Annotated in this window: 76 protein-coding genes and 1 tRNA gene; 26 read left to right on the forward strand and 51 right to left on the reverse strand. The window is 68.9% G+C overall.

Translation table 11 applies throughout. From position 1 onward, the window contains the following. Positions 1 to 760: 760 nt before the first annotated feature. Together NM961_RS24210 and NM961_RS18385 are read left to right on the forward strand one after the other, a co-directional pair. On the forward strand, positions 761 to 3118 hold the full coding sequence (locus tag NM961_RS24210) for an ATP-binding protein (RefSeq protein WP_255915874.1): 2358 nt from the start codon (positions 761 to 763) through the stop codon (positions 3116 to 3118). Between the two features lie 18 nt (positions 3119 to 3136). Beyond that, complete coding sequence (locus NM961_RS18385) at positions 3137 to 3604, forward strand: OmpA family protein (RefSeq protein WP_255915875.1); 468 nt, start codon at positions 3137 to 3139, stop codon at positions 3602 to 3604. 129 nt (positions 3605 to 3733) lie between these two features. Here NM961_RS18385 and NM961_RS18390 read toward each other — a convergent pair whose 3' ends face one another. From NM961_RS18390 to NM961_RS24300, 4 genes are all read right to left on the reverse strand, one after another. Continuing rightward, entirely contained in the window at positions 3734 to 4681 is a 948-nt protein-coding gene (locus NM961_RS18390) for a peptidylprolyl isomerase (RefSeq protein ID WP_255915876.1), read from the reverse strand. A 297-nt stretch (positions 4682 to 4978) separates the two neighbouring features. Then, positions 4979 to 7405 (reverse strand): TonB-dependent receptor plug domain-containing protein, encoded by a 2427-nt coding sequence (locus NM961_RS18395; protein ID WP_255915877.1) that lies wholly within the window; start codon positions 7403 to 7405, stop codon positions 4979 to 4981. Between the two features lie 153 nt (positions 7406 to 7558). Beyond that, positions 7559 to 8884: an MFS transporter gene (locus tag NM961_RS18400; protein WP_255915878.1), complete on the reverse strand. Its 1326-nt coding sequence runs from the start codon at positions 8882 to 8884 to the stop codon at positions 7559 to 7561. A gap of 24 nt (positions 8885 to 8908) precedes the next feature. Then, on the reverse strand, positions 8909 to 9412 hold the full coding sequence (locus NM961_RS24300) for an ATP-grasp domain-containing protein (RefSeq protein WP_369334897.1): 504 nt from the start codon (positions 9410 to 9412) through the stop codon (positions 8909 to 8911). Here NM961_RS24300 and NM961_RS18405 point away from each other — a divergent pair. From NM961_RS18405 to NM961_RS18420, 4 genes are all read left to right on the forward strand, one after another. Then, positions 9297 to 10220, forward strand: coding sequence for a hypothetical protein (locus NM961_RS18405; RefSeq protein WP_255915879.1), 924 nt, complete (start codon positions 9297 to 9299; stop codon positions 10218 to 10220). The two genes, NM961_RS24300 and NM961_RS18405, sit on opposite strands and share 116 nt — an antisense overlap. A gap of 83 nt (positions 10221 to 10303) precedes the next feature. Then, on the forward strand, positions 10304 to 12727 hold the full coding sequence (locus NM961_RS18410; RefSeq protein WP_255915880.1) for a serine/threonine-protein kinase: 2424 nt from the start codon (positions 10304 to 10306) through the stop codon (positions 12725 to 12727). A gap of 108 nt (positions 12728 to 12835) precedes the next feature. Continuing rightward, on the forward strand, positions 12836 to 15778 hold the full coding sequence (locus NM961_RS18415; RefSeq protein WP_255915881.1) for a cadherin-like domain-containing protein: 2943 nt from the start codon (positions 12836 to 12838) through the stop codon (positions 15776 to 15778). 133 nt (positions 15779 to 15911) lie between these two features. Continuing rightward, the gene (locus NM961_RS18420; RefSeq protein WP_255915882.1) at positions 15912 to 16502 is read left to right on the forward strand and encodes a DUF6151 family protein; all 591 of its coding nucleotides are present in this window, start codon (positions 15912 to 15914) and stop codon (positions 16500 to 16502) included. A gap of 88 nt (positions 16503 to 16590) precedes the next feature. On the opposite strand, the gene NM961_RS18425 is transcribed toward NM961_RS18420, so the two are convergent. Beyond that, positions 16591 to 17970 carry a serine hydrolase domain-containing protein gene (locus tag NM961_RS18425; protein WP_255915883.1) on the reverse strand — a complete coding sequence of 460 codons (1380 nt, stop codon included), beginning with the start codon at positions 17968 to 17970 and terminating at the stop codon, positions 16591 to 16593. 132 nt (positions 17971 to 18102) lie between these two features. On the opposite strand from NM961_RS18425, the gene NM961_RS18430 reads away from it, so the two are divergent. After that, a complete protein-coding gene (locus tag NM961_RS18430) occupies positions 18103 to 18918 on the forward strand; it encodes an AraC family transcriptional regulator (protein ID WP_255915884.1) in 816 nt (271 codons plus the stop codon). A gap of 61 nt (positions 18919 to 18979) precedes the next feature. Here the strand turns inward: NM961_RS18430 and NM961_RS18435 are convergent, their stop codons facing one another. From NM961_RS18435 to NM961_RS18465, 7 genes are all read right to left on the reverse strand, one after another. Next, the gene (locus NM961_RS18435) at positions 18980 to 19567 is read right to left on the reverse strand and encodes a LysE family translocator (protein ID WP_255915885.1); all 588 of its coding nucleotides are present in this window, start codon (positions 19565 to 19567) and stop codon (positions 18980 to 18982) included. 113 nt (positions 19568 to 19680) lie between these two features. Next, entirely contained in the window at positions 19681 to 20001 is a 321-nt protein-coding gene (locus tag NM961_RS18440; RefSeq protein WP_255915886.1) for a hypothetical protein, read from the reverse strand. Positions 20002 to 20365: 364 nt separating this feature from the next. Further along, positions 20366 to 22105, reverse strand: coding sequence for a delta-60 repeat domain-containing protein (locus tag NM961_RS18445; protein WP_255915887.1), 1740 nt, complete (start codon positions 22103 to 22105; stop codon positions 20366 to 20368). 370 nt (positions 22106 to 22475) lie between these two features. Continuing rightward, positions 22476 to 23531 carry a 2-oxoacid:ferredoxin oxidoreductase subunit beta gene (locus tag NM961_RS18450; protein WP_255915888.1) on the reverse strand — a complete coding sequence of 352 codons (1056 nt, stop codon included), beginning with the start codon at positions 23529 to 23531 and terminating at the stop codon, positions 22476 to 22478. Positions 23532 to 23703: 172 nt separating this feature from the next. Then, entirely contained in the window at positions 23704 to 23970 is a 267-nt protein-coding gene (locus NM961_RS18455; RefSeq protein WP_255915889.1) for a hypothetical protein, read from the reverse strand. A 72-nt stretch (positions 23971 to 24042) separates the two neighbouring features. Beyond that, the gene (locus tag NM961_RS18460; RefSeq protein ID WP_255915945.1) at positions 24043 to 25893 is read right to left on the reverse strand and encodes a 2-oxoacid:acceptor oxidoreductase subunit alpha; all 1851 of its coding nucleotides are present in this window, start codon (positions 25891 to 25893) and stop codon (positions 24043 to 24045) included. Then, a complete protein-coding gene (locus NM961_RS18465; protein WP_255915890.1) occupies positions 25893 to 27716 on the reverse strand; it encodes an FAD-dependent oxidoreductase in 1824 nt (607 codons plus the stop codon). Before NM961_RS18465 ends, NM961_RS18460 begins: the two co-directional genes overlap by 1 nt. Positions 27717 to 27908: 192 nt before the next feature. On the opposite strand from NM961_RS18465, the gene NM961_RS18470 reads away from it, so the two are divergent. Next, a complete protein-coding gene (locus NM961_RS18470) occupies positions 27909 to 28994 on the forward strand; it encodes an aromatic ring-hydroxylating oxygenase subunit alpha (protein WP_255915891.1) in 1086 nt (361 codons plus the stop codon). After that, a complete protein-coding gene (locus NM961_RS18475; protein ID WP_255915892.1) occupies positions 28991 to 30280 on the forward strand; it encodes an amino acid permease in 1290 nt (429 codons plus the stop codon). Before NM961_RS18470 ends, NM961_RS18475 begins: the two co-directional genes overlap by 4 nt. A 3-nt stretch (positions 30281 to 30283) precedes the next feature. On the opposite strand, the gene NM961_RS18480 is transcribed toward NM961_RS18475, so the two are convergent. The 6 genes from NM961_RS18480 to NM961_RS18505 all read right to left on the reverse strand — a co-directional run bounded on the left by NM961_RS18480 (position 30284) and on the right by NM961_RS18505 (position 36977). Next, positions 30284 to 30853: a CAP domain-containing protein gene (locus tag NM961_RS18480; protein ID WP_255915893.1), complete on the reverse strand. Its 570-nt coding sequence runs from the start codon at positions 30851 to 30853 to the stop codon at positions 30284 to 30286. A gap of 111 nt (positions 30854 to 30964) precedes the next feature. Next, positions 30965 to 31177, reverse strand: a complete 213-nt coding sequence (locus NM961_RS18485; RefSeq protein WP_255915894.1) for a formate dehydrogenase subunit delta — start codon at positions 31175 to 31177, stop codon at positions 30965 to 30967. A 2-nt stretch (positions 31178 to 31179) separates the two neighbouring features. Continuing rightward, positions 31180 to 32019, reverse strand: coding sequence for a formate dehydrogenase accessory sulfurtransferase FdhD (gene fdhD, locus NM961_RS18490; protein WP_255915895.1), 840 nt, complete (start codon positions 32017 to 32019; stop codon positions 31180 to 31182). Next, positions 31997 to 34846, reverse strand: coding sequence for a formate dehydrogenase subunit alpha (fdhF, locus tag NM961_RS18495; RefSeq protein ID WP_255915896.1), 2850 nt, complete (start codon positions 34844 to 34846; stop codon positions 31997 to 31999). The genes fdhD and fdhF overlap by 23 nt, the downstream gene beginning before the upstream one ends. Before the next feature lie 71 nt (positions 34847 to 34917). Beyond that, positions 34918 to 36459: a formate dehydrogenase beta subunit gene (locus NM961_RS18500; RefSeq protein WP_255915897.1), complete on the reverse strand. Its 1542-nt coding sequence runs from the start codon at positions 36457 to 36459 to the stop codon at positions 34918 to 34920. After that, on the reverse strand, positions 36456 to 36977 hold the full coding sequence (locus NM961_RS18505) for a formate dehydrogenase subunit gamma (protein WP_255915898.1): 522 nt from the start codon (positions 36975 to 36977) through the stop codon (positions 36456 to 36458). The genes NM961_RS18500 and NM961_RS18505 overlap by 4 nt, the downstream gene beginning before the upstream one ends. 280 nt (positions 36978 to 37257) lie before the next feature. Between NM961_RS18505 and NM961_RS18510 the strand changes: the two genes are divergently transcribed. Then, a complete protein-coding gene (locus NM961_RS18510; RefSeq protein ID WP_255915899.1) occupies positions 37258 to 37986 on the forward strand; it encodes a copper homeostasis protein CutC in 729 nt (242 codons plus the stop codon). An 80-nt stretch (positions 37987 to 38066) separates the two neighbouring features. Beyond that, positions 38067 to 38741 (forward strand): YceH family protein, encoded by a 675-nt coding sequence (locus tag NM961_RS18515; protein ID WP_255915900.1) that lies wholly within the window; start codon positions 38067 to 38069, stop codon positions 38739 to 38741. Between the two features lie 384 nt (positions 38742 to 39125). Here NM961_RS18515 and NM961_RS18520 read toward each other — a convergent pair whose 3' ends face one another. The 5 genes from NM961_RS18520 to rlmE all read right to left on the reverse strand — a co-directional run bounded on the left by NM961_RS18520 (position 39126) and on the right by rlmE (position 45607). After that, positions 39126 to 40061, reverse strand: coding sequence for an isopenicillin N synthase family dioxygenase (locus NM961_RS18520; protein WP_255915901.1), 936 nt, complete (start codon positions 40059 to 40061; stop codon positions 39126 to 39128). Between the two features lie 84 nt (positions 40062 to 40145). Continuing rightward, on the reverse strand, positions 40146 to 41498 hold the full coding sequence (gene glmM, locus NM961_RS18525; protein ID WP_255915902.1) for a phosphoglucosamine mutase: 1353 nt from the start codon (positions 41496 to 41498) through the stop codon (positions 40146 to 40148). A 283-nt stretch (positions 41499 to 41781) separates the two neighbouring features. After that, positions 41782 to 42672: a dihydropteroate synthase gene (gene folP / locus NM961_RS18530; protein WP_255915903.1), complete on the reverse strand. Its 891-nt coding sequence runs from the start codon at positions 42670 to 42672 to the stop codon at positions 41782 to 41784. A 371-nt stretch (positions 42673 to 43043) separates the two neighbouring features. Then, positions 43044 to 44975: an ATP-dependent zinc metalloprotease FtsH gene (gene ftsH / locus NM961_RS18535; protein WP_255915904.1), complete on the reverse strand. Its 1932-nt coding sequence runs from the start codon at positions 44973 to 44975 to the stop codon at positions 43044 to 43046. 11 nt (positions 44976 to 44986) lie between these two features. Continuing rightward, a complete protein-coding gene (gene rlmE / locus NM961_RS18540; protein WP_255915905.1) occupies positions 44987 to 45607 on the reverse strand; it encodes a 23S rRNA (uridine(2552)-2'-O)-methyltransferase RlmE in 621 nt (206 codons plus the stop codon). Between the two features lie 217 nt (positions 45608 to 45824). On the opposite strand from rlmE, the gene yhbY reads away from it, so the two are divergent. Further along, complete coding sequence (gene yhbY, locus NM961_RS18545) at positions 45825 to 46121, forward strand: ribosome assembly RNA-binding protein YhbY (protein ID WP_255915906.1); 297 nt, start codon at positions 45825 to 45827, stop codon at positions 46119 to 46121. A gap of 3 nt (positions 46122 to 46124) precedes the next feature. Beyond that, positions 46125 to 46505 (forward strand): Mth938-like domain-containing protein, encoded by a 381-nt coding sequence (locus NM961_RS18550; RefSeq protein WP_255915907.1) that lies wholly within the window; start codon positions 46125 to 46127, stop codon positions 46503 to 46505. Positions 46506 to 46643: 138 nt separating this feature from the next. Here the strand turns inward: NM961_RS18550 and NM961_RS18555 are convergent, their stop codons facing one another. The 6 genes from NM961_RS18555 to surE form a co-directional block, all read right to left on the reverse strand. Next, positions 46644 to 47552 (reverse strand): sigma-70 family RNA polymerase sigma factor, encoded by a 909-nt coding sequence (locus tag NM961_RS18555; RefSeq protein WP_255915908.1) that lies wholly within the window; start codon positions 47550 to 47552, stop codon positions 46644 to 46646. Positions 47553 to 47817: 265 nt separating this feature from the next. Next, positions 47818 to 47952: a hypothetical protein gene (locus NM961_RS18560; protein ID WP_255915909.1), complete on the reverse strand. Its 135-nt coding sequence runs from the start codon at positions 47950 to 47952 to the stop codon at positions 47818 to 47820. Between the two features lie 375 nt (positions 47953 to 48327). Further along, complete coding sequence (locus tag NM961_RS24390; RefSeq protein ID WP_439334228.1) at positions 48328 to 49074, reverse strand: murein hydrolase activator EnvC family protein; 747 nt, start codon at positions 49072 to 49074, stop codon at positions 48328 to 48330. 455 nt (positions 49075 to 49529) lie between these two features. Then, positions 49530 to 50132 carry a YqaA family protein gene (locus NM961_RS18575; protein ID WP_255915910.1) on the reverse strand — a complete coding sequence of 201 codons (603 nt, stop codon included), beginning with the start codon at positions 50130 to 50132 and terminating at the stop codon, positions 49530 to 49532. A 40-nt stretch (positions 50133 to 50172) separates the two neighbouring features. Further along, positions 50173 to 50850, reverse strand: coding sequence for a protein-L-isoaspartate(D-aspartate) O-methyltransferase (locus NM961_RS18580; protein WP_255915911.1), 678 nt, complete (start codon positions 50848 to 50850; stop codon positions 50173 to 50175). Positions 50851 to 50860: 10 nt separating this feature from the next. Next, on the reverse strand, positions 50861 to 51637 hold the full coding sequence (gene surE / locus NM961_RS18585) for a 5'/3'-nucleotidase SurE (protein WP_255915912.1): 777 nt from the start codon (positions 51635 to 51637) through the stop codon (positions 50861 to 50863). A 139-nt stretch (positions 51638 to 51776) separates the two neighbouring features. On the opposite strand from surE, the gene NM961_RS18590 reads away from it, so the two are divergent. Continuing rightward, on the forward strand, positions 51777 to 52334 hold the full coding sequence (locus NM961_RS18590) for a Smr/MutS family protein (protein ID WP_255915913.1): 558 nt from the start codon (positions 51777 to 51779) through the stop codon (positions 52332 to 52334). A gap of 133 nt (positions 52335 to 52467) precedes the next feature. On the opposite strand, the gene NM961_RS18595 is transcribed toward NM961_RS18590, so the two are convergent. The 9 genes from NM961_RS18595 to pyrG form a co-directional block, all read right to left on the reverse strand. Further along, positions 52468 to 52698 carry a hypothetical protein gene (locus NM961_RS18595; protein WP_255915914.1) on the reverse strand — a complete coding sequence of 77 codons (231 nt, stop codon included), beginning with the start codon at positions 52696 to 52698 and terminating at the stop codon, positions 52468 to 52470. A gap of 136 nt (positions 52699 to 52834) precedes the next feature. Then, positions 52835 to 53872 carry a tRNA pseudouridine(13) synthase TruD gene (truD, locus tag NM961_RS18600; RefSeq protein WP_255915915.1) on the reverse strand — a complete coding sequence of 346 codons (1038 nt, stop codon included), beginning with the start codon at positions 53870 to 53872 and terminating at the stop codon, positions 52835 to 52837. Then, complete coding sequence (gene ispF, locus NM961_RS18605; RefSeq protein WP_255915916.1) at positions 53869 to 54348, reverse strand: 2-C-methyl-D-erythritol 2,4-cyclodiphosphate synthase; 480 nt, start codon at positions 54346 to 54348, stop codon at positions 53869 to 53871. The genes truD and ispF overlap by 4 nt, the downstream gene beginning before the upstream one ends. Positions 54349 to 54450: 102 nt before the next feature. After that, positions 54451 to 55149: a 2-C-methyl-D-erythritol 4-phosphate cytidylyltransferase gene (gene ispD / locus NM961_RS18610; protein ID WP_255915917.1), complete on the reverse strand. Its 699-nt coding sequence runs from the start codon at positions 55147 to 55149 to the stop codon at positions 54451 to 54453. A 10-nt stretch (positions 55150 to 55159) separates the two neighbouring features. Continuing rightward, positions 55160 to 55471 carry a cell division protein FtsB gene (gene ftsB / locus NM961_RS18615; RefSeq protein ID WP_255915918.1) on the reverse strand — a complete coding sequence of 104 codons (312 nt, stop codon included), beginning with the start codon at positions 55469 to 55471 and terminating at the stop codon, positions 55160 to 55162. Positions 55472 to 55480: 9 nt separating this feature from the next. Beyond that, positions 55481 to 56776 (reverse strand): phosphopyruvate hydratase, encoded by a 1296-nt coding sequence (eno, locus tag NM961_RS18620; RefSeq protein ID WP_255915919.1) that lies wholly within the window; start codon positions 56774 to 56776, stop codon positions 55481 to 55483. Positions 56777 to 56831: 55 nt separating this feature from the next. Beyond that, positions 56832 to 57269, reverse strand: a complete 438-nt coding sequence (locus NM961_RS18625) for a hypothetical protein (protein WP_255915920.1) — start codon at positions 57267 to 57269, stop codon at positions 56832 to 56834. Beyond that, complete coding sequence (gene kdsA, locus NM961_RS18630; RefSeq protein ID WP_255915946.1) at positions 57266 to 58099, reverse strand: 3-deoxy-8-phosphooctulonate synthase; 834 nt, start codon at positions 58097 to 58099, stop codon at positions 57266 to 57268. The genes NM961_RS18625 and kdsA overlap by 4 nt, the downstream gene beginning before the upstream one ends. 2 nt (positions 58100 to 58101) lie before the next feature. Next, positions 58102 to 59763 (reverse strand): CTP synthase, encoded by a 1662-nt coding sequence (pyrG, locus tag NM961_RS18635; protein ID WP_255915921.1) that lies wholly within the window; start codon positions 59761 to 59763, stop codon positions 58102 to 58104. Between the two features lie 196 nt (positions 59764 to 59959). On the opposite strand from pyrG, the gene NM961_RS18640 reads away from it, so the two are divergent. From NM961_RS18640 to parE, 7 genes are all read left to right on the forward strand, one after another. Then, complete coding sequence (locus tag NM961_RS18640; RefSeq protein WP_255915922.1) at positions 59960 to 61804, forward strand: aminopeptidase P family protein; 1845 nt, start codon at positions 59960 to 59962, stop codon at positions 61802 to 61804. A gap of 82 nt (positions 61805 to 61886) precedes the next feature. Continuing rightward, positions 61887 to 62993, forward strand: a complete 1107-nt coding sequence (wecB, locus tag NM961_RS18645) for a non-hydrolyzing UDP-N-acetylglucosamine 2-epimerase (protein WP_255915923.1) — start codon at positions 61887 to 61889, stop codon at positions 62991 to 62993. A 79-nt stretch (positions 62994 to 63072) separates the two neighbouring features. Continuing rightward, entirely contained in the window at positions 63073 to 64137 is a 1065-nt protein-coding gene (locus tag NM961_RS18650) for a hypothetical protein (protein WP_255915924.1), read from the forward strand. Further along, positions 64134 to 66332 carry a glycosyltransferase gene (locus NM961_RS18655; protein ID WP_255915925.1) on the forward strand — a complete coding sequence of 733 codons (2199 nt, stop codon included), beginning with the start codon at positions 64134 to 64136 and terminating at the stop codon, positions 66330 to 66332. Before NM961_RS18650 ends, NM961_RS18655 begins: the two co-directional genes overlap by 4 nt. Continuing rightward, on the forward strand, positions 66329 to 67099 hold the full coding sequence (locus NM961_RS18660) for a class I SAM-dependent methyltransferase (RefSeq protein WP_255915926.1): 771 nt from the start codon (positions 66329 to 66331) through the stop codon (positions 67097 to 67099). Before NM961_RS18655 ends, NM961_RS18660 begins: the two co-directional genes overlap by 4 nt. Before the next feature lie 125 nt (positions 67100 to 67224). After that, positions 67225 to 68826: a right-handed parallel beta-helix repeat-containing protein gene (locus tag NM961_RS18665; protein ID WP_255915927.1), complete on the forward strand. Its 1602-nt coding sequence runs from the start codon at positions 67225 to 67227 to the stop codon at positions 68824 to 68826. A gap of 155 nt (positions 68827 to 68981) precedes the next feature. Next, positions 68982 to 70871 carry a DNA topoisomerase IV subunit B gene (gene parE, locus NM961_RS18670; protein WP_255915928.1) on the forward strand — a complete coding sequence of 630 codons (1890 nt, stop codon included), beginning with the start codon at positions 68982 to 68984 and terminating at the stop codon, positions 70869 to 70871. A 327-nt stretch (positions 70872 to 71198) separates the two neighbouring features. On the opposite strand, the gene pgi is transcribed toward parE, so the two are convergent. From pgi to pcnB, 10 genes are all read right to left on the reverse strand, one after another. Further along, complete coding sequence (pgi, locus tag NM961_RS18675; protein ID WP_255915929.1) at positions 71199 to 72824, reverse strand: glucose-6-phosphate isomerase; 1626 nt, start codon at positions 72822 to 72824, stop codon at positions 71199 to 71201. 203 nt (positions 72825 to 73027) lie between these two features. After that, a complete protein-coding gene (gene panD, locus NM961_RS18680) occupies positions 73028 to 73408 on the reverse strand; it encodes an aspartate 1-decarboxylase (protein WP_255915930.1) in 381 nt (126 codons plus the stop codon). A 318-nt stretch (positions 73409 to 73726) separates the two neighbouring features. Further along, positions 73727 to 74074: a hypothetical protein gene (locus NM961_RS18685; RefSeq protein WP_255915931.1), complete on the reverse strand. Its 348-nt coding sequence runs from the start codon at positions 74072 to 74074 to the stop codon at positions 73727 to 73729. Then, on the reverse strand, positions 74071 to 77256 hold the full coding sequence (locus NM961_RS18690) for a transglutaminase-like domain-containing protein (protein WP_343231931.1): 3186 nt from the start codon (positions 77254 to 77256) through the stop codon (positions 74071 to 74073). Before NM961_RS18690 ends, NM961_RS18685 begins: the two co-directional genes overlap by 4 nt. Further along, positions 77253 to 83075 (reverse strand): carboxypeptidase regulatory-like domain-containing protein, encoded by a 5823-nt coding sequence (locus NM961_RS18695; RefSeq protein WP_255915932.1) that lies wholly within the window; start codon positions 83073 to 83075, stop codon positions 77253 to 77255. Before NM961_RS18695 ends, NM961_RS18690 begins: the two co-directional genes overlap by 4 nt. Before the next feature lie 50 nt (positions 83076 to 83125). After that, positions 83126 to 92569 carry a cadherin-like domain-containing protein gene (locus tag NM961_RS18700; protein WP_255915933.1) on the reverse strand — a complete coding sequence of 3148 codons (9444 nt, stop codon included), beginning with the start codon at positions 92567 to 92569 and terminating at the stop codon, positions 83126 to 83128. Positions 92570 to 93247: 678 nt separating this feature from the next. Then, positions 93248 to 94096: a pantoate--beta-alanine ligase gene (gene panC, locus NM961_RS18705; RefSeq protein WP_255915934.1), complete on the reverse strand. Its 849-nt coding sequence runs from the start codon at positions 94094 to 94096 to the stop codon at positions 93248 to 93250. A gap of 2 nt (positions 94097 to 94098) precedes the next feature. Beyond that, positions 94099 to 94923, reverse strand: coding sequence for a 3-methyl-2-oxobutanoate hydroxymethyltransferase (gene panB, locus NM961_RS18710; protein ID WP_255915935.1), 825 nt, complete (start codon positions 94921 to 94923; stop codon positions 94099 to 94101). A gap of 109 nt (positions 94924 to 95032) precedes the next feature. Beyond that, on the reverse strand, positions 95033 to 95545 hold the full coding sequence (folK, locus tag NM961_RS18715; RefSeq protein WP_255915936.1) for a 2-amino-4-hydroxy-6-hydroxymethyldihydropteridine diphosphokinase: 513 nt from the start codon (positions 95543 to 95545) through the stop codon (positions 95033 to 95035). Beyond that, positions 95542 to 96906 (reverse strand): polynucleotide adenylyltransferase PcnB, encoded by a 1365-nt coding sequence (gene pcnB, locus NM961_RS18720; RefSeq protein WP_255915937.1) that lies wholly within the window; start codon positions 96904 to 96906, stop codon positions 95542 to 95544. The genes folK and pcnB overlap by 4 nt, the downstream gene beginning before the upstream one ends. A gap of 106 nt (positions 96907 to 97012) precedes the next feature. Here pcnB and NM961_RS18725 point away from each other — a divergent pair. Then, positions 97013 to 97088: transfer RNA gene (locus NM961_RS18725), tRNA-Glu, on the forward strand. Positions 97089 to 97127: 39 nt separating this feature from the next. Further along, positions 97128 to 97451: a ferredoxin FdxA gene (fdxA, locus tag NM961_RS18730; RefSeq protein ID WP_255915938.1), complete on the forward strand. Its 324-nt coding sequence runs from the start codon at positions 97128 to 97130 to the stop codon at positions 97449 to 97451. Positions 97452 to 97461: 10 nt separating this feature from the next. Here fdxA and NM961_RS18735 read toward each other — a convergent pair whose 3' ends face one another. Then, positions 97462 to 98004, reverse strand: a complete 543-nt coding sequence (locus NM961_RS18735; RefSeq protein WP_255915939.1) for a hypothetical protein — start codon at positions 98002 to 98004, stop codon at positions 97462 to 97464. 48 nt (positions 98005 to 98052) lie between these two features. Next, on the reverse strand, positions 98053 to 98937 hold the full coding sequence (dapA, locus tag NM961_RS18740) for a 4-hydroxy-tetrahydrodipicolinate synthase (protein ID WP_255915940.1): 885 nt from the start codon (positions 98935 to 98937) through the stop codon (positions 98053 to 98055). Positions 98938 to 99080: 143 nt separating this feature from the next. Here dapA and NM961_RS18745 point away from each other — a divergent pair, with 143 nt between their 5' ends. From NM961_RS18745 to NM961_RS18755, 3 genes are all read left to right on the forward strand, one after another. Continuing rightward, positions 99081 to 99641, forward strand: a complete 561-nt coding sequence (locus tag NM961_RS18745; protein WP_255915941.1) for a glycine cleavage system transcriptional repressor — start codon at positions 99081 to 99083, stop codon at positions 99639 to 99641. After that, positions 99641 to 100102, forward strand: a complete 462-nt coding sequence (locus NM961_RS18750) for a peroxiredoxin (protein ID WP_255915942.1) — start codon at positions 99641 to 99643, stop codon at positions 100100 to 100102. Before NM961_RS18745 ends, NM961_RS18750 begins: the two co-directional genes overlap by 1 nt. 85 nt (positions 100103 to 100187) lie before the next feature. After that, positions 100188 to 101579 (forward strand): PhoH family protein, encoded by a 1392-nt coding sequence (locus NM961_RS18755; RefSeq protein ID WP_255915943.1) that lies wholly within the window; start codon positions 100188 to 100190, stop codon positions 101577 to 101579. Between the two features lie 111 nt (positions 101580 to 101690). Here the strand turns inward: NM961_RS18755 and NM961_RS18760 are convergent. Continuing rightward, on the reverse strand, positions 101691 to 102513 hold an 823-nt coding region (locus tag NM961_RS18760; RefSeq protein WP_255915944.1), incomplete at its 5' end, for an ISL3 family transposase.

Genomic DNA, 102513 nt, shown 5'->3' on the forward strand with positions numbered 1-102513 from the left:
CGGGCGCTTCGTGAGTTCCGGCATGCGGCTCCAGGCTCTCCCTCGGTTGCTCACCAGGGGCTTTACGGGCGCGCATGCCGGCTCTCGACGCCTAGAGTACGGGGGCGGCGAGACATAAGGGCTGGGGTGAGGGGGCAACGACCAACGCGCCTCGCCATCGAATTTTCGCGAAAGTCCTCAACAGGTGAAGAACCGGCAAAAACCGGAATCTCTCGCGACTGAAGCGCCGCCCCCTCACCCAACCCTCTCCCCGCACACATCGAGTGCCAGGCCTGATCTTCACACGCCTCGCACCTGACCTTGCGCCACATGACCGGCAACACCGCCAGCGCACTGCTTCACGCTCCTGCCAGCACGCTTTCCGACGGCCGCAACCGCCAAACCGCCGTCCAAGCACATCGCTACCCGGGGGCGACAGCCCCCTCATCCGTCCTCAACAGTCATTCCCACCCACACGCCGATTCGCCCCGCACCAGCCTCATCCGGCCTGGGACGAAAGCCGGCCCGAGGGCGTGACTTGAAACCGAATCCCTGACCCGGCTCGGCATCCGCACACCAAACCCCGCCTCCAGCCCTCCGAGTTCATCCCCAGCCTCCAAGCCCCATACCCAGCTTCTGAACCCGATCCCGAATCGCAAATCCGCAACCCTCGCTTCTCCCGTTTGTCCCCCGCCCCGCCCTGTGTGCAAAATCGCCTTGTCCCATCCGCTGCGGATGCAACTGCCATGACCGCTCCACTGCCGCCGCTACAGGCTCGCCGGTGCTAGCCGGCCTGTGCTGCCTGCTGCTGTCCGCCGGACTGAGCGCCGGCCCGGCCGTCAGCCTGCGCCCGGCCATGCTGGATGCGCCGCGCGAGGCGCTGCAGCGCGGCGACGCGCTGCTGGCGCAGGGGAACCTGAGCCCGGCCGCGCGCGAGCAATTGCTGCGCGACATGGCCACGGCGGCGGTGCTGGTCGCGCCGGAGCAGGCACAGCGCATTGCGGCCGAGCTGGATGCGCTGGGGCGCGAAGGCCAGCGTCCGGCCGCGGCCGCGCTGGCCGACCTGCTGCGCGCGGGACTGCGCCTGGAAAGCAACGACGTTGAGGCCGGTTTGGCCCTGGCCAATTCCGCCACCGCGACGCTGCGCAATCTCGACCAGCCGTACTGGAGCGCGCTGGCCGACCTGGAAAGCTGCCACGCCCTGCTCAGCGCCAGCCGCAGCGGCACCGCGCTGCGCTACTGCGAGCGCGCCCACGCCGCAGCGGGCGTGCTGGACGAATACGAGCGCGCCAAGACCGACAACCTGATGCAATGGGCGCTGTACGCCACCGGCGCGGCCGCGCGCGCGCTGCCCTTCGCCGAATCCGCGCGCGCACGCTACGTCGCCCTGGGCAGCCGCGGCGGCATCGCCATGATGGACGACAACATCGCCGGGCTGCAGTTGGCCCTGGGCAAGCCGGCGCTGGCGCTGGCCGCCTCGCGCAGCGCGCTGGCCTATGAGCTGGCCAACGGCAAGATCCAGCACTCCGTTTCCTCGCGCCAGAACGTGGCCAAGGCGCTGGCTGCGCTGGGCCAGCCGCGCGAGGCGCTCAAGGAGATCGACACCGCCCTGGCCACCGCGCGCCGGCTGGAACTGGGCCGCCTGCAGGCGCAGCTGCTCGCCAGCCAGGCGCAGATCGCCGAGCACAGCGGCCGCCTGGCGCTGGCGCTGGCCGCCACGCGCGAGCTGATCGAACTCAATGCGCGCCTGTCCAGCCGCGAAGTCGAGCGCGCCGTGGCCGAGCTGGATGCCCACTACGGCGCCCAGGCGCGCGAAAGCGAGATCCGCGCCCTGCGCCAGGCCGCCGAACTGCAGACCGCGCTGCTGCGCGCGGCCGAGGCGGACAAGGCCGGCGAACGCACCCGCGCCCGCTTCTACGCCCTGGCCCTGGTCGCCGCGCTCTGCGTGGGCGTGCTGCTGGCCGCGCTGATTGCGTTGCGGCTGCGCTGGCTGGCCCGCCTCAACGCCGCACTGGAGCAGGTCAACCGCACCCGCGCCGACATGCTCGCCATGGCCGCGCACGAGGTGCGCAACCCCATGGCCGCAATCAGCGGCCTGATCGACATGGCCCTGCACCGCATCAACGACCGCCGTGCGCGCGGCCTGCTGGAAACCGCCCGCGCCACCTCGATCGAGCTGGTGCGCACGGCCGAGGACTATCTCGACCACGCCCAGCTCGCGCTGGACCGCATGAACCTGCGCCAGGAAGCCTTCGACCTGCCCGCCCTGCTGGCCCAGGTCGCCGGCCTGTTCCACGCCGAGCTGGCCGGGCGTCCGCTGCGCCTGGTGCTGCAGGCCGATCCGGAGCTGCCGCGCCTGGTCTGCGGCGATGCTGCGCGTCTGCAGCAGGTGCTGGTCAACCTGCTCGGCAACGCGGTCAAGTTCACCAGCCAGGGCGAAGTGCGTCTGGAAGCCGTCGCCCTGGCCGGCGAATGGGTGCGCTTCCGCATCAGCGACTCCGGCCCCGGCATCGCCGCGCACGAGGTGGAACGCCTGCTGCAGCCGTTTGAACGCGGCGACGGCCGCACCCGCCGCGGCACCGGGCTGGGCCTGTCCATTGCCAACCAGCTGATCCAGGTCATGGGCGGCCAGCTGCAGATCGAGACCGAGCCCGGCATAGGCAGCCGCTTCGCCTTCAACCTGCACCTGGCCGCCGCGCCGCGGCCGGCCGCGCCGGTGATCGCCGCGCGCCGCGGCCGCGTGCTGCTGGTGGACGACGACCCCGCCATCCGCGAACTGCTCAGCGCCCAGCTGGACGCGCTGAGCCTGGAACACCGCGTCGCCGCCGGCATAGACGAGGCCCTGGCGATCTGGCGCGAGTTCCACCCGGAGACTTTGCTGGTCGACCTGCACCTGGACCGCGAGAACGGCGTCGACCTGATCCGCCGCCTGCGCGCCGAATGCGCTCCGGCCGCACCGCCGCGCTGCCTGATCCACAGCGCCTCGCCGCCGGACGGCCCGCACGACCGCACGCCGCCGGAGTGGAACATCCAGTGGGTGCGCAAGCCCATGCCGCTGCGCGAACTGGGTAGACTGCTGGGCGGCGATGCCGCAAACATGGATCGCGAGAAGCATGGATCTAGTGCGGCGGTGGCCTGAGTTCACCGGGAACACGCAATGAAGGAAATCGTGACCACATCGCTTCTGCTGCTATTGATGGCATTTCCCGCGGCACAGGAAACGCGGCGGGAAGACGACGGCTGCGCACCCGGGTTCAGCATCGACATCCGTGGCGTCGCCTTCAAGCGCCGTGCACCGGCGGAAAAGCAGCCGCTGGAATCCGCCATCGCCGACGCCGAGCAGCTGCAGGCACTGACGGCCCTGCTGGACGCCACCGCAAAATACAAAGATTACAAATACACAATATCCGGACACACCGACACCGAGGAATGCAGCGGCAGCGACTGCGCCGCGCTTTCCCTGCGCCGCGCCCAGGCAGTACGCGACTGGCTGGTGGCAAAAGGTGCAAGCCCGGCCCTTTTCGTCGCTGTGACCGGCGCCGGCGCGGACCGGCCGATCGACGCCAACGACACCGAGGAACAGCGCGCCAGGAACCGGCGGGTGGAGTTCGATCTGGTGTTCTGACCGGGAAAAGGTTCGGATACGGCCGGCTGCGGCGCGGACCAGCTGCAACCGGCGTCGCGCCGTATCAGCCCAGCGCGTCGCCGGCAGCCAGGCGGCGCAGGCAGCAAGGCCCTGCGCCGGCCTGCAATCTCAGGGCAGCCTCACCGGCAGCGGCACATTGCACACTTCCACTTTGCCGGCCGGCTGCAGATACCAGTCGTCGGTGCGGTTGCGGCGGGTCTCGACCAGGGCGGTGAAGGTGTCGGTATCGGTGCGCAGCAGTTCCAGCTTGCTGCGCTCGTCGGGCGGCAGTTCGCTGCCCAGGCGTACGGTCTTGAGCGGGATGCGCTGTTCGGGCTTGTCGTAGAAGCCCAGCGCGCCGCCGCCGCGCGGCAGTGCGGACAGCAGTTCCATGCCCTGCACCACGCGGCCGACCAGGGTCACGTTGCGGTCCAGATGGCGCGGCGAATGGCCCAGCACCACGTACAGCTCGCTGCCGTTGCCGCTGTCGGCGGCGTTGTCGCGGCCTGCGCCGACCATGCCATAGCAGTGCGCCAGCCAGGTGCGGCCGGCCTTTTCGTCGCGCGCGGCCGGGAAGCCGCCGCTCCAACCCACCTGGGGCGCGTAGACATCGCCGTCGGGCAGCGCCACGAAGGGCTGTTTGGCGATGGCCTGGGAGAACTCGCCGGGCAATGAGCGCCTGGCTTCGCCGAAGGGCTTGGCTTTGTCCTTGTCGCCGGATTCGGGATCGCCCCACTGCACCACGTAGTTGTCGTGCACGCGCAGTATGGCCAGGCCGTCGAAATAGTGCTGGCGCAGCAGGGTGCGGATGTTGGCCACGTGCTGCGGCGCGTACTGCGGCGCCAGTTCGATGATGACGCGGCCGGCGGCGAAATCCAGGTACACGCTGTTGTCCGGATCCAGCCGGCGCCAGTCCGACGGCTTGCTCGCGGCCAGCACCTCGGCCATGGTCCTGCCTTTGCGCGGCGGCGTATCGGCACCGGCCTGGCCGGCCAGCAGCGCCAGCAGCACGGCGGCGGCAATGCCCGCGCCGCGGCGCAGTGCGGGGTTGCAGCGAGTCTCGGACGTACTGGCCATCACTTTTCTCCGCCGTGGTGAGTCTGGATTATAGGCACGCAAGCGTTCCGCCCAGGCAACGGCCGCGCCGACGGAAGATTTCTCGAGCGTCCGCGCCGGTTCCGACCGGCCGCCAGGCGGCCGGCGCAGCGCCGCACTGCGGCCGGCAGCTGCGGTTCCTGTGTGAACGCAACGCAGAATTCCCGTCCGCGGCATGCGCGTCGCGTGCATTCGCCACACGACGCCGTGGTTTTTCGGCAAAAGAAAACCCGCGCCGGAACCGGCGCGGGTCGGTTGCAAAGCCGCGGCCGCAGCCGGTCAGAACTTCATCGCGAGACGTGCGAAGTACGAAGTGCCGTTCAGGCCGAACTGCACGCTGTCGAACAGGTGGCCGTTATCGGTCTCGTCCGGATTCTGCTTGTCCGGGAACTGGTCGAAGATATTCGCCGCGCCGACGGTGAGCTTGACGTTGTCGTTGAAGGCGTAGCTCACGCTGGCGTCGGCCGAGGTCTTGGCGCCGTAGTTCAGGAACACCGGCGGACCGGAGAACGAACCCAGCGTCTGCGAGCCGAAGTGGATGATCTTGAACATCGTGTCCCACTTGCCGAACGAGTAGTCGAAGGCCAGCGTCGCCTTGGTGCTGGGTGCGCCGTCTTCGATGAAGCGGCGTTCGCGGTCGGACAGGAAGGTCTCCGGACCGCCCGGGCCGGACAGCGGTCCCGGCACGTTGACCTGGGTGATCTCGGTCTTGCCGTGGTTGAGCGCGAAATACGTGCTCAGTTCGCCGTCGCCCACTTCGGTGCTGTGGGAAATGGTGAGATCGATGCCGGTGGTGCGCGTATCCACGGCGTTCACGAAGAACGCCGCCGCGCCCACGCCGCGCTGGACCAGCAGCTCGCGCAGCTCGTCGCTGATCGCCTCGCTGTCCGCGGCGAACTGGCCCGACAGCACGACGCGGTCGTCGATGTCGATGCGGTAGCCGTCCAGCGTGACGGTGAGGTTTTCTAGCGGATTCCAGGCAAAGCCCAGGGTGAAGCTGGTCGCCTCTTCCTCGCGCAGCGATTCGATGCCGGCGGTGCGGGCATAGACGCTGTCGTTGCGCGCGAGCAGGATGTCCAGCGGATCGCCGCCGACGAATTCCGTATAGGTGGACTGGAAATCGCGCTGCTGCAGCGAGGGTGCGCGGAAGCCGGTGCTGGCCGAGCCGCGCAGCAGGAAGGTGTCGGTAGCCTTGAACGAGGAGGTCAGCTTGCCGGTCGTGGTCTGGCCGAAGTCGCTGTAGTCCTCGAAGCGCAGCGCCGCGCCGGTCATGAAGCGGTCGGTCCAGTTGAGTTCAAAGTCAGCGTAGGCGGCCCAGCTGGTGCGGCTGGAATCCGTCTCGTCGTTGGGCTGGAAGCCGGGATAGCCCTGGCTGCCGGCATTGCCGCCGCCGGGGCCGTCATAGTCGTCCCAGGAGCCGCGTTCGCCGGCGAAGATCTCGTAGTTCTCGCGGCGGCGCTCCAGGCCGAACGCGACGTTGGTGCCGGCCAGCACATTGTCCAGATAGCGCGAGAAATCCAGGTTGGTGGTGTACTGGGTGAAGGCGTAGCCGCCGGCGTCGAACTTGCTCGCGCCGCGGCCCGGGCCGCCGTTGAGCAGATCCTGGTTGGCCTGCGAGGCGTTGATCGTATTGCTGATGTTGTTCAGCAGCTCGTTGTAGCCGTAGGTCTGCGAGATGTCGGCGCGCCAGCCGCCGAGTTCGGCCCACACGCCGGCGATCAGGGTGCGGTCTTCCAGGTCGCCGTTGATGTAGGGAACGAATCCATTCGGATACATTGCCGCAGAGTTGCGCGAAGGGATGTCGTCGCTGCCGATGCCGCCGCGGGCGAAGGCGCCGGAGGAGGCGTAGCGGTCCTGGTAGCCGCCGCTGAAGTAGAAATGCGCGGCGTCGCCGAGCGGGATCTCGCCGTTGAGGAAAATCGTGCGGTTGTCGGTCTTGGTGTCGCCGATGGTGCGCGGGCCGACGGAACGGTCGGAACGGCCGCGCTTGAGCCATTCGCCGGTCAGCGCGATGGCGCCGCCGTTGGCCAGCTCGAAGCCGCAATAGGCCGAGGCCAGCGTGTTCTCGCCGTCGCCGCGGGAATACTGGCCGAAGCCCAGCACGCTCTCGCAGCCCGGCGTCTTCTTCAGCGCGACGTTGATAACGCCGGCGATGGCGTCCGAACCGTACTGCGCCGCCGCGCCGTCGCGCAGCACTTCCACGCGCTCGATCGCCAGCAGCGGGATGGTGTTGAAATCGGTGCCGGTATTGCCGCGGTTGCGCGCACCGAAAATGTTGACGATGGCGGCCTGGTGCTGGCGCTTGCCGTTGAGCAGGACCAGGGTCTGGTCCGAACCCAGGCCGCGCAGCATGGCCGAATCGACCAGGTCGGCATTGTCCGCGCCGGTCTGGCGGGTGGAATTGAACGAAGGCGCGATGTACTGCAGCGACTGCGCCAGGTCGAACTGGGCGCCCTGCTCGGCGATCTTGTCCATGGGAATGATGTCGACCGCGACCGGCGTCTCCACTTCCGAGGAACGGCCGTAGCGGCGCGAACCGACTACCGAGATGGTTTCCAGCTCCTGCGTGTCGCTCTTGGCGGCACCGTCCTGCGCGGCTTCGGCTTCCGCCGTTTCAGCCGCCAGCAGCTGCGCCGGCACCAGTGCCGTCACGCAGCCAAAGGCCCCGGCGGCCCACAGCGCAGTCCACAAACGTGATTTCCCCATGACCCCACTCCTCCGATTTGTTCAAACTTCGTTAGCTTACCGTGATGGCGAATGAACGTCTAAGCTTATGCCGCCCGAACACTGCGGCAGCCGTCACGTCTCCACGGCGGGTACCGCCGGGCTGCGCGACGGCCTAGCGCAGGGCTGCCGGCCTCAACCCGGCCCCCCGGCCGGGTCGCGGTCTATGCGCGAGGTGCGGCGCGTGTCCGCCGTGAACACATAGACCAGCAGCGACACGCCGATGCAGGCGGTCACGTACCAGTAGAAACCCGCTTCCAGGCCCTGGCTCCTGAACCACAGCGCCAGGTATTCCGCCGTGCCGCCGAACAGCGACACGGTCAGCGCATAAGGCAGGCCCACGCCCAGCGCGCGCACCTCGACCGGGAACAGCTCGGCCTTGACCACGGCGTTGATCGCCGTATAGCCGCTGACCGCGGCCAGCGCGAGCACGATCAGGCCGAACGCCTGCAGCGGCGTGACGCCGGCCTCCAGCGCGGCGAACAGCGGCACCGTGCCCAGGGTACCCAGCACGCCGAAGCCGATCAGCAGCGGGCGCCGGCCGATCCGGTCCGACAGCGCGCCCACCAGCGGCTGCAGCAGCATGAATACGAACAGCGCCGCAGCCGAGACCGCGGTCGCGTCGTCCTTGCTCATGCCGGCGCTGACCACCAGGTATTTCTGCATGTAGGTGGTGAAAGTGTAGAAGGCCAGCGTACCGCCCAGGGTCAGCCCGACCACGGTCAGCAGCTCGCGCGGATGGCGCAGCAGTTCCTGGATCTGGCGGCGCGAACGGCGCGCCGCGGACTGGCCCTGGAACGATTCGGTCTCGCGCATGCTGCGGCGCAGGTACAGCGACACCAGCGCGGCCAGCGCGCCGATCCCGAACGGGATGCGCCAGCCCCAGTCATGCAGCTGTTGCGGCGTCAGCAGCACGCGCTGGAGCAGGATCAGCACCGCCAGCGCAAGCAGCTGGCCCATGATGAGGGTGACGTACTGGAAACTGGACCAGAAGCCGCGGTGCTCGCGGCTGGCCATCTCGCTGAGATATGTGGCCGAGGCGCCGTATTCGCCGCCCACGCTCAAGCCCTGCAGCAGCCGTGCGAACAGCAGCAGCACCGGCGCGGCCACGCCGATCTGGGCATAGCCCGGGGTCAGCGCGATCAGCAGCGAACCGCCGCACATCAGCAGCACCGACAGCACCAGCGCGGCCTTGCGCCCATGCCGGTCGGCGTACTGGCCCAGCAGCAGGCCGCCCAGCGGCCGCATCAGGAATCCCACGGCGAACACCGCCGCGGTATTGAGCAACTGCGCCGTCTGGTCGCCGGACGGAAAGAATACCGGCGCGAAATACAGCGCGAAGGCGGTATACACGTACCAGTCGTACCACTCGACCAGATTGCCCACCGAACCGCTGAAGATGGAGCGCAGGCGCTGCGTCGTGGTCAGTCCCTGCGCTGGCGGCTTGGGCGGTTCGGTCACGGCAGGCTTCCCGCGGAAAGTGGCCTAGCCTGCCACAAAGCCGGCGCGGCAGTGGTGCTTGCGCGGCATGGCCGCGGCAATCGTACGAATCGCCCAAGCAACCTGCCGCGGATCGTCATGACCTGGCCGCGACCCCCACTGCAAGGCAAACAGCCCCGCGCCCCAGGCCGCGTTCAATTCAACGCAGGCCCAGCCGCGGCCCTGGATACGGCCTACATCCACCACCACCGCTTCCGGCAGATCGACGCGCTCGTCGGCGAGCAGGCGTTCAAGATTCGCATGACTTGGCCACAGGGCGTTTCTGCCCCCGGCTCCGGCGCACAGCCTAGCGGCCGGCGGCTCATGTACGCCTGACCCACCCCGCTTCGTTCCTGCGTGGAGACAGCTGTCATCCAACCCACGGAGCACTCCCATGCCGCGCCATCGCCTCGCCCTGCTGCTCGCCTGCCTTCCGCTGCTGCATGCCTGCGGCGGCAGTCCCGAAACCCTGGCCAAGGAAGTGCAGTCCACCTTCGAGGAGGGGGACATGGAGGGTGCGCTGAAGCTGGCCCATTTCGAGCAGATGCCCGCCGACCTGCGTTTCTTCTTCCTGGACCAGGTGCGCGAATGCGCCGCGGAGGGCACGGTCTGCACGGCCAGCGTCACGCCGCTGGACGAGGATTTCAAGCAGAGCCTGGCGCGCCTGGCCGACCAGGGACTGGAAAGTCCGTATACGGCCGAGGGCCTGATCCTGCTGCAATCCCGGGAGGCCGACGGCAAGAGCAGCGGCAAGATGCAGATGCCCTACGCGAAAGTCGACGGCAAGTACCGCCTGGTCGCACAGCGCTATACCGCGGCCAAGCTGACCGAGCTGCGCGCCACCACCAACCAGCAGCTGCTGGAGCAGATGCTCGCCGCCGGCATCTACGATTCCGCCGCCGGCGAACGCCGCACCGACTGGAAGGATTCCGCCACCGCCCTGCCCGCCGATGGCGGCGAGCCCGGCCAGCACCTGGTGCGCAGCAGTGCGGCACTGCATGCGGCCGTGCTGGCAAACGATCCGGATGCCGCGGTGAAGTCCGGCGACGGCTTTGCCGCGATGGTGCTGGCGGACAAGGATTACGAAGGCAAGCCGGTGCCCCGGGCCGAACGCCAGGCCAAGCTGCGCACCCAGTCCGCACGCTTCCTGCACGATGTGAAGGTCGAAGGCGGCTGGCTGCGCGGCCAGGAAGCCATTCTGCTGGTCAACGCCAGGGACGGCGTGGACTGGACCGCCCGCGGCGCCGTGTTCCTGAGCCGCGACGAACAGGGCGCGTGGAACATCGCCGGCAAGCAGCTGGTGAGCTACCCGCAGTAAGGCACCGCGGCGGCCGGCCGGGCTACCATGCCGGCCTTGGCAAATGCCGGCCCGGCGGCCGCTGCGAGGAACAGGTATGGGGCATGACTGAGCGCGCGCACTACGCCCGCGCCAAGGCCGAGTTCGAACGGCTCAGCGAGCTGGCCGGCGCCGACCGGGAGGCAGCCCTGGAGGCCATCACCCAGACCGATCCCGAACTCGCCCGGGAACTGCGCCGCCTGTTCCAGGCATCGGGGCACAACCTGGCCAGCCTGGACGCGGCGCCGGCCGAAGCCGTGCCGCGCTTTCCGCGCTACCGGGTGATCCGCGAGATCGGCCGCGGCGGCATGGGCCGGGTCTGGCTGGGCGAGCGCGACGACGGCGGTTTCCGCGGCCAGGTCGCGATCAAGCAGATCTACCGCGAGAGCTGGAACGCCGCCGACGAGCGCCGCTTCCTGCGCGAGCGGCAGATCCTCGCCTCGCTGGATCATCCGCATATCGCCCGCCTGATCGACGGCGGCCACGACGAACACGGCCGTCCCTTCCTGGCCACCTGGTTCGTCGACGGCCAACCCATCACGCGCTACTGCGAAACCCACGCGCTGGACCTGCGCGCGCGCCTGGTGCTGCTGCGCAAGCTCGGCGACGCGGTGGCGCATGCGCACCGCCAGCTGGTCGTGCACCGCGACATCAAGCCGGCAAATATTCTTGTGGACGGCCAGGGCGAGCCGCGCCTGCTGGATTTCGGCATCGCCGCCGTGCTGGACGGCGACAGCACCGCGACAACGGCCGGCAGCCCAGCGCCGCTGACCCTGCGCTATGCCGCGCCCGAGCAGATCCTGGGCGAACGCTCGGCCATCGCCTGCGACATCCACGCGCTGGGCTGCCTGATGTACGAACTGATCGCCGGCGAGCCGCCGCACGCGGACGCCGGCGCCGCGGCGCTGATGCACGCCATCGTGCACGAGATGCCGCCGGCGCCTTCGGTCGCCGCAAGACGCCTGGGCCGCGCGATTCCTTCGCGCGACCTGGATGCGATCTGCCTGCGCGCGCTGCGCAAGCGGCCGCAGGAACGCTACCTGAGCGTGGACGACTGGAACGCCGACCTGGGCCGCGCCCTCGCCGGCGAGCCGGTGCAGGCGCGCCGCGGCGAACGCGGCTACGCGGCGCGGCGCTGGCTGCGGCGGCGCTGGCCCTGGCTGGCGGCGGCGGCGTCGCTGCTGGCCCTGGTCAGCTATCACCTGGTCAGCATCAACCGCCAGCTGGCCGCGGTCGCGCGCGAACGCGACCGCGCGGCGGAACTGGCCGATTTCACCATCACGGTGTACCAGTCGGCCTCGCCGGCGGAAATCCGCGCGGAAAAAGTCAGCGCGCTGGGTCTGCTCGACCGCGCCGCCGCACGCCTGGAAGATCCCACAGCCGAAGCCGACCAGAGTCCCGCCACCCGCGCCGCCGTGGTCGCCTCGCTAGGCCATGTGTACTACGAGATCGGCGTGCGCGACCGCGCCGCGCGCCAGTTCGAGCGTGCCCTCGCATTGTTCGAGACCGCCACCCCGCTGCCCGAGGACGATATCGCCCTGCACCAGCGCTATCTCGCCATGGCGCTGTACGGCCAGGACCGCGCCGAAGAGGCGCTGCAATGGATAGAGCGGGCGCTGGCCCGGCGTGCGCGCCTGGGCGACACCGGCAGCGACATCTACGCCGGCCTGATCCGCGCAGCAGCGGTCTACGCCTCCTCGCTGGACCAGGTGGACCGCGCCAGCGACTACTACGCACGCGCCATCGCCTCGCTGGAAAACCAGCTGCCGCAGAGCGGCAACGAACTCTCCACCACCCTGGGCAATGCGGCCAGCCTGGATCTGCAGCTGGGCCGCGTGGACCAGGCCGAGCAGCGCATCGCCCGTGCGCGCGAACATCTGGATCCCGGCTATACGCTGCACTACCGCACCGACCTGTTCCTGCGCCGGCTGCAGGCCAAGGTCCTCGGCGCGCGCGGCCGCTACGACCAGGCCCTGCCGCTGCTGCGCGAGGCGCGCGACGAAGCCCGCGCCCGGATGGGCGAGAATCATCCGGACCTGCTGCTCTTCGCCAACGACCACGGCCTGCTGCTGACCGATGCCGGCCGCCTCGACGAAGCCGGCCCGGCCTTCGACGAGGCACTGGCCGTAGCCAGACGCAACGGCGGCGGCCGCCGCCTGACCGGCGTGCGCGCCGCGCGGGCGCGCTGGCTGATCGCCCAGGAACGCCATGGCGAGGCCGCGGACGAACTCGCCGCGGTGCTGGCCGAGCGCGCCCGCGCGCCGCAACGCGACCGCCGCAGCACCGCCTACGAGCGTGTCGCGCTGGCCTTTGCGCGCTGCCGCACCGGCCAGGCCGGTGCCGCGGACGAACTGGCCGTACTGCTGCGCGGCGCAGAAGCACAGAGCGTGGCGCAGCGCAGCAGCACGGCAGACGATTTCGCGCGCTGGCAGCAGGCCTGCGCCGCGCAGGCCGCGGCGGCACAGGCCGCGGCAGCGCCGCCGCAGTGAGCGCGGGCGCGCCGCGATAGCCGCCGTCCTTTCCTCCCGCTAGTGATCTTCATGCCCCCGGCAACCTGCCCGGGCCATTCCTGTCCTCGCTGATCGCACAGGTTGTCCATGAAGCTCCGCGCACTCGCCGGCTGTATCGCCCTTGTCTTTTCCAGCGCCGCCGCACTGGCCGCGCCGGCCATCGTGGTGACCGCGCGCAGCGGCGCATCCGGTGCGCCGGTACGCCTGGCCGACGGCGTCGTGGACCGCGCCAGGCACGCGCTCAGCGTCGATGCACAGGGCAATACCTACGTCGCCGCCTCGCAGCGCGTAGCCGGCAACTGGCGCTATCTGACCAGCAAATATCTGCCCGACGGCAGCCTGGCCTGGGCGGCAGCGCAGGCACCGGCCGCCAACCCCGGCGAGCTGCCCTACGGCGTGGGCACGGATGCGGCCGGCAATGTCTATGTCAGCGGCAGCAACTACATCCAGTTCATCACCCTCAAGTACGACCGTGACGGCAACCAGCTGTGGGAGCGGCGCTATCAGGTGAGCGGCGGCCTGTATCAGCAGCCGCGCGCGCTGAAAGTCGACGCCGCCGGCAACATCTACGTGGCCGGCCGCTCCCAGACCGGCGGCATCGGCTTCGATCATTTCGACTACGGTCTGGTGAAGTACGACAGCAACGGCAACGAGTTGTGGAGCGCGCGCTACAACGGCCCGGCCGGCCTGAACGAGGAATTCCAGGACATGGCCGTGGACGCCGCAGGCAATGTCTACCTGACCGGATCCTCGCGCGATTCGGCCAGCCGCAGCGACTACGCCACGGTCAAGTTCGACGCCGCCGGCGTGCAGCAATGGGCCGCGCGCTACGGCAGCGGCAGCCTGGACCAGGCCAATGGCATCGTCGTCAACGGCGACAGCATCGTGGTCACCGGCACCTCCAAGGTCGGCACGTTCTACGACGCGGTGACGGTGGCCTACGATGCCGCCAGCGGCGCGCAGCAATGGGTGGCGCAGACCATCAATCCCAACCACAACAGCGGCACGGCGATCGTGCGCGACAGCGCCGGCAATCTGTATGTGGGCGGCTCGGTGTGGGACCCGGACAACCGTTTCCTGGTGGTCAAGTACAGCAGCGGCGGCCAGCGCCTGTGGCAGCGCGGCTACCAGCCGTATGCCGGCATCTCCGGTTCCAATGTGGTCCGTTCGCTGGCCCTGCATCCCGACGGCGGCGTGATCGCGGCGGGCAGCGCCATCGGCTTTGGCGGCTTCGACTACGGCGTGGTGAAGTTCGATGCCGCCGGCAACCAGCAATGGTCGCAGCTGTTCAACGGCCCGCCGGGCACGCTCAACGACCAGGCCGGCAGCGTGCGCGTGCGCGACGACGGCATCGCTGTGGTCGCCGGCACCGAAGCCTTCACCCAGGGCAGCGGCGACACGGATCGCGCCACCACGCTGTTCATCGCCGAGGGTGTGCAGCAGACATCGCCGCAGATCAGCACCACGCCCAGCGTCACCGGCCAGCCGTACCAGGTACAGGTCGCGGTGCGCGGCAAGGTCGGCCGCCCGGCGGGCGCGGTACAGCTGAGCAGCAGCGACGGGCAGAATTGCAGCATCACCCTGGTGGACGGCAACGGCAGCTGCGAGTTCGGCAATACCCAGGCCGGTCCGGTGTCGCTGGCCGCCGCATTCACTTCCGCCGCACCCGGGCTGTTCGCCGACACCAGCGGCAGCGCCAGCCACAGTGTGGACAAAGCGCAAACCCAGCTCAGCCTGAGCGCGCCGGCCTGGAGCCATCCCGGCGACAGCATCAGCGTCGCGGCGACATTGAGTGTCACGGCGCCGGGAGCAGGCACGCCCGGCGGCAGCATCCAGGTCGGCGACGACGTGGACAGCTGCACCATCGCGCCGCCCGCCGTCAGCTGCTCGCTGGTCCTGAGCACGCCCGGCCCGCGCACGCTGGGCGCCAGCTATGCCGGCGATGCGAATTTCCTTCCCGCCGGCGCCAGCGCCGCGCACCGCGTGAACCGCGCCCCCGTCGCGGCCGACGACAGCTACGCGCTGGCCGAAGACGGCAGCCTCGCCGTCGCCGCGGCCGCCGGCGTGCTCGGCAACGACAGCGACGCCGATGGCGACGCGCTGCAGGTGGTCCCCGCCGCGTTCGAGGCCGGCGGCATCGGCGGCCAGGTCGTGCTGCGCGCGGACGGCGGGTTCGACTACACGCCGCCGGCCGACGCCTATGGCACGGCGAGCTTCGGCTACAGCGCCGGCGACGGCGTCGACAGCAGCAGCGGCACGGCGCATATCACGGTGCGCGCGGTCAACGATGCGCCGAGCTTCAGCCTGGGCAGCAGCCCCAGCCATCCCGCCGGCAGCAGCGGCGCGCAAAGCGTGGCGGGCTTTCTCGGCCAGTTCAGTCCGGGCCCGGCCAACGAGGCAGAACAAACCTTGCTCGCGCTGCCGCTCACGGTGGAGAGCGATCCCAATGACATCGTCGACGCCGTTACGCTGGGCCTGGACGGCCGCCTCGGCTACGTGCTCAGCGGCCGCGGCGGCAGCGCCGCGATCCGCGTGGCCGCCCAGGACAGCGGCGGCACGGACGACGGCGGCAACGACACCTCGGCCGCGCAGACCTTCACCCTCAGCGTCGCCTCGGGCGTGGACCTGGCCGTAGTCATCAGCAGCGACGACACCTTCCTGCGCAACGGCAGCACATCCACGCACCGCGTCAGGGTGAGCAATTCCGGTCCGGATCCTGCGCTGCAGGCCGCGCTGTCGGTGCAGCAGCCGGCCAATCTCTCCGGCTTCGCCTGGACCTGTACGCGCAGCGATGCGCAACCCTGCGCCGTCGCCAGCGGCAGCGGCCCGATCGCGCAGAACGTGGATGTGCCGCTGGACGTCACCCTGCACTACGCGATCACCGCCACCGTAGTCGCCGTGCCCGAGATGCCGGTGATGCTCAACGCCAGCGTGCTCGGCGGCGCAGGCCAGACCGAGCTGCAACCGGGCACGAACAGCGCCACGCACAGCATTGCGGTGGGGATCTTCGCGGCGGGATTTGAACGCTGAGCGGCGATGGCGGACTTGCCGCGCGGCAGACCTGCGGCATGGCCTGCGCCGCAGCGTTCAGAGGCAGCGCCTCGCCGCCATTCCGTAGACTGCTGGACAGTTTCCCCTGGCCCGCGAGGTTAGCCTTCTGAACATGGATACTGCGCTGCGCTGCCACTGCGGCCATCTGCAAGGCCGCCTGGATACCGCCTCGGCGGCCGGCCGCGCCGTCTGCTACTGCAAGGACTGCCAGGCGTACGCGCGCTTTCTCGGCCGCCACGAAGACATGCTCGACCGCCACGGCGGCACCGAGATCATCGCCACCCTGCCGCGCCGCCTGCGCTTCACCGCCGGCACGGACCAGCTGGCCTGCGTGTCGCTGAGCGAGACCGGCCTGCTGCGCTGGTATGCCGCCTGCTGCGATACGGCCATCGGCAATACGCCGCGCGATCCGCGGATTTCCTATCTCGGCATTGTCGTCGGCTGCCTGTCCGCACCGGAAGCGGAGCTGACCCGGGCGTTCGGCCCCTGCAGCATCGCGCTGAACACGGCCTCGGCGCGCGGCGCAGTGAAACCGGCGGGCTCCATGTTCCTCGCCGGGCTGCGCATAGGGCGCAACATCCTGCTCTCGCGCCTGAGCGGCAAATACCGGCACAACCCGTTCTTCGACACGGCCACGGCGCAGCCCGTGGTCGCGCCGCGGGTGCTGCAGCCGGCCGAGCGGCAAGCGCTGTACCAGGACTGAGACGGCCGCCGCACGCAGCGGCCGGCGCCAGCTCCGCCGCCAGCGGCAGCCTCCGTCGCAACAGCGCCGGCGTTTGGATTCCCCGATGCTATTTCAACGCTGCCAGCAGCTCCGCGGTGAAACGCGCGATATCGAAGCGTACGCCGGCCGGATCCTCGCCGCGGCGCACGATCACCACCTGCCGCGCCGGCACCACCACCAGGTACTGGCCGCGGTTGCCGATGGCCGCGTAGGTATCGGCCGGCACGCCGGGCACATCCTTGAACAGCCAGAACGTCGCGCCGTAGCCGAAGCCGCTGGGCGGCTGCGGACCGCTGGCGCTGCTGACATAGCGCACCCAGCCTTCGGGCAACAGGCGCTGGCCCTGGAACACGCCGTCGTTCTGGTACAGCAGGCCCAGGCGGGCCAGGTCCCGCGCCGTGGTCCACACCTGGCTGGACATCACGTAATTGCCGCGCCAGTCCGTCTCCGGCACGGTGCGGGTCATGCCGATCTTCCACAGCAGCTGGGTGAACGGAAATGCGAGCGCCTGCTGCTCGTCGCCCAGCCGCTCGCGCAGGCCGCGCAGGGCGAGCACGGTGTCGTTGTTGGCGTAGCGGAAGGTTGAACCCGGCTGCTTCAGCAGCGGCAAGGTGCCGGCTTCCTGATCCACCGCCGCGCCGCCGAAGTACAACGCATCGGTGCGGTTGCCCGCGGTGCTGCTGTGCAGGCCGCTGGCCATGCGCAGCAGGTTGTCGGTAGTGATGGCGCCGCGCGGATCGCCGGGCTGCTGCCATTGGCCTATCGCCGCCGGCTGGGCCGGATCGAGCACGCCCTGCTGCTGGGCAACGCCGACCAGGGTTCCGGCCAGGCTCTTGGCCACCGACCAGGTGCGCTGCGACACCTGCGGACCGAAACCCTTGCGGTATTTCTCGGCGACGATGCGCCCGCGCTGCACGACGACGATGCCGGTGGTCTGGCTGCCTTCGCCGAAATACGTGCCGTCGAAGGCGCGATCGACGCCGCGCGCCAGCGCGCGCTTGTCGCCGTCGACGCGGCCGGTGGCCTGCCGGTCGCCCAGCGGCCAGGGCTTGCGTTCCAGCGCAGGCGCGGGCGCAGCGAAGCGCGGCAACGCCGCCACGGCCGCCGGCGCGGCACCGATGGGCAGCTGGGTACAACCCAGGTTCGCCCGCCAGGCCGCAATACGCGGCGGCCGCGCGGCGTCGAAGGCGACCGCGACCTGCTTGCGTTCCCTGTCGATGACCGCCGCCAGCTGCGGCACGATGGCATCGTATTCGGGATAGATGCCCTTGAGTTCCAGCGCGGCCAGCTGCGCTTCGCTGCGCCCGGCGTTGAAAAGTCCGCTGCACAAGGTCAGCGCCTTGTAGCCCGCGGCGATGGCGCGGTCGTAGTCCGTCGCGGGTTTCTGCTGCGCGCTGGCGGCCGTGGCGGCCAGCAGGCACAGCAGCATGCTTGCACAAGCTTTCATGCGGTATTTCCTCGCCGTACCGGCGCCGGCAGACTGTCGCCGGCAGCCGGCTACTCTACCCCACGCGGCCTTGCGCCGCCGCGGCACACCCCCATGTTCCTGATCCGCCGCCTACCCGAGTCAGCGCCGCGCATGCCGGAACAAACCGACCCTGTCTTCTGGCGCGACCCCGCCCTGCCCTTCATCGAGGCACGCTACGTCCAGGACGGGCGCAAGGTCTGCTATGCGCGGCATGCGCACGAGACCTTTTCGATAGGCGCGATCACCGCCGGCCGCAGCAGCTACCACAACGGCCGCACGCGCGAGACCGTCGGCGCCGGCGCCGTCGCGGTGATGAACCCGGAGGACGTGCACGCCTGCAATCCCATCGCCGATGAACCCTGGTCCTACCACATGCTGTACGTGGACCGGGCCTGGCTGGCCGGGCTGCAGCACGAGCTGGGCCTGGATCCCAACGAAGATTTCCACGCATTTTCAACAACGGCGAGCACCGATCCCCTGCTCTACGCCGGCCTGAACCAGCTGGCCGCGCTGCTGGCGGATGCGGCAGCCAGCCGCCTGCACAAGCAGGTGCAGAGCGTCGCCTTCTTCAGTCAATTGCAGCAGCGGCTGGATCCCGCGGCGCGGCCCGCGCAGGAGGCCGCGCACAAGCTCCGGCGGGCGGCCGAGTTCATCAGCGACAACCTGACCCGGCCGCTGGGCCTGGAGGAAATCTGCGCGGCTGCCGGGCTGTCGCCGTCTTATCTGATCCGCGCCTTCCAGCAGCGCTACGGCATGACACCGCATGCCTATCTGGTCAACCGCCGCCTGCAATACGGCCAGGCCCAATTGCGCCGCGGCCGCCCCATCGTCGAGGTGGCGCTGGAGGCCGGCTTCGCCGACCAGGCGCATTTCCAGCGCACCTTCAAGCGCTTTCTCGCGGCAACGCCGGGGCAGTACCAGTCCTGAGCCGCCGCAACGATGGGGCCTCGGCAGCGGCACGGCGGCCTGCGCGGCGAAAACCGCCGGCTCAGCCCAGCAGCAGGTACAGCGCACTGAGCGCCAGCAGCAGCGCCATCAGCCGGTTGAACCAGCGTATGCGCCGCGGCTGGTGCAGGTAGCGGCGCAGGAAGGCGCCGGCATAGGACCAGCACGCCAGCGAGGCATAGCAGATCACAAAATAGATTGCGGTAAATATCCACACCCGCGCCGTCTCGCCGCCGGCCGCAAACGCGCCCATGCCGGCCAGCGCGGCCAGCCAGGCCTTGGGGTTGAGCCATTGCAGCACCGCGCCCTGCAGCAGGGTCGGCGCCTGGCCGCGGCCTTGCTCGCCCAGGCGGCCGTCATCCGCGGCCAGCCGGAAAGCCATGTAGAGCAGGAAAGCCACGCCGCCCCACTGAATCGCCGCGACCAGATACGGCAGGCGGCGCAGCAGCTCGTGCAGGCCCAGGCCGGTGAGCAGCAGCAGCAAGGTGAAGCCCAGCGTCGCGCCGGTGACGAAGCGCAGGCTGACGCCCAGGCCGTGCTGGGCGGCGGAGCTGAGCACGACCAGATTCACCGGACCTGGCGTGATGGAGGCCGCCAGGGCGAAGGCAGCCATGGAAAGCAGGACAGTCATAGAGCACCTGGATCTGCAGGAAAAAAGCCGGATCCAGGCTAGCGGCCGCGCCGGTGCCGCGATTGAAGAAAATTACCCTGCCGTGCGGGCGCGGCCCGCCGCTTGCGTGGGGCTCAGTTCGCGCCGGTCACCCGCGTCGTGCCGGACGACGCATCCACCCGCGCCGCGCCGCCGCGTTCCTCGCTGGCCTTGACCACCTTGTCCGCCACCAGCCACAGGGTGACGCTGCGGCCTTCCAGGCGATAGGTCCAGATCTCCATGGCCGGCGAGGATTCGTCGCCGTCGATGCGGTCCAGCCGGGCCGGCTCGCCGCCGGCCGTGCGCGCCTGTTCACTGCTGGCGCCCTTGCCGATCAGGGTTTTTCCCAGCAGTACGCTGTCCGCGTTGGCCGCGCCGGCGGCGGCGATCAGGATTGGCAGCAACAGGCGTTTCATGCGCATCTCCGAAGTCGTCGGCGCATTGTGCAGGCTGAAGATTGCGTGCTTCTTTCAGCCGGCGAGTTGCTGCCGGGCCGCGCGGTTTTTCGCGGTCGCCGCGGCGCCTGCCGGCCGGCCGTTGCGCCGGCGCACCTCGGCCGCGGCGGAAACACCGGGACTCCGCCGCCTGCGCTGCCGCCGCACAGCGCCGCGACGGGCAGCATGCGGATGCGCGGCTATCGTTGAAACTATTCCAGAAAATTCAGCAGCATCGACGCACCTTGGACCGCCCGTTGCCGCTCGCTGCAGCGTTTCCGCCGCGGCGACAGTCAGAAACAGCAACGTGCGCCGGCGCCGGCAGCCGGCCCGGCGCGCCCGGCGCCTAGGCCAGCGGACGGCGCCGCCGGAAAGCGCCCAGTCCCAGCAGCGCCAGCGCTGCGGCGAGCAGGGCCAGCGCGCCGCGGCCGGCGGCGGGCACCGGCGTCGTCACCGCGGCGGCACCTGACGTGCAGGAGAGGCTGTAGCTGATGCTGGGCTCGTCCGTGTCGTTGATGCCCGAGCAGGTCAGCGTGCCGGTCTGCGCCGTCAGCGGCGTCACCGGCATGGTGCAGGACACCGGCACGGACTGGCTCGCGCCGGTCGCAATCGTCAGCGGGAACGTGCCGCCGACGCTGAAGCCGGCCGAAGCCGTACAGCTGGCGACCACGAGCGGATCGCCGCCACGATTGGCGAAGTCTATCGTTCCCAGCAGCTGGCTCTGGCCGGGCGTGCCGCCGGTGACCGAGAAACTGCCGCCGGCAGCCGGCGTGGCGACCAGTTCCGGCGGAATCAGCGCAGTACCGCGCAGGCGCGCGATGTACATGGCGCCGCCGGCGCCGCCCGATTCGCCGCCGCCGATGACGAGGTATTTGCCATCGGCCTGGCGCGCCAGCTGCCGTGTCTGGCTACCGCCGAAGGGCATGGCGGCAAGACCGTTGCTGCCGAAATCCGGATCGATTGCCCCGTCGGGCAGCAGTCCCAGCAGGCTGGCCGCATCCGCACCGAATCCGCTGGCGACGATATGGTCGTCCGTATCGACCAGCAGCTGCGGCGCAGGACGGATCGCGTAATCGATCGCAACGGTGGTTTCAATTCTCACGGGAGTGAAAGCCGCGTCCGTCGTGCCGTCCGCAAGAATCCGGCGGATGCCGAAATAGTTGCCCATGAACCCGCCGATCTTGCCTGCCGCCAGCAACGCGCCGCTGGACTGACGTGCCAGCGCAGATACGTAGCTCGAATTGAACCAATATTCGGAGAACAGCCGGAGCGAACCGCTCAAGGCGGCGCTGCCGAAACTGGGGTCGAACGTGCCGTCGGAGCCCAGTTTGTAGGCTGTACCCGCCGCATCCTGGTTCTGCCTGTTCTGCTCCGCGCCTCCCAGATAGATGGCGCCGCCGACCGGCAGCACCGCGCTGGCCTCGGCAAAGAAACGGGTCAGCACGGGAGGCACATAAGCCACGCCATTGGTGGCGAACGAAGTGTCGATCAGGCCGGCATCCGTCAGCTTGATGACCATGACATTGCGCGTGGCGTACGTCGGCAGCGGCACCCAGACCATCGACAGCGCACCGCCGAGGTAGAAGCCGCCGTCGCCGGACGGCACCAGATCCAGCAACAGCGGGCCGCCCTGATCGGGAGCCAGCGGCGGCACATAGGTGCCGCCCGTGCCGTAGCTGAGGTCGAGCTGGCCCTGCGGCGTCAGACGCATCAGCGCGGTCTGCCCGGCGACAAGGATGTGGCCGGTCGAATTGACGGCGACATTGCGCGGAACGGCCGCCAGCGCCGAGCCGGCCTGCGGCGCGGCGAGCAAGGTTACCCCGTTGGTTCCGAAGCTCGAATCCAGGCTGCCGTCGCTATTGAAGCGCACCACGGCCCACTGCCGGACGCCGCCCTGTTCGGCATAGCCCACCGCGACGATGCGGCCGTCCGGCTGCACGGCCAGATCGACCAGGCTGCTCTGCTCCAGCAGCGGAAGACGCACCACGCCATCGGTACCGAACGAGAGATCGAAGTCGGCCCGGTTGGCCAGCGCCGCGGGCGATGCCAGCGTGGCCGCCAGCGCGGCGCCGAGAATAGTGCGCAACAGAAAACGTCCAGCCCAGCCTGAGCCTGCTGACTTCATGGCAAAAACCCCTGTTTGACCCTGGTGACGAAGCGTATCGGAATCGGGCGGCAAACCGATTCCCTCCTTGGAACGATAACGGCAAATCGTTCAGTGCAGGATCAACCGCCGTGCCTGCATCGGGAACGGACAGCGAGTTGCGCGCAGCCGCACGCTGGCGGCGCAACGGCCAGCGCGCGGACACGGCCGCCGCAGCCGGAGGCAACAGCCGCGATGCATGCCGCGCCAGCGGCCGCTGGCTACATCGCCAGCGCGGGCCTGCGGCGGACTGCCGATCCCCGCACGCCGCCCCTGGAAATGCGGCGTGCCGCCGCCGTGCGCAATTCCGGTTTCAGCGGAACCCCGCATTGATCTTCGCCAGCACCGCCGAGCCGGGCGAAAGCTCGGCCGCGCCCAGGCGATTGAACGGCGTGGCCACGGTGTTGAGGTGGGTGTGCAGATCCTCGGCCTGCGCATCGACATAGAGCAGGCCGGTGACGACCTCGCCCCTGGCCTGGCGCTGCTGCACATGGTTCATCGCGGCGATGCGGTCGCGCGGGTCGTAGTCGGCGGCGAGCTTGTGCAGGCGCAGGCGCGAGCCGTCGTGCTGCTCGACCTCGATGGTGCTGCCGGCCGGATAGTCGACGGCGATTTCCTCGCGCTCCGGAATCACGTCCAGGCGGTTGACCGCCTCGTTGTGCGCGCGCACGTATTCGTAGCTCTTGGTGCTGCCGGCGTGGTTGTTGAATGCGACGCAGGGGCTTATCACGTCGAGGAAGGCGGCGCCGCGATGGGCGATGGCGCCCTTGATCAGCGGCACCAGCTGGGCCTTGTCGCCGCTGAAGCCGCGCCCGACATAGGTCGCGCCCAGTTGCAGGGCCAGGCCGATCAGGTCGATGGGGCTGTCGGCATTCACCACGCCGCGCTTGGAGGTGCTGCCCTGGTCGGCGGTGGCGGAGAACTGGCCCTTGGTCAGGCCGTAGACGCCGTTGTTCTCGACGATGTAGGTCATGTTCACGCCGCGGCGTATCGCGTGCACGAACTGGCCTATGCCGATGGAGGCGGAGTCGCCGTCGCCGGACACGCCCAGGTACAGCAGCTCGCGATTGGCCAGGTTGGCCCCGGTCAGCACCGAGGGCATGCGCCCGTGCACCGTATTGAAGCCGTGCGACTGGCCGAGGAAATAATCCGGCGTCTTGGAACTGCAGCCTATGCCGGACAGCTTGGCCAGCCGGTGCGGTTCCACATTGAGTTCCCAGCAGGCCTGGATGATGGCTGCGGAGATGGAATCGTGGCCGCAGCCGGCGCAGAGCGTGCTGATCTTGCCTTCGTAGTCGCGCCGGGTGAAGCACAGCGCGTTCTGCGGCAGGGTGGGATGGTGCAGCTTGGGCTTGGCGATGAAGGTCATGGCTGGGCCTTGGCGCGGTGGTTGCCGCGCCGGGAGTGGGGATCCGGGATGGGGGATGTGCAGGCAACGCCGAGGCTTCGGCGGGGAGGATGCAGGACGGAAGATGTGCAGACGCAGGCGGGCATTGCAGCGCGCCCCGCGCATCTCCGATCCCGACTATCGAATCCCGCCCTCACTGCGCCGGCCTCCAGGTCACGGCAAAGCCGAGCACGCACACCGTGACCAGCAGCCCCGCCAGCTGCCAGGCGCCCATGAACACGGCCATGCCGGCCAGCGGCGTGTGCACCATCAGGGCGATGCGGAACAGCAGCGACAGGGTTTCCAGTATCGCGGCGGCCAGCAGCCAGGGCGAATGCGTCTTGACGAACAGCACCGCGAACGCGGCGATCAGCAGCGGCGCGGCGAGGAAGGACAACAGGTACATGATGGAGGTTTCCATCAGTGCGTGGCTCCGGCGGTAGGCATGCGGTGGTCGGACTGTAGTCCATGGGCCGGAACGGCGTTCATCCGTTCAGCGTCCGCTGCCGGCCGCGCCGACCCGTTCGGCGATGGCGCCGGCGATGAAGCGCGCGGTGATGGGCGTGCCGTCGTAGTGCAGCACGGCGGGCACGCGCGCCGGGTCCAGGTCGAATTCGTTGATCAGCAGGCTGCGCAGCTGGCCGTCGCGGTTCTGTTCGACCACGTAGACGACATCATGCGCCGCGATGAACTCGCGCACCGAATCCGGGAACGGGAATGCGCGCAGGCGCAGGGTGTCCAGCAGCAGGCCGTCGCGTTCCAGCAGCGTCATGGCCTCGGCCATGGCCGGACTGGTGGAACCGTAGAAGATCGCGCCATGGCGCGTGGGCCGTGCGGCCGCGCGCAGCACCGGCGCCGGCACCAGGCTGCGCGCGGTATCGAACTTGTGCAGCAGGCGCTGCATGTTGTAGACGTAATCCGGGCCGCGCTCGGAATAGCGCGCGTACGGATCGCGCGAGGTGCCGCGGGTGAAGTAGGCGCCCTTGCTCGGATGCGTGCCGGGATAGGTGCGGTACGGAATGCCGTCGCCGTCCACATCCTTGTAGCGGCCGAAATCGCGGCCGGCTTCCAGTTCCTCGGCCGTCATCACCTTGCCGCGGTCGTAGACGCGGGCATCGTCCCACTGCAGCGGCTCGCACAGGCGCTGGTTCATGCCGATGTCCAGATCGGTGAGCACGAACACCGGCGTCTGCAGGCGATCGGCCAGGTCCAGCGCCGCGGCGCTGAATTCAAAGCACTCGGTCGGATCCTGCGGCAGCAGCAGCACATGCTTGGTGTCGCCATGGGAGGCATAGGCGCAGGCCAGCACGTCGGACTGCTGCGTGCGCGTAGGCATGCCGGTGGACGGGCCGCCGCGCTGCACGTCGATGATGGTGACCGGGATCTCGGCGAAATAGGCCAGGCCGATGAACTCGTTCATCAGCGAGATGCCCGGGCCCGAGGTAGTGGTGAAGGCGCGCGCGCCGTTCCAGCCGGCGCCGACCACCATGCCTATCGAGGCGATCTCGTCCTCGGCCTGGACGATGGCGAACCGGTTCGCGCCGCTGGCCGGATCGACGCGGTATTTCATGCAGTATTTCTGGAACGCCTCGGCCAGGGACGAGGACGGCGTGATCGGATACCAGGCGCAGACCGTCGCGCCGCCGTACACGCAGCCCAGCGCCGCCGCCGTATTGCCGTCGAGGAAAATCTTCTCGCCCACGTTGTCTGCACGCTGCACGCGCAGGCCCAGCGGATGGGCCATGTGCTGCAGCACGTGGTCGCGGCCCAGGTGGAAGGCCTTGCGGTTGGCATCGAGCAGCTTTTCCTTGCCGCGGTATTGTTCGCCCAGCAGGGTCTCGATCACGCCGGGCTCGATTTCCAGCAGCACCGACAGCGCGCCGATGTACATGATGTTCTTGAACAGCTGGCGCTCGCGCGCGACGGTGTAGTTCTGCGCGCAGATGTCGGTCAGCGGCACGCCCAGCAGCTGGATGTCGTCGCGGAATTTCGAGCGCGGCAGCGGCTTGGTCGAGTCGTACAACAGGTAGCCGCCGGGTTCGATCTCCTTGAGGTCGGCGTCCCAGGTCTGCGGGTTCATCGCCACCATCAGGTCCACGCCGCCGCGCCGGCCCAGCCAGCCCTGCTCGTTCACGCGCACTTCGTACCAGGTGGGCAGGCCCTGGATGTTCGACGGAAAGATATTGCGCGGACTGACAGGCACGCCCATGCGCAGGATGGATTTCGCAAACAGCTCGTTGGCCGAGGCCGAGCCCGAACCGTTGACGTTGGCGAACTTGATGACAAAGTCGTTGCAGGCGGAGAGCGGCGCGACCACAGGTGCTACTACCGGTACAGACACCATCACGCCGCCTCCCGGCATGCGCCCTTGCTGCGGCAGCCCGGCCCGGCGTGGGTCATCTCGATCAGGTATTTGTGCATGTCCCAGGCGCCGGTGGGGCAGCGTTCGGCGCAGAGGCCGCAGTGCAGGCAGACGTCTTCGTCCTTGACCATGACGCGGTGGGTCTTGAGTTCGCCCGAGACATACAGCGCCTGCTCCGTGTTCAGCGCCGGCGCGGTCAGGCGCTGGCGCAGTTCGGCTTCCTCGCCGTTGGCGGTGAAGCTGATGCAGTCCATGGGGCAGATATCGACGCAGGCATCGCATTCGATGCAGACCTTGTCGGTGAACACCGTCTGCACGTCGCAGTTGAGGCAGCGCTGGGTTTCCTTGAGCGCGGTCTGTGCGTCAAAGCCGAGTTCGACCTCGACCTTGATATTGCCCAGGGTCTGCTCGCTGGGCGCCCAGGGCACCTTGTGGCGGTCTTCCGGCGAGACCTCGTTGTCATAGCTCCATTCGTGTATGCCCATCTTCTGCGACAGCAGGGTCACCTGCGGCGGCGGGCGTTCGTGCACGTCCTCGCCGTTGAGCAGTTTGTCGATGGACACCGCGGCCTCGTGGCCGTGGGCCACGGCCCAGATGATGTTCTTGGGCCCGAAGGCCGCATCGCCGCCGAAGAACACCTGGGGCAGCGTGGACTGGAAGGTCTGCTTGTCGACGACGGGCATGCCCCATTCATCGAAGGCGATGCCGGCGTCGCGCTCTATCCACGGGAAGGCGTTTTCCTGGCCTACGGCGATAAGCACATCGTCGCACTCCACCACTACGTCGGGCTCGCCCGTGGGCACCAGCTGGCGCCTGCCGCGGGCGTCGCGCTCGGCGCGCACGCGCTCGAACTGCATCGCGGCCAGGCGGCCGTTCTCATGCAGGAAGGCCTTGGGCACGTGGTAGTCGAGTATGGGTATGCCTTCGTGCTGGGCGTCCTCCTTTTCCCAGGGCGAGGCCTTCATCTCGTCGAAACCCGAGCGCACCAGCACCTTCACGTCGGCGCCGCCCAGACGCCGCGCCGAGCGGCAGCAGTCCATCGCGGTATTGCCGCCGCCGAGCACGATGACGCGGCGGCCTATGCTTTCGATATGGCCGAAGGACACCGAAGCCAGCCAGTCGATGCCGATATGGATGTTGGCCGCGCATTCCTGCCGCCCGGGCAGATCCAGGTCGCGCCCGCGCGGCGCGCCGCTGCCGACGAAGATGGCGTCGTAGCCCTGGCCGAGCAGCGCCTTGAGCGAATCGATGCGTTCGCCGGCACGGAACTCCACGCCCAGGTCGAGGATGTAGCCGGTCTCCTCGTCGATCACCGACTCGGGCAGGCGGAAGCGCGGGATCTGGCTGCGGATGAAGCCGCCGGCCTTGGCCTCGCCGTCGAACACGGTGACCTGGTAGCCCAGCGGCGCCAGATCGCGCGCCACGGTGAGCGAAGCCGGCCCGGCGCCGACGCAGGCGACGCGGCGGCCGTTGGGCTTGCCGGCGCGCGGCAGGCGCGCGCGCACATCGCCCTTGTTGTCGGCGGCGACGCGCTTGAGGCGGCAGATGGCGACGGGCTCCGGCGATTCGCCGTTGTTTTCCTCGACCCGGCCGCGGCGGCAGGCGGGCTCGCAGGGCCGGTCGCAGGTGCGGCCGAGCACGCCGGGAAAGACATTGGATTTCCAGTTGACCAGATAGGCGTCGGCATAGCGCCCCGCCGCGATCAGGCGGATGTATTCCGGTACCGGTGTATGGGCCGGACAGGCCCACTGGCAATCGACAACCTTGTGGAAGTAATCGGGAACACGGATATCGGTGGGACGCACCTTCACCCTCCTCGCCGCACTGTTTGCGCCGAGAGGCTCCTGACGTGACGCAGCTGGGAGCCTCGCCTGTCGATCCTGCCCGAGTGTGCCGCGTGTCGCGCAGGAAGAAAAGGAACGCCGCGTCACAAGCGGCCCCTGCCGGGTGCGGCGGAAAACGGTAGAGTCGCCGGGAACGCCGCCAGACTCCTGTCCATGCACTTCCAACCTGAATCCGATTGGCTGCGCGCGCAGCCGCTGGACCGCGCCAGCGCCCTGCCCGCGCCGTTCTACATCGACGCCGACGCCGCGCGGCAGGAACGCCGCCGCGTGTTCGGCCGCAGCTGGCAGCTGCTCGCCCATGCCGGCCAGCTCGCCGCCGCCGGCGATCACGTGGTCGAGGAAATCGGCGGCGTGCCGGTGCTGCTGGTGCGCGGCGAGGACGGCAGCCTGCGCGGTTTCCACAATGTCTGCCGCCACCGCGCCGGGCCGCTGGCGCTGTGCAACGGCCGCGGCGCCAAGGCCCTGCGCTGCCGCTATCACGGCTGGACCTATACCCTGGCCGGCCAGCTGCGCAGCGCGCCGGAGATGGATTCGGCCGCGGACTTCGATATCGCCGGCGTGCGCCTGCCGGAAATTGCCGTGGCGAGCTGGCAGGGGCTGGTCTTCGCCGCGCTGGAGCCGGCCGTGCCGCTGGCGCAGGTGCTGGCCGGCATCGACGAACGCCTGCGCGGCCATGACCTGGCCGGCTACGTGTTCAGCCACCGCACCAGCTACGAGATCGCCTGCAACTGGAAGGTCTACGTCGACAACTACCTGGAGGGCTACCACGTCCCGCATATTCATCCGGCGCTGAACCGGCTGCTGGACTACCGCAGCTACCGCACCGAAGTGGCCGACTGGTATTCGCTGCAATGGAGCCCGCTGGAGAACGAGGGCAATTTCTACGGCCAGGGCGACGCGCTGTATTACTTCATCTGGCCCAACATCATGCTCAACATCCTGCCGGGCCGGCTGCAGACCAATCGCGTAGTGCCGCTGGCGCCGGACCGCTGCCGCGTCGAATTCGACTACTACTACCCGCCCGCGGCCGATGCCGCCGAACAGCAGCGCCGCCGCCAGGACCAGGACTTCAGCGACGAGGTACAGCAGGAAGACGTGGCGATCTGCCTCGCCGTGCAGCAGCGCCTGGGCTCGGGTTCGTACCTGGCCGGGCGCCTGTGCCCCAAGCGCGAAAGCGGCGTACACCATTTCCACGAACTGCTGCGCCGCGCCTGGCGCGAATCCGGGGCGGACGCATGAACGGCACGGCGCGCAGCATAGGCCTGTGGACGGCCACGGCCCTGGTGGTCGGCAACATGATCGGCTCGGGCCTGTTCCTGCTGCCCAGTTCCCTCGCACCGTTCGGCGCGGCCAGCGCGCTGGGCTGGAGCATCAGCGCCGTCGGCGCACTGCTGCTGGCGGCAGTGTTCGCGCGCCTGGGGCAACTGCGCCCGGCGGCCTCGGGCGGGCCCTACGCCTTCGCCCAAGCGGCCTTCGGCGACGGCGTCGGCTTCATCGTGGCCTGGTGCTACTGGATCTCGATATGGAGCGCGGTGCCGGCCATCGCCATCGCGCTGACCGGCTATGCCGGCAGCCTGCTGCCTGCGGCGACGGCGACGCCGGCGCGTTCGGCGGCCTGCTCCATCGTCATATTGTGGATCTGTACCTTTTTTAATATCGCCGGCCTGCGCACCGCCGGCGGCGTGCAGCTACTCACCACCCTGCTGAAAGTGGCGGCCCTGGTCGTGTTCGCCCTGGCCGGCCTGCTCTGGTTCGACACGCCCGCGGCGGCCGCACCGGCACCGTTCAATCCTTCGGGCCAGAGCCTGGCCCAGGTTGCGTTCGCGACGTCGGCGCTGACCCTGTGGGCCTTCCTCGGCCTGGAAAGCGCGACCGTACCCGCCGGCGCCGTACGCGATGCCGAGCGCACCGTGCCGCGGGCGACCCTGCTGGGCACCGCCGTCGCCATCATCGTCACCATCGCCGCCTGCAGCGCCGTGCTGCGCCTGGTGCCGGCGCAGACGCTGGCCAACTCACCGGCGCCGTTCGCCGAGGCCGTGCGCCTGCTGCTGGGCGACGGCGCCGGCAAGCTGGTCGCCGTGGTCGCCGCCGTCACCTGCCTGGGCGCCCTCAACGGCTGGGTGCTGATGCTGGGCCAGCTGCCGCTGGCGGTCGCCCGCGACGGCCTGTTTCCGGCCGTGTTCGGCCAGGTGGATGCCCATGGCACGCCGCGGCTGGGCCTGCTGATCGGCGCCACCCTGTCCAGTCTGCTGGTGCTGGCCAACTACCACGCCAGCCTGGTCAGCCTGTTCACCTGGGCGGTGCTGCTGTCGACGGCGGCTTCGCTGCTGCCGTTCCTGATCTGTGCACTGGCCTTGCTCAAGCTGGAACGCGGCCGGCCGGCACTCGGTGTAGTCGGCGTGCTGGCGGCGCTGTACGCGGCCTATGCCCTGGCCGGCACCGGCGCGCAGGCGCTGCGCTGGGGCGCCGCGCTGCTGCTGGCCGGATTGCCGTTCTATCTGTGGCAGCGGCGCAGCCGCAGCTGAGGCTCAGTACGGCCGGGCGCCGGAATTGCCCGGCGGGCTGTACTGGCAGACGACGAAGGTCCAGTTGGTGAACGGCGGCTGGAACGGCGAATTCGTCGTGCACTGGCGGATGCCGCAGCCGACGCTGGCCGTCGTGCGCCAGACCATCTGGGTGTAGTGGCCGCACTGGGAGATACTGCAGGTATTGGCCGCATAGTTGTAGCCGGACTGCTCGCTCAGCCAGCTGTTGGCCGCCGCCGTTTCCACATTGCTGGGAAATCCCGACGACACCGCGCCGGCATAAATGTTCTCGCCCACGCCGGCCATGCCGCTGTGGGCGTAGTTGCAGTTGTTGGCGTAGTTCTGCGCCTGGGTCGCCAGTGCGGCGCTCCAGGTGAGGTTGGCCAGGGGCGGACTGGCCGCGGGAATCACTGTCTTGCGCGCGCAGTTGTTCAGCGCCAGATGCGTTTTCCAGTTCGCCGGCGCCAGGCCTATGTCGCTCTGGAAACCGTCGTTCATCACGCAGTCGAGAAACACCGCCGGCGCGGCCGGGGCGAAAGTGCACAGCAGGATCAGCAGCAGCAAGCGTCGCATGGGTCGGTCACCTCGCGGCCGATAGTAGCCGCCGGGCAGCGTGAAAACGCGGTGACGCAAAGGTAAACCCGGGCTTCACGCGCGCATTCCGTGACCGCGTTGGCGAAGCGCTCAGGCCTGCGCCAGGCGCGCCACCGCTTCGCGCGCCAGTTCATGCAGTCCGGCGCCGCCGGTCTCGCGCCAGTGCGCCAGCAGTGCGGCACGCATGCGCGGCTCCCAGAAGCGACGCAGGTGCGTGGCGATACCGGCGACGGCTTCGTCGTGATCCGGTTCCGAGGCGAAATAGCGCGCGATGTCGTTGGCCATGCCGACCAGGCGTTCCACGTTCAGGCTGCACCTCCGCGGTTGCCGGCGTAGCGGCCGGCGTGGCTGTATACGGCGCAGCCGTCGGGCCGCGCAAATCCGATCAGGGTCAGGCCGCAGTTTTCGGCCAGGGCGATGGCCAGCGCGGTCGGCGCCGAGATCGCCGCAAGCACGCTGATGCCGGCCGCCGCGGCCTTCAGCGCCATCTCGTAGCTGGCGCGGCTGGTGACCACGGCGAAGCCCGCGTCGGCGGCGATGCGGCTGCGCTGCAGCGCACCGATCAGCTTGTCCAGCGCATTGTGCCGGCCCACGTCCTCGCGCAGCAGGTGGATGCGGCCGTCGGCGCCGGCCCAGGCCGCCGCATGGGTGGCGCCGGTGGCGGCGGCCAGCGACTGGCCCGCGGCGAGCTGGGCCAGCGCCGCATCCAGCGCAGCGGCCGTGACCACGATGCCGGCGCCCACGGGCGCCGGCGTGCGCAGCACCTCGTCCAGCTGCCGGCTGCCGCAGAGGCCGCAGCCGCTGCGGCCTTCCAGGCGGCGCCCGCGCGCGGCCAGCGCCTGGGCCCGGTCCGACGGAATCTGCAACTGCAATTCCACGCCTTCCAGCCGCGGCTGTATCTGCAGGTCCAGCAGTTCCTGCGGCGCGGCGATCAGTCCTTCGCTGAGGGCGAAGCCCAGGGCGAAATCCTCCAGTTGCACGGGCGTGGCCATCATCACGGCAAAATGTTCACCATTGCACGAAATGGCAACGGGAACTTCCTCGGCGATCTGGTCGCCATATTGCTGCAGCCGGCCTTCGCGCCAGCGCGCGACCGGGCGCGTCACGGCGCCGGGCGGCGCCTCAGCCGGCGGTGGAGCGGACATGCCGCAACAGCTCCAGCTGGTGCTCGGTGAAGGCCTGGTGGCGGCGCTGCCAGTCCGAGGGCTGCGACACGCGCGTGGCCTGCACCGCGGTGACCTTGTATTCGGGACAATTGGTGGCCCAGTCCGAGTTCTCCGTGGTCACCACGTTGGCGCCGGATTCGGGGAAATGGAAAGTGGTATAGACCACGCCGGGCTGCATGCGGTCGGAGAGGCGCGCGCGCAGCACGGTGTCGCCGGCGCGGCTTTCCACGCCGACCCAGTCGCCGTCGGCGATGCCGCGCTGCTCGGCGTCGAAGGGATGCAGTTCCAGCACGTCCTCGTCGTGCCACAGCACATTGGGCGTGCGCCGGGTCTGTGCCCCGACGTTGTACTGCGACAGGATGCGGCCGGTGGTCAGCAGCAGCGGGAAGCGCGCGTTGACCTTTTCCTCGGTGGGCACGTATTCGGTCAGCATGAAGCGGCCCTTGCCGCGCACGAATTCGTCGACGTGCATGGTCGGCGTGCCCAGGGGATGTTCGTCGTTGCACGGCCACTGGATCGAGCCCAGTTCGTCCAGGCGGGCGAAGCTGACGCCGGCGAAGGTCGGCGTGAGCGCGGCGATCTCGTCCATGATCTGCGACGGATGCGTGTAGTTCATCGGATAGCCCAGGGCCTGGGCGATGAGCTGGGTGATCTCCCAGTCCGCATAGCCAGCCTTGGGCTGCATCACCTTGCGCACGCGCGAAATGCGCCGCTCGGCGTTGGTGAAGGTGCCGTCCTTTTCCAGGAAGGAACTGCCGGGCAGAAAGACGTGGGCGAACTTGGCGGTCTCGTTGAGGAACAGGTCCTGCACCACCACGCATTCCATGGCGCTCAGCGCCGCCGTGACGTGCTGGGTGTCGGGATCGCTCTGGGCAATGTCCTCGCCCTCGATGTAGATGCCGCGGAAACTGCCGTCCAGCGCGGCTTCGAACATGTTGGGAATGCGCAGGCCGGGTTCGTCATGCAGCGGCACGCCCCAGGCGGCCTCGAAGCTCTGCCGCACGGCGCTGTCGGACACATGCCGATAGCCGGGAAACTCGTGCGGGAACGAGCCCATGTCGCAGGAGCCCTGCACATTGTTCTGCCCGCGCAGCGGGTTCACGCCCACGCCGACGCGGCCGATATTGCCCGTGGCCATGGCCAGGTTGGCGATGGCCATGACCGCGGTGGAACCCTGCGAATGCTCGGTCACGCCCAGGCCGTAGTAGATCGCCGCATTGCCGCCGGTCGCATACAGCCGCGCCGCGGCGCGCACCTCGTCGGCGGGAACGCCGGTCTCGGCCTGCAGCGCCTCGGGCGCGTTGCGTTCCTGCGCGACGAAATCGCGCCATTTGGCGAAGGCCGGGCCTTCGCAGCGCGCGGCGACGAAAGCCTCGTCGACCAGGTGTTCGGTGACGATCACATGGGCCAGCGCATTGAGCACCGCCACATTGGTGCCGGGCCTGAGCTTGAGATGGTGCTGCGCCTGGATATGCGGCGTGCGCACCAGGTCGATGCGGCGCGGATCAATCACGATCAGCTTCGCGCCCTGGCGCAGGCGCTGTTTCAGGCGCGAGGCGAATACCGGGTGGCCGTCGGTGGGATTGGCGCCGATCACCAGCACCACGTCGGCCTGCTCCACCGAATCGAAATTCTGCGTGCCGGCGGATTCGCCCAGGGTCTGCTTGAGGCCGTAGCCGGTGGGCGAATGGCAGACGCGGGCGCAGGTGTCGACATTGTTGGTGCCGAAGGCGGCGCGCACCAGTTTCTGCACCAGGTAGGTTTCCTCGTTGGTACAGCGCGAGGACGTGATACCGCCGATGGAGTGCCGGCCGTAGGCCTGCTGCAGGCGGCGGAACTCGGCCGCGACATGGGCGATGGCGACCTCCCAGCTCACCGCCTGCCAGGGATCGCTGATGCGCTTGCGCAGCATGGGCGTGGTGATGCGGTCGCGGTGCGTGGCATAGCCCAGAGCGAAACGGCCCTTGACGCAGGAATGGCCGTGGTTGGCCTGGCCGTTCTGGTCCGGCACCATGCGCACCAGTTCCTCGCCCTTCATCTCGGCGCGGAAGGAACAGCCCACGCCGCAGTAGGCGCAGGTCGTCACCACGCTGCGTTCGGGCTGGCCCAGCGCGATCAGCGATTTCTCGCTCAGGGTCGCGGTGGGACAGGCCTGCACGCAGGCGCCGCAGCTGACGCATTCGGAACCCAGGAAAGCTTCATCCTGGCCGGCGGATACCTTGGAATCGAAACCGCGGCCCTGGATGGTCAGGGCGAAGGTGCCCTGCACCTCGTCGCAGGCGCGCACGCAGCGCGAGCAGACGATGCACTTGGACGGATCGAAGGTGAAATACGGATTGCTCTCGTCCTTCTGCGCCTGCCGATGGCTGGCGCCGTCGTAGCCGTAGCGCACCTCGCGCAACCCCACCGCGCCGGCCATGTCCTGCAGCTCGCAGTGGCCGTTGGTGGGACAGGTGAGGCAATCCAGCGGGTGATCGGAAATATACAGTTCCATTACGCCGCGGCGCAGCTGGGCCAGCTTCGGGCTCTGCGTCCGCACCTTCATGCCGGCCGCGGCCGGCGTGGTACAGGACGCCGGATAGCCTTTGCGCCCTTCGATCTCGACCAGGCACAGGCGGCAGGAGCCGAAGGCCTCCAGCGTATCGGTGGCGCAGAGCCTGGGTATGGCCGTGCCGGCCAGCGCCGCGGCGCGCAGCAGCGATGTGCCGGCGGGCACGCGGACGTGCTGGCCGTCGATTTCCAGCGCGACTGTTTCGCCGGCATTGACGGCCGGTGTGCCCAGATCGGTTTCGACGAAGGAACGCATGCGGTTCTCCTGCGCGGCGGTTCAGCCTGCCGCGGCGGCGGGCAAAGCAATCAATGGCGGCAGCGGCGCAGTCACGGCCGCGGCAGCCCGAAATCCTGCGGAAAATGATCCAGCGCGCTCAGCACCGGGAACGGCGCCATGCCGCCCAGCGCGCACAGCGAACCTTGCAGCATGGTCTCGCACAGGTCGCGCAGCAGGTGTTCGTTGCGCTGCGGCTCACGCCCGGCGCGGATGCGGTCTATCACTTCCACGCCGCGGGTGGAGCCGATGCGGCACGGCGTGCATTTGCCGCAAGATTCGACCGCGCAGAATTCCATGGCGAAGCGCGCCTGCGCGGCCATGTCGACGCTGTCGTCGAAAGCGACCACGCCGCCATGGCCGAGCATGCCGCCGGCGGCGGCGAAGGCTTCGTAGTCGATCACGGTGTCGAAGCGGCTTTCCGGCAGATAGGCGCCCAGCGGGCCGCCGACCTGCACCGCACGTAGCGGCCGGCCGCTGGCGCTGCCGCCGCCGAAATCGTAGAGCAGCTCGCGCAGGGTCAGGCCGAAGGCTTTTTCCACCAGGCCGGCGCGGCGCAGATTGCCGGCCAGTTGCAGCGGAATGCTGCCGCGCGAACGGCCGCTGCCGTAGTCGCGGTAGAACGCGGCGCCGCGGGCGAGGATCAGCGGCACACTGGCCAGGGTGACTACGTTGTTGATTACCGTGGGCTGGCCGAACAGGCCGGCGATGGCCGGCAGCGGCGGCTTGAAGCGCACCTGGCCGCGCTTGCCTTCCAGCGATTCCAGCAGCGCGGTTTCCTCGCCGCAGATATAGGCGCCGGCGCCCAGCCGCGCGTGCAGATGGAAGGGCCGGCCGCTGCCGCCCGCGTCGGCGCCGAGATAGCCCGCGGCGGTGGCCAGCGCGATGGCGCGCGAGAACACCTGGAACGCGCGCGGGTATTCGCTGCGGATGTAGACATAGCCTTCGCTCGCGCCGACCGCGAGGGCGGCAATCAGCATGCCTTCGATCAGCGAATACGGATCGCCTTCCAGCGTGAGCCGGTCGGCGTAGGTGCCCGAATCGCCTTCGTCCGCATTGCAGACGATGTACTTCTGCGCCGACTGCGCCTGGGCGCAGGTCTGCCATTTGATGCCGGCCGGAAACGCCGCGCCGCCGCGGCCGCGCAGGCCGGAGTCGGTCACTTCCTGCACGATGGCGGCGGGCGCCAGCGCCAGTGCGCGGGCCAGGCCCTGCCAGCCTTCGTGCGCGGCGTAGTCCTCCAGGCTCAGCGGGTCGGTGATGCCGATGCGGCGATAGGTCAGGCGTTCCTGCTGCTTGAGGAACGGGATTTCCTCGGTCGGGCCCAGGCGCAGCGCGTGCGCGCCGCCATGCAGGAAATCCGCCTCGAACAGGCTGGGCACATCTTCCGCCGCTACCGGGCCATAGGCGATGCGGCCCGCGGGCGTGGCCACTTCCACCAGCGGCTCCAGCCAGAACAGGCCGCGCGAGCCGTTGCGCACCAGGCGGATGTCCAGGCCGCGCTGGCGCGCCTGCGCCGCGGCGGCCTCGGCCACGGCCTGGGCACCGACCGACAGCGCGGCCGAATCGGCGGGTACGTAGACGGTAACGCTCATGCCGGCGCCTCCAGGCCGTCCAGCAGCTCGCGCAGCCGCGCCGGCGTCACGCGGCCGCGCAGTTCGCCGTCGATCAGCAGCGCCGGCGACAGTGCGCAATTGCCCAGGCAATAAGCCGGCTCCAGCGTGACCGCGCCGCTGGCGCTGGTCTGGTGATAGTCGATGCCGAGCTGCTGTTTCGCCTGCGCTTCCAGCGCCGCGGCGCCCATGGCCTGGCAGCTTTCGGCGCGGCACAGCTGCAGCACATGACGACCTGGCGGAGTGCCGCGGAAATGGTGGTAGAAGCTGATTACGCCGTGCACGTCGGCACGGGAAAGGTTGAGCCCGTGCGCGATCAGCGGCACGGCCGCCGGCGGCACATAGCCCAATCGGTCCTGCACCGCGTGCAGCAGGGGCAGCAGCGGCCCGGGCAGTGCGCGGCAGTCGGCAATGGCCTGCAGTACGGCGGCGCGTTCCGCCGGCGTGGGGCCGGGATCGTTCATCGGCATCGCAGCGGGCGTGGGGCTGGCTGGCGACATGCGTGGGCTTGCTCCTGTACGTGCCGCGGTCCGCCGCGCGCCTGCCAAGCCTAAAGCAAGGCCCCGGAAACAGCACGGGCTGACGGCCACGCTGCGGTGATGCGGCGCGATGGCTACGGGACAGTACCGCAGCAATGCAGGCGCACCGGGCGGCCGCGCCGGCAAATCGCGGCGCCGCGTCCGATGGGGGCGTCGTACCTGACCCGGACAAGGCCGGCTGGTCAACCCGGCTGCCGAAACCGTGTAAGGTCGCGCGATCCTTTCCGCTCCCGCCCTGCCCATGACCGTGCGCGCGCTTCCCGTGGAGATCTGCCTGGACTGCGGCCCGCACCTGGCCGCCGACTGCGCCGCGGCCGCCGCGGGCGGCGCGCACAGCATCGAACTCTGCCGCGACATGGCCGCGCAGGGTCTCACGCCCGGCGCCGCCGATCTGGCCGCGGCGCGGGCGCAGTTTCCGCGCGCCGGCCTGTATCCCATGATCCGGCCGCGCCGCGGCGATTTCGATTACTCCGGCGCCGAGATCGCGCTGATGCTCGAACAGATCGCCCAGGCCGCCGGCCAGGGCGCGGACGGCGTGGTGTTCGGCGCACTGCGCGGCGGCGCACTCGATACCGCCGCCCTCGCCCGCCTTTTCGCCGCGGCACGCATGCGCGGCCTGCGCAGCACCTTCCACCGCGCCTTCGATGCGCTGGACGATGCAGCCGCCGGGCTGGAAACACTCATCGGCCTCGGCGCCGACCGCATCATGAGCAGCGGCACGCGCTGGGGCAGCAGCGGCGGCGCCGTGGCCGGCGCGCAGCGGCTGGCCGCGCTGATTGCACAGGCGGACGGGCGCGTGGAGGTCGTGCTTGGCGGCGGCATCGCCGCGGCGACGCTTGCGGCATTGCTTGAACAGCTGCCGCACACCGGGGCGGTATCGCTGCACGCCTACGGCTCGGTGCTGAGCGCCGGGCGCGTCGACGCCGGCAAAGTGGCCGAGCTGGTCCGGATGGCGCAAATCGCCGGCTGATGGCGCGACAACGGCGGATCGCCACATCGGCGCAGCCGTTTTGCGTCTACCATGCAGCCCTCTCGCCGCCGGAGCCCGCCGTGACCCAGGACGAAACGCAGGAAAACCGCAGCGCCTTGCTGGAACCCATCGAAGCCCGCGTACTGGGCTGCCTGGTGGAGAAAGCCGCCACCACGCCCGAGGTCTATCCGCTCACGCTCAATGCGGTGGTCTCGGCCTGCAACCAGAAATCCAACCGCGACCCGGTGCTGGAACTGGAACCCGGCGCCGTCGGCCACGCGCTGCGCCAGCTCGAAGGCAAGCGCCTGGTGGTGGGCTCGCTGTCGGCGCGGGCCTCGCGCTACGAGCACCGCATGGACCAGGTGCTCAATATCACCCCGCGCCAGCGCGCCCTGCTCGCCCTGCTGATGCTGCGCGGCCCGCAGACGGCGCCGGAGCTGCTGACCCGCAGCGAACGCCTCGCCGATTTCCCCGGCCTGGACGAAGTGCGCGCCACTCTGGAACGCCTGGCCCAGCGCGAACCGCCCATGACCGTGCGCCTACCGCGCAGCGGCGGCCAGCGCGAAGACCGCTACATGCACCTGCTGTGCGGCGAGGTGAACCTGGACACGCTGGCCGCCGCGAGCGGCGGCGACAATGCCGGCAGCAGCGCGCAGGCACTGGAATCGCGCATAGAACAGCTGGAAGCCCTGGTCGACGCCCTGCAGCAGCGGCTCAACCATATCGAGCAGCGCGTAGGTTCCGATTCCGAATAGCGCGCGGCGCATATCCGCCGCAGCGGGATTCGGGATTCGGGATTCGGGATTCGGGATTCGGGATTCGGGATTCGCAGCGAGTGTGCGGCGGAATCCAAGGTTTCCGGCAAGCGAAATTTGCCGGATTTCTTCGAGAAGAAGCGAAAAACTCCCTCTCCCCCAAGCTCACTTGGGGGAGAGGGCTGGGGTGAGGGGGCGACGATCAACGCGCCTCACCGCTGGATTTTCGCCGAAAAATTCAATAGACGAAGAACCGCGAAAACCGAACTCCATCGCCGGCTGAAGCGCCGCCCCTCACCCAACCCCTCTCCCCCAAACAAGTCTGGGGGAGAGGGCTAACGGCAAAGATTCCCAGCCCCGGCAGCCCACCCGCAGGCGCGCAATTCACGCCAGCTTGATCTCCCTCAACCGCTCCATCAGATACTCATGCGAGGTGATCGACGTCGAATACCGCCGGGGATTCCCCTCCGAAACACAGCAATCCAACGGATCGAGCACCACGTCCGGATTCGGATGCAGGAAGAACGGCACCGAATACCGCGGCTTGCGCGCCAGCTCCCCCGGCGGATTCACCACCCGGTGCGTAGTCGACGGATACACATGGTTGGTCAGCCGCTGCAGCATGTCGCCGATGTTCACCACGATGGTGTCCTCGGCCGAGGTGAACGGCACCCATTCGCCGGTGCGCGACTTCACTTCCAGGCCGGCCGCGCTGGCGCCGACCAGCAGGGTGATGAAATTGATGTCCTCGTGCGCGCCGGCGCGCACGTTGGGGATGTCATCCGCGGTGATCGGCGGATAGTGGATGGGGCGCAGGATGGAATTGCCCGAATCCGTCTTGTTCTCGAAGAAATTCTCCGGCAGGCCGATATGCAGGGCCAGCGCGCGCAGCACGCGCGTACCGAGCTGGTCCAGCGCGGTATAAAGGCCGTAGCCGTAGTCGCGGAAGCCGGCGATCTCCTCGGGCCACAGGTTGGGCGGCATCACGTCGGCGAAGCGCGAATCGCGCGGGATCTCGCGGCCAATGTGCCAGAACTCTTTCAGGTCGGGATATTTGGAATCTTTCGCAGTTTCCACACCGAACGGGGTATAGCCGCGCGCGCCGCCGCTGCCCTTGATGTGGTACTTCATCTTGGTTTCGGCCGGCAGGGCGAAGAAGGCGCGGAAGCGGTCGTAGGCGCCGTCGATGAGTTCCGCGCTGATGCCGTGGCCGCGGATACCGGCAAAGCCCCATTCGCGATAGGCCGCACCGAGTTCGGCGACGAAAGCATCGCGGTCGCTGTCGTAGCGGCGGATGTCCAGAGTTGGGATGGCTGACATGGTTGGCGTTCCGAAACAGGAGGACAACGACGGCGCCAGGGCGCCGCTGCGGGAGCGCCGCCGCCGCGGCGGCGCAGGCCAGATTCAGGCGGGTTCCGTGGCCGCGGATTCTACGGCGCGCGCGAGCCGGCCGGCCAGCGCGTCCACCAGGGCGGCGTCGGCTGCTTCTATGGTCACGCGCACCAGGGGCTCGGTGCCGGAGGCGCGCAGCACCAGGCGGCCGCGGCCTTCCAGTTCCTGTTCCACGGCGGCGCGTTCGGCCAGCACGCGGGCATGCTGCAGCAGACGGCCGCCGTCGGCGACGCGCACGTTGCGGGTGATCTGCGGCAGGCGCTCCCAGCCGGCGCAGCAGGCGGCCAGGCTCTGGCCGCGGCGCACCAGCACTTCCAGCACCTGCAGCGCGCTGACCAGGCCGTCGCCGGTGGAGGCGCGGTCCAGGCAGAGGATATGGCCCGACGCTTCGCCGCCGAGCACGCCGGCGGTTTCCTTCAGCGTCTGCGTCACATAGCGGTCGCCAACCTTGGCGCGCAGGAAGCCGATGCCGGCTGCGGCGAAGGCGCGCTCCAGGCCGTAGTTGGTCATCAGCGTGCCGACGACAGGGCCGCGCAGGCGGCCGCTGTTCTGCCAGTCCACCGCCAGCACGTAGAGGATGTCGTCGCCGTCGACCAGACGGCCCTGGTGATCGACGAACTGCACCCGGTCGCCGTCGCCATCGAAGGCGATGCCCAGGTCGGCGCCCTGCTCCACCACGGCGCGCTGCAGGGCCGCCGGGTGGGTGGAGCCGCAGTCGCGGTTGATGTTCAAGCCGTCGGGCTGGGTGCCGATGGTGCTGACGCGGGCGCCCAGTTCCTCGAACAGCTTGGGCGCGATCTGGTAGGTGGCGCCGTGGGCGCAGTCGATCACCAGCTTGAGGCCGCGCAGGCTCAGGTCCTGGGGAAAGGTGGAGTTGCAGAATTCGGCGTAGCGCGTGGCGGCGTCGTTGACCCGCGCGGCCTTGCCGATGCGCTCGGAGGGCACGGTGACGAAGGGGGCGTCGAGTTCCTCCTCGATCGCCGCCTCGACTTCGTCGGCGAGCTTCTCGCCCGCGCCGGAAAAGAACTTGATGCCGTTGTCCTGGTGCGGGTTGTGCGAGGCGCTGATGACGATGCCGGCGCTGGCGCGCAGGCTGCGGGTCAGGTAGGCCACCGCCGGCGTGGGCATGGGGCCGAGCAGGCGCACGTTGGCGCCGGCGGCGACCAGGCCGGCCTCCAGGGCGGATTCGAACATGTAGCCGGAGATGCGCGTGTCCTTGCCGATCACCACGGTGGCGACGCCGTCCGGACCGGTCAGCACGCGCCCGGCGGCGCGGCCCAGCTTGAGCATGAATTCGGCCGTGATAGGCCATTCGCCCACGTGGCCGCGGATGCCGTCGGTGCCGAAATACTTGCGCTTGCTCATGCCGGGGTTCCGCGGGAAATGGTCGGCAAGCATAACGCGGGGCGAGCGGCGGCGCCTCCCGGGTGCGGAACGGGGTGCGCCGGAACGGCTGCGGAAACGGTTGTTTGCAGGCGGGCAGCCCGTGGCGCGGGGGCTTGCGCCGGGGCCGATGCCATCGCGCGCCGGCGGATACCTGGGCGCAGGCGCCGCATGGCTTGGGATGCCGGCCGCCTGCCACCCGGGGCGCAGGAACAGCGAATCGCCGTTGCCCGCTCCCGTTCGCGGCAAAGCGGCAATCCTGCGTCTACTCGTCGTCACCCCAGCGCGGTGCCCGGGGCGCCGGCTTGCGCAGCACCGCCGGATTGGCCACCGGCGCCCATACACGCAGCGCATCCACGGTCGCCGCCACGTCGTGCACGCGCACGATGGCGGCGCCGCGCTGCACCGCGATCAGGGCGGCGGCGACCGAGGCGTGTATGCGTTCGGCCGGGTCGCTGCGGCCGCTGAGCGTGCCGAGGAAGGACTTGCGCGACAGGCCGGCCAGCAGCGGCACGCCCAGGTTGCTGAACTGCTGCAGCTCGCGCAGCAGGCTGAGGTTGTGTTCCAGGGTCTTGCCGAAGCCGAAGCCCGGATCGACCAGCAGGCGCTTGCGCGGAATGCCGGACAGCTCGCAGGTGAAGAGGCGGTCGGCGAGGAAGCGCTTGATGTCGGCGACCACTTCGTCGTACTGCGGGTCGGCCTGCATGTCGCGCGGCTGTCCCTGCATGTGCATCAGGCAGACCGGCACCTGCAGCTCGGCCGCGGCCTCCAGCGCGCCGTCCTGGCGCAGGGCGTAGACGTCGTTGATCAGGCCGGCGCCGGCTTCCACGGCCGCACGCATCACCGCGGGCTTGGAGGTATCGACGGAAATCGGCACGCGGCCGTCCTGGGCCAGCGCACGGATCACCGGCACGACACGGCGCAGTTCTTCCTCGGCAGTCACCGCCGCGGCGCCGGGGCGGGTGGATTCACCGCCGACGTCGAGCAGGTCCGCGCCTTCCTCGATCAGACGCAGGCCGTGGGCGATGGCTGCACTGGCATCGAAATGCGCGCCGCCGTCGGAGAACGAATCCGGCGTGACATTGACGATGCCGCAGACCAAGGGGCGATCAAGCACCAGCTCGCGGCCGGCGCAGTCCAGCGTGGGGTGGATCATGTCTTTCTCCTGCGCCAAGGCTGCACATTGTCCATCAATGCAAAAGGCCGCAATTGCGGCCTCTGCTTCCGCCGCAAGAGACGGCGAGCGGGTTTTCAGCTCCCACTCCTCCGACAGCGTCGGGGGAGAGGATTGGGTGAGGGGGCAACGTTTCCGTTCGCCGGCAGACGGTTTTTCGCCTGCGCATCGAAAGGACGAAAACCCGGCGGCGAAGCTGATTTCAGCGTTGCCCCTTACCCTGCCCTCTCCCCCAAGCAAGCTTGGGGGAGAGGGTGCGTCTGCCGCTGGCGCGGCGGGTTCATGGCGTCCCGCCTTCAGCTCCGCCCCAAGACGCGGACGGCAGGAAGGCCGGGCTCCCGATGGCGCGGTTCTTACTCCGCGTCGACCTGATCGCGCGTCACCGCCGCGCCGCCGATGGGGCTTTCGCCGCGCGGGCCGCTGGCGGCGCTGCCGCCGCTGGGCTTGCTCGGCGTCCAGTCCTTGGGCGGCGGCGGCTCCTGGCCCTGCATGATGGCGTCGATCTGCGATGCGTCGATGGTTTCGTACTGCAGCAGGGCCTTGGCCATGACGTGCAGCTTGTCCATGTTGTCGGTGAGGATCTGGGTGGCCTGGGCATAGGCCTTGTCCAGGATGGAGCGCACCACCTCGTCGATCTTGCGCGCCGTCTCGTCCGACACGTTCTTGTGCTGGGTGACCGAACGGCCCAGGAACACCTCGTCCTCCTGCTCGCCGTAGGCGATGGGGCCGAGTTCGTCGGACAGGCCCCACTTCGTCACCATGTTGCGCGCCATTTCGGTCGCGCGCTTGATGTCGTTGGAGGCGCCGGTGGTCACCTTGTCCGCGCCGAAGATCAGTTCCTCCGCGACGCGGCCGCCGTAGAGCGAGCACAGGTTGCTGTGGATGTAGGTGCGGTTGTAGCTGTAGCGGTCGCCTTCGGGCAGGAACATGGTCACGCCCAGGGCACGGCCGCGCGGGATGATGGTGACCTTGTGCACCGGGTCGTGCTCGGGCATCAGGCGGCCGACGATGGCGTGGCCGGCCTCGTGGTAGGCCGTGTTGCGCTTCTCGTCCTCGCTCATGGCCATGGAGCGGCGCTCGGCGCCCATCATGATCTTGTCCTTGGCCCGGTCGAAGTGGCTCATCACCACTTCGCGCGAGTTCTCGCGCGCGGCGAACAGGGCCGCCTCGTTCACCAGGTTGGCCAGGTCGGCGCCGGAGAAGCCCGGCGTGCCGCGGGCGATGACCATGGGCTCGACGTCGGAGGACACCGGCACCTTGCGCATGTGCACCTTGAGGATCTGCTCGCGGCCGCGCACGTCGGGCAGCGGTACCACCACCTGGCGGTCGAAACGGCCCGGACGCAGCAGGGCCGGGTCAAGCACGTCCGGGCGGTTGGTGGCGGCAATGACGATGATGCCTTCATTGCCTTCAAAGCCGTCCATCTCGACCAGCAGCTGGTTCAGGGTCTGCTCGCGCTCGTCGTGACCGCCGCCCAGGCCGGCGCCGCGGTGGCGGCCGACGGCGTCGATCTCGTCGATGAAGATGATGCAGGGCGCGTGCTTCTTGGCCTGCTCGAACATGTCGCGCACGCGCGCCGCGCCGACGCCGACGAACATCTCGACGAAGTCGGAACCGGAAATGGTGAAGAACGGCACCTTGGCCTCGCCGGCGATGGCCTTGGCGAGCAGGGTCTTGCCGGTGCCGGGCGAGCCGACCATCAGCACGCCGCGCGGAATCTTGCCGCCGAGCTTCTGGAACTTGCCCGGGTCGCGCAGGAAGTCGACCAGCTCCTTCACGTCGTCCTTGGCTTCGTCGCAGCCGGCGACATCGGCGAAGGTGACCTTGACCTGATCCTCGCCCTGCAGGCGTGCGCGCGAACGGCCGAAGCTCATCGCGCCGCGGCCGCCGCCGCCGGACTGCATCTGGCGCATGACATAGATGAGGAAGCCGATGAAGACCAGGAACGGCGCCCAGTTCACCAGGATGCCCAGCAGCGAGAAACCGCTGTCGGAGGGCTCGACACGCATCTTGTCGACTTTCTTCTCGATGTCGGCCAGATTGGCTTCGGTCAGCAGCGCCGTGGTGCGCACGGAGCTGCCGTCCTTGAGCTTGGCCTCGATCGTCGCCGGACGGTCGTTGTGCACCAGCACCTCGGCCACGCCGTTGTGCTCGACCTTGTCCATGAAATCGGAATAGGCGAGATCCTGCGTGCCCGATCCGCGCGGGTTGAAGCTCTGGAACACGGTCAGCAGCACGACCGCGATGATCAGCCAGAGCAGCAGGTTCTTGGCCATGTCATTCATCAAAACACTCCTTACGCGCGCCGGCCCCGGGCCAGTGCATAGACTTCGTTGGAACGCGCCCGCGAAGCCTTGGGTTTACGGATGCTGACGCGGGTGAACGCCGTCCGCAAGTTTCTAACGTACTCGTCGAAACCGACACCTTGGAACAGCTTGATCAGGAAATCGCCGCCGGGCTTGAGCCAGCGGCTGGCGAAATCCAGCGCCAGCTCGGACAGATGCATGGCGCGTGCCTGATCAACCAGGTCCACGCCGCTCATATTGGGGGCCATGTCCGACAGTACAAGATCCACGGGGGCGCCCTGCAGTCGCGCCTCCAGCTCGGCCAGCACGCTGTCCTCGCGGAAATCGCCGCAGATGAAATCCACGCCGGAAATGCCCTGCATCGGCAGGATGTCGAGCGCAACAATACGGCCGCAGCCCTTGAGTCTTTCGTTGACCAGCTGCGACCAGCCGCCGGGCGCGGCACCCAGGTCGACCACGGTCATGCCCGGCTTGAGCAGGTCGTCGCGCTCCAGCAGTTCGTCCAGCTTGAAGACGGCGCGCGAGCGGTAGCCCTCGGCCTGGGCCTTCTTGACGAAGGGATCCTTGAAATGTTCCTGCAGCCAGCGCTGGCTGCTCTTGCTGCGTGACATGGGAAGGCTTCGGGGTGGCTGCGCGGACGCAGCGGGGATGCGGGCCGCGCATGATACCCTGTCGCCCTGCCTGCGGTGCAGCGCCGCGTCGGTCCGGCCAGGAGCTGAACCCGGGCCGCCGGTCCGCGCGGCCCCGCCGTGCCGTGGCGCCAGGCCTGCATCCTGCCGCGGCGCCGCAACCACCGAATTCCCACTCAGCCAAAGGTTTTCCCCATCCATGCCACTGAGCAATAGCCAGCGCCGCTACCTGCGCGGCCTCGCCCACGATCTCAAGCCCGTCATCCTGGTCGGCGCCAAGGGCATCACCGACGCCCTGGTGCAGGAATGCAGCCTGGCCCTGGACCATCACGAACTGGTCAAGGTGCGCATTCCCGCCGAAGACCGCGAGGACTTCGCCGCCCAGGCCGCCCAGCTGGCCGAGGCGACCAAGGCAGAGACCGTGCAAACCATTGGCCGGACAGTGGTTTATTTCCGCCGCAACGCGGAAAAGCCGGTCATAGCCCTGCCCCGCTGAGCCATGCAGCTGTCCCTTAATCGGCCGGGCGAATACCTGTTTATCCGCCGCGTCGGCGCCGCGGCGATCACCGTGGTCGACCGCGACCTGGAGCGCAGCTTCGTGCTGGCGCCCGACCGGGCCATCGAAGACTGGCCCGTGACCGACGTGAAAACCCTGGACGCGGTCGCCGTCGCTCCCATCCTGGAACTCAAGCCGGCGGTGGTGATCCTCGGCAGCGGCCCGCGCACCGTCTTCCCGCCGCAGGCCGTGCTGGCCGAATTCCTCAAGCGCGGCATAGGCATAGAAGTGATGGACAACGCCGCCGCGGCGCGCACCTTCAATGTGCTGGCGAGCGAGGGGCGCAAGGTGGTCGGGGCGTTTGTGCTTGGGGGCCGGCAGTAGGGATTCGTTATCCGGGATCCGCAAAAGCGGGAGCGGGAATTAGCTGGCCGGGTCTTGTCCAGGCCGGGCTTTCCGGCAACCCGCCTCGCTGCGCTCATTCCGATCCGCTCTCACGAACCCCGGAACAACGAATCTGCCCTACGAGTCCCCGACCCCATATCCCGAATCCCGGCCGATCCGTCGCAGCCGTGCCAGCGCCTCCACCTGGATCTGCCTCACCCGCTCGCGGGTAAGGCCGAGTTCGGCGGCGATCTCGGCCAGGGTCTGGGCGACATTGCCGGCCAGGCCGTAGCGGCGCTCCAGCACCAGGCGCTGGCGCGGATTGAGCCGGGCCAGCCATTCGGCCAGGCGGCCTCCGGCCAGGTCGGTCAGTTCGGCGCCGCCGGCACTGGATTCAGCCGCGATCTGTTCGACCAGGGCGCGGTCGTCGGCCTCGGACATGGGCGCGTCCAGCGAGCGGATTTCCTCGGTGACGCAGAACAGCGCCGCCACTTCGCTGCAGGATTTGTTCAGCGCCTGGGCCAGTTCGTCCTGGGTGGGCTGGCGGCCCAGGCTCAGCAGCAGTTCGCGCCGCGCGCGCAGGGCCTGGGCCAATTCGCGCAGCACGTGCACCGGCACGCGCACGGTGCGGCCCTGCTGCATCAGCGCGCGCTGCACTGATTCGCGTATCCACCAGGTGGCGTAGGTGGAGAAGCGCAGGCCGCGGGCCGGATCGAATTTCTCCACCGCGCGGATCAGGCCCAGGTTGCCCTCGGCGATCAGGTCCAGCAGCGGCACGCCGCGGCCCACGTAGCTGCGCGCGACGGCGACGACCAGCCGCAGGTTGGCCTCGATCATCTGCCGCCGCGCCTCGACATCGCCGTGCGCGACCCGCTCGCCCAGGGCGCGTTCGCCGCCGGCATCGAGCAGCGGGATCAGGCCGATTTCATTCAGATAGGCGCTGGTGGAATTGCGCGTCTCGTCGCCCTGCGGCGGCTCGATCACATCGAGCAGCGCCAGCATGTCATCGGTATCCAGCGACGGTTCTTCGCGCAGCGGTGAACTCATTGCGCCAGCATACTCTCAAGACCGGGATTGGGGATTGGGGACGCGGGCTCCGCAAGCGCACGCAGCCCGGATGCCGGCGGAAATGCGGCCGCCTGCCGTTGCCGGATCGCCAGAAATTGCATCGCCGCTGGTACGTCTTGCTGTGCCTGCAATGCCCCCGGATCGCAGCAGGACATATATCGGAAAAACGCCGTACATCAGCTCAAGCGAACGGGCCAGAGGCGAAGATCCGGACGGCGGAAAAGAAAAAATTGGATACAGCGATTCACAGCGCCGTGCCATCGGGCTGCAAATCGCAGCGGTTGCGGTTGCGGCGGCGGCGCGATTGCTGCGGGTCGGGCACCCGCTTCTTCAGCGGCTCCGGATTCGTTTGAGAGCATCCGGCAATCGCCAGCTCCATGCACTCGCATCCAGCTTCAGGCCCCCAATGGATTCGATCCGTCCAACTTCTACGCCAACTTCAGGACACCCATGGATTCGGCTTGGGCGCCTGCTTCAGAACGCCCACCGACCAAGCGCCAACTTCAGGACAACCAGGCACCGCACCGCCCATCCCGGTCTCAGGACAACGTGAGTACACCCCGGCGTTTCAGAACACCTCAAGATCCGATTCGGGAAGATCCAATTCGGGACACCCGGGAATTGCAAGCCCGGCCCTCCGGTTTCGGCAACTTGAGGACACCCACGAATCCGAATGAACTCGGGTGATTCGAGAACACCCCGCAGCCAACTGCCGCCTAAGCCGACGCCCGCCTCCAGAATCCCATCCCCGGCCTCACTTCGCCGGCAAATACTCCAGCGGATTCACCGGCTTGCCATTCCGCCGGATCTCGAAATGCAGCATCTGCCGATTGGAACCGCCCATCTCCGCAATCGCCTGGCCGGCCTTGACCGTATCGCCTTCCTTGACCAGCCGCTTGCGGTTGTGGCCGTAGGCGGAGAGGAACGAGGTCGAATGCTTGACGATGATCAGCTCGCCATAGCCGAGCAGGCCGTTGCCGCTGTAGACCACGGAGCCATCGGCGGCGGCGACCACGCTGGCGCCGTCGCTGCCGGCGATGTCCACGCCCTGGCGGGTCTGGTCGCCGGCGACGAAGGTGCCGACCACCTTGCCGCTGGCGGGCCAGCGCCAGCTCACGCCGCCGCTGTTGAGCACCGGCGTCGCCGGGCCCGGGGTCGCGACGGCGGTGGTATTGGCGCCGGGCGCCAGTGCGCCCCCCTTGGCCGGCACGGCGACCGGGTCGGCCGGCGGCACCTTGGCGGCGGCCGCGGCCGGCGGCGGCGCGGGCACCGGCGCTATGGCCGGCGGCGGCACCGTGGCGGCGGCGACGGAAGTGGTGGCAGGTTTGACGGTCGCGGGCGTGCTGCCTGGCGCGGCCGCAGCGGGCGCGCCGGGCGGGGACGCCGTCGACTGCGTCCCGGCCACGGACGAAGACGCTGTGCCAGCCGAACCCGGCGTCGCAGCGCCGGCCGTTGGGGTTCCGGAGGCACCGGCCGAAGCCGGCGGAACCGGCGTGAACATGCCCGGCCGGCTGCGCGTATCCGCCGCAGCCGGCCGCCGCGGCGCTTCATCCAGCGGCGTCACCGTGGCGGCGCCCGGCGAAGCCGGCACCGCAGCCACGGCTGCGCTGCCGGCAGGAATGTCGTCGGCCAGGCGCAGTTCCTGGCCCACGTAGATGCGATACGGGCTTTCGATGCGGTTCCAGCGCGCGATCTCGCGGTAGTCCAGTCCGTTCTTGAAGGCGATGGAATACAAGGTGTCGCCGGCGACGACCTTGTGCGTGGCCACGGCGGCGGGACGGCCCGGACGCGGCGGCGGTGCTTCGCGCCGGGCGCCGCGGTCGTCCAGGGCGATGTCCTCGACCGGCGCCGGCGGGTTCGAAGCGCAGGCCGTCAACAGCAGGGCCAGTGCGCAGCCCGCCAGCGTCTTTGCGTTCATCGCCATGTGCCGGTTCACACGTTCCACAGCAGTCCCCATCAGCGCAGCTTGAGCCAGACGAGCAGAGCCACGATCAGCACCACCACCAGCCAGCCCAGCCATTCGACGTATTTGTGCAAAAGTGCCTCGGCCTTGGGACCGCCGAGACGGATCGCGCCGGTCAGCAGATAGACCCGCTTGCCGCGGCCGATGATCATGCCGGGAATGAACGCGATCATCGGCACGCCGACGATGCCCGAAGCCCAGGTGAAAATCTTTAACGGCACCGGAATGAAGCCCGCCAGCACCAGCATCACGAAGGCGGCCCAGGCGCTGCCGGCGACCTCGGTGCGCAGCGTGGCCACCATCGCGTCGATGCGCGGCAGCCAGCCCAGCATTTCAAACAGGGGACGCAGCGCCTCGAAGGCGAAATGCCCCAGCACATAGCCGACCACGGCGCCGATCAGCGAGAACAGCAGGCTGATGGTGGCATAGCGGAACCAATGCCGCGGCCGCGCCAGGGTCATGGGCGCCAGCATCACCTCGGGCATCACCGGGAAGATGATGGCCTCGATGAAGCTCAGGCCCGCCAGCAGGCGCTCGGCCTGGGGATGGGCGGCCCAGACCAGGGCTTTCTCGTACAGCGGCTTGAACAATTTCATGCGACTACCGTCCCTGGATTCCAGCCCGTGCGCGGGCCCTTCACAGCACGCCGCTGAGCAGCGGCACGAAACTCACCGGGCACAGCACCTCGCGCAGGCGCGCGCCGTCATGCGGGCGTATGCGCACCAGCTGCTGGCGTCCGGCCGGGCCCACCGGCGCGACCAGCACGCCTTCGGGCGCGAGCTGGTCCAGCAGTGCGTTTTCCAGCTGCGCGCCGGCGGCGGTCAGCACGATGCCGTCGAACGGCGCCTCCTCGGGCCAGCCCAGGCGGCCGTCGTCGTGCTTGGAGCGGATATTGGCGATGCCCAGCTTGCGGAAGCGGCGCCGCGCATTGCGCAGCAGTTCCTCGATGCGCTCCACCGTATGCACCTGTTCCACCAGCCCGGCCAGCACGGCGGCCTGGTAGCCCGAGCCCGTGCCGATCTCCAGCACCCGCCGCGGCGTGCCGAATTCCAGCAGGGCCTCGCTCATGCGTGCGACTACCCAGGGCTGGGAAATCGTCTGGCCCTGGCCTATGGGCAGGGCGGTGTCCTCGTAGGCGCGGGTGGCCAGCGCCTCTTCCACGAACAGATGGCGCGGCAGCTGGCGCATCACGTCGAGCACGCGGCTGTCGCGGATGCCGTCGCCCTGGAGGCGCTCGACCAGGCGGTCGCGCGCGCGCTGCGAGGTCATGCCCAGGCCGCGCACTTCCGGCGTCAGGCGCGAGTACGCGCTCATGCGTAGGCGCTCATGCGGTGGCGGCTTCCGGCCGCGGCAGGCTGCCGACCCAGCCGGCGACCTTTTCCAGCGCCTGGTAGCGGGTCAGGTCGACCTGGATCGGCGTAATCGAGATCGAACCTTCGCGGATGGCGTGGAAATCGGTGCCGGGACCATCGTCCTCGGCCTCGCCGGCCGGGCCTATCCAGTAGATCGGCCGGCCGCGCGGATCGCGTTCGCGTATGCACGGCGCGGAACGGTGGCGCCGGCCCAGGCGGGTCACGGCAAAGCCGCGGATCTCGTTCCACGGCCGGTCCGGCACGTTGACGTTGAGAATGGTGTCGGCCGGCAGCGGATCGACCAGCAGGCGCTGCATCAGCACCAGGGCGGCCTGGGCCGCGGTCTCGTAGTGCTCGGCCTGGTGGTTGTGGCAGGCCAGCGATACGGCGATCGCCGGCAGGCCGAGGAAGCGGCCTTCCATCGCGGCGGACACGGTACCGGAATAGATCACGTCGTCGCCCAGATTGGGCGCGTTGTTGATGCCGGACACGACGATGTCGGGCTGGAAATCCAACAGTCCGGCCAGGGCCAGGTGGACGCAGTCGGTGGGCGTGCCGGCGACGCGGTAGCGGCCGTCGTCCAGTCGGCTGACGCGGATGGGCTGGTCCAGGGTCAGGGAGTTGCTGGCGCCGGAGCGGTCGCGGTCGGGCGCCACCACGGTCACGCTGCCGACCACGGCCAGGCGCTCGGCCAGCACCCGTATGCCCGGCGCATCCACGCCATCGTCATTGGAAACCAGAACTCGCATGCACAGCCACCGGCGACGGACAAGCCGAAAGTTTAACGGATTCGGCCGGCCCTCACCTGCATTGCCGCCGCACCGGCGCTTGGCCCACCATTGCCGCGCCGGTTCCGCGGAACCGCTCCCCTGCCCCGCCGGAAGCCGCATGCGCAAGCGTCCACGCCTCAGCCCCCAGGTCAGCGATGCCGACCGCGAACTGTTCGAACAGGCCATAGGCCCGGTGCGCCGGCTGGAACCGGCCGAGCCGGAGCAGGAACGTCCGCGCCCGGCGCCGGAGCCGCGCCAGTTCGAGCTGGACGAGGCGCGCGTGCTGGACGAGCTGCTGACCATGAGCATCGATCCGGCCGAAATCGAGATCGGCGAGGAACTGAGCTACCTGCGCGACGGCTTCCGCCCGGAACTGCTCAAGCGGCTCAAGCGCGGCAGTTTCAGCGTGCAGGACGAGATCGACCTGCACCAGATGACAGCCGAGGTCGCCCGCAGCGTGGTGGTGGAATTTCTGGCCGAGGCGCACCGCCGCGGCCTGCATTGCGTCAAGCTGATCCACGGCAAGGGCCTGCGTTCCAAAGCCGGCGGCCCGGTGATCAAGCGTCTGGTGGACAAGATGCTGCGCCAGCGCGACGACGTGGTCGCGTTCGCCTCGGCGCGGTCGGAACAAGGCGGCACGGGGGCCGCCGTCGTGCTGCTGCGGCACAAACACTGAACGTGGAAAGTGCGTACTGGCGCGCCGGCGGCGTCAGGCGGCGGAATCCGCCGCGCCGCGCCGCGGCAACCTCATCCGGCGGCGCAGGGCCTTCAACGAGCCGGCGGCGGGAACGCCGCCGTCGATGCCGGCCTCAGTCTTCCGCCTTGTCGCGCGGCTTGCGCGGCAGATTGACCCAGGTGACGCCATAGCCGCGGTCATTCGCCCACTTGTTCACCGAGACGATTTTTTCCTGGTCGATGTTGTCCCTGTCGCCGCGCTGCATGCGCGACTCGCTCGCGTACGAACTGCCGCCCGTCGTGGCGCAACCGCCGAGCACCAGACCAGCCACCGCTACCGCTACCCCCCAGAACACCCGTTTCATGGCGACCTCCTCGCTGGATTGACTTGCCGCGCCGACCGTCTGCGGCGCCCGTGAATCCAGTATAGGAAGCACCTTTGGCGGCGAAACAAAGCCGCCGCCAACTCGCGATTTCCGCTACAGCCGGCGCGGCTGGCGCCTATTCCTGCATCGCAGCAGCGGCGGTGCGCTCGTCCCAGCGCGCCAGCTCGCGCAGCACGGTGGTGGCATAGCAGCCGGCCGGCAGGGCGAACTCGACGCACAGGCTGTCCTGCTCCCACTGCCAGCGCAGCGCCTGCGCGAACAGGCGCAGGCTGCGCCGTTCCTGGTTCAGGCCGGCCGCGGCCAGGCCGGCGGCGAGTCCGGCCTGCTGCTGCGCAATGTCCTGCTCCAGCGCCGCCACGGCGCCGCTGCTGCGCAGATCGCCCTGGCCCCACAGCGGGCCGGTGGGATGGATGTCGCCTTCGGTCAGACGGGCCTGCAGTTCCGCGGTCAGCGGCTCGGGCCCGAAGATGCTGTGACTGCCGGCCAGCATCCAGACCTCGCCGTCCAGTGCGCCGTCCCAGTTCGCCTGTGCCACGCGCGCGGCGAGCAGGTCGTTGAAGATCTGCGAGCGCGCCGCGGACAGCAGCAGGCTGCGCTCGTGCCGCGCGACACGGCGGCCCTGGAACATGGCCAGCGCGCGCGCCGCGTTGTCGCCGTCGCGGCCGAAACGCTGCTCGCCGAAATAGTTGGGCACGCCGCGCTGCGCTATCGCCTGCAGCACCTGCCCGGCCGCGGCACGATCGCCGTCGATTTCGCGCAGCACGATGCGGAAACGGTTGCCCTGCAGGGCGCCGCGCTTGAGCTTGCGACTGTGCCGCACGGCGTCGAGCACGCGGAATTCGTCGCCGTGCAGGCTGCTCCAGTCCACTTCGCGGCGCACGGGAACCGGCACGGAAAACGTCTGCCGGGTGACCGCGTGGCGATCCTTGAGCCCGGCGTAGCTGACCGCATCCGCCGCAACGCCGGCATGGCGCGCGATGGCCTTGGCCACCCAGTCGGTATTCGCGCCGCGCTTCTCCACACGCAGGAAGACGTGCTCGCCGGCGCCGTCGGGCTCGAAGCCCAGCACCTCGTCGACCTGGAAATCCTCCGCCGTGCTGCGCAGGCGCGCCTGCAGCGGCGCGCCGCCCAGGGCCAGCGGCCAGGCGCTCACGCGCCGGCCTTGCGCAGCAGCACCACGGCCATCGCGGCAATGCCTTCGCCGCGGCCGGTGAAGCCCAGGCGTTCGCTGGTGGTCGCCTTGACGCTGATGTCATCGGGCGAGGCACCCAGGTCCGCCGCCAGCAATTCACGCATGGCCTGCGCGTGCGGGCCGACCTTGGGCCGCTCGGCGACCACGGTCACGTCGGCATTGCCCAGTGCGTAGCCCGCCTGCGCCATCAGCTGCGCGCAGTGGCGCAGGAATACGCGGCTGTCGGCGCCGCGCCAGCGTTCGTCGCTGGGCGGGAAATGCTTGCCTATGTCGCCCAGGGCCAGCGCGCCGAGCACGGCGTCGCACAGCGCATGAATGACGACGTCGCCGTCGGAATGGGCGACCACGCCCTGGCTGTGCGGCACATTCACGCCGCCCAGCACCACGTGATCGCCGGGCCCGAAGGCGTGCACGTCGAAGCCCTGTCCTATGCGCATGCAGATTCCACAAAGAAAAATATTGCGATATGCAGCCGGATGGCCGGCGCGCAGTGCGCCGGCAGCGGCGGCACGGGCCGGCGCCCGCGCCGCGGGGGATCGCTAGACCAGCACGCCCTTGGACAGCAGGTATTCGGCCAGGGCCAGATCCGCCGCCGTGGTCACCTTGATGTTGTCCTCGGCGCCTTCCACCAGCAGCGGTGCGAAGCCGCTGCGTTCCATCGCCATGGCCTCGTCGGAAACGCTGACGCCGTCGGCTACGGCCGCGGCCAGCGCGGTTTCCAGTTCGCCGCGGCGGAACAGCTGCGGCGTCAGCGCGCGCCAGCGCGCCTCGCGCGACTCGGTCGCGGCGACACGGCCGTCGGCACCGGCGAGCTTGAGCGTGTCGCGCAGCGGCGCGGCGAGCAGGCCGCCGCCGGCCGGCGCGGCCTGTTCGATCAGGCGCGAAACATCGGCCGAACGTAGACACGGCCGCGCCGCGTCATGCACCAGCACGAAATCCTCCGCTTCGACCGAGGCCGGCAGCGCGCGCAGCCCCGCCAGCACCGAATCGGCGCGCTCGGCGCCGCCGGTGGCGCGCAGCAGCGGCTTGCCCAGCACTTCAAACAGGCCCTGCGCCCAGCTGGTGTCGTCGGCGGCCACGACCAGCATCAGCCCGGCCACGTACGGATGGGCGGCCAGCCGTTCCAGCGTGTGCAGCAGCATGGGCTTGTCGCCCAGGCGCAGATACTGCTTGGGCACCTTGCTGCCGAAACGGCTGCCGCGGCCGGCAGCCGGCACCACGCACCAATATGTACTCATGCCATAGGCCTCATTTTTGTTGTGGCGGCGCGGGCGCCGCCGGCGTGGCCGGTTCCACGACCTGGTAGAAGGTCTCGCCGGGCTTGACCAGGCCCAGCTCCGAGCGCGCCCGTTCCTCGATCGCGTCGCGGCCTTCCTTCAGGTCCTGCACCTCGGCCGACAGCGCCTCGTTGCGCGCGCGCAGTTCCTCGTTCGCCTTGCGCGTCTCGGTCACGGTCTGGCGCAGGCTTTCCACGTCGCGCACGCCGCCCGATCCGGTCCACAGTTTCACCTGCAGGCCGATCAGCAGGATCAGCAGGATCAGGGCGGCGAGACGCAGCACGCGCGGTCCTCAGCGGAACAGTTCGGGAAGATTGGGGAAGGCGTGCCTGCCGGCGTAGGTGGCCGCGCTGCCCAGCGCTTCCTCGATGCGCAGCAGCTGGTTGTACTTGGCGACGCGGTCGCTGCGGCAGAGCGAGCCGGTCTTGATCTGGGTCGCCGTGGTGGCCACGGAAATGTCGGCGATGGTGGTGTCCTCGGTTTCGCCCGAACGGTGCGACACCACCGAGGAATAACCGGCGTCGTGCGCCATCGCGATCGCTTCCAGGGTCTCGGTCAGGGTGCCGATCTGGTTGACCTTGATGAGGATGGAGTTGGCGATGTGCTTGTCGATGCCCTGCCTGAAGATGCTGGTGTTGGTGACGAACAGGTCGTCGCCGACCAGCTGGATCTTTTTGCCGAGCTTGTCGGTCAGCACCTTCCAGCCGTCCCAGTCGCCTTCGGCCATGCCGTCCTCGATGGTGATGATGGGATAGCGCGCGCACCAGTCGGCGAGGAAATCGGCGAATTGCTCCGAGGACAGGCGCTTGCCTTCGCCGTGCAGGTTGTACTTGCCGTTCTCGAAGAATTCCGAGCTGGCCACGTCCAGGCCCAGGAACACGTCCTCGCCGGCCTTGTAGCCGGCCTTGGCGATGGCTTCGAGTATGGTCTCGACGGCTTCCTCGTTGGATTTCAGATCCGGCGCGAAACCGCCTTCGTCGCCGACGGCGGTGGAAAGGCCGCGGCTCTTCAGCACGGATTTCAGCGCGTGGAAGATCTCGGTGCCGCAGCGCAGCGCCTCGGAGAAGCTGGCGCAGCCCACCGGCAGCACCATGAATTCCTGCATGTCGACATTGTTGTCCGCATGCGCACCGCCGTTGACAATGTTCATCATCGGCACCGGCAGGCGCGCCGGGCGCGCGCCGGCCAGGTGCTTCCACAGCGGCAGGCCGCGTGCCGCGGCGACCGCGTGCGCATTGGCCAGCGACACGCCGAGCAGCGCGTTGGCGCCAAGGTGGTTCTTGTTGGGCGAGCCGTCCAGCGCGATCAGCTTGCGGTCCAGCGCGGCCTGGTCGGCGGCGTCGAAGCCGGCCAGGGCGGCGGCGATGGTGGTGTTGACATTGGCCACGGCCTTGGTCACGCCCTTGCCGAGGTAGCGCGTCTTGTCGCCGTCGCGCAGCTCCACGGCTTCACGCGAGCCGGTGGACGCACCCGAAGGCACGGCGGCGCGGCCGGTGTGGCCGCTGGCCAGGGTGACTTCGGCTTCCAGCGTGGGATTGCCGCGGGAATCGAGGATTTCGCGGGCGTGGATCTTGCTGATCGTGGTCATCGTTCAGGGGCTCTGCTGCGTTCGTAAATGGGAAAAAGTGAACAGGAGAAATCGGCTACAGCGACGGCTTGTTCCAGAAAATGCTGACGCCCAGCGGGCCTACCAGCGCATCGCTGAGCTGCATGAACACGGCGCGGTCGTAGTCCGCCGCCTCCACTTCGAGACAGGAAACCCGCTTGGCCAGCGAACGCCGCTTGAGCGAGCCGATCAGGTCTTCGGTGCTGAGCGATTCGCCGTTGTACAGGAACTGCCCCGCGGCAAAACTGACCTGCTGTGTTCCCTTGCGGCATTTGGGCTTGCCCGTCTGCAGGAAAGTCATGCTGTCGGTCTGCGTCATCACCCGGGTCGGATTGCCCGGCTGCTTCGCCAGATCCTCCAGCGCCCCCGGCTTGCCCACGACCTGAATTGCCGGCTTGCCGGCAGGCTGTTCCGCAGCCATTGCCGCCAGCGGCAGCAACAGACCGGCCCAGACGCCTGGCAGCAGCCTTTTCATGCGTTCGCTTCCCTGGCCAGTGCGCGCTTGGTCACCGCGTCGATTTCCAGCAGGGTTTCCAGCAGCGCCTCCATCTTGCCCAGCGGCCAGGCGTTCGGCCCGTCGCTGAGCGCCTTGTCCGGGTCCGGATGGGTTTCCGCGAACAGGCCGGCGATGCCGACCGCGACCGCCGCGCGCGCCAGCACCGGCACGAATTCGCGCTGGCCGCCGGATTTGCCGTCGGCGCCGCCGGGCAGCTGTACCGAATGGGTGGCGTCGAACACCACCGGGCAATGCGTGTCGCGCATCACCGCGAGGCTGCGCATGTCGGAAACCAGGTTGTTGTAGCCGAAGCTGGCGCCGCGTTCGCAGACCATGATCTGCTCGTTGCCGGTGGCCTTGGCCTTGGCCGCGACGTGCTTCATTTCCCAGGGACTGAGGAACTGGCCTTTCTTGATGTTGACCGGCTTGCCGGCACGGGCCACGTTCTGGATGAAATCGGTCTGGCGGCAGAGGAAGGCCGGTGTCTGCAGCACATCGACGACGGCGGCGACTTCGTGCATCGGCGTGTATTCATGCACATCGGTCAGCACCGGCACGCCGAACTGGCGCTTCACTTCGTCCAGCACCTTGAGCCCGCCTTCCAGGCCCGGGCCGCGGAAGCTGGTGCCCGAGGTGCGGTTGGCCTTGTCGAAGCTGGATTTGAAGATGAAATTGATGCCGAGCCGGCCGGTGATTTCCTTGAGCGTGCCGGCCGTATCCAGCTGCAATTGCAGCGATTCGATCACGCAGGGGCCGGCGATCAGGAACAGCGGCTGGTCCAGGCCGGCCTTGAATCCGCACAGGTCCATGCTCATGCGCCGGCCGCCTGGGCCAGGCGCGGCGCCGTGCGGACCAGCTTGTACTCGCGCGCGGCCTGGACGAAGCCGGTGAACAGCGGATGGCCGTCGCGCGGCGTGGAGGTGAATTCCGGATGGAACTGGCAGGCCAGGAACCAGGGATGATTGGGCAGTTCGATCATCTCCACCAGCAGGTCGTCCATGGACTTGCCGGCGATGGCCAGGCCCAGGTCCTCGAACTGCTGGCGGTAGAGATTGTTGAACTCGTAGCGGTGGCGGTGGCGCTCGCGGATCACATCCTGGCCGTACAGCTTGCGCGCCAGGGTGCCGGCCTTGAGGCGGCATTCCTGCGCCCCCAGGCGCATGGTGCCGCCCAGGTCGGATTCCTCGGTGCGCTTTTCGATGTCGCCCGCGGCGGTGCGCCATTCGGTAATCAGGGCGATGACCGGATCGGCGCAGTTCTTCTCGTTCTCGCTGGAGTTGGCGCCTTCCAGCCCGGCGATGTTGCGCGCGAAATCCACCACCGCCGCATGCATGCCGTAGCAGATGCCGAAGTACGGCACGCCGTTCTCGCGCGCCCAGCGCGCCGCGGCCACCTTGCCTTCGAAGCCGCGCTTGCCGAAGCCGCCGGGCACCAGCACCGCGTCGCAGTCGCCGAGCACGGCACCGCCTTCGGCCTCGACCTGCTCGGACTCCAGCCAGCGCAGGTTGACCCGGGTGGACTGCTTGATGCCGCCGTGGCGCAGCGCCTCGCCCAGGGATTTGTAGGCATCCTTGTGCTCGACGTACTTGCCGATGATGGCGATGGTGACTTCGTCCTTGGGATTCTCCACCGCGGCGACGACGCGGTCCCAGGCGGACAGGTCGGCCGGGCCGGCGTCCAGGCGCAGGTGGTCGATGACCAGGCGGTCCAGGCCCTGCGAATGCAGCCAGGACGGCAGCTGATAGATCGTGCCCACGTCCATCGCGCTGAGCACGGCGCGCTCGGGCACATTGGTGAAAAGTGCAATCTTGCGCCGTTCGCTGTCCGGCACCGGCTGCTCGCAGCGCAGCAGCAGGATGTCCGGCTGTATGCCGATGGTGCGCAGTTCCTTGACCGAGTGCTGGGTGGGCTTGGTCTTGATCTCGCCGGCGGCCTTGATGTACGGCACCAGGGTCAGGTGCATGAACATGCACTTTTCCGGGCCGTGCTCGATGCGGATCTGGCGGATGGCTTCGAGGAAGGGCAGCGATTCGATATCGCCGACAGTGCCGCCGATCTCGACCAGGGCCACATCGTAGCCGCGCGTGGCCTCGTAGATGCAGTGCTTGATCTCGTCGGTGATGTGCGGGATCACCTGCACCGTGGCGCCGAGGTAGTCGCCGCGGCGCTCCTTGCGGATCACGGCCTCGTAGATCTTGCCGGTGGTGATGGAGTTGCGCCCGGTCAGGCGCGTGCGCACGAAGCGTTCGTAGTGGCCCAGGTCCAGGTCAGTCTCGGCGCCGTCGTCGGTGACGTAGACCTCGCCGTGCTGGAACGGGCTCATGGTGCCCGGGTCGACGTTGATGTAGGGATCGAGCTTCATCATCGTCACGCGCAGGCCGCGGGCTTCGAGGATGGACGCGAGAGAGGCGGCGGCGATGCCCTTGCCTAGCGAGGACACCACACCACCGGTAACGAAGATCAGAGGGGTCATGAGCAGCGGGGATGGCTGGAAAACCCGATTTTACCGGCAACGCCGCGCAACCGCGAGCCGCAGGCGGCCGCCCGGCGCCGGAATTGACCCTGGCCGCGCCGGCGGGCGCCGCGGCAATGCCTTTGCCGGCAATGGCTTGTGCCGAAACCGCAGGATTGCTAGCTTGCCCGGCTGCCCCTGATCCGGCTCCGTCGAAATGAGCATCCGCGAACGCCTGCGCGATCTGCGCGCCGCCCTGGACCAGCACGCCGTGGCCGCGGTCATCGTCCCTTCGGCCGATCCGCACCTGTCCGAATACCTGCCCGAACGCTGGCAGGGCCGGCGCTGGCTGTCGGGTTTCAGCGGCTCGGCCGGCACCTTGGTGGTAACGGCGGACTTCGCCGGCCTGTGGACCGATTCGCGCTATTTCGAGCAGGCCGGGCAGGAACTGGCCGGCAGCGGCATCGCGCTGATGCGGCTGAATTCGGCCTCCGCCGCCGAATACGTGGACTGGCTGGGCGCACAGCTGCCCGCCGGCGCCGCCGTGGCCGTGGCCGGGGAAGTGCTGTCGCTGGCCCTGCACGAGCTGCTGCTGGCCAGGCTGCGCCCGAAGCAGATCAGCCTGCGCACCGACCTGGACCTGGTCGCCGATATCTGGACCGACCGGCCGCCCCTGCCGGCCGCCGCCGTGCGCGAGCACCAGGCCGCCTTCGCCGGCAGCGGCCGGGCCGGGCGCCTGGCCCAGGTGCGCGCCGCGATGGGCGCGCTGGGCGCGGGTTATCACCTGGTTTCCTCGCTGGACGACGTGGCCTGGATCACCGGCCTGCGCGGCAGCGACGTGTCCTACAACCCGGTGTTCCTGGCCCATCTGCTGATCGGCCCGGAACAGGCCCTGCTGTTCGTACCGCCGGGCAAGATCGCGCCGGAACTGGGCCGGGCACTGGGCGCCGACGGCATCGTGCTGGCCGACTACGCCGCCGTGCGCACCGCCCTGGCCGCCGTGCCCGACGGCGAAAGCCTGCTGCTGGATCCGCGCCGCAGCGTACAGGCCCTGGCCGCAAGCGTGGGCGAAGGCGTGCGCGTGGTCCGCGCGGCCAATCCCAGCCAGCGCTTCAAGGCGCTCAAGACCACGGCCGAGCTGCGCCATATCCGCCAGACCATGCGCCAGGACGGTGCCGCCCTGGTGCGCTTCCTGATCTGGCTGGAACAGGCCCTGGCCCAGGCACAGCCGCTGACCGAGCTGGATATCGCCGCCAAACTGCTGGAACTGCGCTCGGCCCAGCCGCACTTCGTCGGCGAGAGTTTCGCCACCATTGCCGGCTACCAGGCCAACGGCGCCCTGCCGCATTACCGTGCCAGCGCTGACAGCCATGCCGTGATCCGCCCCGAAGGCCTGCTGCTGGTGGATTCCGGCGGCCAGTACGAAGGCGGCACCACCGATGTCACCCGCACCGTCGCCGTGGGCCCGCTCACCCAGGAACAGCGGCGCGACTACACCCTGGTGCTCAAGGGCATGATCGCCCTGTCGCGGGCGCGCTTCCCGCGCGGCACCACCGGACAGCAGCTGGATGCGCTGGCGCGCGCGCCGCTGTGGGCCGAAGGCATCAACTACGGCCACGGCACCGGCCATGGCGTGGGCTATTTCCTGAATGTGCACGAAGGCCCGCAGGCGATACGCCCGGGCGGCGCCGGCGAAACCGCCGAAGCCCTGGCCGAAGGCATGGTCACGTCCAACGAGCCCGGCATCTACCGGCCCGGCAAGCACGGCGTGCGCATCGAGAACCTGCTTGCCACCGTGCCTGCGGGCGCCGGCGAATTCGGCGAGTTCCTCGCCTTCGATACCCTCACCCTGTGCCCCATCGACACCCGCCCGCTGCTGCACGAACTGCTCAGCGAAAGCGAGCGCGACTGGCTGGACTGGTACCACGCCCTGGTCGAGGCCGAACTCGCGCCGCTGCTGGAGCCGGCCGAGGCGGACTGGCTGGCGGCGCGCTGCGCGGCGCTTGAGCCGGGAGCCGGGAGTGGGGATCCGGGATTGGCCCTAGCCGGGCGTGGTGCGTGATCGCCATTCGCCGGCACTCGGACCGCCCCGTATCCGTTTTCGCGAATCCCCCCTCCCGAATCCCCAATCCCGAACCAGCCCCATGCCTCACCGCGTCCTGATCGCCGCCGGCACCCGTCCCGAATGCCTGAAACTGGCCAGCGTAGTGCGCGCCCTGCGTGCGCAGGAGGGCCTGCAGACCCTCCTGCTCAACAGCGGCCAGCACCAGGCCATGGTCGAGCGCACTTTTGCCCAGCTGGGGCTGGCCTGCGATCTCGCGCCGGGGCAGATCAGCGCGGCCTCGCTGTCGCATGCGCTGTCGGCGCTGCGCGCCCAGATCCGCCAGGCGGCCAAAGCGCACGGTGCCGATCTCGTCGTCTCCCAGGGCGATACCTCCACCGCCTACGCCGCCGCGCTGGCCGCGCGCGACCTGGGCCTGCCGCTGGCCCATGTCGAGGCCGGGCTGCGCACCAGCCATCCCTACCGGCCGTTTCCGGAAGAACTGTTCCGCCGCCGCATCGCGCCGATCGCGCGGCTGCATTTCGCGCCCACGCAGCAGGCCGCAGCCAACCTGCGCGGCGAAGGGGTGGCGGACGAACGCATTCACCGGGTCGGCAACAGCGTGATCGACCTGCTGCGCGAGGAAGTCGAGCGCCGCGAGCCCACGCCGCTGCCGTTCCTGCCCGCAACCCGCGAACACATCGCCCTGACCCTGCACCGGCGCGAGAACTACGGCCGCGGCCTGGACCTGGTCTGTGCCGCGGTGCTGGAGCTATTGCAGCAGCATGCGGAGCTGGGCCTGGTCTGCCCGGTGCATCCGAATCCGGCCGTGGGCAGCCGCATCCGCCGCCACCTGGCCGGGCATGCGCGCATCGCCCTGGTCGAGCCGCTGGACTACCGCCTGTTCATCGCCCTGCTCGCCCGCGCCCGCCTGGCCATCACCGATTCCGGCGGCATCCAGGAAGAAGCGCCCTACCTGGGCACGCCGGTGCTGGTCGTGCGCGAGAACACCGAACGCCCGGAAAGCGTGGCCCTGGGCGCGGCCACCCTGGTACCGCTCAAGCCCGAGCGCATCGTGGCCGAGGCCGACCGCCTGCTGCGCGCCGCGCCGCCGGCGCGGCTGGCCTTCGCGCCGGAATCGCCCTACGGCGACGGCCGCAGCGGCGAGCGCATCGCCGCGACGATTGCGCGCTTCCTGCAAAACCCCTAGAACAGGCGCGCCGCGCACCGGCTGCGTCGCTGGCGCGGTGTTGCGCGTCCCTCACTTTCCCGCCTGCCATGGACGGTCCATGCCTACGAATGATCTGAACCAGCTCGCCGACGCCACCGCCGCGCGCCTGCGCGCCTGGCTGCTCGGCGGCGCCGTGCAGCAGCGCGACGGCGAACACGCCGGCGGCATCTACGGCGCCTTCGACGACGGCGGCGCCGCACGCTACGTCTATCCGGAAATCACCGGCTACTACCTGCACTGGCTGGCCGATATCGGCAGTCCGCACGACACCGACCATCCCGTCGTGGTGCGCCGCGCCCAGGCCGCTGCGGACTGGGCCGCGCGCGTGCTGGCCGATGGCAAGGTGCCGGCAACCCGGGCCTATCTCGGCACCGGAGCCGAGCCCGACTGGCGCAACCGCGCCGTGTTCTTCTTCGACCTGGCCATGCTGCTGCGCGGGCTCTGCGCCGCCTACGAAGCCGACCTGATCGCCTACCCGCAGGCCGCGATCGCGCGCCTGATCGAGGAACTCGCCCGCTTCGTCGACACCGACGGCCGCATCCAGGCCGCGCGCAGCGAACTGGCCGACGCGGCCCTGCCGCCGCGCTGGTCCACGCTGGGCGGCCCGTTCGAGGTCAAGGCCAGCTCGCGCGTGCTGCTGGCGGCGCGCCACCAGCCGCTGCCGGCCGCGCTGGAACAGGCCTGCCGGGCGCTGGCGCGGTCCTACCGCGACAGCGCCGCAACCCTGCCGCTGCAGATGCTGCATCCCACGCTGTATTTCGCCGAAGGCATGCTGGTGGGCGAACCCGACTGCGCGCCGCAGATCGCCACGCTGGCAAAGCGCTGCCTGGCGCTGGCCGATGCCCGGGGCAACCTGCCCGAAGCCGAAGATTCGACCGTGCCGCGCAGCGACATCATCGCCCAGCTGCTGCGCGTACTGCTGCTGACCGGCAGCCTCGATGCGCAGGCGGATACGCTGGTCAGCGCGCTGGCCGCGCGCGTCGATGCCCAGGGCCGCCTGCCGTTCCGCGTCGACATCGCCGCGCCGCAGGCCAATGTCTGGTGCGCCATGTTCGCCGAGCAGGCCCTGCGCTGGTACGCCGGCCGCGCGCGCGGCCTGCCCGCGGCGGAATGGCTGGTGTGAGCCGGCTGCGCCTGCTCGCCGACGCCTGGCGCCTGCTGCCGCACCTGCCGCTGGCAGCGGCCATTTGCGCCGCCGACGCCTGGGCGCGGCTGTTTCCCGGCCCGCGCCGCGCCGCGCGCGCGGCCGGCGCCGCCGGCATCAGCGTCATCGTGCCCGAGCGCGGCACGCCGGACCTGCTCGCCGAAACCCTGGCCGCGCTGGAATGCGCGCTGGCGCGGGTGGCCGAGCCGCAGCAGGTCGTCGTCGTCGTCAACGGCGCGGAAAAATCTGATTATTCCGCGCTGATGCAGCGCTGGCCGGGCTACGAGTGGCAGTTCCATGCCGGCGCGCTGGGCTACAACGGCGCGATCCAGGCCGGCCTGGCGGCGGTGCGCCACGACTGGACCTATCTGCTCAACAGCGACATGCGCCTGGCCGAGGATGCGCTGGAACAGCTGCTGCCGTATCGCCACGATTACGTCTTCGCGCTGACCTCGCAGATCTTCTTCGCCGATCCGGCACGCCGGCGCGAGGAAACCGGCTGGTCCGACTTCCACGAAAACCCCGAGCGCGCCGAGGTCTACGAACGCGATCCGGGCGCAGCGCGGATGGCGCGCGGCAATCTCTATCCCGGCGGCGGTTCCTCGCTGTGCCGCACCGCGCCGCTGCGCCGCTACGTGGCCGATTCGCGCGACTATTCGCCGTTCTACTGGGAAGACGCCGACTGGGGCGCGCGCGCCTGGAGCGAAGGCTGGCAATTGCTGTTCTGCCCGGCCTCGCACGCCCACCACCATCATCGCGGCACGGTGAAGCGCTACTACGACGCGGCCGAGGTCGAACGCATCATCAATCGCAACGAGCTGCTGTTCGACCTGCGCCACCGCTGGACCCGGCGCCATCCGCTGCGCAGCCTGCTGCGGCTGGCGCGCAGCGATGCGCAGTCGCGGCGCGAACTGCGCGGCATCGGCCTGGCCCTGCGCGCGCTGCGCAGCCGCCTGGCCAGCGAACGCGCGCGGCGCAACGGCCTGCGTTTCGACCGCATCACCCGCGACCGCTGGTATGCGCCGCAGCGCGGCGATGCGCGCCGCCGTCCGCGCGTGCTGCTGGCCAGTCCGTTCGCGCTGTTTCCGCCGGCCCACGGCGGCGCGCGGCGCATCGCCGAGCTGGTCACGCGGCTGTCCGACGAGGTGGATTTCTTCCTGCTCGGCGACGAGGCCTCGCTCTACGGCGAGGCATCCGAACCCTGGCTGCAGCATTTCCGCGGCGTGCAGCTGGTCGAAGGCCGCGGCGACCAGGCCGGCGAAGCCGCGCTGGACCTGCCGGCGCGGCTGCAGCGGCATGCCTGGCCGGGCCTGCGCGGCGAACTCGCCGCGCTGATCACGCGCTGGCGGCCCGATCTGGTCCAGGTCGAGTTCATGGAACTGGCCCTGCTCGCGCGCGGACGGCCGGCTGCGCCGCGCTGGCTGCTGGCCCTGCACGACGTCTATCTCGACGGCCGCGCCAGCGCGGCCGCGGACGATGCGCAGCAACGCGCGGCCATCGCCGCCTATGACGCCGTCGTGGTCTGCTCCGAAGAAGATGCGGCCCTGCTCACGCCGCAGCCGGCCACCCTGATCGGCAACGGCGCCGCCGACCGCCGCGCCGGCTACCAGCCCTCGCCCGACGGCCTGCTGCTGTTCATGGGGCCATTCCGCTATGCGCAGAACCTCGCCGGCATACGGGCGTTTCTCGACAGCGCCTGGCCGGCGCTGCGCGCCGAATTTCCCGATCTGCGCCTGCGCATACTCGGCGGCGTCGAATCCGCCGCCATCGCCGCGGAGGATGCGCGCCTGCGCCAGCCCGGCGTGGAACTGATCTCCGCCTTCGTCGATCCCGCGCCGCACCTGGCCGAGTGCAGCCTGAGCATCAATCCTCAAATCGATATTCGCGGTTCCTCGATCAAGCTGATCGAATCGCTGCTGGCCGGGCGCTGCTGCGCCAGCAGCGCCGATGGCGCCCGCGGCTTCGCCGGTGCCGGCCTGGGCGGCCTGGTCGCCTGCACCGACATCGCCGGCCTGGCCGCGGCCATCGCACCGCTGCTGCGCGACCGCGCCGCGCGCCATGCGCGGGAACGCGCAAACTGGGACATTCTCGACAATTACACCTGGGACGCCATGGCGCAGCGCCAGCGCGCCTGCTACCAGGCGCTGCTGGCCCCGACGGATTCCACCGCATGAAAACCTGGTCCTACGACGCCATCGCCGATGTCTACGCCACCGACATGGGCCAGAGCATGCCCTTCGACGACGTGGGCTGGTACCGCGAACTCTGCCGCGCCCAGGGCGGCGCGGCGCTGGAGCTGGGCTGCGGCAGCGGCCGCATCCTGATCGAGCTGGCCGCGGCCGGGCTGGATATCTGCGGCGCCGACCGCTCCCTGCCCATGCTGCGCCGCCTGCGCGCCGACGCCGCGCTGCGCGGCCTGGCCGCGCCCGCGCTGCTGCAGATGGACCTGCGCGCGCTCGCCATCCGCGGCCGCTTCCGCACTATCCTGCTGCCGTATTCGCTGATTACCTATCTCACCGATCCCGCCGTGGCGGCGCAGCTGCTGACCCGGCTGCGCGCCCTGCTGCAGCCCGGCGGCGTGATCGTGCTCGACGCCTTCGTGCCGCGCCCGGTGGAGAGCTTCTCCGATTACCGCCTGGACTACCGCCGCCCCCACGGCGATGGCCTGCTGGAACGGCGCAAGCGCATCGCCGTACAGGCCGACGGCTGCAACCGCATCCAGCGCTGGTACCGTCTGCTCGGCGCGGACGAGGCGCTGCGCGAGGAGTTCCATACCGACGAAACCATACGTCCTTATGCGCCAGCCGAACTGCATGCGCTCGCGGCAGCGGCCGGTCTTGCGGTGTGCGGGGAAGTACGCGACTACGGCAGCGCAACGGATGCTGCCGGCGAAGCCCGATTCGTGAGTCTGATTCTCGCGCTGCCCGGGGAGAACGCTTGAGCCTGCGGTTTCTTGAAAAACTGCGGCGCACTTCACAAGCATGACGCCACCCACTTCGCAACCGCCCTGACAAGCATCCACCCGCAACTTCGTCCTTGCCGTCATCCCCCCTGACGGAGTCGCGCGTGAAACGCTGCATCGCCCTGCTTACCCTGCTCAACCTGGCCACGCCGGCGCTGGCGCTGAACATCCGCGTCGGCGCGGACGCCGGCTGCGATACCAATTCGCTGGCCACCGCCCTGGCCCAGGCCAAGGCCAATCCCGGCGCCGACACCATCCGCGTCGCCAGCAACCAGGCCTATACCGGCCAGGCGCTGTATATCGACTCCGACGTGGTGCTGCGCGGCGGCTATGCCAACTGCGACGCCGCCACGCCCAGCGGCCGCACCAGCCTGGCCGGCAACGGCAGCTGGGCGGTAATCACGACCTGGAGCGAGAACACCACCATCGACGTGCGCCTGGAAGGCCTGGACATCAGCGGCGGCGGCGTAGGCGGCGATATCGGCAACTTCGGCGGCATCGACATCGGCGGGCGCAGTTTCGTCAAGCTGGCCGATCTGCGCGTGCACGATAACGTCGGCATCTTCGGCGGCGGCATCTCGGTCAACAACACCCAGTCCATCGTCACCATCGAGCACCACGTGGAGGTCGACCACAACCGCGCCAGTATCGGCGGCGGTATCGCCGTATTCGGCGGCACCCTGCGCGTGCGTCCGCACGAGGTCGTGCTGCACAACAACACTGCCAGCGACGGCGGCGGCCTGTTCATCGACTTCGGCCTGGTCAGCGTGGGCTCCGATCCCGAAGCGACCACCTATCCTGTGGACGGCTTCCTGATCCGCAACAACGCCGCCGGCAGCGACGGCGGCGGCATCTACGTCAACGGCAACCAGGGCAAGCTGCTGGCCGAAACCATCGTGGTGCGCGACAACAGCGCGGCGCGCGAAGGCGGCGGCATCTACGCGACCAACGGCGGCTATGCCCAGTTCATGCGCTGGACGTTCTCGCCGGGCCAGCACTGCACGCGCAACCAGGAATGCCTGCGCCTGTCCGGCAACACCGCCCAGCGCGGCGGCGCCCTCGCGCTGAGCGCCGGCGCCACGGCCTCGCTCAGCCACAGCCTGATCCGCGACAACGCCGCGGCGAACGGCCCGGCCCTGGTCATGCGCGGCAACAGCTCGCAGTTGCGCCTGCTGGGCAGCGTGGTCGCGCGCAATGCCTGCACCCAGGCCGAATGCGCGCCGATCCTGGCCGACGGCGGCGGCGGCGTGCGCGCGAACTACACCACCTTCGCCGGCAATACCGCGACCATGGGCGGGCAGCCGCTGGTCTATGCCTACGGCCCGATCGGCGTGCAGGGCGCGATGGTGTTCCATTCCAGCCTGCTCAGCGGCAACGAGCGCTTCACCGCCTTCGGCAATAGCAGCTATACCAGCGCCGGCGACTGCACGCTCAAGGAAACCGGCGTGGTCGAGGCCGGCTTCACCCGCAGCGATATCGCCCCGATCCGCTTCGCCGACGCCGCACGCAACAACTACCGCCTGGCCGCCGACAACGCCGCGATCGACTTCTGCAATGCCGGCGCCCAGCCCACCGAGGATCCGGATATCGACGGCATCGCCCGCGGCCTGGAAAGCCCGGGCGCGCCCAACGATTTCGGCGCCTTCGACCTGGGTGCCTACGAGTACGAGACCCTCTTCAACGGCGGCATGGAAGGCCCGCGCTGAACCGGCGGCGCGCCGGTCCGGCCGCCACCCCGGCCGGACCGGCCGCCCTGCGCCGGTTCCGGCCCGCCACGGTCCGGGCCGGCGGCCGAACTTGATCCGGCCGGCCGATGCCGCCACCATGCGCGGCTCGCGTCACCAGCAAGGTCGTCCCCGCAATGAGCAGCCGCTACAACGCCGCCGATATCGAAGTCCTGTCGGGGCTGGATCCGGTCAAGCGCCGGCCGGGCATGTATACCGATACCGCCCGCCCCAACCACCTGGCCCAGGAAGTCATCGACAACTCCGTCGACGAGGCCCTGGCCGGCCACGCCAAGACCATAGAAGTCACGGTGCATGCGGACGGCTCGGTCAGCGTCAGCGACGACGGCCGCGGCATGCCGGTGGACATCCATCCCGAGGAAGGCATTCCCGGCGTGGAACTGATCCTCACCCGCCTGCACGCCGGCGGCAAATTCTCCAACAAGAACTACCAGTTCTCCGGCGGCCTGCACGGTGTGGGCGTATCCGTGGTGAATGCGCTGTCGACCAAGGTGGAAGTGGTCATCAAGCGCGACGCGCAGATCCACCGCATGGAATTCCGCAACGGCGACCGCGCCAGTCCGCTGGAAGTGACCGGCAGCGTGCCCAAGAAGCAGACCGGCACCACCGTGCGCTTCTGGCCGGACCCGAAATACTTCGACACGCCCAAGATCCTGCTCTCGCGCCTGCGCCATGTGCTGCAGGCCAAGGCCGTGCTCTGCTCCGGCCTGACCGTGCGCCTGACTGACGAGGCCAGCGGCGAGAAGGACACCTGGTATTACGAAGACGGCCTGCAGGACTATCTGCGTTCCATGCTGGGCCAGAACGAGTACCTGCCCGCCGATCTCTTCGTGCACGAACTCAAGCGCGATACCGAGGCGGTGGAATTCGCCGTCGCCTGGGTGCCGGAAGGCGAGCTGGTGCAGGAGTCCTACGTCAACCTGATTCCCACCGCCCAGGGCGGCACGCACTGCAACGGCCTGCGCACCGGCCTGACCGAAGCGCTGCGCGAGTTCTGCGATATCCGCAATCTGCTGCCGCGCGGCGTCAAGCTCGCGCCCGAGGACGTGTGGGACCGGCTTTCCTTCGTGCTGTCGCTGAAGATGCAGGACGCGCAGTTCTCCGGCCAGACCAAGGAGCGCCTGTCCTCGCGCAGCGCCGCCGCCTTCGTCGAAGGCGTGGCGCACGATGGCTTCTCGCTGTACCTGAACCAGCATGTGCAGATCGGCGAACGCATCGCCCAGCTCGCGATCGAACGCGCCACCGCCCGCCTCAAGGCGGAAAAGCAGATCGTGCGCAAGAAGATCACCCAGGGCCCGGCCCTGCCTGGCAAGCTGGCCGACTGCGCCTCCAGCGACCTTTCCCGCACCGAGCTGTTCCTGGTCGAAGGCGACTCCGCCGGCGGCTCGGCCAAGCAGGCGCGCGACAAGGATTTCCAGGCCATCCTGCCGCTGCGCGGCAAGATCCTCAACACCTGGGAAGTGGAATCGGGCTCGGTGCTCGCCTCGCAGGAAGTGCACGACCTTGCCGTGGCGATAGGCTGCGATCCCGGCGTGAACAAGATCGACGGCCTGCGCTACGGCAAAATCATCATCCTCGCCGACGCCGATTCCGACGGCCTGCACATCGCCACCCTGCTCTGCGCCCTGTTCCTGCGCCATTTCCCCGCCCTCGTGCGCGAACGCCACATCTACGTCGCCATGCCGCCGCTGTTCCGCGTCGACGTGGGCAAGCAGGTGTTCTACTGCCTGGACGAGGAAGAAAAGCGCGTACTGCTGGAACGTGTGGAGCGCGAAAAGATGAAAGGCCAGATCTCGGTCACCCGCTTCAAGGGCCTGGGCGAAATGAACCCGCCGCAGCTGCGCGAATCCACCGTCCACCCCGACACCCGCCGCCTGGTCCAGCTCACCGTGGAAGAAGACGACGGCACCAGCAAGGTCATGGACATGCTGCTGTCGAAAAAGCGCGCCGCGGACCGCAAGAGCTGGCTGGAGGAAAAGGGCGATCTGGCTTCGCTGGAAGTCTGAGGGTCGGGATTCGGGATTTGGGATTCGCAGGGAGTGCGGGGCGGAATCCGAGGTTTTTGACAAGTGAAATTTGCCGGATTTCTTCAAGAATAAAGCGGCAAGCTCCCTCTCCCCAAGCTTCGCTTGGGGGAGAGGGCTCGAAAGCTTGAAATCAAAGCTTCAGATCAAGAGCGGGAAGCCAACAGAGACACGCCGAAGTGTCGGGGCGCTTCTGCAGAGGCGCCTGTCAAGTTGACTGTGTAAGTACCGCTGTCTACTTGAGAACGACCGACGCGGAGCAGGATCGGCTTCTGCGGCCCCGAATCCCAATCCCAAATCCCGAATCCCTCACCCAAGCGCCCGAATCTCGCGAATCAACCCCGTCGTGGACGCATCGAACGACGGCGGCACATCGCCGCTGGTCAACGCCGGCAGGATGGATTTGGCCAAGGTCTTGCCCAGCTCCACGCCCCACTGGTCGAACGCATTGATGTCCCACAGCAGCGCCTGGACCAGTACCTTGTGCTCGTACAGTGCGATCAGCGCGCCCAGGCTTTCCGGCGTGAGCGCGTCCAGCAGCACGGTGGTGCTGGGACGGTCGCCGGGGAAAGTGCGCTGGGCGGCCAGTGCGGCACGTTCGGCTTCGCTGCCTTCGCGGGATTCGGCCAGGGCTTGTTGCGTCGTCTTGCCCAGGGCGAAGGCGGCGCCCTGAGCCAGCAGGTTGGCCAGCAGCGCGTCGTGGTTGTCCTTGAGCGTGTGTGACGGGCGCACTACGCCGAGCAGGTCCAGCGGCACCACGTCGCTGCCCTGGTGCAGGGCCTGGAAGAAGGCGTGCTGCGCATTGGTGCCTACGCTGCCCCAGACCACGGGTACCGTGGCCTGGCGCAGCGCCCCGCCTTCGGCGCTGACGCGCTTGCCCAGGCTTTCCATTTCCAGCTGCTGCAGGAAGGCCGGCAGTTCGGCCAGGCCGTCGCTGTAGGGAATCACGCCGTGGGCCGCGTGGCCCAGGCCGTTGCGGTTCCACACGCCGATCAGGGCCAGCAACACCGGCAGGTTGTCGCGCCAGGCGGCGCTGCGGAAGTGATCGTCCATGGCCGCGGCGCCACGCAGGAAGGCGCGGAAGTTGGGCATGCCTATGGCCAGCGCCAGCACCAGCCCCACCGCCGACCAGACCGAATAGCGGCCGCCGACGAAATCCCACATCGGCAGCACGCGTTGTTCAGGTATGCCCAGCGCACGCGCGGCGTCCACGTTCGCGCTGACGGCGACGAAATGCGCCGCCGCGGCGGCCTCGTCGCCGGCATAGGCCTGGGCTATCCATTGCCGCAGCACGCGGCCGTTGAGCAGGGTTTCCTGGGTGGTGAAGCTCTTGGACACCAGCAGCACCAGGGTGCGGCGCGGGTCCAGCGAGCGCATCAGCGCGGCAGTCTGGTGGCCGTCCACATTGGGCAGGAAATGGCAGCGGAAGCGGCCCGTATGGAAGCTGCTGAGCGCTTCCACCGCCAGGCGCGGGCCGAGGTCGGAGCCGCCGATGCCAAGGTTGATTACATCGGTGATGCCGGCCGGAATGCCGTAGGCCGAGGCATCGCCGCGCTCCAGCGCATCGACCAGATCGCCCATGCGCTGCAGGGTCGCGGCGATCTCCTCGCGCACCGCGGCCGGCGCCAGCGGCGGCAGGCGCGACTCGCCGGCACGCAGCGCGGTATGCAGCACCGGCCGCTGCTCAGAAGCATTCAGAATATCGCCGCGGAACATGGCGTCGCGGCGCTGTTCCCAGCCGCATTCGGCGGCAATGGCGCCGAGCGCGTCCAGGGCGGCCTCGTCAAGTTTCTGCTTGGAGAAGTCCAGCAGCAGCGGACCGGCGCGGCGCGAGAAGCCGGCGTGGCGCTGCGGCGCGGCGAGCAGTTCGCGCAGGTGTATCGGCGTCAGGCGCGCGGCGTGGCGCGCCAGAGTCTCAAGCTGTCCGGCAAGCATGGTCGTCCTCGGTGGCCGCCCGCCGTCAGGGCGCGGGCGCTCCGATCTTACTCAGGCCGCGGGAAGCTGGTCGACACACTTTCGTCGAAGACGTACGCCAGTGCGTACTTTTTGGCATAAGAACCGGAGTTTGGGAGTCGGGATTCGTACAGCGGCGATGCACGCCGCCGTTCTTGCGAATCCCGGATCACCAATCCAGACCCTCAAGCCGCTTGCTTGGGAATCGAGTGATTCGTATGCGTCAGGCGGTTGGCGGCATCGACATAGACGCAGGTGGGCTTGAACTGGGCCAGCTCGGCCGCGTCGACCTGGGCGTAGGCGCAGATGATGATGAGATCGCCGGGGCTGGCCAGATGCGCCGCGGCGCCGTTGACCGAGATCACCCCGGAGCCTTCGTCGGCGCGGATGGCATAGGTGACGAAGCGGTTGCCATTGTTGACGTTGTAAATATGAATCTGTTCGTACTCGCGTATGCCCGAGACGTCGAGCAGATCGCCGTCGATGGCGCAGGAGCCTTCGTAATGCAGCTCGGAATGCGTGACGCTGACGCGGTGGATCTTGGCCTTGAGCATCTGCAGGTGCATGGGACTACTCCGCTACGGCTGGTACTGGCAAACGGACACGGCACAGCGGCCGCCGCGGTGGCGCGGCTGCGTTGCGGGTGTCGGTGATGAGCGGCCGGAAAAGCTGGCGTGCGCAGCGTGCGTGACGCTGGGACGTGGCGGTATCCGGCGCGGCGGTCGTCGGCAGACGACGGCGCCGGAGTATGCAATTGCCTGCTGATGCGCTGCAACAGCATGAGCGGGCTGATGACGGCAAGGCGCAACCTGCCGCCAATCCATATTCCAAACTGGTTTGAACCGTGGCCAGTGCGCCAACCCCGCCTTGTACTGCCGGCGGACTCACCCCAGCGCCGAGCGCAGCAGGGCCGCGATCAGCGCTGCTGCCAACACAGCCGGAATCAGCCACAAAACGCGGCGCTTCGGTGTGAAGCGCCAGGTCTCCTGCTCCGGATAGACGAACAGCGTGCTGCACGCCACAAGGAGAAAAGCAACCGCGCCAACGCCCCACCAGCGCAACAGCGGAAACCATACATCGCAGGTTGCGCCCAGCAGCAAGAACAGGGCAGCCAGGACGGCAGCCGCGCGCGCGTCCTGCCGGAACACCCTGCCCTCGTGCACGATCTCTGTTCGTAGAGGCTGGCGCAGGCGAAGCAGGATCCGTCGTGGCAAGCGCGGAGCCGTCGTCATGACTCAGCCAGCAGTGCCTGCGCGTGCTGCACAGAGACGCGATACCGCTGTCCAGCCGCATCGCTGGCGGATGCCTGCGCAACAAGCCCCACTGCCGCCGCTGGCATCGGCAGCACGGCGGCAGCGGCGTGCACCGCGCGCAGCGATGGACCTGAACAATACTGGCCCGCCCAGGAATTGGCGAACGCGCCTGCAATTGTGAACACTATCGCCATAATCAAGCCCGGCGGAGTCTCGAAACCCACACCACCAAAGCCTATGTTCAGGCCCACGTTGCACCAGAATTCGTTCGCGTAGGCCATGGCGATCATCGCGATCGCAAAACCTATGATCATGAGCGCCATCGCAACAACGAACATCAGTGATACCAGCCCCCCGACAAAAACCGCCGCCAGGATGGCGAGCAGGTGAGCAGCGGCAAGCCCGATCAGCGTAGAGGTACCCAGCGCGCCACCATCGGCGCTGCCACTAATCAGATAGCTGGCGGCGCCTGTTTCCGGGTCGCTCACGATATAGCCGACTACGCCGGACTGATGCGCAATGTTCATCAGCGATTGATGCACCGTGACAACCTTTCCGGCCTGCACCGCGCTGGCGATGTCGGATTCCGTCTGCACGTCCAGGTTCAGCGCCGGCATTGCCGACGCGGCATTGTCCTGGGCAATGGTGTAAATGCGCTGTCCTTGGACGTTTGCCTGGGCGATTGCCTGGACTGCAGACGTTCCCTGCAAGCGTTGACCCGGCCGCGAGAAAAGATCCTCCAGTACACCGTTCTCGCTGGCCGACATGGCGCGTCCACCGACCTGTGCGAAGTAGTCGCGCCGGGCGGAATTGCCGTCATTGGAGACGGACGCAACGGCCATCCGGTCCATATCCATGAGCACGCCGGTAGGCGCAAACAGGCGCGGCGTGCCGAACAGCAGGCTCACGCGGGACGACGTGGATACCGTGCCATAACTGGGCAGGCGGAACGTGGTGAGCCCCTTGGCCGCAGCCATCCCGCCGTCCTGCGCCCAGGTGCGGGCGAAGTAGCCGAGTACCGCACTCTGCATCATGGCGCCGGTCACGTCATGCTGGGTCAGCCCCTGGCCCTGACCGTTTTCCAGGCGGGCTTTGGTGGTCTCCATGGCTGCGCGCAGCCGCGCGCCCTGGGCCTCGGATATGCCATGGGTATCGATGCCGACAGCCTGGTAGTCGCCGACACTGAACGGATTGTCGGTTTCCTCCCAGTCGCGGCCGGGCACGTAAAGACCTTTGCGTGTTATCAGTTCGATGCCCAGTCCCAGCGCCGGCGCGTCGGAAATGCTCTGCCCGTCAATACTGAACTGCGGCACCAGCCGCACGATGTTCGCCGGGAAGCGCGACGGCAGATCTTCCGGGCCGTCCGCACCCGGCGGCACATAACCGGCCAGCGTAGCCTCGTCCGCCGCGCTGGCTGGGCGGAAATTCAGCGCGAGCAGCTTGCCGGCAAGCTGCGGCAGGCTGCGCTGGATCATCACGGTTTCGTTTTCCAGCTCGCCCAGGAACGACCGCTCGCCAATGCTGAAGCGGAATTGCCAGCGCAGATGGCCGGGAAGCGCACTGACCGGCGCCGTCGTCGCTATGGTGCGATACGGCAGGCCGGCGGGCAGGCCGCGCAGTTGGATGGGCCGGATCTGGCGGCTGCCATAGACCTCGGCAAACGTCGCATCCGGCTTGTTGGCCGCGACGAAACTACGCAGCTCGTCGCCATAGGCGCGGTAGTGCTGGGTCATGAAATCCGTATCCAGCCCCTGAACCCAGCCCTCGGCCGCGTTGCTGGTGCTGGTCTGCGTCATATGCTCGATCAGGCCGTCCATATCGAACTGTACTTGCGCGTCGATCTGCAGGCCCGGCGTCGCATCGTATTGCTTGAACGCGGGATCCAGCGCAACCCAGTTGTCGCCGCTGCCGGCGCGCATGCCGCCGCCGGGAAACTGGTTGGTCCAGGTCTCGACCCAGACATGTTCCAGGCGCACGGTCTTGATGACACCGCCCTCGGTCACGCCGAGATTCGGAATGCCGCCCTGCGCCAACAGCGACAGCGCAGCGCGCGGCTCACTCACACCGCCGACCCAGTTCATCACCTGAGCCACGGGAACCTCGATGGTTCCGTAGACATAGCGTGCAGGAATATTCGATGCGCGCAGCAGTGCAATCAGCAGGCTGGCCTGATCGAAAGCGTTGCCGCGTGCAGTCTGCAAGGTGTAATCCGAACCCTGTATCGAGCCGTAGCTGGGAATGAACTGCACGGTGTCGTGGACGTAGCGCAACAGCGCGAGCGGCGTGGCGCCGAGTTCCTGCGCCTTGGCCCGGATCGCCGCCGTCAGCTGCACGTCTTCTGTCGGCGCCAGATCCGCCGCAACGGGCCCGTCCTTGACGCCGGCTGCGGCAGCGAATTCCAGCGCAGCCACGCCAATTCCGTCGAAAGCCTGCCGCAGCGCGCGCGCGTCCGCCGCGGGCGCACGCACGCGCTCGCCGCGCGAACCAAAGGCAAGCTTGTCGGGATCAAAGCGCGGACGCGCCGGCTGGCTGGAATGCGTACGCAGCCAGGCATGAGCAGATTTCACCGCGGCGGCGAAATCCGCATCGCTGCGCGCAGCGCGCAGCGCGTCCAGATCGAACACCAGGCGTGCCGCGCCTTCTTCGAAGCTCATGCGGTCGGCGGCCTGCCGCGCCAGGATCTCCGGCGCCGCGCCGCTGCGCTGCGGTGCCAGTGCGTCCAGTTCGCTGCGCGACTGGGGCAGCAGATCGCGGATGCCGGCACTGAGTTCGGCCAGCTGTTTCTCCTGCTCGGCCAGATCGGCGCGAACGGCGGCGGATGGCGCCGCGGCGAAACCGCGGCCGCGGGCGAGCACGTCCTGCCATTCGAACTCGTAGCGTCCTTCCAACCGGCGCTGCAGCCTGTCCAGCAGTTGTTCCAGCGCGATCAGGCGCTGCGCGAGCTTTTCGGTGGCCGTGGCTTCGAGTGCCTGCTGTTGCGCCGCAAATTGCTCGCCCTTGCGCACATTCGCCATCACCGGATCCACCACACTGACCAGGTAGGCGCCCAGCAATATCGTTCCCGTCATGCGCATCAGGCGCCGGGGCCAGCGCAGCAGCATTTGTGTCTTGTTCCGCTTCATCGTCGGTATTCCGCGCAAAAGGTTGGCACGCGGCTTCATTCGAAGCCGTCGACCCAGATCACATCGTCGTACGGCTCGCAGCTGTCGCCGGAATCGAAGCCGCCGTAGAAAAGCAAATCGTGTACAAAGCTGCGCCAGATAATCAGGCTGTTGTCGGCGGGCGAGCCTTCGTCCTGGTCCGCGCTCACGCTGAGCGGCCACGCGGTGGGGCCGGCGACCTGGCTGGTGGAGCTGAACACGAAGTGCAGCCGCGCCGCCTCGCCGGCGGCGAGATTGCCCAGGCCGCAGTGCAGGCCGGCCGCGTCGATGCTGCAGCTGCCGCGGTCGCTGCGGTAATCCAGCAGGCGCACGCCGGGCGGCGCGCCGACCTGCAGGCTGACCGCAGTCGCCGTATCGGGGCCGGCATTGCTGGCGTTGACGCTGATCCGCCCCACCCCGCCGGTGAGCAGCGGCCGCGGGCAGGACAGGCTTACCGCGGCGAGATTGACCTGGCCGCGCACCGTCAGCGTGGCGCTGACCGAGTCGTTGCCGCTGTTGCCGTCGGTCTGCGCCGCGCTGGTGCGGGCGCCGAGTGCAGCCGGGCCGCTGGACAGGCCGCGCAGGGCCAGCACCACGCGGCGGGTCTCGCCGACGGCCAGTTCGCCCAGTGCGCAGCGCACGCCGCCCGGCTCCGCGGCGCAGGCCGCGCCGGCCGGCTGTACGGCTTCGATATAGGCCAGGCGCGGCGGCAGCGTTACTTCCAGCGCGACGCCGGCGGCGGGGCTGGGACCGCTGTTGCTCACATCGAAGCCGGCTTCAAAGCGCGCGCCCAGGGCCACATCCGCGGGCAGCGCAGCCACGGCCGGGGCGAGATCGGCGCGCGCCTGCACCACGAAGGCGCTGAAGGCGAGCGAAGTCCATTCGCCATCGCGCTGGATCTGCGCGGCGCAGGCGTATTCGCCGCCGGCCAGGGCGGCCGTCGCCGGGGTATACGTTTCCATCCGGCTGCCGTTGGCCGGCACGTCGATGCTGCGCTCGACGCTGGCGACCAGGCCCGGCGGATCGGCCAGGCGCAGCAGGGCCAGACGCACCGGCAGGCTGTTCAGCGCCGCGCCGCCGCCGTTGTCGAAGTGCAGGCGGCATTCCTGCACATCGCCGGGCGCGATCTCGCCGGCACTGTGCTCGACGCGGCCGGACAGGGCGGCCAGCGGCGTGTCCACCACGCTGAAATCATGCGTGTCGCTGGCCAGCACCTCGCCGCTGTCGAGACGGCGCAGGCTGGCGCGCAGTTGGTAGCCGCCGGCCGGCGCGTCGACGAAGCCGGTGCGCGCACGGCGCGTATCGGCCATGCCGGGCGCGAGCTGGGCGAGGTACTGCTGCTCGCTGAACACCACGCCGCCGCCGGGCGCGACGATCTCCAATTGCAGCGCCAGCGCATCCAAAGCCTGATTGCCGCTGCGGTTGACGATTACCGCTTCCATGCGCACCTCGGCTGTGTCGGCGTACTGCGCGCGCGCGGTGGCGGCGCGCAGGCTCACCGCGGGATTGCCGCCGGGCACGGCGCGGATTTCGATTTCGCGGCTGGTCTCGGCCGCCGGCAGGCCGCCGGTGGGCACGGCGCGGGCGCGCAGCAGATAGCGGCCGGCCTGTACGCCGCCGCTCTGCCACTGCGCCGCGTGCGGCAGCGACTGCTGCGGCGCCAGCGTGGCGGGCGCGGAAGTGTCCAGCGTCGCCACGCCTTCGCCGTGCAGGGTTTCCACCCACAGCTGCACGCGCAGCTCGGCCGGCACGGCGCCGTCGTTGCGCACCTGCGTCTGCAGCGTGACCGCGGCGCCGGGATCGGCCGCGGCGGGTGCGTCCAGGCTCAGGCTCAGGCGCGGCTGCGCCGCCTGGTACGGGCCGTGTGCGACATTGTTGCTTTCGTCGCATTCCGCGAAACGCTGGTCCGGATCGACTACGACGTACAGCTCGCCGCTGGCCGGCGCGCTGCTCAGCTCCAGGTCAAAACTGCGCCAGCGGCCCGGCAACACCGTGGCCGGCGCGCTGGTCGCGAGCAGGCTGCCGCCCGCGGCCGGATCGCCCAGGTACAGCGCGACCTTCACTTGTTCGGCACTGGTCGGCTGGCCGGCATTGCCCACGCGCACGCGCACCAGCGGGTTCTGCCCGGCGCCGCGGTCGATCAGCTGCGGCGCACCGATGGAGAAGTCGGCGCGGCCGACCGGGTCGCGGTCGTTGAGGGTGTTCTTGCGGTTGGAGTTGTGGCTGAGCCAGTACGGCGGCTCCACCGCCGGCACGGTGCCGTTGCGGTCGACATTGTCGATGTGGAAGTCATGCTGGTTCCAGGTGTCGCCCGCGCCGGCCCAGGGACCGTTGTCGGACTTGAACACGCGCAGGCCGGTGGTCTGCGCCTGCCAGTCGTTGGTGGAGGACAGGATGATCTCGGCCTCGCCATCGTGGTCGAGGTCGGCGATGACCGGATTCTCGAACGCGGTGAGATGGGTGTTGTGCACGCGCACCCGTTCGACGCCGGTGACGGCGTCGACGATGTGCAGGTCGTTGTGGTCGTGGTAGACCACTTCGAGGCGGCCGTCGCCTTCAAAATCGAACACCGCAGCCGAATGCGTGCCCAGCGGATCGTCCAGGGCCGCACTCCACAGCACCGTGCCGTCGCCGTCGATCACGCTGAAGGCGGTGGCCGAGATCACGCCGATTTCAGCCGCGCCGTCGCCGTCGTAGTCGGCGATGGTCGGCGGGCCGCCGCCGTAGCCGCCGGGCAGCAGCACGGGGCCCCAGATGGTGCTGCCGTCGTGCTGCAGCAGATGCACGCGGCCGGGCGTGACCAGCACCACTTCGGGCTGCGGGTCGGCGTCGAAATTGCCCACGGCCGCGTGGCTGTCGGCGGGCAGGTCGTCGCGGTGCCAGTACACGCTGCCGTCGCCGCGATAGGCGGTACGGCCGCCGAGCAGTTCGTTGTGGCCGTCCATGTCCAGGTCGGCCGCGATCGGATGCGCGCCCAGCACGTCGTATTCGGCGCCGCTGAATTCGCCGGTCCACAGCAGTTGACCCTGGGCATCGTAGACGCGCTTGTTGATGATGATTTCCGGCCGCGCGTCGGCGGCGAGATTGGCCATCAGCAGCGCGTCGCCGGCATCCGGCGGGCAGTACAGGATGCTGCAGGGCAGGCTTTCGCCGGTGGGCGCGGTCCATTTCAGCGTGCCGTCGTGTTCCAGCACGACGATGGCGTTGCGGCGTGCATCGACCAGGGCGATCTCGACCTTGTCGTCGCCGTCGATATCGCCGACCGCAGGCGAGGCATATTGGGAAATGCGGTACTGGTTGAATTTCCACAGCAGGTGCAGGTCGTCGCCGCTGAGCGCGACCACGCCCCAGGAACCGCGCTCGCCGCCGCGGCCCACGGGCACCACCAGATCCGGCGTGTCGTTGAAATCGATGCGGCCGTCGCCGTTGTCGTCGCTGAGCTGGGCCACGGCCACGGTGGCGGAACTCAGCCGCACGTCCGGCGGCAGCGAGGGATCGCCGCTCCAGCGCATGGCTTCGACGATGCGGCCTTCGTCCATCACCGGTGGCACCGCGCGGCAGCGCCCGGCGCTGACGCCGAAATTGTTGTCCTCGCGCAGCTCGGCCACTTCATCGGCCGGATCCAGCAGCGCGGCAATGGGCGCGTCGCGGAACGGCAGGCGGCCGGCCACGGGGACGACGATGTCCTGGGCCGGGCTGTCGGCATCCAGCGTCAGACGCGGACGCACGCTGCCGAGCAAGGTGTCGACGCCGGCGACGTAGGCGCGATCGGCGTCGACATCGACAAAGGCGATGATTTCCACATCGCGGTCCAGCGCGGCGCCATAGCGGTTGTCCACGCGCACCTGCAGGCTGCCGCTGGCGATCAGCTCCTCCGGATCGCTGCTGACGGCGCTGGCGGAGACCTCCTGCAGGCGCAGGTCGGGACGGATCTGCGGCGCGTTGACCGGACGCAGGCGCAGCTGGCCGGCGTCAATGCTTTCCACCGGCGGCACGGCCAGGCCGAAGCCGACCTCGACGTACTCATGGCGCTGCACATTGATCGTGGCGTAGCCGTTGCCGACGTTGGCGACGCTGAAATCGCCGTCGGCATTGCTGGTGGCCTCATGCACGGCATGGCCGTCGTCGACGCGCACGCGCGCGCCGATCACCGGACGCTGGGTGACCGCATCGACGATGCGGCCGCGCAGGCGCGTGCCGGTGACCGAAGGCTCGGGCGTAAGCACGGCGGCCAGCGCGGGCGAGAACTGCACCAGCTGGGTCTGTCCCACTTCGGCTGAAACCGTCGCCGGCTGGTGGCCGTCGTGAGTGACGGTGAAGGTGGTCTGGCCGGGCTGGATGGGATGAATGCGGTAGCGGCCGTCGGCACCGGTGACGGCGCTGGCTGTGGTCGCACCACTGAGCGCGACCACGGCATCGGCCAGCGGCGCGCCGGTGGCCAAGTCGGTGACGCGGCCTTCGACCGCCGAACTCAGGTCCGTGCCGCCGGAGGGCAAGGCCCACAGCGTCGCATTGAACAGCATGGTGCAGCCGGCCGGCACGTCGCCGTAGCCGGAAGCGACGTAGTAGCCGGTCAGTTCCACGCGCAGGTTCACGCGGCCCACCGGCACGTCGAGGAATTCAAATTCGCCGTTGGCATTGCTGAGCATCTCGCGCGTATCGACGAACACGCGCGCACCGGCCAGCGGCTGGCCGGCTTCGTCGACGATCTGGCCGCGCACCTTGCCGGTGGTGGCGACGACATCGTCGGCGATGAGCGCCTGATCGCCCAGGTCCAGCGCCTGGCCCGGCTGCAAGGTCGCGTGCAGGGTGAGGTCGCGATAGCCCGCGCGCGTGATGCGTACGGCGTAGCGGCCCGGCGGCAGATCCACGGCCCGGTAGCGGCCGGCGATGTCGGTCACGCCGCTGCGGCCCAACGGGCCGTCCACGCTGACGGCGACGCCGCCCATGGCGCTGGAGGACTCGGCTTCGAGCACGCGCAGCGCGATGCTGCCCAGGTCGGGATTGGTATTCGGCTCGCCGGCCAGGCGCTGCAGGCGCAGCCACAGCGCGCTGGCGAAGACATCGCCGCCGAGGCTGCCGGCGGCATCCTGGCGCGCCTCCAGCGCGTCCACTGAAGCCTGCAGGGCGTCGGGCGGATTCTGCAGCGGCAGCAGCGCAAGCAGGGCCGAGGCGCTGTCCACATCGTCGGCCCACAGGCCTTGCGCATTGCGCGCGGCAAGCAGGAAGGCGCTGGCCTGGCTCAGGTTGGCCGCGACGTTGTAGCGCGCGCGGTAGTGCCACAACGCGCGCAGCGCGGCGGCGGTGAGATAGACATTGCTGTCGTTGTTGAGGCCCAGCGCCCAGCCGCCGTCGGCGCGCTGGCTGTACTGCAGCCACGCCACCGCGTAGCCCAGCAGCGGCGCATCGACATCGTCGCGGCCGGCCAGCGCCTGCAAGGCCCAGGCGGTGCTGGCCACATCGGCCTCGTAGCCGGGCAGATAGCCGAAACCCGCCTGCGCCTGTACATGCGCGGCGAGGCGGCCGGCATCGGCCGCGCCGCCGGCGCCGGCCGCACGCTGCGCGAGCAGGCGGCGCGCGGCGAGTTCGGCGCTGGGTTCGGCCAGGCCGGAAACATAGGCCGCCGTGGCCGCCAGCTCGGCGGGTGCGACGCCGGCTTCGGCCAGTGCGCGCCAGGCTTCGCTGCTGGCCAGTTCCTCGCCGACGCTGTCCTGCGCCGTGGCGATGCGGCCGTCGGACTGGCGCTGTGCCAGCAGCCAGTCCTGCGTCGCCGCCTGCAGCGGCGGCGCCACGCACAGCAGCGCAAACAGGAACAGGCAATGCACCAAACGTCGTGTCATGAATCTCTCCCGGCTGCCCCCGCAGCCCTTGCAGCGGATGCGAAGGCGGCTCATCGGCTGCCTCCGGCCGTGGTTTCAAAGCCGTCGGCGAACAGCGACCGATCCAGGTGCACTTCGACATCGTCGGAAGGTCCGCGCGGACTGACGATGCGGTAGACGAAGCGCACGTCGTCGTCGCGGCCCGCCGCGGCGGTGTAGGTAAAGGAACCGTCGGGCTGCAGCGTCAGCGTGCCGTGCGCCGGCGGCGTGACCAGGCGCACCGTGCCGGCGATGGACTGCCAGCCCTGGTCGTTGCCGAGCACGCCGGGCGCGGCGATGCTGAGCGAGGCCGCGCCGCGCAGCCGGTAGCGGTCGGCCACGCCCACCGGCGCATCCGGCGCCGCGGCGATATGCAGCTGCACCGTCACCGGCTCGGACCAGGACTGGCCATCGCCCGCGCGGTAGCGGAATTCCTGCGTGCCGCTGAACTGCTCCGCCGCGCTGTAGCGGAAGCTGCCGTCAGCCTGCAATTCCAGCGTGCCCAGCGCCGGCGCCTGCACCAGCTGCGCGGTGAGGCTGTCGCCGTTCGCATCGCTGTCGTTGGCGAGCACGCCTTCGGCCGCGGCGACGACGCTGACCAGGCCGCGATACGCGGCGTAGCTGTCGGCCTGCGCCACCGGCGCGCTGTTGGCGGCGCGCACCTGCAACTGCACCGTGGCCGCGGCGCTGTCGGCGCTGCCGTCGCTGGCGACATAGCTGAAGCTGTCGGCACCGCTGTAGCCGGCCTGCGGCTGGTAGCGGAAGCCGCCGTCGTAGTCGAAGGTGAGACTGCCGTGGGCCGGCGGCTGCAGCACGCGCGCGGTGAGGAAATCGCCGTCGCCGTCGCTGTCGTTGGCCAGCACGCCGGCGATGGAGGAAATGTTCAGCGTGACGCCGCTGGTCACCGCATAGCTGTCGTCGCGCGCCAGCGGCGCGGTGTTGACCGCGGTGACCGTGATCGCCGCCGTCGCCGTCGCGGCCAGGCCGCCGGCGTCGATCACGCGGTAGCGGAAGCTGTCGCTGCCGCGGAAGCCCGCGGCTGGCTGATAGCGGAAGCTGCCGTCCGCGGCGACGTCGACGCTGCCGTGGCCGGGCGCCAGCGCCAGCTCGGCGCGCAGCGCCTCGCCGTCCGGATCGCGGTCGTTGCGCAGCAGGCCCTGGGCCGCGGCCACCTGCAGCACGCCGCCGCCGGCGACGCTGTAGCTGTCGTTCAGCGCCGTCGGCGGCTGGTTGGGCCGGCGCACGTCGATGGTGACAACCGCCGAGGCCAGCCCGCCGGCACCGTCGTCGAGCTGGTAGCGGAATTCGTCGCTGCCCAGATAGCCCGCATCCGGCAGATAGCTGAAGCTGCCGTCCAGCGCGGACTGCACGCGGCCGTGCTGCGGCGGAGTGATGACGGTGGCTTCCAGCAGCGGCGAATCGACGTCGCGGTCGTTGGCGAGCAGGCCCTGCGCCGCCGGCACCACCAGGGTGCGGTCGGCGACGGCGACGTAGCTGTCGGCCAGCGCCACCGGCAGGTCGTTCACCGGGCGGATGCGCAGGCGTACCGTGGTATCGGAACTCAGCCCGGTGGGATCGGCCGCACGGTAGCTGAATTCCACTTCGCCGTTGTCATTGGCCTGCGGCGTGTAGCGGAAACCGCCGTCGCCGCCCAGTTGCAGCGTGCCGCGCGCGGGTTCGCTGAGCAGGGTCGCGCTCAGGATCTGCGGATCGTGTTCCACGTCGTTGGCCAGCGGGCCGAAGGCGGCGCTCACGTCGAGCACGCTGTCTTCTTCCAGCTGGTAGACATCGAACACGGCCGTGGGCGGATCGTCGTTCACCGGCGCGACTTCGATGACGACTTCCACCGGCCCGGCGAAGGCGTAGCCGTCGCTGATGGTGTAGCTCCAGCGGTCGGTGCCGTAGAAGTTGGGCTTGGGCCGGTAGCGCCACTGGCCGTTGGGCAGTATGGCGACGCTGCCGTTGGCGGGCTGGGTGGTCGAGGCCGTGAGCGGGCCGCGGTCGGGATCGCTGTCGTTGGCGAGGATTTCGGCAGCGACGTCGATGAGGCGGTCCGTGTCTTCCTGCGCCGTCAGCGTTTCGCCCTGGGCCTGGGGCGGCGTGTTGACGCGGATGTGCACCGTCTGCGGCGCAGATTGCAGCGTGCCGTCGCTGGCGGCGAACACGAACGGGTCGTCGCCCTGGAACTCGGCCGGCGGCGTGTAGTTGAGAGAACCGTCGGCATTCAGCGCCAGCACGCCGTGCTGCACAGTCTGCAGCAGCACCGCGTGCACGGCGTCGCCGTCGGCGTCGAAGCTGCCAAGCAGCACGCCGTGGGCGCGGTCCACGCTCAGCGGCGTGGCGCCGCGGGTCTGGTAGCTGCTGGACGAGGTGCGCGGCGCATGGTTCTGCTGCGGCACTACCTTGATGATGAATTCGCCGTGGGTTTCGAGCAGGCCGTCGCCGGCCCGGAAGGAACCGCGCACTTCGCCGATGAAGTCCTGCTGCGGCTCGAAGCGGAAACCGCCCCCGGCGCCGAACTCGAACGGATGCACGACGGCCACGTTGGCCGCGAGCACGTTCAGGACATCGCCGTCGGCGTCGCTGGCGCCGGCGAGCAGGCCGGCCGCGGCGGGCACCTCCAGCACGCCGTTCTCGCTGACCGTGTATTCGTTGACGACCAGCTGCGGCGGCGAATCGACGATCACGTTGATCGCACCTTCGCTGCTGCTGCCAATGCTGTCGATGGCGCGGTAGCGCACCAGGTCGCGGCCGTGAAAACCGGCGTCCGGCAGGTAGATCAGCACATTGGACGCATCCAGGCTGACCAGGCCGTGGGCCGCCTGGCCGACCAGCGCGGCGCGCAGCGGGCCGTAGCCGTCGTCGGCCACGTCGTTGCTCAAGGGCGACATCGCCGCACTCGGCACACCGGGCAAGGTGACGATATTGTCGTCGCGCACCAGCGGCGCATCGTTGCTGCTGCCGACGTGCACGGTGACGGTGGCGCGGTTGGAGAAGGTCGTGCCGTCGTAGGCGTTGTATTCAAAATAGTGCGTGCCCGGCACATGCTGGGGCGGCCAGGCCAGGCTGCCGTCGCTGCGCAGCTGTTGCGGGCAGACCGGTCCCTGATGCGGATCCCACGGACAATAGCCGGCCGCGGTCAGTCCCTGCACGCCGCCGTCGTCCTCGTCGTTGGCCAGCGCGCCGGGTGCGGGGATGGCCAGTGCCTGGTCCTCGTCGACTTCGTATACGTCGTTGGTCGCGAACGGCACCGTGGACGGGCCTACGCGGATGCTGACCATGGCCGGCAGCGAATACGAAGTGCCGTCGGTGACGCGGTAGCGGAACGTGGCCGGGCCGCGGTAGCCGGCCGGCGCCTGGTAGCGGAAGGAACCATCCGGCTGCAGGGTGACCGTGCCCACGTCGGCGGCGGAAACCAGTTCGGCGGCGAGTTCGTCGTACTCGGGCTCGTCGCTGTCGTTGTAGAGCAGGCCCTGTTCCTTGCCGACGACGAGTTCGCTGCCGCCGTCGAGGCGGAAATTGTCCGGCCGCGCAATCGGCGGCAGCGTCACCGCGATCTGCACGTTGCCTTCCACCGGCGGCGCGGTGCCATCGGACAGCGCGTAGGCGAACGTCACCAGGCCGAGGAAGCCGCGCTCCGGCACGTAGCTGAAGCGGCCATCGGGATTGAGCAGCAAGGTGCCGTGCTCGGGCTGGCGCAGCACGGATACGCTGAGCGCGTCGCGGTCCACGTCCAGGTCGTTGGCGATCACGCTGGGACGGTCCTGCCAGGGCAGTTCGTCGACGGCGCTGAAGGTGGTGTCGGCGTCGGTGACATAGCTGTCGTCGGCCGCGACCGGCGCGTCATTGACCGGATTGACGACGACATGCGCGGTGGCGAAGGCGAAGCTGGCGCCGTCGTCGACGCGGTAGCGGATGTCGAACCAGCCGGTGAAATTGTTGCGCGCGCGCACGCTGAAACTGCCATCGGGCTGCACGTCCACGAGGACCCAGCAGTTGATGGCGTCGCTGCACGAGGAGCCCTCGAACGACACGCTGAGCGCGTCGCCTTCGGTGTCGCTGTCGTTGGCGAGCAGGCCGTGCGCGGCGTCGACGCTGAGATCGGTGTCCTCGTCCAGCGCATACGCATCGTCGACCGCCTGCGGCCGGGTGTTGATGCGCAGGCGCACCTGGGCGTCGTTGGAGAACGTGCCGCCGGTGCCGGCGATGCGGTAGACGAAGCTGTCGTTGCCGCTGAAGCCCGCCGCCGGCGTATAGGTGAAGTAGCCGTTGGGATTGAGCACCAGCGAACCGTGCGCCGGCCCGCTGACGCGGATCGCGGTCAGGGTGCCGCCATCGGGGTTGCTGTCGTTGGCGAACAGGTTGCCCTGGATCGGCGCGCCCGGATCGCCCTGGTAGGCGTCGTCGACGGCGGCCGGCACATCGGGTACCGGCGCAATCTGTATGGTCACCTCGCCGGCCTGCCGTTCGCTGCCCTGCACGGCGGCGTAGCGGAAGGTATCGGTGCCGTAGACGTCGGGCCTGGGCGTGTAGACGAAGCTGCCGTCGGGCTGAATCGCGATCTGGCCGAGCTGGGGGGCTGTCCAGCCCTCGGCGCTCAGTGCCAGCCCTTCGATCTGGCTGTCGTTGGCGAGCAGGCCGTGGGCGGCATCGACCGTGAGCACCTGGTCCTCGTTCACCTGATAGGCGTCGTCTCCGGTCTGTATGGTGCCGACGACGTTGATGGTGAATGCGACAGGGCCGACCGTATGGCGGCCGTCGCTGAGCCGGTAGCTCAGCGCGATGCTGCCGCGGAAGCCTTCGGGCGAGCGGTAGTCGAAACTGCCGTCGGTGTTGAAGGTGAAGAAATGCTGGCTGGGCACGGAACCGAGCAGGGTCGCGCTGAGCGGGCGGCCTTCCGGATCCTGGTCGTTGGCCAGCACGCCGGCCGCGGCGGCCGCGTGCAAGGTGCGCGCGCTGCCGACGGTATACGTATCCACAGTCGCCAGCGGCCTGCGGTCGGTGATCTGCACCTGGGTCGGGGCGGAGCTGGCGTCGCCGTCCTCGGCCACGTAGGTGAAGCTGTCCACTTCGTCGAAGCCGGCCGCGGCGGTGTAGCTGAAGCCGCCATCGGCGGCCAGGGCCACGCTGCCGTGCTGGGCCTGGCCGGCGAGACGGGCGCTGAGCGGCTGGTTCTCGACATCGCTGTCGTTGCCCAGCACGCCCTGGGCCGCGGCGACGGTCAACTGACCGCCCGGCGGCAGCGCATAGCTGTCGGCCCGGGTCCGCGGCGCGTCGTTCACCGCGCTCACCACGAAGCGCAGGCTGCCGTCGCTGCTGGCGCCGCGCGCGTCGCGCACGGTATAGGTGTAGACAAATTCGCCGCCCGCATCGGCCGGCGGCACGAAATGCACACCGCCCTGGGGCGACAGGGTCAGCGTGCCGCCGCCGGGGGCGCCGACGTAGCCGGCAACGCTGAGGCTGTCGCCGTCGGCGTCGCTGTCATTGGCCAGCACGCCAGGCGGCGGCAGATCGAAGACCTCGTCCTCGGCCAGGTTGTAGATATCGGCCTGGGCCTGGGGCGTGCTGTTGTCCTGGCCGATGTTCAGCACCACCAGCGCGGTGCGGCTGAAAGCGCCATCGGCCTTGGCCTGCTTGAACCCGGCGCTGCCGCACTGCTCGCCGCGCTGGGCAACAAGGCGGTAGCGGAAGCTGTCGCTGCCGCTGTAGCCGGCCGCGGGTTCGTAGGTGAAGGTGCCGTCGCCGTTGAGCTGCACGCTGCCGTGGCTGGGCTGTTCTTCCAGCTCGACGTAGTAATCCGGGTATTCGTCCGGGAAATCCAGCTGCAGGTCGTTGGCGAGCAGGCCGGCGGCGGGATCGGCGATCTCCAGCGCCGTGTCCAGCGCCACGCTGTAGGCGTCGTCGACCGCGGCGACGGGCTCGCAGATGTACAAGTTCACATGAACACTTTCGCTGAAACCGACGCCGTCGCCGGCGCGGTATTCGAAGCCGTCCTGTACGCAGCGCTGGCCGGCGGCGACTGCCGGGGTGAACACGAAGCTGCCGTCGCCGGCCAGTTCCAGGCTGCCGTGTTCGGGCGGGGTGACCAGCTCGGCGCTGAGCGGCTGGCCGTCGGGTTCCACGTCGTTGGCCAGCACGCCGCGTTCCGCGGCCACGTCCAGCACCTGCCCGCGCACGGCGACGTAACAGTCGGACTGGCAGCTGGGCAGGTCTTCGCTGCCCGCGATGTCGAAGGCGATCAGGGCGGTGCTTTCGCCGCCGACCACGTCGCGCACGGTGTAGCGGTATTCAAAATGGCCGTAGGCATTCTGCAGCGTATACAGGGTGAAGCTGCCATCTGGATTGAAGGCGATGGAACCCGCGTCCCGCGCCGGATCCACCGGCACGATGTCGGTCACGCGCAGCAGGCTGCCTTCGGGGTCGCTGTCGTTGGCGAGCAGGCCGTGGGCGGCATCCACGCCGAAGGTCTGATCCTCGTCCAGCGTATAGCTGTCGTTCTGCGCCAGCGGCAGCGCGTTGCTTGCGGCGATGGTAAGCGTCACCGTGGCCGTGTCGTCCAGGCCGGTGGCGATCTCCATGATGCGGTAGCGGAAAGTGACCGTGCCGGTGAAGCCCACCGGCGCGGTGTAGCGGAAGCCGCCGGTGGCGCCGCCGGACCAGCCCTGGCTCACGTCCAGTTGCAAGGTGCCCAGCGCCGGCGCCTCGATCAGTTCCAGGCTGAGCAGGTTGAAACTTTCTCCGGGATAGCCGAACAGGTCGTTGGCCTTGAGGCCGATTTCCTGCGGGATCACCAGGGGCGCATCGACCAGGCCGGTATAGCTGTCGTCGCGTGCGTCCGGCGCGCGGCGCACGCGCAGGCGCGCGCTGGCGGGTTCGCTGGACAGCTGGCCGTCGCTGATGCGGAAGGTGAAGGTGTCGTCGCCGTCGAAGCCCGCGTCCGGCAGGTAGCTGAATTCCAGATTGCTGCTGCGGTTCAGCGTGCCGTGCTGCGGCGGCTGCTCGATTTCGGCGTGCAGGGGCTGGAATTCGGGATCCTCGCCGCGCAGTTCGAGCAGGTTGCTCTGGCCGGCGCGCACGGTGCGGTCGAATTCATAGGCATAGGGCGGATCGTTGCTGCCGCTAACCGTGAGCGTGACGGTGGCAGGCGGGCCGATCAGCGCGCCGTCCCAGGCTTCGTAGCTGAATTGATCCGGCCCGTCATAGCCCGGCCGCGCCGCGTAGCGGAAGCTGCCGTCGTAATTGACCGAGACCGCGCCATGCAGCGGCTGGGCGGCCACGCGGGCGGACAGCGGATGGCCCTCGGGATCGCTGTCGTTGAGCAGCAGGCCTTCGGCGGCGCCGACCACGAGTTCCACGTTTTCCGCCGCCGTGTAGCTGTCCGCCACGCTGACCGGCGGCTGCTGCGGTATTGCGGCGAGATCCGGACTGATGCGCAGCAGGAAGCCGTCGCCGGCCGAGCCGCTGCGTCCGGGCTGGGCGCCGCCGGCGACATTGGGCAGGTCGCTGGCGCTGGTGATGCCGGCGATAAGCACAGCCGAATCCGACAGCGCCGCGGCGCGCGGCGTGGAACCCTCGCTGCTGCCGCCGATAAACGTGGATTGTTCCACTTCGGAAAGATCCAGCGCCAGCAGCGAGACGAAGGCGTTGTTGGAACCGAAGCGCACGGCCTGGGCGCCGTTGGCGCTGGCCTGCAAGGTATCTGAGCTGGCCCTGCCGCTCACGTACAGGCCCAGCGCCGGCGACAGCGCGAGTGCGCCGGCCCAGTCGTACTCGCTGCCGCCCAGCAGCAGGGTGCGGTGGACGGTGGAAAGGTCGGCGGAGATACGGCTGACGAAGGCATCGCTGTAGCCGTAGTTCACGGGCACGGCGAGGCCGGGCAGCTGGCTGGAACGGGTGGCGCCGGCCAGGTACAGGTCGCCGGCGAGACCGGCGATCAGATGCGGGCCGCTTTCGCTCTCCCCTTCCTCGCCGCCGAACAGGCTGGCATTGGTCAGCGTGCCCAGGTCGGAGCTGAAGCGTGCGAGAAAGACATCGTCGAAACCGGCACGCAGGGCCTGGGCGCTGCCGCCGCCCAGGCCCGGCAGCGTGCTGGAGCGGGTCAGGCCGGCCAGCACCACGCCGCCGCCGGCCAGTACCAGTTCGTGGGCTTCGTCATCGTCGTCGCCGCCGTAGTAGGCGGCGGCATGGACCTGCTGCAGATCGGCGGAAATCCGCGCCAGCCAGGTGTTGCGGTAGAACTGCTCGCCTTCGGCCTCGCTGACCCAGGCCTGGGTGGCGGCGAACGGCCGGCCGCGCACGGTCGTGGCCAGGTAGAAATCGCTGCTGGCGCCGGCGATCAGGCTGACGCGCAAGGTGTTCTGAAAATCCGGCGCCAGGAACAGCCGCGCCCCCTGGATCGCCCCCAGGGACTGTTCCAGCGAGGCCACGAACACGGCCGGGCGCGAGCCCACGTTCAAGGTCGGCGTGCCGGGGAACTGCACCGAACTGGTCCAGCCGGCCACGCCGAGCGAGCCATCCGGCGAAACGACCAGGCTGTCGATACGCTCGTCGCCGGCGCCGCCGAGGTAGGTCGCCGCCTGGATCTGGCTCAGGTCGGCGCTGAGCTTGGCAATAAACGCATCGCAGCTGCCCTGCAGCAGGTTCTGCACGCCGCTGGCGCTGCCGGGAAAGGGATTGGAGCAGGTGCGTCCGGCGACGAATACGCTGCCGTCGCCGCCCAGGCCGAGGCTGGTGACATCTTCCTCGCCGGCGCCGCCGAGGTAGGTGGCCTGCAGCACGGGATCGATGGTCAGCGCGTGCGCGCGGTCGTAGCGGCCGACGCGGAAACCGTAGCGCTGCGCGCCGAGACGGCGGTAGGCCACGTCGACGGCGACGCGGCGGCCGTCGATGTCCTGGTAGGCGACCGGCGCGGAGAACCAGGCGGTCTGCCCGGCACTGCGCACCTGCAGACGGCCGTCGGCGGCGATGCGCAGCGCGTCGCTGCCGTGCAGTTCAAATACGGCCTGGTCCGGCGACACGCCGGGAGCGAGACGCAGCACCTTTTCCACGCCCTGCGCGCTGCGTTGCAGATTCAGCGCAAGGCCTTCGTGCCGGGTCGACACCGCGACCTGGTCGTAGCTGGCGATGCGGCTGACCTGGGCGCCCTGCATATGGGTGAGCTGCGGACCGGCCAGCGGCTGCGCACCGCGGGCTTCGCGCGCGCCGAGCAGGCGCTCGCGCAGCACCCAGCGGCGCGGCTGCGCGTCGGCACCGGGTGCCAGCGGCAGCTCAAACGTGATCTCGCCATCGCCGGCAACCGATACACGCCCGCTGCTGCCCTGGGTGACGAAGGCGACCTCGCGCGGGTACTGGCCGGCGTTGGCCAGAAACCCGCCCGGCAGGCGCAGGCCGGTTACGGCCGGCGGCTGTGCGGCTTGCGTGGTTTCGGCTGGCTTGCCGCGCGACGGCGCCGTTGCGGCGCAAGCGGCAAGAAGCAACAGGGACAGCGCGGCGCTGGTGCGAAACAGAGCCGCCGCCAATGGCCTGCCCCCGCAGAATCCATCAGACATAGAAAACCCGAATTGTGACGTTGGCGTCCGGCCTCCCCCGCGGAGCCGGTTGTGCTTGCTGCCGATGAAGCTTTTGGACGATCCCCGCGGCGGCGATCCCGCACCGGGCGGAAGCCGCCCGGGCGGCCTGAAGCCCGCCTGCGAGTGAGTAATCGAAAAAGAATGTAAAACGTGATCAGCCGGCAGTCGCGCGGCATAAAGCCGCTGCTGCGGAAACCGCTGGATGCTCTCCCTCGCCTTCTGTTCCCTGCCCCCCGGCGGACGCGCCCGGCGCCGCACAAGGGTGCCTCCCGGCTCCGTTGCAGATCACACAATGCCCCTGTTGCAGAAAAGCAACGGACCTTGCTCAATCCGACCGTGCGAAACGCCCGTGGCCGGCAATGCCGAGTCTCCCCAGACTCCTTCCACGCAACACGCGCGCTACAGGCAAAAAAAACCCTCGCCCAGTCTTGGCGAGGGTTTAATCGGAGTGACGATTACCTGAACAATGCGCCCTGCGGCCACCGGAGCGACGGATGACGTTGCAAAAATCCCAGTGGCTGTGGCGAGACTACCACAGCATTGACGGGAATGCTACTAGCGTGACACAGCGCACAGTTGGCGGACTCAGGCGTCGATGGCGAGGTTGTCGATCAGGCGCGTACTGCCCAGCCGGGTCGCGATCAGGGCGACCAGGCCCCGGCGCTGGCCGGGTTCCGGCAAGCCCAGATCTTCCGCCCGGCGCAGCGCAGCGTAGTCGCTGCGGAAGCCGGCGCCGTCCAGTGCGGCCAGGGCGGCGGCTTCGATGGCGGCCGGCTCATCGCCGCGCTCGACCGCGGCGCGCATCTGCTGCAAGGTCTGGTGGATCAGCCCCGCCTGGCCGCGTTCGGCGGCGCTGAGATACTGGTTGCGCGAACTCATGGCCAGGCCGTTGGCCTCGCGCAGGGTCGGCGCGGCGACGATGCGCAGCGGCAGGCACAGATCGGCGACCAGGCGGCGTATGGTCAGCAGTTGCTGGTAGTCCTTGCGCCCGAACACGGCGACGTCCGCCTGCACCAGATTGAGCAGACGCAGCACCACGGTGGCGACGCCGGCGAAATGACCGGGGCGGAACGCGCCTTCCAGCGTTTCGGTCACGCCCTTCACTTCCACCCGCGTGGCGCCGTCGGTGCCGAACGGATACATCGTGGCCACATCGGGCGCGAACAGCAGATCGCAACCCTGTTCGGCCAGGCCCTGGCCGTCGGCGTCCAGCGTGCGCGGATAGCGCGCGAAATCCTCGTTGGGACCGAACTGGGTGGGATTGACGAAGACGCTGGCGACGACGCGGTCGCAGTGTTCGCGCGCGGTCTGCAGCAGGGAGAAATGGCCGGCGTGCAGATTGCCCATCGTCGGCACGAAACCGACGCGGAGGCCGGCGCTGCGCCAGCGGCCGACGGCGGCGCGCAGATCCTGCGCGGAATGCAGCATATCCATAATCAGTAGCTGTGCTCGGACGCGGGGAATGCACCGCTGCGCACGGCATCGGCATAGGCATGCAGGGCACCGGCGACGGAATCGGTGCCGGCGAGGAAATTCTTGGAGAAGCGCGGGCGCTTGCCCGGCGTGAGGCCGAGCAGGTCGTACATCACCAGCACCTGGCCGTCGCAATGCGGGCCGGCGCCTATGCCTATGGTCGGAATCGCGACTTCGGCGGTGATGCGCTGGGCCAGCGCGGAAGGCACGCATTCCAGCACCAGCAAATCGGCGCCGGCGGCGGCCACGGCGCGGGCGTCATCGAGCAGGCGCTCGGCGCGCTCCTCGTCGCGGCCCTGTACACGATAGCCGCCGAGCTTGTGCACGGACTGTGGCGTCAGCCCAAGGTGGGCGCAGACCGGAATATCGCGTTCGGCCAGGGCGTGGATCACATCGGCGGCCCAGCCCGCGCCTTCGAGCTTGACCATGGCGGCGCGGCCTTCGCCGATCAGGCGCGCGGCGCTGGCATAGGCCTGCTCGCGCGTGGCGTAGGACATGAACGGCAGATCGGCGATCAGCAGCGCCTTGTGCAGGCCACGCGCGACGGCGGCGCTGTGATAGACCATGTGATCCAGCGTTACCGGCAACGTGCTGGATTCGCCCTGGATCACCATGCCCAGCGAGTCGCCGACCAGCACCACGTCGATGCCGGCCGCATCCACCGCGGCGGCAAAGCTGGCGTCGTAGGCGGTGACCATCACAATCTTCTCGCCGGCCTGCTTGCGCGCATGCAGCTGCGGGACAGTGACGGCGGAGCGTGACGGCGCTGTCGCGGGATTGGCGTACACGCAGGACTCCTGCAGCAAAAGACCGATTATCAACCTATAGGCTCGGCGCCGGAAAGGTGCGTCCGCGTACGGCGGACACAACCGTGGCGCTGGAAACCGGGCCGCCGCCTCAGCCGCCGGCCCGCTGCAGCGGCGCCGGCGCATCCAGGCGGCGGCAGTCGCCCGCATCCAGCTGCGCCAGCAGCGCATCCACCCGGCCCAGTCCCGGCACCGTCAATGCGGGTGCGATTTCCGCCAGCGGCAGCAGCACGAAGGCTCGCTGGGCCAGATGCGGATGCGGCACGCTCAAACCCGGCGCGCAGACTATGTCCTGGCCATAGAGCAAAATATCCAGATCCAGCGCGCGCGGCCCCCAGCGCGTGCCGTCGCGCACGCGGCCGGCGGCGCGCTCCAGCGCGAGCAGCTGCTGCAGCAGTTCGCCAGGTTGCAGCAAAGTATCTATTTCCACTACTGCATTGATGAACGGCGGCTGCTGCTGCACGCCCCACGGCGGCGTGAGGTAGAGCGATGAGGCCTGCCGCACCCGGCTGTGCGGCAACGCATCCAGCGCCGCGGCGGCCTGCGCGACTATGGCGCACGAATCGCCCAGGTTGCTGCCCAGGCCGATGAACGCCGCGGTCACGGACCGGCCGGCGTTTCGCCCGAGCCACCGCCGCCCGCCGGCTTGCGCCGGCGCCGGCGGCGCCGCTTGCGCGTGGCGGTCTTGACCGGCGCCGCATCCGCCGCCGTGGGCGCGGAATGCGTCAGCAGATCATTGAGCACCGCCGCATCGCCCTGCTGGGCCTGTTCCCACCACTGGGCAAGTTCGGCCAGTTCCGGCTCGGCCTCGGCGCGCACGGCGAGGAAATCGTAGGCGGCGCGGAAGCGCGGATGGGTCAGCAGACGCATCACCCGCTTCTTCATGCGCTGTTCGAAACGCGGCTGCAGCGCCCAGATTTCCTCCATCACCAGGGAGAAACGGCGCGGAATCGCTACGCGGGCGGACTGTTCCTGGATCACCGCATCGGCGGCATTGCTCCAGGCCTCGACCGGATCGGCGCCGCCGGCCAGCGCGCGCTCGGCGCGCTCGCGCACGCCGCCCCAGAGCAGCAGGGCGAACAGGAAAGCCGGCGTCACCGGCTTGCCCGACTGCACGCGCGCATCGGTATTGGCCAAGCCGCATTCGATCAGGCGGCGGAACTCCGCGCCGCGGCTGCGCTTGAGCGCGGTGGCGGCGGAAGGAAACACGAACTGCAGCAAGCCGCTGCGGTCCAGCTCGCGGAAACTAGCCAGGCCATGGCCGGACAGGAACAGCTTGAGGGATTCGTCGAACAGGCGCGCCGGAGCCGCGTCGCAGAGCAGTTGGCCCAGCCTGGCGAAAGGCTGTTCGGCGCTCGCGTCGATGCGGAAATTGAGCTTGGCCGCCAGGCGCACGGCGCGCAGCATGCGCACCGGATCCTCGCGGTAGCGCAGCTCGGGGTCGCCGATCAGGTGCAGCTCGCGCGCCTCCAGGTCGGCCATGCCGCCGACGTAGTCGCGCACGCTGAAATCGGCGATGTTGTAGTACAGCGCGTTGACGCGGAAATCGCGCCGGATCGCGTCTTCCTCGATGCTGCCGTAGACGTTGTCGCGCACAATGCGCCCGTCGACGACGTGGCGGTCGGCATTGCCTTCCTCGCCGATGCCGCGGAAGGTCGCGACCTCGACGATCTCCTGGCCGAACACCACATGGGCCAGACGGAAGCGGCGGCCGATCAGGCGGCAGTTGCGGAACAGTCCGCGCACCTGCTCGGGCGTTGCATTTGTGGCAATGTCAAAATCTTTCGGATGGCCGCCGAGCAGCAGGTCGCGCACGGCGCCGCCGACGAGGAATGCCTCGAAACCCGCCTCGTTCAGGCGGTACAGCACGCGCAGCGCGCCGTTGCTGATGTTGCGACGGGAAATGCCGTGCTGGTCGCGCGTGATCACGCGCAGCTGCGGCCGCGCCGGAGCCGCCTCAGGCACGCTCTCGACCGCGCCCGCGGCCGTGTTCCCGTTGTTCCGGCGCAACCCGCGAGGAATTGCCCGTCGAATGAATTCCGTTATACTCCGCACGCTTGATCCTCGACGCGCTCCCTTCGTCTAGTGGCCTAGGACATCGCCCTCTCACGGCGAGAACAGGGGTTCGAACCCCCTAGGGAGCGCCACTTTACTCCCCTTCACTACTCAGCAGGCTCGGTCGCCGCATGCCTTTCGTTGTCACCGAAAACTGCATCAAGTGCAAGTACACCGACTGCGTCGAAGTATGCCCGGTGGACTGCTTCCACGCTGGCCCGAATTTCCTCGTCATCGACCCCGACGAGTGCATCGACTGCACCTTGTGCGAACCCGAATGCCCGGCCAATGCGATCTATCCCGAGGACGACGTCCCGGCGGGCCAGGAGCACTTCATCGCGCTGAACGCCGAACTGGCCAAGGCTTGGCCGGTGCTGACCGAACGCCAGGACCCGCCTGCCGACGCCAAGGAATGGGACGGCAAGCCGGGCAAGCTCGAACTGCTGCAACGCTGAGCCCTGCGGCTCAGCCCAGCCGCTCGCGCAGAGCGGCAACCACTTTCTGTACCGCCGCCGAGGCGCCGCTCACACTGACGCGGCTGCCGTCGCCGTCCGGGCTCACGCCAATATTCACCTGCTCGGTGATCGTCTCCACCTTCTTGCGCGTGAACAGGCGCTTGATGAAACCGCCTTCGTCGCGCGTGCGCTTGCTGGTGACGGTCAGGCTGTAGGTGCGGCCGGATTCGTCGCGTGCCGAGATGGCGCCGATGTTGGCCCGCTCCAGCGCCATGCCGACGCGCGCCCAGGTGCTGTCGACCGCGTCGTTCACATGCAGGCCGTCGATGCCGGTGGCGCCGCGCTGCGCGGCCGCGGTGGCGCGGGCGCTGCCTTCGGGCACGACCAATTCGGTGCGCACGGGCGGGGCGTCCAGATCGGGCGGAATTTCCAGCGGACGGGCTTCGACCGCCTTGTCCCATTCCGAGCGCGACTTGAACATGCTGCAGCCGCCCAGCGCCAGCGGAATCAGCGCAACGAGCAGGACGGTACGTATCGCGGACTTCGAATTCACAGGCAAACCTTGGTCAGTCTTTGGGACGGTGAAGCGAACGGAGCGGCGTCAAACCGCCGCATCTTGCAGGTTAGTGAGCAGATCGCGCAAGCGTTCGCGGTGCCCGGGGGAAAGCTCGACCAGGGGCAGGCGCGGACGCGGACTCCCCAGACCTTGCAGCGAAAGTCCCCACTTGAGCGGTATGGGGTTGGATTCCACCCCAAGCGCGTCGAACAGAGGCTGAAGACGGCGATCCAGCGCCTCGGCCTGCTCCCGGCGGCCGCCGCGGGCAGCGTCGCAGAGGGCGCGGAACGGCGCCGGCGCCAGATTGTTCGCCACCGAGATCACGCCGTCGGCGCCATCCAGCAGGCTGCGGCAAGCGGTGCCATCGTCGCCGGAAAGCACGCGGAACTCCGCGCTGCGCAGGGCCAGCAGCGCCTGCATGCGCGCCGGGTCGGCGACGGCTTCCTTGATCGCGACGATGCGCGGATGGGCAGCCAGCGCGGCCACCGTGGCCGGCAGCAGGTCGCAGCCGGTGCGGCCGGGCACGTTATACAGCACGATCGGCAGGCCGGCCTCGTCGGCAATGGCGCGATAGTGCTGCAGCAGGCCGTCCTGGGTCGGGCGCACATAATAAGGCGTGACCACCAGCGCGGCATCGGCACCGAGTTCAGCAACGCGGCGCGTGGCGGCGAGCGTCTTGGCGGTGTTGGCGCCGCCGCTGCCGACCAGCACGGGCACGCGGCCGGCGACCTGGCGCAGGGCCTGGCTCACCAGGGTGGCAAGCTCGTCATCGGAAAGTGCGTGGGCCTCGCCAGTGGAACCGGCGACGACCAATCCCTGGGTGCCGCCGGCGATTTGCCGTTCGATCAGACGCGAGAAGGCATCGAGGTCCAGCTTGCCTTCCGCGGTGAACGGAGTAGCCAGCGCACAGATGCTTCCGGAAAGATTCAAAGCACGGCATCCGGGCTCGAAAAAGAGCGGCGGATGTTACTTGCGGCCCCCTGGTGTGGCAAGTATTCTGCTGGCACTGCCGGCGCGGGTCGGCACCACCTTCAGGCGACGCACGGACCGTGAAGCAAGCAGGTAAATCCGCCTTGACCGAAGCCGCGCCACGCCCCCCGGCGAACGAGAACTACCTGCTGATCAATGCGTTCGCCCCGCAGCCGGAGTCGCCACTGGTCGCGGTGACCCGGCGCATCTCCGAATGCGGCTGCAACCTGGTCGACGCGCGGGTCTCCACTCTGGGTTCGGATGTATCGGTGCTCGCGCTCGCCGTCGGCCCCTGGGATGCGATCGCCAAGCTGGAGAATGCGCTCAACAAGCTTGAGCGCGGCGAGAACCTGCGCATCACACATTTCCGCACCGGTCCCAAGCCGGTGCAGAACACCTTGCTGCCGTACGTGGTCGAGGTCATCGCCGCCGACCGACCCGGCATACTGCACCAGCTGGCGGAGTTCTTCAGCCGCCGCGGCATTACCATCGAACAGCTGCATTCCTCGCGCTACCGGGCGATGCAGACGGGCGCGGACATGTTCTCCGCCCAGGTCACGGTCGGCATTCCGGCCACCACGCACATCGCCGCCCTGCGCGATGATTTTCTTGAGTTCTGCGACGGGTTGAATCTCGACGCAATCATGGATCCGATGAAGTTCTGATGCTCGATACCGGCGCGAAAGTCCCCGCCCTCAGCGGCACGACCCAGGAAGGTGCCACGCTGAAGCTGTCGGCGCTGAAAGGCCGCTGGGTAGTGGTCTATTTCTATCCCAAGGACAGCACGCCGGGCTGCACCACCCAGGCCCAGGGCTTCCGCGATCTCCACGCGCAGTTCGAGCAGCGCAACGCCGTCGTCATCGGCGTGTCGCGCGACAGCGTGCGCAGCCATGCGAATTTCTGCGCCAAGCAGGACCTGCCCTTCACCCTGATCGCCGATACCGACGAAACCTGGTGCAAGGCCTTCGATGTGATCCACGAAAAAGTGCTGTACGGCCGCCGCTACCTGGGCATAGTGCGCAGCACCTTCCTGATCGGTCCGGACGGACGCATCCAGCGCCGCTGGAGCCCGGTCAAGGTAGCCGGCCATGCCGCCGACGTGCTGGGAAGCATTCCGGACGCGTGAGCAGACGCCGCCCGCCCGCCGCTGCGTCCCCGCCCGGCACCTGCCGGCTCCCCTCATCTACCTTCCGTCCCGCCCGAGGCTGCCCATGACCCGAGGCAAACGCATCTACGTGCTCGATACCAACGTGCTGATGCACGACCCGACCTCGCTGTTCCGCTTCGAGGAGCACGATGTCTTCATCCCGATGACAGTTCTCGAAGAACTGGACAATGCAAAAAAAGGAACATCGGAAGTCTCGCGCAACGCGCGCCAGGTCAGCCGCTTCATCAACGAGCTGATCGAGCACGGCGGCGACCGCAAGATCGAGGAAGGCCTGGACCTGGTCTCGCCCCAGGGCGTCAACCTCAAGCGCGGCAAGGCAGTGGGCCGGCTCTATTTCCAGACCCGCACGCCGGACTCCACGCCGGGCAAGAGCAAGGCCGACAACCAGATCCTCGCCGCCGTACTGATGCTGCGCGAACAGCACCAGCGCACCCCGGTGGTACTGGTGACCAAGGACATCAACCTGCGCATCAAGGCCTCGATCTACGGCATCACCGCCGAGGATTACGAGAACGACCGTGCCCTGGACGATTTCAGCCTGCTCTACTCCGGCCACACCGAACTGGCCGAGGGCTTCTGGAGCCTGCACCAGAAGGATCTGAAATCCTGGCAGGAGCGCAACCACACCTTCTACGAGGTCAAGCTGCGCAAGAACGAGGAATGGTATCCGCACCAGTGCCTGTACATTCCCGACGGCGACGACATGCTGGAACTGCGCGTGATCGAGATGCGCGACGGCCGCGCGCGCCTGCGCCTGATGGACGACTACACCGGTTCGCACAACGTCTGGGGCATCACCGCGCGCAACCGCGAGCAGAATTTCGCGCTGAACCTGCTGATGGATCCCGATGTGGACTTCGTCACCCTGCTCGGCACCGCCGGCACCGGCAAGACCCTGCTGGCGCTGGCCGCGGGCCTGGCCCAGGTAATGGACCAGCAGCGCTACCGCGAGATCATCATGACTCGCGCGACGGTCTCGGTCGGCGAGGACATCGGCTTTCTGCCCGGCACCGAGGAGGAAAAGATGACGCCGTGGATGGGCGCGCTGACTGACAATCTCGAAGTGCTGACCAGCCCCAGCGAAGGCGGCGCCTGGGGCCGTGCCGCGACCAACGACCTGCTCGCCTCGCGCATCAAGATCCGCTCGCTCAACTTCATGCGCGGCCGCACCTTCCTGAGCCGCTACGTCATCATCGACGAGGCGCAGAACCTCACGCCCAAGCAGATGAAGACCCTGCTCACCCGCGCCGGCCCCGGCACCAAGATGATCTGCCTGGGCAATGTGGAGCAGATCGACACGCCGTATCTGACCGAGACCACCTCGGGCCTGACCTACGCCGTCGACCGCTTCAAGGAATGGCAGCACAGCGCGCACATCACGCTGCGCCGCGGCGAACGTTCGCGTCTGGCGGACTACGCCTCCGAAAAGCTCTGAACCGCCGAAGCGGCTCGCCAGCAGCACGCGCCGGGAGCGCCATGCCGCTCCCGGCGGCGGAAAACGGACAAGCCGCCACCGGCCGGTGAAGCGCAGGCAAAAAAAGGTTCTTCACCCATTACCGGGGAAGGCGGCGCGGATTTTAAGGAAGAAGTAAGCATCGTCCCGGAAGCCGTAGGCGATGCGCTTGATGACCTTGATGCGGTTGTTGATGCCTTCGAGCAGGTTGGTACCCAACGGCCATCGACAGTGGGCCAGGATGCCGGGCAGATAGGGTTCCAGGCAACGGGCAAAGTGCTGCAGTGGCGCCAGGCCGCTGCGCAGGGCACGTCGTTGCCACGATAGCCAAGCCTTTTTCGCCCAGGCCCGGCTTCGGTAGTGCCAGAGCTGCTTGAGGTCATCCTTGAGCAGGTAAACGGTAAGCAGTGCTTTGTTGGCGGCGAGCAGTTCGTCCAGTTGCACGATCTTGTCGGCCGGAACGTTCTCCCGGTTGCGTAGCAATAACCAGCGCGACGTCTTGACCACCCGGCGCGCCGGCTTGTCGGCACGAAGTCGATTGGCCTCATCCACCCGTACTCGGTCAATGACTTCGCGGCCATACTTGGCGACGACATGGAACAGGTCGTAGACCACGTCGGCCTTCGGGCAGTGCTGGCGTACTTCCCGGTCGTAGGCCGAATTCATGTCCATCGCCACGGCACGGATACGCGCGCATCCCTGCGGCCCAAGCAGCTCGAAGAATGGCCGCACATCGGCGCGGCTGCGGCCACGGCCGACCCACAGCACGCGCTTGCGCTGAGGCTCAATGACTACCGTGGCGTAGCGATGCCCTTTCTGGATCGCAAACTCATCCATTGCCAGCACCGTGACGTCGCTGAAGTCCACCGGACCCAGCGTGCGTTGCAACTGCTGAAAATCGATGGTCTTGACCGTC

Source organism: Tahibacter harae (genome assembly GCF_024437735.1).
In the GTDB taxonomy this organism is placed as follows: Bacteria; Pseudomonadota; Gammaproteobacteria; order Xanthomonadales; family Rhodanobacteraceae; genus Tahibacter; species Tahibacter harae.

Bases quoted from the DNA above. Each gene is read 5' to 3' on its own strand.
- NM961_RS18385 (WP_255915875.1), top strand. From the start codon at position 3,137: ATGAAGGAAATCGTGACCACATCGCTTCTGCTGCTATTGATGGCATTT.
- NM961_RS18390 (WP_255915876.1), bottom strand. From the start codon at position 4,681: ATGGCCAGTACGTCCGAGACTCGCTGCAACCCCGCACTGCGCCGCGGC.
- NM961_RS18395 (WP_255915877.1), bottom strand. From the start codon at position 7,405: ATGGGGAAATCACGTTTGTGGACTGCGCTGTGGGCCGCCGGGGCCTTT.
- NM961_RS18405 (WP_255915879.1), top strand. From the start codon at position 9,297: ATGCCGCGCCATCGCCTCGCCCTGCTGCTCGCCTGCCTTCCGCTGCTG.
- NM961_RS24300 (WP_369334897.1), bottom strand. From the start codon at position 9,412: ATGTCCCCCTCCTCGAAGGTGGACTGCACTTCCTTGGCCAGGGTTTCG.
- NM961_RS18410 (WP_255915880.1), top strand. From the start codon at position 10,304: ATGACTGAGCGCGCGCACTACGCCCGCGCCAAGGCCGAGTTCGAACGG.
- NM961_RS18415 (WP_255915881.1), top strand. From the start codon at position 12,836: ATGAAGCTCCGCGCACTCGCCGGCTGTATCGCCCTTGTCTTTTCCAGC.
- NM961_RS18420 (WP_255915882.1), top strand. From the start codon at position 15,912: ATGGATACTGCGCTGCGCTGCCACTGCGGCCATCTGCAAGGCCGCCTG.
- NM961_RS18425 (WP_255915883.1), bottom strand. From the start codon at position 17,970: ATGAAAGCTTGTGCAAGCATGCTGCTGTGCCTGCTGGCCGCCACGGCC.
- NM961_RS18430 (WP_255915884.1), top strand. From the start codon at position 18,103: ATGCCGGAACAAACCGACCCTGTCTTCTGGCGCGACCCCGCCCTGCCC.
- NM961_RS18435 (WP_255915885.1), bottom strand. From the start codon at position 19,567: ATGACTGTCCTGCTTTCCATGGCTGCCTTCGCCCTGGCGGCCTCCATC.
- NM961_RS18440 (WP_255915886.1), bottom strand. From the start codon at position 20,001: ATGAAACGCCTGTTGCTGCCAATCCTGATCGCCGCCGCCGGCGCGGCC.
- NM961_RS18450 (WP_255915888.1), bottom strand. From the start codon at position 23,531: ATGACCTTCATCGCCAAGCCCAAGCTGCACCATCCCACCCTGCCGCAG.
- NM961_RS18455 (WP_255915889.1), bottom strand. From the start codon at position 23,970: ATGGAAACCTCCATCATGTACCTGTTGTCCTTCCTCGCCGCGCCGCTG.
- NM961_RS18460 (WP_255915945.1), bottom strand. From the start codon at position 25,893: ATGGTGTCTGTACCGGTAGTAGCACCTGTGGTCGCGCCGCTCTCCGCC.
- NM961_RS18470 (WP_255915891.1), top strand. From the start codon at position 27,909: ATGCACTTCCAACCTGAATCCGATTGGCTGCGCGCGCAGCCGCTGGAC.
- NM961_RS18475 (WP_255915892.1), top strand. From the start codon at position 28,991: ATGAACGGCACGGCGCGCAGCATAGGCCTGTGGACGGCCACGGCCCTG.
- NM961_RS18480 (WP_255915893.1), bottom strand. From the start codon at position 30,853: ATGCGACGCTTGCTGCTGCTGATCCTGCTGTGCACTTTCGCCCCGGCC.
- fdhD (WP_255915895.1), bottom strand. From the start codon at position 32,019: ATGTCCGCTCCACCGCCGGCTGAGGCGCCGCCCGGCGCCGTGACGCGC.
- fdhF (WP_255915896.1), bottom strand. From the start codon at position 34,846: ATGCGTTCCTTCGTCGAAACCGATCTGGGCACACCGGCCGTCAATGCC.
- NM961_RS18500 (WP_255915897.1), bottom strand. From the start codon at position 36,459: ATGAGCGTTACCGTCTACGTACCCGCCGATTCGGCCGCGCTGTCGGTC.
- NM961_RS18505 (WP_255915898.1), bottom strand. From the start codon at position 36,977: ATGTCGCCAGCCAGCCCCACGCCCGCTGCGATGCCGATGAACGATCCC.
- NM961_RS18510 (WP_255915899.1), top strand. From the start codon at position 37,258: ATGACCGTGCGCGCGCTTCCCGTGGAGATCTGCCTGGACTGCGGCCCG.
- NM961_RS18520 (WP_255915901.1), bottom strand. From the start codon at position 40,061: ATGTCAGCCATCCCAACTCTGGACATCCGCCGCTACGACAGCGACCGC.
- glmM (WP_255915902.1), bottom strand. From the start codon at position 41,498: ATGAGCAAGCGCAAGTATTTCGGCACCGACGGCATCCGCGGCCACGTG.
- folP (WP_255915903.1), bottom strand. From the start codon at position 42,672: ATGATCCACCCCACGCTGGACTGCGCCGGCCGCGAGCTGGTGCTTGAT.
- ftsH (WP_255915904.1), bottom strand. From the start codon at position 44,975: ATGAATGACATGGCCAAGAACCTGCTGCTCTGGCTGATCATCGCGGTC.
- rlmE (WP_255915905.1), bottom strand. From the start codon at position 45,607: ATGTCACGCAGCAAGAGCAGCCAGCGCTGGCTGCAGGAACATTTCAAG.
- yhbY (WP_255915906.1), top strand. From the start codon at position 45,825: ATGCCACTGAGCAATAGCCAGCGCCGCTACCTGCGCGGCCTCGCCCAC.
- NM961_RS18550 (WP_255915907.1), top strand. From the start codon at position 46,125: ATGCAGCTGTCCCTTAATCGGCCGGGCGAATACCTGTTTATCCGCCGC.
- NM961_RS18555 (WP_255915908.1), bottom strand. From the start codon at position 47,552: ATGAGTTCACCGCTGCGCGAAGAACCGTCGCTGGATACCGATGACATG.
- NM961_RS18560 (WP_255915909.1), bottom strand. From the start codon at position 47,952: ATGGAGCTGGCGATTGCCGGATGCTCTCAAACGAATCCGGAGCCGCTG.
- NM961_RS24390 (WP_439334228.1), bottom strand. From the start codon at position 49,074: ATGTTCACGCCGGTTCCGCCGGCTTCGGCCGGTGCCTCCGGAACCCCA.
- NM961_RS18575 (WP_255915910.1), bottom strand. From the start codon at position 50,132: ATGAAATTGTTCAAGCCGCTGTACGAGAAAGCCCTGGTCTGGGCCGCC.
- NM961_RS18580 (WP_255915911.1), bottom strand. From the start codon at position 50,850: ATGAGCGCGTACTCGCGCCTGACGCCGGAAGTGCGCGGCCTGGGCATG.
- surE (WP_255915912.1), bottom strand. From the start codon at position 51,637: ATGCGAGTTCTGGTTTCCAATGACGATGGCGTGGATGCGCCGGGCATA.
- NM961_RS18590 (WP_255915913.1), top strand. From the start codon at position 51,777: ATGCGCAAGCGTCCACGCCTCAGCCCCCAGGTCAGCGATGCCGACCGC.
- NM961_RS18595 (WP_255915914.1), bottom strand. From the start codon at position 52,698: ATGAAACGGGTGTTCTGGGGGGTAGCGGTAGCGGTGGCTGGTCTGGTG.
- ispF (WP_255915916.1), bottom strand. From the start codon at position 54,348: ATGCGCATAGGACAGGGCTTCGACGTGCACGCCTTCGGGCCCGGCGAT.
- ispD (WP_255915917.1), bottom strand. From the start codon at position 55,149: ATGAGTACATATTGGTGCGTGGTGCCGGCTGCCGGCCGCGGCAGCCGT.
- eno (WP_255915919.1), bottom strand. From the start codon at position 56,776: ATGACCACGATCAGCAAGATCCACGCCCGCGAAATCCTCGATTCCCGC.
- NM961_RS18625 (WP_255915920.1), bottom strand. From the start codon at position 57,269: ATGAAAAGGCTGCTGCCAGGCGTCTGGGCCGGTCTGTTGCTGCCGCTG.
- kdsA (WP_255915946.1), bottom strand. From the start codon at position 58,099: ATGGACCTGTGCGGATTCAAGGCCGGCCTGGACCAGCCGCTGTTCCTG.
- pyrG (WP_255915921.1), bottom strand. From the start codon at position 59,763: ATGACCCCTCTGATCTTCGTTACCGGTGGTGTGGTGTCCTCGCTAGGC.
- NM961_RS18640 (WP_255915922.1), top strand. From the start codon at position 59,960: ATGAGCATCCGCGAACGCCTGCGCGATCTGCGCGCCGCCCTGGACCAG.
- wecB (WP_255915923.1), top strand. From the start codon at position 61,887: ATGCCTCACCGCGTCCTGATCGCCGCCGGCACCCGTCCCGAATGCCTG.
- NM961_RS18650 (WP_255915924.1), top strand. From the start codon at position 63,073: ATGCCTACGAATGATCTGAACCAGCTCGCCGACGCCACCGCCGCGCGC.
- NM961_RS18660 (WP_255915926.1), top strand. From the start codon at position 66,329: ATGAAAACCTGGTCCTACGACGCCATCGCCGATGTCTACGCCACCGAC.
- parE (WP_255915928.1), top strand. From the start codon at position 68,982: ATGAGCAGCCGCTACAACGCCGCCGATATCGAAGTCCTGTCGGGGCTG.
- pgi (WP_255915929.1), bottom strand. From the start codon at position 72,824: ATGCTTGCCGGACAGCTTGAGACTCTGGCGCGCCACGCCGCGCGCCTG.
- panD (WP_255915930.1), bottom strand. From the start codon at position 73,408: ATGCACCTGCAGATGCTCAAGGCCAAGATCCACCGCGTCAGCGTCACG.
- NM961_RS18685 (WP_255915931.1), bottom strand. From the start codon at position 74,074: ATGACGACGGCTCCGCGCTTGCCACGACGGATCCTGCTTCGCCTGCGC.
- NM961_RS18690 (WP_343231931.1), bottom strand. From the start codon at position 77,256: ATGAAGCCGCGTGCCAACCTTTTGCGCGGAATACCGACGATGAAGCGG.
- NM961_RS18695 (WP_255915932.1), bottom strand. From the start codon at position 83,075: ATGACACGACGTTTGGTGCATTGCCTGTTCCTGTTTGCGCTGCTGTGC.
- panC (WP_255915934.1), bottom strand. From the start codon at position 94,096: ATGGATATGCTGCATTCCGCGCAGGATCTGCGCGCCGCCGTCGGCCGC.
- fdxA (WP_255915938.1), top strand. From the start codon at position 97,128: ATGCCTTTCGTTGTCACCGAAAACTGCATCAAGTGCAAGTACACCGAC.
- NM961_RS18750 (WP_255915942.1), top strand. From the start codon at position 99,641: ATGCTCGATACCGGCGCGAAAGTCCCCGCCCTCAGCGGCACGACCCAG.
- NM961_RS18755 (WP_255915943.1), top strand. From the start codon at position 100,188: ATGACCCGAGGCAAACGCATCTACGTGCTCGATACCAACGTGCTGATG.